Raw genomic sequence first — 112,485 nt, 5'->3', positions numbered from 1 at the left:
GTATGAATTAGCTTGCACCGCGTAGAAGTTGCAACTGCCATGTATGAGTTCGGCCAACGAGAGGGATTGCCGTGACGGAGCACGTGCTGGTGTTCGGCGTCGGCTACGACATACCAGCCCGCATGCGTGCGTTCGGCGCGGCGGCCGGGCGGAAAGTCACGACCTCCGTCATGTGCTGGCCAGAACACCTGGAGAAGATCGACGACACCGCGGACCACAGCCGCATCCTCGTCATGCGCCCCGAGGCCTCCGAGGAGGAGTGGATCGCGCTCGCGCGCGCCATCCACGCCGTCGACCCGGTCACCCGGATCGGCTCGTTCTACGACGACTGCCGACCGCAGGCCGCCGCTACGGCCCAGGCCCTCGGTCTCGAAACGCACCACCCCGAGACCGTCGAGATCGTCATGAACAAGTACGCGATGCGGCAACGGCTCGCCGAGAGGGGCGTCGAGGCCACATCCTCCGCCGTCGTCGACAGTCCCGACACCTTGCGCGCGTTCGCCGACAGCCACGGCTACCCGTGCGTCGTCAAGCCGCTCACGGGCGCGGCCAGCAGGGGTGTGTCCATCCTCCACGAGCCGGCTCAGGCGGAGGCCGCCCTGGAACGGGCCGGCGGTGCGGGCCTGGGCCCGCAGGCCACCGTCGAGGAGTTCCTCGCCGGCCCCCAGTTCAGCGTGGAGGCCTTCTCCGAACTGGGTGAGCACGTCGTCGTCACGATCACCCGCAAATACTCCGACCCCGTCAGCCTGGTCGAACTGGGCCACGTCATGCCCGCCCCACTGGATCCGGACCAGACGGCGGCGATCAAGCGGCACGTGATCGCCAGCCTCGATGCGCTGGGCATCGAATTCGGGCCCACCCACACCGAGGTCATCCTCACCGGCCGCGGACCGCGCATCATCGAGACGCATCTGCGCACGGGCGGCGACGAACTGTGGAACATGGTGACGGACGCGACGGGCGTGGACCTCATCGAATCGCAATTGCGGCAGGTCCTCGGCGAGAAGGTTCTGCCCGGCATCCGAGAGACGCTGGACGACCCGGGCCGCGTACGGCGGGTGGAGGCCATCTGGTTCGCCGGTGCCCCCGCCGAGGGCACCCTCCTCGAAGTGACCGGCGCCGACGCCGTACGCCCCGACCATGTGAAGCTGCACCTGCTCGGTGCTCCCGGCACCGAACTGGCGGGCTTGCAGAACAGCTTCTCGCGCCTCGCCTGGGCGCGGGCGCACGCCGCCACCGCCGAGGAGGCGGTCGCCGAGGCCAGGGCGGCGATCGACGCACTCGCATTCGTCACCCGGGTCCCCGCCGCCCGAACCGACCTGCTCTAAGACCCACGCCGCTGGACGGGCCGGAAGTGAGAAACTGGGCCAAACAATCCCATTGCGGCATAACTGTGAGTAGTGATACTCGGCCTTATGGAAAATCTCGTCACCCAGCGGCTCGTGCTACACCCCCTCACCGTCGAGGAGGCGGAAACCCTCGCGCGAGGGGAGCCGGGGGAACACTCCCGATGGGCGCGCGGCTACCCCACCGCGGCCGACATCGCCGGCGCCTGGCGCCATATCGAGACCTGCGCGGCAGCAGGCGACCCGCAGCCGTTCGGCGCCTACGAGATCCGCCGCCGGGAGGACGGCGAGGCCATCGGCGGCCTCGGCTTCCACGGCCCGCCCGACGAGGACGGCGCGGTGACCATCGGGTACGGCCTCGTCCCGGCCGCACAGGGCCGGGGATACGCCGCGGAGGCCCTGCGCGCCCTGCTCCACTTCGCCCGCGCGCAGGGGGTCAGCCAGGTGCGCGGTGATACGGACCGCGGCAACATCGCCTCGCAGCGCGTGATGGCGGCGGCCGGGATGGAACCGGTGGGAGAGGACGAGCGGCTGAAGTACTACGCCGTTCGATGGCCGGACACCATGGACGGGCAGGGCGCGCGTGGGCGACGCGAGGCAGGGTGAACTCGACCGCTGGGTTGCCCTGCTCGAAATCTGAACAGCCGGCCGGCACTAACCCCGGTCTCGGAGCACATCCGTCTCCTCCCTCTGGCAGCAGGGAAGAGACGTTCTCGGGACGGGGGTGCCGACGTCCCTGTGTGTGGCGGGGATGGGCGGGGACCAGTGCCGTCAGCTGTTGACCGTCCGGATGATGTGCTGTCCGTAGGTGTCGATCACGGCCTCCCGGGCATCGTGCATGGCGTAGACCGCGAACTGGTCGACGCCGAGGGCCTTCAGCGCCCGTAGCTTCTCGATGTGCGCCTCGGGCGGGCCCAGCAGACAGAAGCGGTCGACGATCTCGTCCGGGACGAAGTCCGTGGACGGGTTTCCGGCGCGGCCGTGGTGGCTGTAGTCGTAGCCTTGGCGGGCCTTGACGTACGCGGTCAGCTCCTCGGGGACCATCGAGGAGTGCTCGCCGTAACGGGAGACGAGGTCGGCGACGTGGTTGCCGACCATCCCGCCGAACCAGCGGCACTGGTCGCGGGCGTGGGCGAGATCCTCGCCCACGTACGCCGGGGCCGCCACGCAGATGGTGATGGCGTCCGGGTCCCGGCCGGCCTCCACGGCGGCCTGGCGGACCGATTTGACCATCCACTCGGTGAGGTATAGGTCGGCGAGCTGGAGGATGAACCCGTCCGCCTTCTGCCCGGCCAGGGCGAGCGCCTTAGGGCCGTACGCGGCCATCCAGACGGGCAGCTTCCCGTTCCGGATCCAGGGGATGCGGATCGGATTGCCGTCGACGACCGCTTCCCTGCCCTCGGCGAGGTCGCGGATGACCTCGATGGCCTCGCCCAGCCGGGCCAGGGTGTTCGGCGCGCGGCCGGCCACCCGCATCGCGGAGTCCCCGCGGCCGATCCCGCACACCGTGCGGTTGCCGTACATGTCGTTGAGGGTGGCGAAGGTGGAGGCGGTCACCTCCCAGGTGCGCGTTCCCGGGTTGGTGACCATCGGGCCCACCGTCAGCTTCTGGGTGTTGGCCAGGATCTGGCTGTAGATGACGAACGGCTCCTGCCACAGCACGGCCGAGTCGAAGGTCCAGCCGTACCGGAAGCCGTTGCGCTCGGCGCGCTTCATGAGGCTGACGACCTGCGAGGCGGGCGGGTCGGTTTGCAGGACGAGGCCGAAGTCCATGCATGGCTCCTTGCTGCTGCGTGCGGGCTTACAGGTACTGGCAGGTGGAGCGGTGGAGGAAGGCACCGTGACCGGCCCGGCCGGTGTACTCGCGCCGGTCGATGACGAGTTCGCCGCGCGAGAGCACGGTGTCGACGCGTCCGGTGATCCGCTTGCCCTCGTACGCCGAGTAGTCCACGTTCATGTGGTGGGTCTCGGCGGAGATGACCTGCTCGGCGTGCGGATCGTAGAGGACGATGTCGGCGTCGGAGCCCGGCGCGATGGTGCCCTTCTGGGGGTAGAGGCCGAACATCCGGGCCGGGGTCGCGCAGGCGATCTCGATCCAGCGGCGGCGGCTGATGTGCCCGTCCACGACGGCCTGGTGCAGGAGGTCCATCCGGTTCTCCACGCCCGGGAGCCCGTTGGGGATCTTCGAGAAGTCCCCGCGTCCCAGCTCCTTCTGGCCCCGGAAGCAGAAGGGGCAGTGGTCGGTGGAGACCACTTGGAGGTCGTTGGTCCGCAGCCCCCGCCACAGCGCCGCCTGGTGCTCGCGGGGGCGCAGCGGAGTGGAGCAGACGTACTTGGCGCCCTGGAAGTCGGGCTCGGCCAGGTTGTCGGTGGACAGAAACAGGTACTGCGGGCAGGTCTCCCCGAAGACGGGCAGGCCCTTGTCGCGGGCGGCGGCCAACTCGGCCACCGCCTCCTCCGCCGAGACGTGCACCACGTACAGGGGTGCGCCCGCGACCCTGGCCAGCTGGATCGCGCGGTGGGTGGCCTCGGCTTCGAGGAGCACCTTGCGGACCTCGCCGTGGTGGCGGGGGTCGGTCTCCCCACGAGCCAGGGCCTGTTCGACGAGTACGTCGATCGCGATGCCGTTCTCGGCGTGCATCATGATCAGCCCGCCGTTGGAGGAGGCCCGCTGCATCGCGCGCAGGATCCGGCCGTCGTCGCTGTAGAAGACGCCGGGGTAGGCCATGAACAGCTTGAAGGAGGTGACGCCCTCCTCCACCAGGAGGTCCATCTCCTTCAGCGTTCCCTCGTTGACGTCCGAGAGGATCATGTGGAAGGCGTAGTCGATGGCGCACCGGCCGTCGGCCTTGTCGTACCAGGTGTCGAGCCCCGCGCGCAGGGCCTGGCCCACGCTCTGCACGGCGAAGTCGACGATGGTGGTGGTGCCGCCCCAGGCGGCGGCCCGGGTGCCCGTCTCGAAGGTGTCCGAGGCGGCGGTTCCGCCGAAGGGGAGCTCCATGTGGGTGTGCGCGTCGACCCCGCCGGGGATGACGTACTTCCCGGTCGCGTCGATCGTACGGTCGGCCGTCCAGGCCTCGGCGGCCGCCGAGCCGTGTGCGGCGAGCGCCGCCACGCGGCCGTCCTCGATCAGGACGTCCGCGTGCATGTCGTCGGCGGCGGTGACGACGAGGCCGCCGCTGATCAGGGTGCGGATGGTCATGGCTCTCCCCCCGGGGGTCAGTCGATGGCGCGCAGGGCCTGGGCGAGGATCTCGGCGCCCTCTTCCGCCTCGGCGACGGTGAGGGAGAGCGGCGGCGCGATGCGCAGCACGCTGGTGTTGTGGCCCCCGCCCTTGCCGAGCAGCAGGCCGCCCGCGCGGGCGGCCTCCAGCACGGTGGCGGCCGCGTCCGGATCGGCCTGGTCGGTGCCGGGCTTCGTCAGTTCGAGGCCGGCCATCAGGCCGCGGCCGCGGACCTCCCGTACGGCGGGCACGCCGGCGCTGACGGCGCGCAGCCGTTCCAGGAGCAGTCCGCCGACGCGGCGGGCGTTGCCCTGGAGGTCGTGCTCCAGCAGGTAGGCGAGGTTGGCGACGCCGGCGGCCATGGTGACGGGCGAGCCGCCGAAGGTGGAGATGGAGTTCGCGTCCAGGCAGTTCATCACCTCGCCGCGGGCCACGACCCCGCCGATGGACATGCCGTTGCCGATGCCCTTCGCGAAGGTGAGGATGTCCGGCGGGCCGTTCTGGGCGTGCGCCTGCCAGCCCCAGAAGTGTTCGCCGGTGCGGCCCCAGCCGGTCTGCACTTCGTCGCTGATCCAGAGGATGCCGTGCCGGTCGAGGACCTCGCGGAAGGCTCCGTACAGGCCGTCGGGCGGCGAGGTGAAGCCGCCGACGCCCTGGACGGGTTCGGCGATGAGGGCGGCCACTCCGCCGCGGGCCTGGCCGAGTACATCCTCCAGGTCCGCGACGGCGGCGGCGGTGAACCGGGCGTCGGACAGCTCCGCGAAGGGGCCTCGGGTGCGGACCCCGCCGTGGACGTAGTAGGTCTGGAGCGGCGAGAGGCTCGTGGGGGACCAGCCCCGGTTGCCGGTGACGGAGACGGTGGAGAAGGACCGGCCGTGGTAGCTGTTGCGCATCGCCAGGATCTGGTTGGAGCGGCGGTACGTCGTCGCGAGCAGCAGCGCGGTGTCGTTGGCCTCGGTGCCGGAGGTGGTGAAGAAGACCCGGGCGTCCGGGATGCCGGACACGGCCGCGACCCGCTCGGCGAGCTCGATCATCGGCCGGTTGAGGTACAGGGTGGAGGAGTGGACGAGCCGCCCGGCCTGATCGGCGACGGCCTTGGTGACCTCGGGCAGGGCGTGGGCGGTCATCGTGGTGAGGATGCCGCCGAAGAAGTCGAGGTAGCGGTTGCCGTCGGCGTCCCAGACGTGGCGGCCCTCGCCGTGGGTGAGCTCGATGGGGCGGTCGTAGTACAGCGTGAGCCAGTCGGGCATCACGGTCCGGTGGCGGCTGTGCAGGGGAATCGGGTCGGTCACGGCTGTACGAGCCCTCCGTAGGCGTCGGGGCGGCGGTCGCGGTAGAAGGCCCACTGCGTGCGGACCTCTTCGATGAGGCCGAAGTCGAGGTCGCGGACGAGGAGTTCCTCTTCCTTGTCGCTGGCCGGCTCACCGACGAACTGACCGCGCGGATCGACGAAGTAGCTGGTGCCGTAGAAGTCGTTGTCGCCGTACTCCTCCCGGCCGACCCGGTTGATGGCCGCGATGAAGTACTCGTTGGCCACGGCGGAGGCGGGTTGTTCCAGCTGCCACAGGTGCGAGGAGAGGCCGCGGTGGGTCGCGGACGGGTTGTAGACCAACTGCGCGCCCGCCAGACCCAGTTGCCGCCAGCCTTCGGGGAAGTGACGGTCGTAGCAGATGTAGACGCCGACCCGGCCGACGGCGGTGTCGAAGACGGGCCAGCCGAGATTGCCCGGGCGGAAGTAGTACTTCTCCCAGAAGCCCTTGACCTGGGGGATGTGGTGCTTGCGGTACTTGCCCAGGTAGCTGCCGTCGGCGTCGATGACGGCGGCGGTGTTGTAGTAGAAGCCGGCACTCTCCAGCTCGAAGACCGGTACGACGATCACCATGCCGGTCTCGCGGGCGAGCTCCTGCATCCGGCGGACGGTCGGGCCGTCGGGGACGGCCTCGGCCCAGCGGTAGTGCTCGGGCTCCTGGACCTGGCAGAAGTAGGGGGCGTTGAAAACCTCTTGGAAGCCGATGATCTTCGCGCCCTGGGCGGCTGCCCGGCGGGCGTGCTCCTCGTGTTTGGCGATCATCGACTCGGTGTCTCCGGTCCAGGTGGCCTGGACCAGCGCGGCGCGGACGACTTGGGCCATGAGCTGCTCCTCGCGACGGGAACGCCGGTTCTACGCACGTAGACGGTGTACGTAGGGAGTAGAACGTAGGCCTCGTCACACCGTGGGGCAAGACCGCCGTGCGCGGTTGGAGTAGTCGATCACGTTACGTCGCCCCGTGGTCGATTGTGGTCAGGAGACGGGCGGTTTACGCCGTGGTAATGCCCGCCACGCGGAGGGCGTGGACCAGGTCGCGGTGCCGCGTCCCGGAGACGGCGCGCGCCGCCCGGAGCAGCCGCGGGGCGAACCACTGCGGGTCGCGCCGGGCCAGGCCGGCCGCCTCCTCGGCGGTGCGGACCCGGACGAAGGCACCCAGCAGGGCGTCGGCCTCACGGGCCCGGCCCGCGGCGCCGAGGGCCAGGGCCGCGTCGGCGATCTCCGCGGCGGGGCGGGCCACGCCCTGGCGCAGCAGGCGGTCGCAGTCGGCCGCGCGGCCGGACTCGCCGAGGGCGGCCGCGGCCGCCGCGAGCCGGTCGGGCGGGAGCGAGGCCGCCTCCCAGAGCAGGGTGGCCCAGTCGGCGGCGAGCCCGGCGCGGTTCAGTTCGGCGGCGAGGGCGGGCAGCCGCTCGGCGGGCCAGGCGGCCGCCTCGCACAGCAGGACGTGAGCCTCGCCCGTCCGGCCTTGCGCACGGAGCGCGAGCAGCTCGCCGACGACCGCCCGGGTGGGCCGGTGCGCTGCCGCGGGTGCGGGCGCGGGTGGGGCCGTCGGCGGCCCGCCGGCTTGCGCCGTGCGCATGTCTTCCGGTGGCGCTCCCCCGGGCCGGGCGGCCCGGGCCTGCTCCTCGGGCCCACGCTCCGGCCGTTCGGCGCCGACGCCCTGGGCGCTGGCGGCAGCCCTACGGCCGAAGCGGGCGCCGCGGGGCGCGGTCGGGCCAGCCTCCGGTCCGGCTCCACCGGCGGAGCCGTCCCGCTCCCGCTCCTCCTCCCGGTGCCCGAAGCGGCCACCGCGGGGAGCCGGGAGACCGGGCTCGGGCCCGGGCCCGGGCTCAGGCTCGGGCTCGGGGTCCCGCTCCCGCTCCGGCCGGCCGAAGCGGGCGCCGCGGGGGGTGGGGAGGGTGGCCTCCCGGCCCGGGGGCGGTGCGCCGGGCGCGGGGTAGTCGCCCGGCCCGCCCGGCGGGGTGGAGTCGGGGGCCGCCGGGCCCGCGTACCGGGCGCCCCCGGCCCGCCGCGCACCACGTGGCCGCCGTCCCTCGGCCCGCCCGGCCGGCGCCTCCTCCTCGACCGCCCGCTGCTGCGGCACCCCCGCCAACGGCCCGGCAGGCGGCGGCCGGTGCCCGACGGGCAGGGCCGCCAGGCGGGCCACGAGATCCTGGTACCGGGCGGTGGCGCGGGCCGCGTCATCCCGGGCCCAGGAGAGCTCCCGGGCCAGAACGTCCGCCTCCGCCTGGTCCGTGGCGCCGTCCAGCGAGGCGGTCAGGCTCCGCAGGGCCGCCTCCGCGTCGGCCCGTTGGGCGGCCGCCGCCACGAGCAGGGTCCGCAGCTCCTGCGCCCCGCCCGGCAGCCGGTCCCACGCGGCGACGGCCGCGGCCCGCAGCCCGGCCGCGTATACGGTCTCCCGCGCCGCGAACTCCGCACCCCCGGCCCCCGCGAGGTCGCGCAGCAAGGAATCCACCACGTCCCAGGGCGGTATCGCGGCCCCGTCGAGGCAGGCCCGCATGCCCTCCGGGTCCCGGCGCAGGAACTCCGCGTACCAGCCCGTCCCGGGGTCCAGCCTTCGCGTCAACCCCCTGAGGTATTCAGTGAGTTGACCGATCACCAGCGAAGCAGCGGTCTCCATGACCGCATTGGACCCCACCCGTGTTACGGGCGGGCTACGGGAGTCTCAAACCTTGACGGCGATACCGCTGTGCGGCCGCTTGCCCCGGCGCGCCAAGGTGGCGGGTACATCCACCGCCCAGAACTGCCACGTGTACTTGCGCGACATCAGCTTCCGCACCCGCCTCAGCCCCGCCTCGTCCAGCAGCCGGGCCTGGCCCTCCAGCGCGGGCGCCCCCTCCTCGACGCGTCCGCGCACGTCGCATGCGGTGACGGTGACCCGCCCGTTGTTGCGGATGCGCTTGACCTTCCACGAATCGCTGCGCGTCCATATGTACAGCTCACCGCTGTCGGCCACCGCCCAGACGGGAGTGGACACGGGCGTGCCGTCCTTGCGGAAGGTGGTGAGACTGACGTACCGCGCTCTGCCGAGCTCCTCGAGATCCATGGTCGGAGCGTAGGCGCTGCGTCAGCGCCGCGGGGTCCGGTCCCGGTCGGACGTCAGGCGCCTCGGGCGCGTCAGGCGGGTGCGAGGGCGCAGCGCCGCATCACGTCGTCGAGGGAGAGCCCGAGCACCTCGGCGAGGGCCGCCACGGTGAAGAAGGCGGGGGTGGGCGCCCGGCCGGTCTCGATCTTGCGGAGGGTCTCGGCGGAGAGCCCGGCGCCGGCCGCGATCTCGACCATGCTGCGCGGGCCGCGCGCCTCGCGGAGGAGCGCGCCCAGGCGCTCGCCGCGCTCGCGCTCTTCGGGGGTGAGAGGGGTACGGACCATGCACCCATCCTACCCCGCTACCCAATAACTATCCCGTTACAGTTATACCGGTATAGTTATTGGCATGGTGGAACTGAAGACAGACGAGTCGATCGACGAGATGCGCGCCGCGGGCCGCGTCGTCGCCCACGCCCTGGCCGCCGTCCGGCAGGCCGCGCGGGTCGGCAGCCGCATGCTGGATCTGGACGAGATCGCCCGCGAGATCCTGCGCGAGGCCGGCGCGACCTCCCCCTTCCTCGGCTACCGGCCGCGGTTCGCGCCGGTGCCCTTCCCCGCCGTCATCTGTACCTCGGTCAATGACGCGATCGTCCACGGCATCCCCGGCGAGTACCGCCTGCGCGACGGCGACCTGGTCAGTGTCGACTGCGGGGCGAAGCTGGGCGGCTGGGTCGGCGACGCGGCGGTCAGCTTCACCGTCGGCCGGGCCCGCCCCGGCGACCTGCGGCTGATCGAGACCGCCGAGGCGGCGCTCAGCGCCGGAATCGCCGCCGCGGTGCCCGGCAACAGGATCGGGGACATCGCCCACGCCGTCGGTACGGTCTGCCGCGCCGCCGGATACGGCATTCCCGACGGCTTCGGCGGCCACGGCGTGGGCCGCACCATGCACGAGGACCCGGGCGTGCCCAATGAGGGCCCGCCGGGACGCGGTATGAAGCTGCGCCCCGGCATGGTCCTCGCGATCGAGCCGATGCTCACCGCGGGCGGTACGGACGACTACACCTGCGACGGGGACGGCTGGACCCTGCGGACCGCCGACGGCAGCCGCGCCGCGCACGCGGAGCACACGGTCGCGATCACCGCCGACGGCCCGAGGATCCTCACCGCCTTGTAGGGCCCGCGGTCCCTACGGCCGGCCGTGCGGGTGCACGACCATCGCCGAGCCGCCGCCCCGCCTGCTCGTCTCGGCGGCCGCCAGCCAGCGCCCGTCCGGCAGCCGCTGCACGCCGGTGGCCGCGCCGATCTCCGGGTTCTGCCGGAAGCCCTGGCCGATCGCCTCCAGTTCCGCGCGCACCGGGCTGTTCCAGAGCCCCGGCTCCAGCTCCGTCGTGGTCTGGTTGCGCTGGCTGGCCCGTGGCGCGGCGATCGCGTCGACCAGCGGCAGTCCCCGGTCCAGGTGGCCGGTCAGGGTCTGCAGGACGGTGGTGATGATGGTGGCGCCGCCCGGGGAGCCGACCGCCAGCACCGGACGCCCGTGCTCCAGCACGATGGTCGGGGCCATGGACGAGCGCGGCCGCTTGCCCGGGCCGGGCAGGTTCGGGTCCGGGACGCCGGGTGCGGCCGGGGCGAAGGAGAAGTCGGTCAGTTCGTTGTTGAGCAGGAAGCCGCGACCGGGGACGGTGATCGCGCTGCCGCCGGTGGACTCGATGGTCAGCGTGTAGGAGACGACGTTGCCCCAGCGGTCGGCCACCGTCAGGTGGGTGGTGTTCTCCCCCTCGTAAGTCGTGGGGGCAGCCTGCCCGGTGGAGGCGCAGGGCGCGGGGCGGCGCGGGTCGCCGGGCGCCAGGGGGCTGGTCAGCGCCCGGTCCGGCGTGATGAGGCAGGCGCGCGAATCGGCGTACTCCTGCGAGAGCAGTTCCCGCGTCGGCACGTTCTCGACGGCCGGGTCGCCGACCCAGCGGCCCCGGTCGGCGAAGGAGATCCGCGAGGCCTCGATGAAGCGGTGCAGGTACTGCGCCTCGGAGAGCTTCGAGAGATCGGTGCGCTCCAGGATGTTCAGCGCCTCTCCGACGGTGGTGCCGCCGGAGGAGGAGGGCGCCATGCTGTAGACGTCCAGGCCCCGGTAGCCCACGCGGGTCGGGGCCTGCCACTTGGTCGCGTACGCGCGCAGGTCGCCGGTCGTCAGGTCGCCGGGCCGCACGATCCTGGTGGCGGCGGGGTCGACCGGGGGTGTGCGGACGGCCCGGACGATGTCCTCGGCGATCGGGCCCCGGTAGAGCGCGCCGGTGCCCTTGCGGGCGAGCTCGGCGTAGGTCGCGGCCAGGTCGGGGTTCTTGAAGGTGGAGCCGACCACCGGGAGGTCGCCGCCGGGCAGGAAGAGCTTCGCGGTGTCCGGGAAGTCCTTGAAGCGGGCCTGGTTGGCCTCGGTCTGGGCCCGGAAGGTGCTGTCCACGGTGAAGCCGTCGCGGGCCAGTTTCTCCGCGGGCTTCAGCAGCTGGCGCAGCGGGCGGGTGCCCCAGGCGTCGAGGGCGCTCTTCCAGGTGGCCGGGGTGCCGGGGACACCGACCCCGAGGCCGCTGGTCTGGCCCTCGGCGAAGGGGATGGGGGCGCCGTTCTCCTGGAACAGGGTGGAGGTGGCCGTCGCCGGGGCGGTCTCGCGGCCGTCGATGGTCCGTACCCGGCGGGACGTGGCGTCGTAGTGGACGAAGTAGCCGCCTCCGCCGATGCCCGCCGAGTAGGGCTCGGTGACCCCGAGCGCGGCGGCGGTGGCGATCGCCGCGTCCACGGCGTTGCCGCCCGAGCGCAGGACGGCGATCCCGGCGGCCGAGGCGTCGGCGTCGACGCTGGCGACGGCCCCGCCGTAGCCGGCGGCCACCGGCACCTTGGCCGGTGTGGGCGGCGCGGACGGCGGGGCGGCGGCGCCGGTCGAGACGAGTGCGGCGACGAGGGCGAGCAGCGGTAACGTGCGGGCGGCGGGACGGTGCATCCGGACCTCCAGTGGCAGCGTGCGCCGAGCCTAGCCGCCGTCCCGCCGTCCCGTCAGGACCTCGGCCGCGCCGCGTGGTTGCCCTGTCCGGCACCTGCGGCTGACCTCGCGCAGCGCATGCCCTAGCATCCCGCGCATGAACGATGACGTGCGCAACATCGTGCTCGGGGTGCTGGCCACCGCCCTCAGCGGCGGATTCGGCTGGTTCTCCCGAACCTATCTGTGGCGCCGCGCCCTCCGCCGCAAGCAGGCCTTCTTCGGCCTGCCCACCGGGTCCGACTGCCTGTTCGTGGCCAACCGGCAGATGGGCGGAGCTGATTCGTCGCTGCACCGCAACGACGCCTTCGCGCTGCTGGAGATATCCGCGCTGATCAAGGACTGCGGGGCGAACGTGCAGATCGTCACCCACGACACGGCCCGCCAGGGCTTCGGCGAGCGGGCCGAGTTCTGCGTCGGCGGGCCGATCTCCAACGTCCGTACGACGGCGCATTTGGCCTCCATGCTCCCGGGGGTGCGAGTGAGCGTCGGCGGCGAGCCCGGCCCCGACCGGGGGGCCATCAGCGTCGGCGGGGAGACCTACCGATGGGAGAAGGGCCTGGTCGAGTACGTCCTGCTGGCGCGGCTGACCACCGGGCAGGGCTCCCGGCCGGTGTTCCTGCTGTCCGGACAGACCGCCAACAGCAACCAGGCCGCCGCCCGTTACCTGGCCAGACACCACCGGCGGCTGGCCCGCACGTACGGCAGGGATTCCTTCTGCGTCCTGCTGAAGGTCATCAACTCCGACGCCTACGGCCCGGACGTGACCGAGCTGGTGGCGGACGTCACCGAGGCGGCCCGGACACCCGCAGCGGCAGCCGTGTGATCCCGTTGATGAAGTTCGACACCAACCGGCGCGGCGGCCCCGTGAGTTCGGGCGGGGGCATGGCCGCGCACCACTCCTCGTAGAGGGTGCGCAGCTGGAGCCGGGCGAAGTGGGCGCCGAGGCAGACGTGCGGACCGTCCCCGAAGGAGACGTGGGGGTTGGGCGTCCGGCCGAGGTCGAGGCGGCCGGGGTCGGTGAAGACCCGCTCGTCGTGGTTGGCGGAGGCGTGGAAGACCACCACCTTGTCCCCGGCCCGGATCGGCTGCGCGCCCAGTCGGGTGTCGACGGCCGCCGTGCGGCGGAAGCTGAGCACCGGCGGATGGACGCGCAGGAGTTCCTCCACGGCCCGGTCCACCGGGACCCGCCCGTCGGCGAGCCGCCGGTAGGCGTCCGGGGTGCGTACCAGCGCGAGCAGACCGCCGGGGGCGGCGCTGCGCACGGTGTCGTTGCCCGCGACGGTGAGCAGGAAGAAGAACATCTCCAGCTCGGCCGGGTCCAGTGCGGCGTGGGCGAGGGAGGTCATCACGTCGTCGCCGGGGTGGGTGCGCTTGTGGGCGGCCAGTTCGCGGGCGTACGCGAACATCTCGCCGAGCAGCGCTGGGGAGCGCGGGTTCAGGGGCTTGCCGTCCGGGCCGAGCAGGGGCGCGGGCGCGTCCTCGGGATCCTGGTAGCCGATGATCCGTACGGTCCACTCCAGCAGCAGTCCCCGGTCGGCGGCCGGGACCCCCAGCAGGTCGGTGAGGTTGAGCAGCGCGTACTCGTCGGTGACGGTGCGCACGAGGTCGGCGGCGCCGTCCTCGGACCGGTCGCGCGCGGCGGCGAGCAGGCCCCGGGCCCGTTCCCGTACCCGCCCGGCGAAGGCGTCGACCCGGGCGGGGGTGAAGGCACGGGCGACCACCCGCCGCAGCCGGCCGTGGTCCGGGGGGTCCTGGTTGAGCATGGTGCGGCGCAGGAACGGCAGGTCGGCGGGGTCGGGGTCGCGGATCTGGGTGGCGCCCAGCCAGGAGGAGTACGAGCGGTGGTCGCGCAGGACCCGGACGACGTCGGCGTGCCGGGTGACGGCCCAGAAGCCGGGGCCAGCCGGCCAGCCCTGGATCTCCGGCTCCGGCTGCCAGGCCACCGGGTGCCGCTCGCGCAGCAGCCGGTAGCGCTCGTGGGGGATGCCCTCGGCGTAGATGCGGGGGTCGAAGACGTCGGGGACGTCCGCGGCGTGGTCCATGGGGCCACCGTGACGGGAGGCGGCCCCGCCCGCAAGGGCGCGGCCGGCCGCCGGCCGGCCGCACACGTCAGCGCCGCGAGTCGCACTCGGCGGATGCGAGGGTGGTGTCGGTGCCCCGCAGGGTGACCGGGCTGAGGGTGTCCGGCACGGCCGAGACGCCGATGGTGCACACCAGCTGGCTGCGGGCCAGTTCCGACAAGCCGCCCACGGCGAACGGCACATGGACCGTCATCCCCGCGCTCGCCGAGTACTCGCTCACCGCCACCCGTTCCTCCTGCCCGGCGGCCGGCCGGGGCAGCGCCGTAGTGAGTCCGGCCTCCCCGGCCAGACCGCTGGGGCCGTCCAGCAGCAGCAACACGAGCGCCCTGGGCGCGATGGTGTAGCCGTCGGGGAGCATGAACGGGACCGGGGCGAGCCGGTCGCCCTCCTTGGAGACGAAGTAGAGGACGACACCTTTGCCGCTCGGGCTCTTGACGGTGGAGGCATGGCCGCTCTCGATCACCCCGGTGGGCTTGATCCCGCATCCGGCGAGCAGCAGGGCGCAGCCCGCCAGCGCCGCCGGGGCCCGGGACCTCGTCTTCCGCTCTGTCATACGCGGGCCTCCAGCGGCATGTCGAGGGTGAAGAGGGCTCCTCCGCAGGGCCCGTTGCCCGCCCGGAGGGTGCCCCCGTGCAGGCGGACGTTCTCCAGGGTGATGGCGAGTCCGAGGCCGCTGCCGGCGGAGCGGGTCCGGGCCGCGTCGGCCTTGAAGAAGCGGTCGAAGATGTGCGGCAGCACCTCGGGGGCGATGCCGGGCCCGCTGTCGGCGACGTCGATCAGCAGCCGTTCGCCGTCCTCGCCCGGTGCGGTCCGTACGGTGACGCGTACGGGGGCGCCGCCGTGCCGCAGGGCGTTGCCGACGAGGTTGGCGAGGACCACGTCGAAGCGGCGCGGGTCGAGTCGGGCGCGTACCCGGTCCGGCAGCTCGGTGACGACGCGGTCGTCGTCCCAGTGGCGTCGTTCGAGGGTCTTGCGCACGGCTTCGGCGATGTCCACGTCGTCGAGGTTGAGCTCGGCGGCCCGGGCGTCGAAACGGGAGATCTCCATCAGGTCCTCGACGAGGACGGCGAGTTTGCCGGTCTCGGCGCTGACCAGGCGCAGGGCCTTGGCGGTGTCGGCGTCGAGGCGCGCGGCGTCCTCGTCGAGGACCTCGGTCACGGCGAGCATCCCGGCGAGGGGGGTGCGCAGTTCATGGGAGACGTCGGAGGCGAAGCGGCGGGCGCGGGTCTCCGCGTCCTGCAGCTCGCGCACGGACTGCTCCAGGGCGCGAGCGGTTTCGTTGAAGGTGCGGGCGAGTCCGGCGAGTTCGTCGGCGCCCCGGACCTCGATGCGGGTGTCGAGGCGGCCGCGGCCCAGCCGCTGGGCGGCCCGGCGCATGTCGCGGACCGGCCGCAGGACGCTGCGGGCGGCCAGAAGCGCGGGGACGATGGCGATGGCCAGCCCCGGGACGGCGCCCTGCTGGGCGGCGTCGACCATGGCCTCGACGGTCTCCTTCTCGGTCGCGAGCGGGACGCTGGCGTAGAAGACCGCCCCGGTGGATTCGGTGTAACCGTTGTGCTCGAAGAGGGCGGGGACGCCGATCGTGAGCCACGGGTTGCCGCGCTGGTCCTCGACGCGCTGGAAGGCTGTGTACTGGTTGTTGCGGACCTTGTCGCGCAGGCTGTCGGTGATCACGGTGGAGGTGGGCGTGCCGGGGTTGGTGGAGACGCGCAGGCCGCCGTACTCGCCGAAGATGATCCACGGGTGGGGTTTGCCGCGCTTGCCGAGCTCGATGACGACGCGCTGGAGCTCCTGCTGGGTCAGCGGCAGGCGGATCTCCTGCTGCTCGACCTGGTCCCGCAGGGTGTTGACGGCGGTGTCCTGGGTCTGCTTGAGGATGGCGTTGCGCGCCTGCTGGTAGGTGAGGGCGGCGGTGGTCACCGCGCTGATTGCGGCGACCAGCAGGAAGGCCGCGATCAGCCGGGTGCGCAGGCCGAAGGGGGCTATCCGCCTCACCGTCGCGGACCCTGGACCGGGCCGAAGCGGTAGCCGAAGCCCCGCACGGTCTGTATGTAGCGGGGGGCGGCGTCGGGGTCCTCGATCTTGTGGCGCAGGCGGCGCACGCAGGCGTCCACGAGCCGGGCGTCGGCGTGGTAGCTGTGGTCCCAGACGTACTCCAGGAGCTGCTGGCGGGAGAAGACCTGCTCGGGCGAGGCCGACAGGTGCAGCAGGAGCTTGATCTCGCTGGGGGCGAGGGCGACGCGCTCGCCGTTCTTGGCGACGGTGAGCCCGGCGCGGTCGATGGCGAGCTCTCCGTGGACCGCGACCTCCGGGCGCATGCCCACGGGGTCGTTGAGCCTGCGCAGCACGGCCTTGACGCGGGCCTCGATGACCTCGGTGCGGGCGGGTTTGACGATGTAGTCGTCGGCGCCGGCCTCCAGGCCGATGACGATGTCGAAGTCGTCGCCGCGCGCGGTGAGCATGATGATCGGCACCTCGCTGCTCTCGCGGATGCGGTGGCAGACCTGCACGCCGTTCATGCCGGGCAGCATCAGGTCGAGCAGGACGAGTTCGGGGCGGAAGCCCGCCATCAGGGCGAGCCCCTCCTCCCCGGTCTCGGCGGCGCACACCTCGTGCCCGCGGCGGCGCAGGCCGAGGCCCACTCCCTCGCGGATGGAAGGGTCGTCCTCGATCAGCAGTACGCGTGGCATCCGGTCAGTATCCCAGGGTGTTGTGGGGCGTTCCCTGCCGCTTAGCGGCCCATCCGGCGCCGCAGGGAGTCCAGCTGGTCGGTGATCTCCGTCAGGCGCAGCGGCCCGGCGAGGAGGACGACGACGAGCAGCAGTGCGACGGTTCCGGCCCCGACCGCGGTGAAGTCGCCGAAGCGTTCGGCGGCGCGGGCGGCCGCGTACCCGGCGGTGGCCGCCGGTGCGCAGGCGGCCAGCAGCCGCAGGTGGGTCCGTACGGCGCTCGCGCGGCGTTCCGTACGGGTCCCCTCGCGCGGGCCGAGCCTGCGGGCGAGGGTGTACGCGGTCACGGCGGCGCCCGCGAGGAAGGCGACGGAGGAGGCGGCGGCCATGCCGGTGACCGCCCAGCGTGGGGAGAGCAGGAAGTAGGCGGCGGCCGACAGCCCGGCGTTGAGCGCGGCGATGGTGAGGTTGAGGAAGAAGGGGGTCCGGGTGTCGGAGAGGGCGTAGAAGCCGCGCGAGAGCACGTACTGCGCGGAGAAGGCGATCAGGCCGGGGGCGAAGGCGATGAGCATGCCCGCCATGACCTTGATGTCGGCGGCTCCGGTGCGACCGTACTCGAAGACGCTGCCCATCACCCAGGGGGCGAGGGCGGCGAAGAGCGCGGCGGCGGGTACGACGAGGGCGGCGCTGGAACGCAGCGCGTACGAGATGTCGCGGCGCACGGCGCCGAGGTCGCCCTCGGAGGCGGCCGCGCTCATCCGGGGCATCAGGGCGGTGACGAGGGAGACGGTGATGATGCCCTGCGGGACGATCCACAGCTGGTAGGCGTTGCTGTAGGCGGTGTAGCCGGCGCCGCCCGCGAGTCCGGCTGCGACGGCGTGCTGTCCGGTGGTGGTGGACAGCCGGGTGACGACCCAGTAGGCGATCTGGTTGGTCAGGACGAGCATGACCAGCCAGCCGGCGTTGCGCAGCGGGCGGCCGAGGCCGCTGTCGCGCCAGTCGAAGCGGGGGCGCCAGCGGAAGCGGGCGGCGCGCAGCGAGGGGACCAGGGCGAGGGCCTGGACGAGGATGCCGACGGTGGTGCCGAGGCCGAGCAGCCGGGTCTCGGCGGCGGTGAGGCCGTTGGCACCGCCTTGACCGCCCTGGGAGACGTGGAGGAAGAGCCCGAAGACGCCGATGATCACGAGGTTGTTGAGGACCGGGGTCCACATCATCGCGCCGAACCGGCCGCGGGCGTTCAGCACCTGGCCGAGCAGCGTGAAGAGCCCGTAGAAGAGGATCTGCGGCAGGCAGTAGCGGGCCAGGGCCACGGTGGTGTTCGCCTGGGCGCCGCTGTAGTCGGTGTACGCCGAGACGATCAGCGGGGCGGCGAGGACTGCCACGGCGGTGAGCAGCACGAGCGCCGCGGTGCAGGCGGTGAGCAGCCGGTCGGTGTAGGCGGATCCGCCGTCCTCGTGCTCCTTGGCGGCCCGGACCAGTTCGGGAACGAAGACGGCGTTGAGCGCGCCGCCGATGAGCAGCATGTAGAGGATGTTCGGGACCGTGTTGGCGACGGCGTAGCCGTCGCCGAGGAGTCCGGTGCCCAGCGCCGCGACGACGACGGCGGAACGGATGAAGCCGGTGGCGCGGGAGACGATCGAACCGGCCGCCATGAGCGCACCGCTGCGCAGCACCGAGGTCTTCTTCGGTGACGCGCCGCCGGTGTCCGGAGCAGCCGGTCTGGTGTCGGTGGTGGCTGTCACCGGCGGGCCAGGTAGGCCTGGAACGCCTTGTAGAGCGCCGTGTTGGCGTATCCGTCCATCGGTATCTCCCACTCGCCCAGCGTCTCGACGACCTGTCCGCCGGTGCCGAGCTTCCAGCGCAGCAGCCCGAAGGAACGCATCGCGGGGTCGAGGGTGGAGGGTACCCCGCGCATGTCGTATTCGTCCGCTCCCAGGGCATGTGCGTCACACATCATGCGCCACTGCAGGGCGTTGCTGGGCCGCACGTCACGCCGGTGGTCGGCGGAGGCGCCCGTCTGGTACCAGACCCGGCTCCCGGCGACGATCATCGTGTGGGCGGCGAGTACCTCACCCTGGTGGACGCCCAGGTAGAGCCGCATCCGGCCGGGCTCCTCCTCGTTCAGGACCCGGTACTGCTGCTCGTAGTACGCGAGGGAGCGGCCGAGCCGGAAGCCGTCGCGCTCCTCGGTGATCCGCAGCAGCCGGTAGAACTCGGGGAGGTCGGCGGCGCCGCCGACGACCGTCTCCACACCGGCCTTCGCGGCCTTGCGCACATTGCGCCGCCATTCCTGGTTCAGGCCCGACCACAGATCGTCCAGCGAGCGGCCGGCCAGCGGCACCCGGAAGACGTGGCGGGGCTGGGCGTCACCGTCGTCCTCGCCGCCGCAGCGCTTCCAGCCGCGGGCGCGCAGCCGGTCGGCGAGGGCGGCGCCGACCGGGTCCACCTCGGTGGCGAGCACGTCGGAGATCTGCCGGCCGGGCCCGGCGGCCGACTTGGCGGTGGCCGCGTCCCAGCGGCGGTAGGCGGGGGTGGGGCCGATGCGGACCGCGAAGGCACCGGTGGCGCGCAGGTGGCGCTTGAGCGGGGTCAGCCAGCGGTCGATGCGCGGGTCGCACCAGTCGGCGACCGGGCCCTCGGGCAGGTAGGCGAAGTATTTCCGGGTCCCGGGGAATTGACGGTAGAGAACGAGTCCGGCACCCGCGATGTCCCCGTTCGGGTAGTGCCATCCGACCCTTTCGGATCGCCAGAGGTCCTTTACCTCGGCCCAGGAGGGGTACTGGAGAAAGCTCGCCTGCCGGTTCCGGGAAAGGAATTCCCGGTACGCGGGGACGGACAGCGCGCGGACCGTCAGCTCCTGGTCCTGGTCCTGCCGGGCGGTGGTCACGAGCAGTGCACACACGGCTGACGGCCTTCCTGTTCGTCCGGATGAGCGGCTCACAGGACTCTCACAGCCGTCCATGACCGAAGTGCGCGGCGGTGGTGACCGGATGATGACCGTTCCGCTGCGGTCCATGTCACAGGGGAAATACGGACCTTTTCCTCGGTTTTCGCAACCTAGAGTCGTTCCATCCGCTCTCACTTTGCGGACGTTCGTTACTTCGGAGGGGTTTTCGTTGAGCCGCACACGCCGCACACGCCGCACCGCTCGTCATGCCGCCATGGCCGGCACCGCACTCCTGGCCGCCGCGCTGACCGCCTGCTCGGGCGGGGGCGGCGCGGGAGGCGGGACCGGCGGGGCGGAGATGAAGCAGAAGCCGGACATGGCGATATCCGTGAACCTCACGGGTGATCAGGTGAAGGCGGGCGAGCCGGTCAAGGTGACGATCGCCGACGGCAAGCTGGCCCAGGTGAAGGTCACCGACGCCAAGGGCGGTGAGCTGGCCGGGAAGATATCCGACGACGGCAAGACCTGGGCGTCCGAACGCAACGCCGCGCCCGGAACCGACTACAAGGTCGAGGCCCAGAACACCGACAGCCAGAGCGCGACCGCCCAGTTCAAGACGGGCGCCGCCGACAAGGTGAACAAGGTCTCGATCAACCTGCCCAAGGGGAGCACGGTGGGTGTGGCCATGCCCGTCTCACTCGTCTTCGACAACCCGGTGAAGAACAAGGCCGAGGTGGAGAAGCAGCTGAAGGTCACCGCCTCGGACAACACCGAGGGTTCCTGGGGCTGGTTCAAGGACTACTCCGGCAACGACCGGGTGGACTGGCGGCCGAAGGAGTACTGGAAGCCGGGTACCGGCGTGAAGGTCGAGATGAACCTGAACGGCGTGGACTCCGGCCAGGGCGGCGGCCTCTTCGCCCGCGACTACCTCACCGAGTTCACGATAGGCAAGGACCGCCGGATGGAGGTCAGCCTCGACACCAAGACGATGTCGGTGACCGAGGACGGCCAGGTGGTCAAGACGATCCCGGTCTCGGCCGGCACACCGGGCGGCCAGAAGGCCTCCTGGTCCGGGAAGATGGTGCTGATGTCGAAGGAGGGCACCATCCGGATGGACTCCCAGACGGTGGGCCTGGGCGACTCCTACGACAAAATGGTCGACTATTCGATGCGGCTGACCTGGTCGGGGATGTACGTGCACGCGGCGCCGTGGAACGCGGCCAACTTCGGCAGCGCCAACACCAGTTCGGGCTGTGTGGGCATGAGCGACGCCAATGCGGCGTCCTTCTACGCGCAGGTCCAGGTCGGCGACCCCTTCGAGGTGGTGGGCAGCGGATCCAAGGGCAAGGCGGAGCTGGGCAACGGCTACGGCGAGTGGAACCTGTCCTGGGACGAGTGGAAGGCCAAGAGTGCCCTGGCCGGCGCTCCGCAGAACGGCTGAGACGGGCCGACTTGACTCTTGTTCAATTGTTACCACCGCGTAACCTACTCATGGGTTACCACCAGTAAGCCTCTCCCGTTACCGTCGGGTCACTTTGACGACCCGGCGTACGCGAGGAGCACCGATGGAACGCACCACCACCGCAGCGGCCGTGGCGGCCCTGCTGGCGGCAGCCGCCCTGGGCCTGGCCCCCCACCAGGCCCAGGCGGCGCCCGCGCCGGCCGTGGCCCTGGCCTCCGATGCCTCGTCGGAACTGCGTTTCCACGACATTCCGGGCTCCGGGGGCATCACCCTCAAGGGCAACGTCTTCACCCCGGCCGGCGCCCGGGCCGGTCAGAAGTACCCTCTGATCGTGCTGCCCACCAGTTGGGGCATGCCGCAGATCGAATACATCGCCCAGGCCAAGAAGCTCGCCGACTCCGGCTACGTCGTGGTCAGTTACACCTCGCGCGGCTTCTGGCTCTCCGGCGGCGAGATCGAGGTGGCCGGTCCGCCGGACATCGCCGACGTGTCCGCCGTCATCGACTGGGCCCTCGCCCACTCCCCCGCCGACGCGGACCGCATCGGCCTCGGCGGGGTTTCGTACGGCGCCGGCATCAGCCTGCTGGCCTCCGCGCACGATCCGCGGATCAAGGCCGTGGTCGCGCTGAGCGGCTGGGCCGACCTCATCGAATCCATCTACTCCGGCCGCACCCAGCACCTCCAGGCCGCGGGGGTGCTCGGCGCCGCCGGCTATCTCACCGGCCGCCCCGGTCCCGAACTCCAGGCGATCCTCGGCGACTTCCTCGGCTCCAGGCTGGAGAACGAGCAGGCGATGATCGAGTGGGGCAAGAAGCGCTCGGCCGCCGAGAAGGTGGACCGGATCAATGCCAACGGCGCCGCGATCATGCTCGGCAACGCCTGGGGCGACACCATCTTCCCGCCCAACCAGTACGCCGCCTTCTTCGAGCAGCTGACCGGCCCCAAGCGCCTGGAATTCCGCCCCGGCGACCACGCCACCGCCGAGGCCACCGGCCTGCTCGGCCTGCCCAACGACACCTGGACCAACGCCCACCGCTGGTTCGACCGCTACCTCAAGGGTGAGCGCAACGGCGTCGAGACCGAGGCCCCGGTCCAGATCAAGTCCCGCAGCGGCGACGGCTACGAGGGGTACGCCGACTGGAAGTCGGTCGGTTCCGGCGGCACGGAGAGGCTAGCGCTCTCCGACAGCGAACACCTCTTCGCCAATGTCGACTCGGGCGCCAACGGCGGCATCGTCTTCCTCTCCAGCGTCCTCGACCAGTTCGTCAAGGCGCCCCCGGCCGCGTCCATCCCGCTCCTGCCCCGCTCCTTCGCCGCCGTCTGGCAGTCGCCGCGCTACGACGCGGCCCGCCGGATCCGCGGCACCGCCCTGCTGCACACCACCGTCACGCCCACGAAGCCGGACGGCACCTTCGTCGCCTACCTCTACGACGTCGGCCCGCTCGGCATCGGCAAGCTGGTCAGCAACGCCCCGTACACCTTCCACGGCCGCACCCCCGGCCAGGCGTTCGGCGTGGACCTGGAGCTGTTCTCCACCGCCTACGACGTGCCGGAGGGCCACCGGCTCGCCCTCGTCATCGACACCGTCGACCCCCTCTACATCGAGCACAACCCCTCCGGCGCACAGCTGACCTTCTCCTCACCGCGCACCGATCCCTCGTACGTCTCGGTACCTCTGCGCGAGCAGTGATCTGCGGCTGCTGCCGGGCGGGGTGGCTCTCCGGGGCTACTGGTGGCCCGGCAGCACCGGTCCCGGTTCGGGCGGGGCGACCTCCACCGCTCTGGTCTTGAGGCTGCGCCGCTCCTGCTTGGCCACCCACGTGGCGAACCACGAGAGCAGCATGCACATCCCGATGTAGATCGGGGAGATGATCAGGACGACCGGGATGAAGGGCAGGTCGTAGTCGAGGTTGGAGGCGATCAGCTTGCCCGCGTGCAGGAACTCCTCGTAGGTGATCAGAAAACCGAGCGAGGTGTCCTTCAGCGCCACGACCAGCTGGCTGATGATCGCGGGCAGCATCGCCCGGACCGCCTGCGGGGCGAGGACGAAGGTCATCACCTGTGTCTTGCGCATGCCCAGTGCGTACGCCGCTTCGCGCTGCCCCCGTTCCACGGAGTTGATGCCGGTTCGGAAGACCTCGGCGAGCACCGAGCCGTTGTACAGGGTCAGCCCCGCCACCAGCGCGGGCAGCGGCTGGACCTTCAGGGCGACGAAGATGAAGAAGATCATCACGAGCACCGGCATGGCGCGGAAGAACTCCACGCACAGGGTGGCCAGCCAGCGCACCGGCCGGTGGACCGAGAGCCGGCCGGTGGCGAGCACCGCGCCGAGCACGAGCGAGAGCACCGAGGCGTACGCGAAGGCCTTGAGGGTGTTCCACAGGCCGTTGAGCAGCAGTTCCTGGATGCCCGTGTACGCGAAGGGACGCCACTTGGCGGAGGTGAACTGGCCGGTGTCGAAGAGCAGGTGGAGGATCCATCCGAGCAGGGCGAGGATCAGCACCGTCGAGGCGATCCCGTAGAAGAAGTGCCGGCGCCGGGCCCGGGGGCCGGGGATGTCGTAGAGGGCGGTGGACCGCATGGCCCCGTGGAGCGCGTGGGCGGTCATCGGGCGACTCCCCAGCGCATCTCCAGCACGTTGAAGAGCGCGCTGATGGACAGGGTGATGATCAGGTAGCCGACGGCGATCCAGACGAAGGTCCAGATGATGCTGTAGCCCAGCTCGTTGAGGGTCTTGTAGGTGCCCAGCAGCTCGGTGACGCTGAAGGCGCCGGCGATCGCCGAGTTCTTGGCGAGCGCGATCAGGGTGGAGCCGATGGGCGGGATCACCGAGCGGAAGGCCTGCGGGAGGACCACCGTGCCCAGGGTCTGGGCGAAGGACATGCCGAGGCTGCGGGCCGCCTCGCCCTGGCCCTTGGGCACGGTGTTGATGCCCGAGCGCAGCGCCTCGCAGATGAAGGCGGAGGTGTAGCAGCCGAGCGCGAGGACGGCGAAGAGCTGGAAGGGCAGGACCAGGCCGAAGCGCGGCAGGCCCAGCAGGACGGCGAAGAAGAGCAGGGTGAGCGGGGTGTTGCGGAGCACGGCGACCCAGACCGTGCCCAAGGCGCGGAAGGAGCCGACGGGCGCGACCCGGAAGGAGGCCATCACGAAGCCGAGGACCAGGGCCAGCAGGGAGGCGTAGACGGTCAGTTCGACGGTGCCGAGGAACCCTCTCCCGTAGAGCGAGAAGTTGTCGGTGAGTACGTCCATGGCGGTGCCCTCTCCTCTCAGTTCGCCGGGTAGCGGTCGATGGCGGGCGGCGTCGGGGCGGGCACGCCGGACAGGCCGAGGGTGGCCTCGTAGGCCTTCTTCCAGTTGCCGTTCTTCTCCTGTGCTTCCAGGGCGTCGTCGAGGGCGAAGCGCAGTGCGTTGTCGCTGCGCGGGACTCCGATGCCGTAGGGCTCCTTGGAGAAGGGCTCCCCGACGACCTTGAGCTCGTCGGGGACCTTGGCCGCGTAGCCGAGGAGGATCGAGTCGTCGGTGGAGACGGCGTCGACCTGGTAGGTCAGCAGATTGTCGACGCAGACCGAGTAGGTGTCGTAGGCGACGAGGACCGCCTTCGGGAACTCCCTCTGGAGCCGCTGGTAGGGGGTGGAGCCCGCGGCCGAGCAGACCTTCTTGCCCGCCAGGTCGCCGGGGCCCTTGATGTCCTTCTCGTCCTTGCGGACCAGCAGGGACTGGCCGGCCATGTAGTAGGGCCCGGCGAAGCCGACCTGCTTCTTGCGGTTGTCGTTGATCGTGTAGGTGCCGACGTAGTAGTCGATCTGGCCGTTCTGCAGGGCCGTCTCGCGGTTGGCGGAGGCGATCGTCGTGAATTCGATCGTCTTGGGGTCGAAGCCGAGCGAGGCCGCCATCATCTTGGCGATCTCGATGTCGAAGCCGGAGTAGCGGCCGCTGGCGGGGTCCTTCTCGCCCAGGTACGGCTGGTCCTCCTTGGCGCCCACCACCAGGTGGCCTCGGCGCTCGGCCTTCTGCCAGGTGGGTGAGTCGGGCAGTCGGAAGCCGGTCGCGACCTGGTACGAGGGCAGGTCTTCGGGCTGCGGCCCCTTGACCGGGGGGCTGCCGGACCTGCCGCAGCCGGTTGCCGCTCCGGTGCCCGCGAGCAGGAGGAGAGCGAGGGCCAGTGCGCGGATGTGGATCACAGGACCGGCCCCCTCAGTGCTTCAGGATCTTGGAGAGGAAGTCCTTGGCCCGGTCGCTCTCGGGCGCGGTGAAGAACTGCTCCGGGGTCCGGTCCTCCACGATCCTGCCGTCGGCCATGAACACGACCCGGTTGGCGGCGGAGCGGGCGAAGCCCATCTCGTGGGTGACCACGAGCATGGTCATGCCGTCTCGGGCGAGTTGCTGCATGACCTCCAGCACCTCGTTGATCATCTCCGGGTCGAGCGCGGAGGTGGGCTCGTCGAAGAGCAGCACCTTGGGGTTCATGGCGAGGGCGCGGGCGATGGCCACGCGCTGCTGCTGGCCGCCGGAGAGCTGGGCGGGGAACTTGTCGGCCTGGTCGGCGAGGCCGACCCGGTCCAGGAGTTCGCGGGAGCGCTTGTCCGCCTCGTCCTTGCCACGTTTGCGGACCTTGATCTGCGCGAGTGAGACGTTCGCGAGGACGGTCTTGTGCGCGAAGAGGTTGAAGGACTGGAAGACCATTCCGACCTCGGCGCGCAGGTGGGCCAGTTCCTTGCCCTCGGCCGGCAGCGGCTGCCCGTCGATGAGGATCGTGCCGGACTCGATGGTCTCCAGCCGGTTGATCGCCCGGCACAGGGTCGATTTTCCGGAGCCGGAGGGGCCGATGATCACCACCACCTCCCCGCGGCCGACGGTGAGGTTGATGTCCTGGAGGACATGCAACTGCCCGAAGTGCTTGTTGACGTCCCGCAGCTCGATCAACGGATCGACGGCCATGCGCTGCCCTGCCCACTTCTCGGTTATCGAGGTCAGCGCAAACTATCCAGCCAGGATGGGCACTTCACCGCGACACGCCTAAAAGCGGCATAAAGCCTAACGTACTCGCCCGTACCGCCCAGGCGTGAGCGGGCCGTCAGCCCTCGGAGGCCTCGGCGTACGCCTGGCTGAGCTCCGGGGATCCGGTCATCGCCCAGGACACCCCCGACTCGACCACGTTCAGCTCCCGGCCGGAGGCCAGGCGGATCACCGGCTGGCCGTTCGGCCAGACCTGCCAGCCGGCCCCCGGGACGGTCCGCACGATCACGGTCCCGAGGTAGCAGCCCGCGTCGTTGCCGAGCCAGGGTACGGCCTCCGGGTCCCCGCGCCAGCGGGGCATCAGCTGGTCGAGCGCCTCCAAGGAGGCCGGGCTCTGGTCGAGTTCGAGCCCGGCCGCCCTCGCCTGGTCACGCAGCATCTGGCACTCCGAGAACAACTCGGCGATGCCCTCGGGGTCATCCGCGAGAGCGGCCGCGAGCCCCGCACCTTGTTCCGTTTCGTGCCGGTTCAGCCACTTGTCCAGGAAAGGGATGTTCATACTGCCCAGCCTCGCACCAGGACCGGCACCTGGCCACAGGGCGCGCGTGGATCGCAGGGCGGGGATCGAGGCCTGCGGATCGAGACCTGCGGGTCCCGGGCTACGGGGTCGGGCCGGGTTCCAGGTTCAGGTCCACGACGACCGGCGCGTGGTCGGAGGCACCCTTGCCCTTGCGCTCCTCGCGGTCCACGTAGGCGTCGGTGACCGCCTTGACGAAGGGCGCGTTCCCGAACACCAGGTCGATGCGCATGCCCCTGTTCTTCGGGAATGCGAGCATCCGGTAGTCCCAGAAGGTGTAGGCGCGGTCGTACTTGAGGGCGCGCGGCGCCACCTCGGACAGACCGGCGGTGCGCAGCGCCTCCAGGGCGGCCCGCTCGGCCGGGGTGACGTGGGTGGCGCCCTCGAAGACGGCCGGGTCCCAGACGTCCTCGTCGGTCGGGGCCACATTGAAGTCGCCGAGCACCGCGAAGGGGCGGGGGCCGGCCGCGTCTTCGGCGATGGCGGTGGTCAGGGCCTGGAGCCAGCTCAGCTTGTAGCCGTAGTGGTCGTGCGCGACCTCACGGCCGTTGGGCACGTACACCGACCAGACACGCACGCCGCCGCAGGTGGCGGAGATCGCGCGGGGCTCCTGGACGCCCTCGTAGTCCGGGCCGCCGGGCAGCCCCGGGACCACGTCGTCCAGGCCGACCCGGGAGACCAGCGCCACGCCGTTCCACCGGCCGTTGGCGTTGACCGCCGACTCGTAGCCCAGCTCGCGCAGCTCCGCGTGCGGGAACTGCTCCGCGGAGCACTTGGTCTCCTGGATGCACAGGACATCCGTACCGGAGGTCTCCAGCCAGGCCAGCAGGCGCGGCAGCCGGGCGGTGATCGAATTGACGTTGTACGTGGCGATACGCATACGTCCCAACCTACCGCCCGGCACCGACAGTCACAGTTCGGTGGTCTCCCCGGCGGTGAGCCGGCCGTGGTCGGTGCCGCCCAGGGCGGCCAGGGCCGAGTCGTAGACCGGCCGGGCCAGGTCGGCGAGGTAGGCGTCGTGGATGTCGATGGCGCGGCGCGGCTTGACCTCGCGGAGGTAGTCGACCACCTCGGCGATCTTGTTCCAGGGCGCGTGCACCGGGAGCATCAGGGTGTCGACGGCTACCCCCGGGACGGTCAGCGCGTCGCCGGGGTGGAAGAGCGAACCGTCCACGAGGTAGCCGACGTTCGTGATCCGCGGGATGTCCGGATGGATCACGGCGTGCAGCTCGCCGTGCACCTGGACGTCGAAGCCGGCGGCGCTGAAGGTGTCGCCGTGGCCGACGGTGTGCACCCGGCCCGGATAGGCGGGGGCGAGCCGCCCCGCCACACTGCGCAGGGTCCACAGCTCGGCCGCCGGGTTCGCGTCGAGGGCCGCCCGCAGCCGGCCCTCGTCGAAGTGGTCCGGGTGCTCGTGCGTGACGAGCAGGGCGTCCGCCCCCCGTCCCGCGTCCGGTTCGCTGAAGGCGCCCGGGTCGATGACGAGGGTGCGTCCGTCCTTCTCCAGCTGGACGCAGGAATGCAGCCGCTTGGTGAACTTCATGATCCCAGGCTAGCCCGGGACCGCCGGGCCCGCGGCACTACGGAGTCGCGGTGCCAGGGAGTCGCGGTGCTAGGGAGTCGCGGTGCTAGGGAGTCGCGGTGCTAGGGAGTCGTGGTGGAGACCACGTACACCTTGGGATGAGCGGTGTCCGTGAGGTCGACCGTGATGTCCCGGGTGGGGCGCGGGTTCGGCTGCTCCAGGGTGATGCCGTGCCACGAGGCCTTCGGGCTCCAGCTCCAGCCGGCGACCTCGGCGTCGTGCGGGGAGATCGCGACGCCGGGGGTCAGTGCGTGGCGGCTGGTGCCGGCGCCGGCCAGGAAGGCGTCCAGGTCCTGCGGGGTGACCGCGAACTGCGTGAACAGCCGGCTGGTGCGCCAGTTGTTGGTCTCCAGGAACCCGACCCGCCAGGCCTGCGGCGGGATGGGCACCTCGTAGATGCTGCGCTGCACCTTGGAGGGCCAGCCGGGGCGCACCTTGGTCGCACCGACCTTGGCCGCCTTGTCCCGGCCGCTCTGGCGGCTCTGCTGGGCGGAGATCGCGAGATAGCCCGCGGGGACGCCGACCAGCAGCAGGATGATGATCGCTGTGATCCAGCGGCGCCGGACGACGTGCCTGCGGTTCTCGGCCGGGGGCCGCGGCGCGCCGGCGGCCTGGTGGGGCGGGGTGGGTGGTGTCACTTCTTTTCCTGGTCCTCGGAGCCGGTGCCGCCGCCTGAGCCGCTGCCCGTACCGGTGGTGCCGCGCCGGCCCAGCTGCGCGTAACGCTCGTACCGCTCGACCCGCCTGCGGGTGGCGCGGCGAAAGCGCCGGGCGACGAGCCGGGCGAGGTCGGCGGCGCCGACCATACCGGCCTCGGGGCCGAGCTCGGCCTTGGCGATGCGGGCCTCGGGCCGGTAGCCGCGGCCGGTGAGGTGGCGGCGGAAGGCGTCGCGGGCGGGACCGATCAGCAGGTCGTCGGCGGCGCTGACGCCGCCGCCGATGACGAAGCAGGAGGGGTCGAGGGCGGCGGCGAGGTTGGCGATGCCGACCCCCAGCCACTGGCCGATGTCCTGGAGCAGCTCGACGCACATGGCGTCGCCCTCGCGGGCCAGCTCGGTGATGAGCGGCCCGGTGATCTCGGAGACGTTGCCGCCGACCCTGGCGATGATGTTGTGCGCGACCGGGGAGTCGGCCGCGGCCAGCTCGCGCGCCTCGCGGACCAGGGCGTTGCCCGAGCTGTACTGCTCCCAGCAGCCCCGGTTGCCGCAGGGGCAGCGGTGGCCCCCGGGGACGACCTGCATGTGGCCGAATTCGCCGGCCACCCCGTACCGGCCGCGCTTGACCTGGCCGCCTTCGAGGATGGCGCCGCCGATGCCGGTGCCGAGCGTGATCATGACGAGGTGGTCCTCGCCGCGGCCGGCGCCGAAGCGCCATTCGGCCCAGGCGGCGGTGTTGGCGTCGTTGTCCACCATGACCGGGACCGCGAGCCGCGACTGGAGGGCGTCGCGCAGCGGCTCGTCGCGCCAGGCCAGGTGGGGTGCGAACAGCACGCGCGAGCGGTCGGCGTCGACCCAGCCCGCCGCCCCGATGCCGACGGCGTGCACGTCGTGGCGGTCGGAGAGGTCGAGGACGAGCTCGACGATGGTGTCCTCGACGACCTTGGCGCTCTTGGACTTGTCCGGCGTCTCGGCGCGGATCTTCTCCAGGATGATGCCGTCGGCGTCGACGACGCCGGCCATCACCTTGGTGCCGCCGATGTCGATGCCGACGGTGGGGACGCGCGGGGCGGTCAGGTGCGACCGGCGCTCACGGGTCCCGACGGTCCGCAGGACGGTGCCTCGCGCCGCGCCCCGGTGGGCGAGCGTGAAGTCCCGGTACGTGCTCATCGAGTCGTGCCGTCCCTCATGATGCGGTGGTGCCGGACGTGGCGCCCGGGCCTGGTGTCGTGCCGTCTGGCGCTGATTCTGCCACTCGCTCCAGCTCGTGGCTCAGTTCGTCGAGCTCGGAGCCGCCCGCCATCTGCCGGGTGAGCTCGTCCAGCGTGATGGAGTCGCGGGTGTGGCTGCCCGCCATGGTGCCGCGCTTGAGGAGGACGAAACGGTCCCCGACCAGGTGTGCGTGGTGCGGGTTGTGCGTGATGAGGACCACGCCGAGGCCCGCGTCACGGGCGGCCGCGACGTACTTGAGGACCACGCCGGACTGCTTCACGCCGAGGGCGGCGGTCGGCTCGTCCAGGACGAGGACCTTCGCGCCGAAGTAGACGGCGCGGGCGATGGCCACGCACTGCCGTTCACCGCCCGACAGGGTGCCGATCGGCTGGTCCACGTCGCGCAGGTCGATGCCCATCCGCAGCAGCTCGGCGCGGGTGGTCGCGCGCATGCGCTCCACGTCGAGGCGGCGGAAGGGGCCGCGGCCCTTGGTGGGCTCGGAGCCGAGGAAGAAGTTCCGCCAGACGGGCATGAGCGGGACGACGGCGAGGTCCTGGTAGACGGTGGCGATGCCCAGGTCGAGGGCGGCTCGCGGGTTGGCGAGCACGGTCTCCTCGCCCTCGATCTCGAAGGTGCCGGCGTCGTGCCGGTGCAGCCCCGCGATGATCTTGATGAGGGTGGACTTGCCCGCGCCGTTGTCGCCGAGGACGCAGGTGATCTCGCCCGCCGAGACCTCCAGGGAGACGCCTTGGAGGGCGCGGATGTTGCCGTAGTACTTGGTGACGTCGGTCAGCTTGACGAGCGCGGGCCCGGTCGTGGTCGTGGCCGTGGTCATGGTCACTTCGCCTCCGCCCGCTTGCGCACCCACGCGTTGAGCAGCGTGGCCAGCAGGAGCATCGCGCCGAGGAAGAACTTGAACCAGTCCGGGTTCCACTGGGCGTAGACGATGCCGTTGCTGGTCATGCCGAAGATGAAGGCGCCGACGGCCGAGCCGATGGCGGAGCCGTAGCCGCCGGTCATCAGACAGCCGCCGATGACGGCCGCGATGATGTAGAGGAACTCGTTGCCGACGCCCTCGCCGGACTGCACCACGTCGAACGAGAAGAGGATGTGCTGTCCCGCGATCCAGGCGCACAGGGCGACGCCCATGTAGAGGCCGATACGGGTCTTCACGACCGGCACGCCGACCGCCCGGGCCGCGTCGGCCCCGCCGCCCACCGCGAAGATCCAGTTGCCGGCGCGGGTGCGCAGCAGGATCCAGGTCGCCACGGCGACCAGGACGAGCCACCACACGACGGTGACCTTGAGGGTGACCGAGCCGATGGTCCACTGCGAGGCGAACAGGGCCCTCGCCGAGGAGAAGCCCTCCATGTCGGCGATGGTCTTGGTGGAGACCGAGCCGCTGACCAGCTTGGTGAAGCCGAGGTTCAGGCCGGTCAGCATCAGGAAGGTGCCGAGGGTGATGATGAAGCTCGGCAGCTTGGTACGGGTCAGCATGAAGCCGTTGAAGAAGCCGAGGGCCAGGGTAACCAGCAGCGACACCAGGACGCCGACCCAGATGTTGGCGGTCATCTGGTAGCTGAACATCGAGCTGAGCAGCGCCGAGGTGGTGACCATGACACCGGCGGACAGGTCGAACTCGCCGCCGATCATCAGCAGTGCCACCGGGACCGCCATGATCCCGATGGTGGAGGCCGAGTACAGGATCGTGCTCAGGCTGGAGGCGCGCAGGAAGCTGTCGGCGGCGAAGGAGAAGAAGACGAAGACGGCGGCGGCGCCGACGACCGCGCCCAGCTCGGGGCGGCCGAGCAGTCTGCGGACCAGCGAGGCGGGCGCGAGCCGTTCGTCCACGGCCGTGACCGCGCTCATCGGCTGCCCCGCTTGATGAACTCCTCCAGCTTGGCGGCTTCGGCGGCGGTGACGATCTGCGGCCCGGTGAGGACCGGGCGGCCGCCGCCGAGCACGTCCGCGTTGTAGCGGTAGAGCCAGAGCAGGTCCACGGCCTGGTAGCCCTGGAGATAGGGCTGCTGGTCGACGGCGAAGCCGAGGGCGCCGGACCTGAGGTCGCGGGCGACGGAGTCGTTGAGGTCGAAGGTGTCCACCTCGGCCTCGCTGCCCGCCGCCTCCTTCGCCTTGATCGCGGTGGGGGCGAAGGGCGCACCGAGGGTGAGGATCGCGTCGACGTCCGGGTCGGCCTGGAGCTTGGCCTGGAGGGACGCCTGGACGGAGGGCATGTTGGTGCCCTCGACGTACAGGTTCTCCAGCGTGCCGTCGAAGGTCTTCTTGGCTCCCGCGCAGCGCTGCTCGTGGCCGACGTTGCCCTGTTCGTGCAGGACGCAGACGGCCCGCTTCTTGCCGCGCCTGGTCAGCTCGGTGCCGACGGCCTCGCCCGCGATCTCCTCGTCCTGGCCGATGTGGGTGAGGGCGCCGTACTGGGCGGACTGGGCGGAGCCGGAGTTGACCGTGATCACCGGGATGCCGGCCTTGACGGCCTTGGCGACGACGTCCTTGAGCGCCTCGGGCTTGGCGAGGCTGACGATGATTCCGTCGGCCTTCTGGTCGATGGCGTTCTGCACGAACTGCGCCTGCTGCTGCGCCTGGTCGTCGTGGGAGTAGACGAAGTTGATGTTGTCCTTCGCCGCGGCCTCCTTGGCGCCCTTCTGGACGATGTCCCAGAAGGTGTCGCCATCGCCCGCGTGGGTGACCATCGCGAAGGTCCAGCGCGGGGTGGAGACGGCCGGCCGGCCCTGCTCGGCGGCCTTCGCCCGCTCCTCGGCGCGCTTGCCGCCGGTACTGCTGCAGCCCGCCAGCGAGGCTCCCAGTACCGCCGCGAGCACGGCGCCGACGACGCGTACCCCTGTCCGAACCCTAGCCACGTCGCCGTGCCCTTCCCTCGTCACCATTTCGGTCATTCCGGTTCCAGCCGCCCAGTATCCGCCACAGTGGACCATGCGGGGTCATCGGGGCATGCGCGGGCAGATTGACAGGCCCCCCGGACGGGGTCACGTTGAGTGCATGCGCATCGGGATCATCGGGACCGGCCGGATCGGGTCCTTCCACGCGGCGGCCCTGGCCCGTCGGCCGGACGCCGGCTCGCTCCTGCTCGCCGACGCCGACCCGGCGCGGGCGGCGCGCCTCGCCAACCGGCTCGGGGCCACCGCCGCCCCCTCCGTGGAGCAGGTCTTCACCTGGGGCGTGGACGCGGTGGTGGTGGCCTGCGCCACCACGGGGCACGCGGAGCTGGTCGTACGGGCGGTGCGCGGCGGGCTGCCGGTGTTCTGCGAGAAGCCCGTGGCCCCGGATCTGGCCGGGTCCCTGGCGGTCCTGCGGGAGGTGGAGGCCGCGGACGGGGTGCTCCAGGTGGGCTTCATGCGCCGCTTCGACGCGGGCTACGGCACGGCCCGGGAGCTGGTCCGTTCGGGCGCCCTGGGACGCCTGCACACCGTACGGACGATGACGGCCGATCCCGCGCCGCCGGCCGCCGCCTATCTGGCGACCTCCGGCGGGCTGTACCGGGACTGCCTGGTGCACGACTTCGACATGGTCCGCTGGGTGACCGGCCGTGAGGTGGCGGAGGTGTACGCGGCCGGGTCGGACGCCGGTCCGGCGCGGTTCCGGGAGACGGGCGACATCGACACGGCGGCGGCCCTGCTCACGCTGGACGACGGGACGCTCGTCTCCTCGACCGGTACCCGGTGCAACGGCGCGGGGTACGACGTGCGGATGGAGCTGGCCGGGGAGCTGGACCAGGTCTCCGTCGGGCTGGACGACCGTACGCCGATCGCCTCGACGGAACCGCACGGCCCGCCCCCCGCGAGCAAGCCGTGGACCGGGTTCCTGGAGCGGTTCGCCCCCGCGTACGAGGCGGAGCTGGCGGCCTTCGTCCACCTGGTCCGGGGGGAGGGCCCCAACGCCTGCGACGGCCGGGAGGCGCTCGCCGCGCTCCGGGTCGCGGAGGCGTGCGAGCTCTCGCGCCGGGACCGGCGCCGGGTGCGGCTGGAGGAGCTGGCGGACCTGTGAGCGGCGCGCTGCGGGGGCGGGCATCCGCCGCGGCTACCGGCGCACCGTGAAGCGCTCCAGCCGGCTCCACCGGGCGGACGGTGTGGACGGGGTGGACCGGGCGATCGGACGGGCTTCCGGAACGGACATGGAGGTCATGGTAGGGCCGCCGATCGCGTCTCCCGGGGCGGGTTTCGGACAATCCCTCAGCTGCCCGCGCGGCGGCCCCACGCGGTGCCGGCCAGGACGAGGGCGGCGCCGGCGAAACCGACGGGGCCCAGGTGCTCGCCGCCGATCGCGATGCCGGCGGCGGCCGCCCACAGGGGCTCCGTGCCGAGCAGCAGGCTGACGCGGGAGGGCGAGGTGCGGCGTACGGCCCACATCTGCACGAAGAAGGCGAAGAGGGTGCAGAAGACGGAGAGGAAGACCAGGCCCGCCCACTCGGCCGCGCCGAAGTCGGCGGCGGCGGCCAGGGGACTCGCGCCGGTGCCGGGCACGGCGGCCAGCAGGGCGAAGACGAGCAGGGCGCTGCCCAGCTGAACCGTGGTCAGGGAGAGCGAGTCGGCGTCCTGAACCGCCTTGACGCGGGCCATCAGCAGTACGTGCAGCGTCCGGGCGAGGGCGGCGCAGAGGATGAGCAGGTCACCGAGGCCGGGTGCGGTGAATCCGCCGCCCTGGGTCAGCAGCACGACTCCGGCGACGGAGACGGCGGCGGCGCCGAGGAAGGCGGCCGACGGGGCCTCGCGCCGTACGGCGGCCTCCGCGAGTGGGGTGAAGATCATGGTGAGGCTGATGATCAGACCGGCGTTGGTGGCGGAGGTGTGGACGACCCCGAAGGTCTCCAGCAGGAAGATCCCGCCCAGTACGAGTCCCAGCAGCCCGGCGCCGCGCAGCTGGTCGGGGGTCAGCGCCCGGAGCCTGCGCCGTCCGGCGAACGACCAGGACGGGCAGCACGAGCGCGAAGCGCAGCACGAGCACGGCGATGACGGTGTGCGTGGTGGTGATGCCCTTGGCGGCGAGGTAGCTGCCGCCCCATACGACGGCGACGGCCAGGACGGGCAGATCGGCCCACCAGGTCCGGCGGCGGGCGGCGCGGTCTTCCGCGGCAGCGGCGGGCGAGGTCACGGTCACGGTCACGGTCACCGGGGTGTCTCCAACGGCGGGAAGCGGGTGGAGACTTCGGCGGCTCGCACGGGTGCGCGCTCACGCTACCCGAGCCGATCACGCCGGTCGACCCCTTTGCGGCCCGCCTCGGCGGGCACCCCGGGATCGTCGCCATGGCCGGCCTGCCCGCCCGTGACCTCGCGTTCTGCCGCGACGAAGCCGCGCCGGAGGCAGCGCTCGCGAAGGCCCGGCGCCGGCCGGCGCCCGCCGCGGAGGACTGCCCGGAGGACCGGGCGCAGGACCGGGCGCAGGACCGGGCGCAGGACCGGGCGCAGGACGACGCCTGCGCTGCGTACGAGCCGTGCCCGCTCCTCGCGGCCCGGGAGCCGGCCGCACGCCTCGGGGACCTGCTCGTCCTGCGCGAGGGGCGCGTGGTCCAGCCCGCCCGGATCCCCGCCGCCGCCCTCGCCTCAGGCGCCGAAGGTGCCGAAGGTGGCGCGGCCCGTGGGGCGGTAGGTGTGGATGGCCGTGCCACTGCCGGTGGTACGGGAGCCCGTCAGTTCGCAGGCCGTGGGCAGGCCGCCGGTCGGGAACAGCTTGCGCCCCGCGCCCAGGAACACCGGGTAGACCAGCAGGTTCAGCTCCTCCACGAGATCCCTGGCCAGCAGCCACTGAGCCAGCATTCCGCTGCCGTGCACCTGGAGCTCGCCCTCGGTGGCGTCCTTCACCCGCACGATCTCGCTCTGCAGCTGCTCCCCGTCGAGCACGGTGGTCCCGGCCCATGCCGGCTCCTTGAGCGTGGTCGAGGCCACGTACTTCGGCAGACGGTTGAGCCGGCTCGCGATCGGGTCGTCGGGATCGGTCTGCTGCGGCCAGTAGCCCGCGAAGATCTCGTACGTCCGGCGCCCGAGCAGGAAGGCCGCGGCCCGGTCGAAGACCTCGTCCATGAACTCGCCCATGCCCTCGTCGGCGAACGGCACGAGCCAGCCGCCGTACGCGAAGCCGCCGCTGCGGTCCTCTTCCGGCCCGCCGGGGGCCTGCATCACGCCGTCGAGGGTCAGGAAGGTGGTGAGGGTCAGCTTGCCCATGGCTCTGCGCTCCTTGCTCGGTCGTCGTTACACGGATTCAGACTCCCCGGCCGGGCGGAACTCATCGGTGCGGCGCGCGAGAACACCGTGTCCGATTCCTGCCGCCGCCCGGCACGGAATCTCGTTTCATTGAACCCGCAACGACCTCTAGTTCCGGGCGTTGTGGACCATCAGCCAGATGCCCGCCACGGCCGTCGCACCCGTCAGGGTCCACCCCAGTCCTCCCATCCGGTAGACGCCGAGGACGTCGTACAGGACGCTGAGATACGGCACGGTCAGTACGAGCCACCCCGGAACCAGAGGGCCCAGCGGGGCTCCCCCGAGGGCCAGCAGGCCGGCGCCCAGCAGGAGCCAGCCCAGGAACAGCCACCCCAGGAAGGCGAACTCGGAGGGCGCCAGGTACGTCTCCGTGTGGCCCCCCACTTCCATCCTGACCACGACCCCCTGCCAGATGCGCAGCGCGGCGATGTCTCCGCGGTCCACATCGCGGTAGGCCCCCTGGTCGACGCCCAGCGACTGGGTGCGCTGCGGGAAACGGACTTCCACGTCGTAGTGGGTGGTGCACGACTCCACACCGTTGCCGTCCCTCGTGCAGGACTGACGGGTGTTCTTGCCCACGATCTCGCCCGTGGTCTGCGCGACGCAGCCGTCCGCGGCCTCCCAGGGCGTGCCGACGGGGCACAGGGAGGCGTTCTGGTACACGATCGTGGCCCGGCGGTTCACCTCGACCCGCTCCACACAGAGGATGAGCAGCGGCACCACGGCCACCGGCGTCAGGACGCGCGCGACGATGAGAAGCCACCGGCCATGGCGCCTCAGCCAGAGCCTGCTCTCCCGATATATCCGCACGGCCGCCCCCCACCTGGACCCCCGAACTCCTGGCCCGACCAGGGTAGGGCTCCAAAGCCCTTGCGCGCGGAGGAATTTCGGCGCGGCGACGCCGACGGGGCGCACCGGTGACCGGTGCGCCCCGTCGGGCTGTGCCTGCGCCTCGGGGGTGTCGGCCCCCGGGGCGTCAGCGAGGTGGTGGCGTCAGCCGCCCAGCTCCTGGTGGCGGGAGGCGTGCGCGGCGGCGCCCGCCTCCGTCAGCGAGCCGTACAGGCGCAGGCGGGAGAAGCCGCCGTCCGGGAAGATGTCGATCCGGACGTGCGTGCCGACGGCCGGGGCGTCCAGTACGAAGCGGTGGTTGGTGTCGGGCTGCAGGCGGGTGCGCGGCAGGAACTCCGTCCACTCGCCCTCCTCGCCCGTCTTGATGGACAGCGAGGCCCAGCCGGCCGAGTTGCCCTTGAGGTAGGCGGTGTCGATCTCGACGGCGCGGATCTCGGACTCGGCGACGAGCTGGTACCGGATCCAGTCGTTACCGTTGTCACGGCGGCGGGCGGTCTCCCAGCCGTCGTCCATCTTGCGGGAGCGGCCCGGGTTGATGGTGTTGGTCGGCGGGGAGTAGAAGCGGTTGGACGCGTCCTCCACCGAGCCGCCGTTCTCCAGCGCGACGACGTCGAAGGTGCCGAGCGCGGCGAGCCACTTCGGGTCGGGGCGGACCTCGCCGTAGACGCGCAGGCGAGCGACGCCACCGTCCGGGTGCTGGTTCAGGCGCAGGTGCGTGAAGCGCTGCTCGACGGTGACCTCGAAGCCGTTGGCCGCGTGGCCGCCGACGGGGGTGCGCTCGACGAGGGTGGTCCACTTGACGTCGCTGGAGAGGAGTTCCTCCGCCGTCGGGGAGCCTTCCACCGAGGCGCCCTGGACCGATACGGCCTGCGGCATGTTGCCGCGGAAGTGGGCGGTGTCCACGACGATGCCGCGGATGACGCCGGGGGCGCCGAGGCGGATCAGGGCGTAGTCGTGGTCCTCGGGGGTCGGCCAGGGCTGCTCGGCGGAGATGCCGCGGCGGCGGCGGGTCTCCCAGCCGTCCATGACCTTGCCCTTGTGGCCGAAGTGCTCGGGGTCGAAGTGCGCGGCCTCGGCTATGAGCAGGTTCTCGCGCTCGGCGAAGAACTCGTCGTTGGCGGCGATGACACCGGCGCCCAGCTCACGGGCGGCGAGGTTCGCGTACTGCGTGAACGGGAAGTCCGCGGTGCGGTAGTCCGCGTACGGGTCGCCGCCTCCGTACGGGTTCGCGTTGCCGGTGAAGGAAGCCAGAGGAGTCGAGCGCTGTGCCACTGTCAGTTCTGCCTTTCGAGGAGGAGGCCCGTGGGCTCGGTCGGGGTGCCGTGGTCGGCGATCTGCGTACCCCGCAGCCAGGTGGACTTCACGACGCCGTGCAGGGTCTTGCCCGCGTACGCCGTGATCCGGTTGCGGTGGTGGAGTTCCGCGGGATCCACGGTGAAGGTCTCTTCGGGTGCCACGACGGCGAAGTCCGCGTCGCGGCCGGCTTCGATCGCGCCCTTCTGCGTCAGGCCGGCGAGGACGGCCGGAGCGGAGGACATCCAGCGCACGACGTCCTCCAGGGAATGTCCGCGACGGCGCGCCTCGGTCCAGATCGCCGGGAGGCCCAGCTGGAGGGAGGAGATGCCGCCCCACGCGGTGGCGAAGTCACCGGTCTTCAGGTCCGCGGTGGAGGGCGAGTGGTCGGAGACGATGCAGTCGATGGTGCCGTCGGCCAGCGCGTCCCACAGGAGGTCCTGGTTGGCGGCCTCGCGGATGGGCGGGCAGCACTTGAACTCGGTGGCACCGTCCGGGACTTCCTCGGCCGTGAGGGTGAGGAAGTGCGGGCAGGACTCGACGGTGATCCGCACGCCCTCCGCCTTGGCGGCGGCGATCAGCGGCAGCGCGTCGCTGGAGGACAGGTGCAGGACGTGGACGCGGGCGTTCAGTCGCCTGGCCTGGTCGATCAGGTTCTGGATCGCGGTGTTCTCGGCGTCCCGGGGGCGGGAGGCGAGGAAGTCCGCGTACTTGGGGCCCGGGTTCTGCGGGGCCGACTCCAGGTGGTGGGGGTCCTCGGCGTGCACGATGAGCAGTCCGCCGAAGCCGGTGATCTCGGCGAGGGAGATGGCCAGCTGCTCCTGGTCGAGCTCGGGGAACTCCTCCACGCCCGACGGAGACAGGAAGCACTTGAAGCCGTAGACGCCCGCGTCGTGCAGGGGGCGGAGGTCCTTGACGTTGTCCGGCAGGGCGCCGCCCCAGAAGCCGACGTCCACGTGCGCCTTGGCGCGGGCGACCTCCTGCTTGACGCGCAGGTTCTCGGTCGTGGTCGTGGGCGGCAGGGAGTTCAGCGGCATGTCGAGGATCGTGGTGATGCCTCCGGCCGCCGCGGCGCGGGTGGCCGTCCAGAAGCCTTCCCACTCGGTGCGGCCCGGGTCGTTCACGTGGACGTGGGTGTCGACCAGGCCGGGGAGCAGGACGTCGTCACCGAAGTCTTCCAGCCGGGCACCGGCCGGAACCTCGGCCTCGTACGGCAGCACGGCCGCGATCTTCCCGTCGGCGACGGCGACCGAAGCGGCGCGCGTCCCCTCGGGGGTGATGACACGCGTCGAGCGCAGTACCAGTTCCACAGCCACGTCAGACACCCGCAACCTCCCCATCTACTTCCACAGAGCGAAATTCAACGTTCTGTTGACGGAGTCTTCACGCCGATCCGGGACCCGTCAAGAGCGCCCGGACGGTCGACCGACCCGACCCCGCCGCAATTGGATGTTTCCACAGGATGGAATTAAGATTTCACTCTACAGAATGTAGCTACCACCACGGGGTCCCGCACCGGCACCTCACCGCGGCCGTTCGCCACCCGGACAAAACCGCCTCTGACCGGCGGGGACGGCATTGCCCGGCTCTAGGGCCGACGCCGACCGACCGGTAGGCTGCTCTCTTGCCTGCCAGCACCGAAAGGACCGCGCCGTGCCGACGTCCAGCGCCAGCACCACCGACGCTTCCGCCAAGCCCACCGCCGCCAGCGGTGGCGTCCAGTCCCTTGAGCGCGCCTTCGATCTGCTCGAACGCATGGCCGACGCGGGAGGCGAAGTCGGCCTCAGCGAGCTCTCCGCCGCCAGCGGTCTGCCGCTGCCGACCATCCACCGCCTCATGCGCACCCTCGTGGCGTGCGGCTATGTCCGCCAGCAGCCCAACCGACGGTACTCCCTCGGCCCCCGGCTCATCCGGCTCGGCGAGTCCGCCTCCAGGCTGCTCGGCACGTGGGCCCGCCCCTACCTCGCCCGCCTGGTCGAGGAGACCGGCGAGACGGCGAACATGGCCCTGCTCGACGGGGACGAGATCGTCTACGTCGCGCAGGTTCCGTCCAAGCACTCCATGCGCATGTTCACCGAGGTCGGCCGCCGGGTGCTGCCGCACTCCACCGGTGTCGGCAAGGCGCTCCTCGCCTACACCCCCGCCGACGAGGTACGCGCCCTGCTCGCCCGCACCGGGATGCCGGCCGCGACCGAGAGGACCATCACCACGCCCGAGGGCTTCCTCGAAGCGCTGGAGCAGGTCCGCAAGGTGGGCTACGCGGTCGACGACAACGAGCAGGAGATAGGAGTCCGCTGCCTCGCCGTCTCGGTGCCGAACTCGCCGACCCCGGCGGCGATCTCCATCTCGGGCCCGGCCGGCCGGGTGACCGAGGCTCTCAACGACTCGATCGTGCCGATCCTGCAAGGTGTCGCGGCCGAGCTGTCGGTGGTTCTGTCGAACCAAAACCCCGCCTAGCGGACGGCCCGTGACGGCCCCGGCTCCCCTCCGCCCGGAGGGGAGCCGGGGCCGTCGCGCATTCCCCTCCGCCTCCGGCCGGGGGACCCGCTGCCGCGGCCGGAGGGGGCCGGCGTACGGGCGTCCCCGGCGCCGGGGACGCGTCAGGGGGCCGGGGCCGGGACCGCGCTCTGGGTCAGACGGCCGTCGGCCATCGTCGCCGTACGGTCCATCCGCTCCAGGTGGGCGTGGTCGTGGGTGACCAGCACGGTGGCGGTGGAGCGCTCCCGGGTGAGGGTGACCAAAAGGTCGAGGACGGCCGCGCCGCGCTCGTGGTCGAGGGCGCTGGTCGGCTCGTCGACCAGCAGGACGGCGGGCTCGTTCATCAGGGCTCGGGCGATGTTGACGCGCTGGCGCTGGCCCCCGGAGAGCTGGTGGGGGCGCTTGTCGGCCTTGTCCGCCAGACCCACCGCGTCCAGCAGCTCCAGGGCGCGGCGGCGCGCCTGGCGCGCGGGCCGGCCGGCGAGGTGCGCCATCACCTGGAGCTGTTCGGCGGCGGTGAGCGATCCCAGCAGGTTCGGCTGCTGGAAGACGATCCCGATCGTGTCGCGGCGCAGGACGGACTTCTCGGCGGCGCTCAGCCGGGCCGTGTCCCGGTCGGCGACCACGACCCGCCCGGAGTCCGGGGTGACGAGGGTGGCGGCGACGGCGAGCAGGCTGGACTTGCCGGAACCGGAGGGGCCGATCACGGCCGTCAGGGTGCCCGCCGGCACCTCCAGGCAGACCGTGTCGAGGGCGGTGAGCCGGCTGTCGCCGTCCGGGTAGGTGAGCGTGACGTCGTGGAGGAGCAGGGTCATCGGGCGCTCCCGAGGGCGGTCAGCGGGTCGACGGCGGTGATCCGCCGGATGGACAGGGCCGCGCCCAGCGCGCCGAGCGCGATCATGATCGCGGCGGGAACCAGCACGGTGGCGGCGTCGAGGACGAACGGCACGTCCCCGCCGCTGATCAGCGCGCCGACCCCGGCGGCGAGCGCGGTGCCCAGCCCGGTGCCGATGGCGAGCATGACCACGGCCTGGCCGAGGGCGTCCCGCAGCAGGTACGCGGTGGAGGCGCCCAAAGCCTTCAGGACGGCGATGTCCCCGCTGCGCTGGATCGTCCAGACCGTGAAGAAGGCCCCTATGACCAGGGCCGAGATGACGAAGAGGAAGCCGCGCATCAGCTGGAGCGAGCCGTTCTCCGCCTGGTAGGAGCCTATGGCGCCCAGCGCCTCGTCGACGGTCCGCGCGGAGGTGCCGGCGGCCTCGTCCCCGGCGGTGAGGTCCAGGCCGTTCCCGGAGAGGGCGACGACGGTGGCGAGGGTGTCGAGGGAGGTGCCCGGGTTGCCGATGCGCTGCCAGTCGCCCAGATCCATCCAGACGACCGGCGTGTGGCTGTAGGCGGCGGTACCGGAGACGGATGCCACGGTCAGCTCCAGCGGGCCGATCTTGACCTTGGCGCCGGCGGCGAGGCCGCCGAGCTCCTCGGCGGCCTTCTCGGTGAGGACCACCTGCCCCTGGGTGAGACCGGCGCCGCGCGGACTCAGCCGGCCGGGCTCCCCGCCGGATTCCACTCCGAAGACGGAGACGGCGGCGGTGCGCTCACCCGACGCGGCGTTCGTGGTGCGGATGCCGAGGGGCTGCGCGGACTTCACCCCGGGCTGCGCCCGCCAGGCCCGCCAGGCACTCTCGGGCACCTGGGAGTTGGTGAAGGACACCTTCTGGTCCCCGGTGGGGGCGGCGAAGGCCAGGTGCGAGGCGGGCAGACCGGTGATGGCCGAGATGTTCTCCCGGGCCAGTCCCGAGGTGAGGCCGGACAACAGGCCGACCAGCAGTGTGATCAGCAGGACCACCGAGCCCATGAGGGCGAAACGGCCTTTGGCGAACCGTAGATCTCTCCATGCGACGAACATGTTCCCCACCTTGGTCTTCCGCGTGGACACAAGGCATCGCGCCACAGGAGCGATCCTCGTATCGAAGGGCGCATCCGGACATCAAACTTTTGGTTGACCGGGGCCGGGCGGCGCCCACTTACGCTGGTCGGGCCATGGCTGCCTCCGATCCTCCCGCCTCCCGCCCCTTGCCGCCCGTGTCGAAAGTGCTGCGGCTGTGCCTGCACGCGCTGTTCTTCGGGCTGCTCGCGCTCACCGCCGGGCGGGCCGTCACCGACTCCGTCCCCCGGGCCGGGTGGGTCGTCGCCGTCTGCGCGGTGCTGGCCTCCGTGTACGGCGCCGGCGTACGGGCCCCCGCCGTGCACCGCTCGCCGCGCGCGGGGGCGGTGTGGCTGGCCGGACTGGGAGCTGCCTGGACGGCGCTGCTCGCGCTCTCCCCCGACGGGCTGTGGATCGCCTTCCCGCTGTACTTCCTGGAGCTGCACCTGCTGCGGCTGCGCTGGGGGGTGGCGGCCGTCGCGGCGACCGCGTGCGCGGCGATCGGCGGGTTCCTCGCGCACAGCAGCTCGGTGAGCCCCGGGGCCTTCCTGGGGCCGCTGCTGGGCGGGGCCGTGGCGGTGGCGACCGTACTGGGCTACCAGGCGCTGTACCGGGAGAGCGAACGCCGCCGCGAGCTGATCGAGGAGCTCATCACGACCCGGGCCGAGCTGGCCGCGGCCGAGCGGGGCGCGGGCATCCTGGCCGAGCGGGAGCGACTCGCCCGCGAGATCCACGACACGCTGGCCCAGGGGCTCTCCTCCATCCAGCTGCTGCTGCGGGCCGCCGAGCGGGCGCTGCACGAGGGCCGGACGGCGACGACGCCACCCGACCCGTGCGGGGCGGCGGACGCTCCGGCCGCCGCCGTCGGCACCCCGCCGCCCGCGGTGGCGCTCGCGCACATCGCCCGAGCCCGGGAGGCCGCCCAGGAGAACCTCGCCGAGGCGCGTCGTTTCGTACGGGCGCTCACCCCGCCGGACCTGGAGCACGGGTCGCTCGCCGCCGCGCTGGAGCGGCTGTGCGCGGGGGTGCCGGGGCCCCGGGTCCGGTTCTCGCTGAGCGGGACGCCGCGGGTGCTGCCCACCCCGTACGAGGTGGCCCTGCTGCGCATCGCGCAGTCGGCGCTGGCCAATGTGGTGCGCCACGCGCGGGCCGGGCGCGCCGAGATCACGCTGACCTTCATGGACGCCTCGGTCACGCTGGACATCGTGGACGACGGGCGGGGCTTCGCGGCGTCGCCGGCGCCGTCCGGGTCCGGCGAGCGGGGTGTCGGCGAGGGCGGCTTCGGGCTGCCCGCGATGCGCTCGCGCGCCGAGACGCTGGGCGGGCTGTTCACCGTGGAGTCCGACCCGGGCCAGGGCACCGCCGTGGCCGTCACCTTGCCGCTGCCCGGGGACGCAGACGCTGGGGAGTCGGCGGCAGTGGGCGCGGGTCTCGTGAACGCCGAGCTCGCGGAGGCCGATCTCGTGGGCACGGATCCCGCAGACGCGAATCGCGCGGGCGCGGATCCCGCAGACGCGCATCCCGTGGAGGTCCCCCGATGACGATCCGGCTGCTGCTCGCCGACGACCACCCGGTCGTGCGCGCCGGACTGCGCGCCGTGCTGGACACGGAACCGGACTTCGCGGTCGTCGCCGAGGCCGCGACCGCCGAGCGGGCGGTGGAGCTGGCGGCCGCCGAGCCGGTGGACGTGGTCCTCATGGACCTCCAGTTCGGGCCCGGCATGCACGGCTCGGCGGCCACGGCACTGATCACCGCGCGCCCGGGAGCCCCCCGGGTGCTGGTGCTGACCACGTACGACACGGACGCGGACATCCTGGCCGCGGTGGAGGCGGGCGCCTCGGGCTACCTGCTGAAGGACGCCCCGCCGGAGGAACTGGCGGCGGCCGTACGCACGGCCGCCGCGGGCCAGTCGGCGCTGGCCCCGGCGGTGGCGCTGCGCCTGATGGACCGGATGCGGACCCCGGCGGAGGCGCTGACGAAGCGGGAACTGGAGGTGCTGCAACTGGTCGCGGACGGCCTGTCCAACCAGCAGATCTCCAAGAAGCTCTTCCTCAGCCAGGCCACCGTCAAGTCCCACCTGGTCCACATCTACGCCAAGCTCGGCGTCGACTCCCGCACCTCCGCGGTCGCGGCGGCCGGCGCCCGCCGGCTGATCCGCACGCCGTAGGCCGCGCCGCCCCCTCGGGTGGGGCTGGGGCCGGCCCCCGGGCGGCAGGCGTCATCGGCGGCGCCTCCCCGTTGGTCGGGCCGCTGCGCCACCTCGTCGACGGCACATCGCTCCCGGCCGCCGTCTCCGGGGCGGACGTCCTGGACTGGGTGCGCCACCGGCCGGGTCGTGCACCTGCCGACCGTCCTTACGCGACCCAGTACGGCCGTTCCACCGCCGAGGGCAGCGGGACCCCGTCGTGGAAGGCGGCCGCGAGGCGCCGGACGCCCTCGTCCAGCCGGTCGGCGGGAAGGGTGTACGGGATGCGCAGCCGGTGCTCGAAGGTGCCCGGGTCCACCCCGAAGCGGGCGCCGCGGCCGATGTGGACACCGGCGGCCGCGGCCCGCTCGGCCAGGGCGGAGCTGACCGGCTCGCCGAGGTCCACCCAGAGCGAGAGCCCGCCCGGCGGCACCTGCCAGGACCATTCCGGGGTGTGCCGCTGGAGTGACTGCACCAGGGCCTCGCGCTGGATCCGCAGCTGCGTGAGCCGCGCGGGCAGGGACCGGTCCAGGCCGTCGATCAGCGGGAGTGCGACCAGCTGGTCGAGGACCGAGCCGGTCATGTCGGCAGCGACCCGCACGGCCGTCAGCTCGGTGATCATCTTGGCGGTGGCCCGGATCCAGCCGACGCGCAGCCCGCCCCAGTGCGTCTTGCTGAGCGACCCGATGGTGACCACGTGGTCCGCTGCGCCGCGCGGGGCGAGCGAGGCCAGCGGAGCGGGGGCCGGGGTGTCCAGCGCGATGTCGGCGATGGTCTCGTCGACCACCAGCCAGGTCCCGGTGCGCCGGGTCGCGGTGAGCAGCCGCAGCCGCTGCTCCGGCGGCATCAGCGCGCCCGTCGGGTTGTGGAAGTCGGGGATCACGTACGCCAGTCTCGGTACGGTCTGGCGCAGCGTGGATTCGGCGATCTCCATGTCCCAGCCGGCGTCGGAGACGGCGATGGACCCGGTGCGCAGCCGCGCGTGGCGCAGGGCGTCGAGGGCGTTGGCGTAGGTCGGGTTCTCGGTGACGACCCGGTCCCCCGCCCGGCACAGCAGGCTGACGACCAGCGCGAAGGCCTGCTGCGCCCCGGCGGTGACCAGGATCTGCTCGGGGCGGGTGGGCAGCCCTCGCCGGGTGAACCGGTCGGCGACGGCCGTGCGCAGGTCGGCGAGGCCGAAGGGGTGGTAGCCGGGTGTACGGGCGAGGCCGGTCAGCCGGGGCGCCGCCCAGGCGACCGCTGCGGCGAGCGTCCCCTCCGGCGCGCCCATGGCGGCGATGGCCAGGTCGATGCCCGGTTCGCCGTCGGCGCTGTAGCCGCCGGCGGCGACCAAGGCGTGGGCGCCGACCGGACGGTGGCCGTCGGGCAGTTCGGTCCAGGTTCCGGAGCCGCGTCGGCTGCGGACGTAGCCGCTCTCGCGCAGCAGGTCGTAGGCGCCGGTGACGGTGGCCCGGCTGGCGCCGAGGGCTTCCGCGAGTTCCCGCTCGGCGGGCAGCCGCAGGTGCAGGGCGATCCGGCCGTCGAGGATCAGCGTGCGGAGGGCGTCGGCGAGCGCCCGGTAGCCGGGGCGTGCCCGGACCTCGGTGGGGAGCAGGGCTGCGAGCTGGCGGCTGCCGATGGTTCTGTCCGCCGTCTGGACCACTCGCCCGTTTGCCATGCCAACCTCCCCTGATTGGCTCTGCCGGCCAGGCCAATCAAGGGCAAGACTCGCCGTATTGGCCCGTGATTGGCAAGGAGATGCCGAGATGTTGACCGACCGTGACGAACGCGCCCTGGTGGCCGCCGCCGAGAACCGGATCTCCGAGCCGCTGCGGAGGGGCGCCGCGGCGGTCTCCGTACGCAACGCCCTGGCCGGGCTGGCACGGCTTGTGCGGCTGGCACGACGGACACGGCTGACACGCGGGTCCGCACAGGAGCGAGAATCGATGGCATGTCAGCCCACACCGACCACCACACCCCTCCCCCATTGATCGCGGGTCTGCTGCTCGCGGCCGGCGGCGGCCGCCGGCTCGGCGGCCGCCCCAAGGCCCTGCTCCCCTACCGCGGCCGCCCGCTCGTCGAGAACGCCGTGCGCGTCCTGCGCGAGGCGGGCTGCGACCCGGTGCACGTCGTGCTCGGCGCCTCGGCTCCCGAGGTCCGCGAGCGCGCGGACCTGACCGGCTGCGTGGTCGTGGAGAACCCGGACTGGGCGCAGGGCATGGGCTCCTCCCTGCGGGTCGGCCTCGGATCCCTGGCCGGTACGGGAGCCCGCGCGGCCCTGGTCTCCCTGGTGGACCAGCCGGGCATCGGGCCGGCGGCCGTGGCGCGGGTCCGGGAGGCCTACCGCTCCCCCGCGAGCCTGGTGGCGGCGGCGTACGGCGGGGAGCGCGGACATCCGGTCCTGTTCGGCGCGGACCGCTGGGCGGACATCGTGGCGACGGCGATCGGTGACCAGGGCGCGCGGGTACACCTGACAGAACATGCGCGAGAGCTCACGCTGGTGGAGTGCGGGGATGTCGCCGAGGCCTTCGACATCGACACCCCGCCCGACCTGGTACGTCTCGCCTGAACAGGGCGGGGGCGGTGCTTGAGCGCGGCGTGACTGCGGTGGCACTGAGGGCCACCGGGGAGCGGAATCTGTCGACTCGGAGAATCTCGACATCAACAAACCATTGAACTTCCACCATGAGGAAATTACTATCCACTGGTCAGAAGCGCCCTGAACCCACAGACGGGCCCGCGACCGTATTCCGGAACTCTCCACACCCGACGGCACTGCGTGCCGTCTCGCGCGAGCATTCCCCCGCGGCCGCCAGGCACCGCCGCTGAAGGAGTGACAGTTATGTCCGCACCAGCGCCGTCCCCGCTGGCCATCGTCGACGCCGAGCCCCTGCCCCGGCAGGACGAAGTCCTCACCGAAGCGGCCCTCGCCTTCGTGGCCGAGCTCCACCGGCGGTTCACCCCCCGCCGCGACGAGCTCCTCGCCCGCCGCGCCGAGCGCCGCGCCGAGATCGCCCGCACCTCCCAGCTCGACTTCCTCCCGGACACCGCACAGGTCCGCGAGGGCGACTGGAAGGTCGCGCCGGCCCCGGCCGCGCTGAACGACCGCCGTGTGGAGATCACCGGTCCGACGGACCGCAAGATGACCATCAACGCCCTGAACTCGGGCGCCAAGGTCTGGCTCGCCGACTTCGAGGACGCCTCCGCTCCCACCTGGGAGAACGTCGTCCTCGGCCAGCTCAACCTCATCGACGCCTACGAGCGCCGCATCGACTTCACCGACGCCCGCACGGGCAAGTCGTACGCGCTGAAGCCCGCCGAGCAGCTCGCCACGGTCGTCATGCGGCCGCGCGGCTGGCACCTGGAGGAGCGGCACCTCAAGATCGACGGCCGCCCCGTCCCGGGAGCGCTCGTCGACTTCGGCCTGTACTTCTTCCACAACGCGCAGCGCCTGATCGACCTCGGCAAGGGCCCGTACTTCTACCTGCCGAAGACGGAGTCGCACCTGGAGGCGCGCCTCTGGAACGAGATCTTCGTCTTCGCCCAGGACTACGTCGGCATCCCGCAGGGCACCGTCCGCGCGACGGTCCTCATCGAGACCATCACCGCCGCGTACGAGATGGAGGAGATCCTCTACGAGCTGCGCGACCACGCGGCGGGCCTGAACGCGGGCCGCTGGGACTACCTCTTCTCCATCGTCAAGAACTTCCGTGACGGCGGCGAGAAGTTCGTCCTGCCGGACCGCAACGCGGTGACGATGACCGCCCCGTTCATGCGGGCGTACACCGAACTGCTCGTCAAGACCTGCCACAAGCGCGGCGCGCACGCGATCGGCGGCATGGCGGCCTTCATTCCGTCCCGCAAGGACGCCGAGGTCAACAAGGTCGCCTTCGAGAAGGTCAAGGCCGACAAGGACCGCGAGGCGGGCGACGGCTTCGACGGCTCCTGGGTCGCCCACCCCGACCTGGTCCCGATCGCGATGGCCTCCTTCGACGCGGTGCTCGGCGACAGGCCGAACCAGAAGGACCGCCTGCGCGAGGACGTCTCGGTGGCCCCGGGCGAGCTCATCGCGATCGACTCCCTGGACGCGAAGCCGACGTACGAGGGCCTGCTCAACGCGGTCCAGGTCGGCATCCGCTACATCGAGGCGTGGCTGCGCGGCCTGGGCGCGGTCGGCATCTTCGGCCTGATGGAGGACGCGGCCACGGCCGAGATCTCGCGCTCGCAGATCTGGCAGTGGATCAACGCGGGCGTCGTCTTCGAGAACGGCCGGCAGGCCACGGCCGAGCTGACGCGCGAGATCGCCGCCCGGGAACTGGACGCCATCCGCGCCGAGATCGGTGAAGAGGCCTTCGCGGCCGGCAAGTGGCAGCAGGCCCACGACCTCCTCCTCCAGGTCTCCCTGGACGCGGACTACGCGGACTTCCTCACCCTCCCGGCGTACGACCAGCTCGTCGACTGACACCCCGTCTTCGGCTGAAACGCACAGCAGCCGAAACACCGGCTCCGCCCCCGACGCCCGACCGGCGCGGGGGCGGAGCCGTTTCGTCCGGGAGCGTGGGCGGCGGCCGGCATCGCGCATGGGTCACGCCGGGCCGTGCCCGGACCACGCCTGTTGCGTAGGCGACCGTCTCCCGAACGACCGGTCGGTCGTTACCCCATCGTAATATGCACCTACCTAGCGGTAACAACGCGCGGCGTGGCACTTTTCCGTAGCCACCGGCCGGCGGTACCCCCACTTCCCAGCCATGCACCGGAGTTCTCGCTGACTTCGGCATGGCCGAACGCAGGAGTTCCGCCGTGATCGGATTCCGAAACGTCAGCAAGGAGCGCGCCGGCAGTCGTGTGCGACGACTGGCGGGGGCCGGGATGGTCCTCCCGCTCGCCGTCGGGGCGCTGGTCGCCGGCGGGGCCGGGACCGCGGTGGCCGGTCCCGGAGACGGGCCCACCGCCGTGGTGTCCATGGGCGACAGCTACATCTCCGGCGAAGCCGGCCGCTGGAAGGGCAACAGCCTGACCAACAGCGGGAGCAGGAACGGGACCGACCGGGGCTGGGTCAGCGGCAGCGTCTACGACCCCGGGAAGGTATACGGTTCCACCGCCGGCGGGTGCCACCGGTCGGACTCCGCCGAGGTGCGCAGCGCCGGGCCGATCGCCGATGTCGCCGTGAACCTGGCCTGTTCGGGGGCGGTCTCCGACAACGTCTTCCGCGCCGCCAACGGGGGCGTGGCCTACAAGGGCGAGGCGCCGCAGGCCGATCAGCTCGCCGCCGTCGCGGCGAGCCACGACGTCAAGTTCATCGTGCTGTCCATCGGCGGGAACGACCTGGGCTTCGCCGACATCATCGAGAACTGCGCGTACGACTTCATCCTCTGGAACTCCTACTGCCACGACGACCAGCAGTACGCCGTCGACCAGAAGATCGACGGGGTCATGGCCAAGGTCGGCAAGTCCGTGGACGAGGTGCGGACCGTGATGCGCGGAGCCGGGTACGCCGACTCCTCCTACCGGATCGTGCTGCAGTCCTACCCGTCGCCGATCCCGCGCGGCGCGGAGAACCGGTACCCGCAGAGCGACTGGAGCCGGCTGAACACCGGCGGGTGCCCGTTCTGGAACCGGGACTCCGACTGGGCGCGGGACTCGCTCGTGCCGCAGATCGCCGGTCGGCTGAAGGGGGTTGCCGCAGCCAAGGGCGTGCAGTTCCTGGACCTGCGCGACATGCTGCAAGGGCGCGAGGTGTGCGCCAAGGCGAGCAAGCAGGTGAGCTCCACGGTCCCTGCCTCCGCGACGACCAGCGAGTGGGCGCGCTGGATCGACAACAACGAGACGCAGGGGCTGATCCAGGAGTCCATGCACCCGAACCACTTCGGCCAGCTCGCCGCCGGGCGCTGCCTCGCCCTGGTCGTCGCGCAGCCCGCGAACGCCGGCTTCGGCTGCAAGAACACCGCGGGCGCCGGTCAGACGGGCATGTTCCTGACCCCGGCCCCCTAGCGCCGGTCCGAGCGCCGACAGCCGATACCGGGGGCAACCGCTCGAAGGCGGCGTCCCGGCGTCCCGTTATCGGGGCGACTCTTCGAGTACGGACAGGACGTTGCCGGCCGGGTCCTTGAACCATGCGATGGAAGGCATCTCGCCCTCCTCGCGGACGATGCCCTTGTCGTCCGTGTCGAACCCCTCATAGCGCTCGAACCGAACACCACGCCTGGTGAGTTCGTCGACGGCCTCCTCGATGTCGTCCACGGGGAAGTTGAGGATCGTGAAGCTCGCGGGCTGGTGGTTGTCCTTCGGATAGACGAGGACCGTGGTGTCGCCCGCGAGCCGCAGGAACAGCATGCCGTTGTCCTCCGAGAGGCGAAGGCCCAGCGTTCCGCCGTAGAACTCCTTGGCCTTGCCGATGTCGTCGACCGAGAATCCGCTGTACGCCTTGGCGCCTTCCAACATGGCCACTCCTTCGATTCGACGCACGCGCCCCGGTTCCCATGCTCCCCCCGGACCCGGCGGCCGTCGACCGCTGGGGGTCCGGTCCCGGGCGTGGGCGACCCGGCGCCCGCAGGGCCGATACGGCGGCGCGCACGCCACACCCGCAGTGGGTGGCGTGCGCGTCGCCGTAGGGTCCGGTCCAGCCGCCGGGCCAGCGGAAACGGCGGGACCGGAGGAATGAGGGGAACCGTCGGGACCGGTCAGTGCACGGGCACCGGTTCCGGGGCGGCGGCCGCGGCCGCGCCCTTCTTGGTGCCGAGGTGGTTGAAGGCCAGGTTCAGCAGGATCGCCACCACGCAGCCGGTGCTGATGCCGGAGTCGAGGACGACCAGGAGGTCCTTCGGGAAGGCGTGGTAGAACTGCGGCGCGGCGATCGGGATCAGGCCGATGCCCACCGAGGCGGCGACGATCAGGGCGTTCTCGCCCTTCTCCATGGCGGCGCCCGCAAGGGTCTGGATCCCGCTCGCGGCGACCGACCCGAAGAGGACGATGCCCGCTCCGCCGAGGACCGGCAGGGGGACCAGCGCGATGACCGAGGCGGCCATCGGGCACAGGCCCAGCAGGATCAGGATGCCGCCGCCGGCCGCGACGACGAAGCGGCTGCGCACCTTGGTCATGGCGACCAGGCCGATGTTCTGTGCGAAGGCGCTGCACATGAAGCCGTTGAACAGCGGGCTGATCGCGCTGCCGAGGGTGTCGGCGCGCAGACCCCCTTCGATGATCTTCGCGTCCGCCGGGCGGCCCACGATCTTGCCCAGGGCGAGGATGTCGGCGGTGGACTCGGTCATGCAGACGAGCATGACGATGCACATCGAGATGATGGCGGCGACCTGGAGCTGCGGGGCGCCGAAGTGGAAGGGGGTGGGGAAGCCGACCACGGACGCGTTCTTGATGGCGTCGAAGCTGGTCATGCCCAGCGGGATCGCGATGAGCGTACCCGCGACGAGGCCGAGCAGGATGGCGATCTGCTGGAGGAAACCGCGCAGGAACTTGCGCATCAGCAGGACGATGACCAGGGTGGCGGCGGCCATGCCGATGTTCTTCATCGAGCCGTAGTCGGTGGCGGTGCTGTTGCCGCCCTGCGACCAGTTGAAGGCCACCGGCAGGAGCGAGACGCCGATCAGGGTGATGACCGTACCCGTCACGACCGGGGGGAAGAAGCGGACGAGTTTGCCGAAGTAGGGGGCCGCGAAGAAGCCGAGGACTCCGGCGACGATGATCGCGCCGAAGATGATGGGGATGGCGTTGTCCCCCTCCCCCTTGCCGATCGCGATCATCGGTGTCACACCGGCGAAGGAGACGCCGTTGACGAAGGGGAGTTTGGCGCCGATCTTCCAGAACCCGAGTGTCTGGAGGAGGGTGGCGAGGCCGGCGGTGAAGAGCGAGGCGCCCATCAGGAAGGCGGTCTCGGTGGCGGAGAGACCGACGGCAGGGCCGACGATCATGGGCGGGGCGACGACACCCGCGTACATGGCGGCCACGTGCTGGAGACCGCTCGTGAACATTTTCAGCGGAGGCAAGGTCTCGTCGACCGGGTGCTTCTCCTCCGGTACTGCGACTGCATCTTTGCGAAACCTGGGCATTGCGGCCACGGCTTCCTCCGGTCGGTTAAACACGTCGGCAGGGACGTGGGTGTCATGGAGGTGGTGCGAAAGCTGTGCGAGTCGAGCTTCTATTCAGTTGTTGCAGGAACGATTCGCCCGAGTCGTTCCGCGCCATCGAACCGATGGAGGGCTGGCGGTGCCATGGCCGTGGCAAGGACACGATTCACCGGTCCCGGGGGCGCCCTCGAAAGCTCTCGGGCGCTTCCCGGGAACGGCTGCCGTCGGACCCCGCTCGGGTCCGCGGCCACCGGCCGGGGGCCGTCCCCCCCGGCCGGACTCCGTGGGGTCAGGCCTGCGCGGAGATCCGCGCGAGGCGCTGGGCCTCTTCCCGCGTGGACACCGCGATGGCGTCCTCGTCGGCGAAGAGCAGTCGGTTGTTCTCGACGATCTGCTTGCCGTTGACCAGCGACAGGGTGACCGGCGCGGCCGCACCGAACACCAGCGCGGTGACCGGGTCGGCGATGGAGGAGTGAGCCAGGGTGCTCAGGTTCCACATCACCAGGTCGGCGCACTTGCCGGCCTCCAGCGAACCGATGTTGTCGGCGCGGCCGAGGACCTGGGCGCCACCGTACGTACCCAGGCGCAGGGCCTGGCGGGCGTTGAGGGCCCGCTCGCGGTGGACCGGGTTCAGACGGTTGATCAGCAGCGCGTTGCGCAGCTCGGTGTGCAGCTCACCGGACTCGTTGGAGGCGGTGCCGTCCACGCCGAGGCCGACCGGGACACCGGCGGCGAGCATGTCCGGGACACGGGCGATGCCGGCGGCCAGACGGGCGTTGGAGGACGGGCAGTGCGCGACACCGGTCTTGGTACGGGCGAACGCGGCGATGTCGGAGTCGTTCATGTGGACGCTGTGCGCCATCCACACGTCCTCGCCGAGCCAGCCGGTCGACTCGAAGTAGTCGGTCGGGCCCATGCCGAACAGTTCCTTGCAGAACTGCTCCTCCTCGACGGTCTCCGAGCCGTGCGTGTGCATGCGCACACCCAGTCGGCGGGCCAGCTCGGCCCCCTGCTTGAGCAGTTCGGTGGAGACCGAGAAGGGGGAGCACGGCGCGACGGCGACCTGGGTCATCGCGTCGAAGGAGTAGTCGTGGTGCCTCTTGACGGTCGCCTCGGTGTCCGCGAGCGCACCCTCGAGGGTCTCGACGGCGTGATCCGGGGGCAGGCCGCCGTCCTTCTTGCTGCGGTCCATGGAGCCGCGGGCGAGGGTGAAGCGGACGCCCATCTCGGACGCGGCGCGGATGATCGCGCCGGAGAGGTCGCCGGAGCCCTTGGGGTAGACGTAGTGGTGGTCCATGGCGGTGGTGACGCCGCCCTTGGCCATCATCGCCAGGGAGCCCTGGGCGGCCGTGTAGGCCATCTGCTCGTCGATGCGCGCCCACGTCGGGTACAGCGCGACGAGCCAGTTGAAGAGGTTGTGGTCGGTGGCCAGACCACGCGTGATCCACTGGTAGAAGTGGTGGTGGGTGTTGACCAGACCGGGGGTGACGAGGTGACCCGTGCCGTCGATGCGGCGGACCACATTGTCGAGGTTCTCGGGGGCCTTGCCCGCACCGATCGACTCGATCTTGTTGCCGGCGACGACTACGTAGCCCGAGGCGTACTCGGTGTCGTTCGCGTCGACGGTCGCAATCGCACAGTTCTCGATGACGATGCGCTCGACCGCGCTGTCATGGGCTGCCGATGCTGCCATGGGACTTCCTCGTGCTTTCAGTGGCGGTGCGGGCACGGCAAGGCCCAGGAGATTTGAGTGCCGGAGCCGGGGGCCTTGACAGCTGACAGTACTGCCGCCCCGTGGGGTGCGTCCGGGTGCCGATTCAGGAAGCTGAAGAGTGTCGCGCCGTCCCGGGGCCACTGCGGAGCCCCGGGACGCGCGTGCCGCACTCAGAGGTTGGTCATGTCCACGGGGATGCGGGCGTCAACGCCGTCCCGCAGGACCGTGGCCTCGATCAGACCGTACGGGCGGTCCGCGGCGAAGTAGACCTCGTTGTCGTTCTTGAGGCCGAAGGGCTCAAGGTCCACGAGGAAGTGGTGCTTGTTCGGGAGCGAGAAGCGGACCTCGTCGATCTCCGAACGGTGGTTGATGATGCGCGAACCCATCTGGTAGAGGGTCTGCTGCAGCGAGAGGGAGTAGGTCTCCGCGAAGGCCTGGAGCATGTGCTTCTTGGTCTCGGCGTAGGACTTCTCCCAGTTGGGCATCCGCTGCTCGTCGTCCGACCAGTTGAAGCGCCAGCGGGCCGACACCTGGGTCGCCAGGATGCGGTCGTAGGCCTCCTTCAGCGTCGTGTACTTGTCCTTCACGTAACCCCAGAACTCGGAGTTCGTGGAGTTCATGACGACCAGGTCCTTGAGGCCGGAGATGACCTCCCAGTTCTGGCCGTCGTACGTGATCTGGGTGACGCGGGTCTCCATGCCCTTGCGGACGAAGGAGTGGTTCACCTCGTCGGAGCCGATGAACTTCGAGTTGGCGTCCGAGGTGGCGATCCGGTCCCAGGAGTACTCCTCGATCCGGATGCGCGCCTTCTGGATCGGCTCCTGGCTGTTCACGAACCAGCGCGCCAGGTGAATGCCGAACTGCTCGGCGGACTCGATGCCGTACTCCTTGGCGAACGCGTACACCGTGTTCTTGGTGGTGTCCGTGGGCAGGACGTTGGCGTTCGAGCCGGAGTAGTGGACATCGTCCATGTCGCCGGAGAGCGCGACCGAGACGTTCAGGTCCTTGATGTGGTGGGTGTCGCCGTCCCGCGTGATCTTGACGACGCGGTTCTCTGCTTTGCCGTACTGGTTCTGGCCGAGAATCGTGGTCATGTCTGCTAGCTCCCTCGGTAAACGGAGTAGCCGAACGGGTTGAGCAGCAGCGGTACGTGGTAATGCTCGCCCGGGTTCACCGCAAAGGTGATGGTGACCTCCGGGAAGAACGCACCGCTGTCCCTTACGCGGGGGGCGTCCTGCTGCGCCTCGGCTTGCTTCTTGGAGAAGTACGTCTCGGTCTCGAAGTCGAGACGTACGTGGGTGGTTCCCTCCGGCAGTGCCGGCAGGTCCTTGCAGCGCCCGTCCGCATCGGTGGCGGAGCCTCCCAGGGCCGCCCACTCGCCGTCGAGGCCCGTACGGGCGCTCAGGGAGATGGCGACGCCCTCGGCGGGCTTGCCGATGCTGGTGTCCAGGATGTGGGTGGACACCGACGCGGTGGTCTCAGTGCTCATGCTCACTCTCCTTCTGCGAGTTCCACGAGGCGGGTCAGGCGGATCCGGTTGATCTTGACGAGCTCGCCGCGGGCGATTTCCCGCTCCTGCTCGGGCGAGTTGCCGATCCGGACCTTGACCGCGTCCCGCATGAACTCACCGGTCGCACCGGTGGCGCAGATGAGGAAGACGTGGCCGAACTTCTCCTGGTACGCCAGGTTCAGTTCGAGGAGCTCGCTCTTGAGTTCCTCCGAGGCACCGGCCATGCCTCGCTGCTCGCGGGCGGAGGTCGGGTCTCCCGGCTTCGGCCGGCCGATCGGCGCGTGGCCTGCCATCGCCTCTGCCAGGTCCTCGGCGGTGAGCTCGGCCATGGCGGCGTCGCTCGCGGCGAAGAGGGATTCGGCGGTGGCGAAGGGGCGCTGGGCGAGCAGCTTGCTCCCCCATGCCGAACTGGCGCACACCTCGTGCAGCTCGGCCGTGGCCGCGCTGTCGTCCAAGGCGTTGAACCGGGTGAGACCCGGGGTCGGACTCGAAGTCACGGTAGGCCTCCGTGGCCTGGTTGCTTTGACGGGCTGGGCATAGCTAACGCCCTCGGCAACACGGCGTCAACACTTTGTTGAAACTTCCCGTACACAAAAGCCGCCGCCCGGATGAATAGGGCGGCGGCTCGTCACGCTGGGTGAAGCAACGTTTACGTCATGCTTACCCTTGGTTGCTCTTGTTGGCATTTTCCCTGTTCAGGTAGTTGTAGACCGTGAAACGGCTTACCCCCAGGGCGCCCGCGACCGTCTCCACGCCGTGCCGGACCGAGAAGGCGCCTCGCGCCTCGAGTATCCGTACGACGTCCTGCTTGGACTTCCGGTCGAGCTGCGACAACGGTACGCCGTGCCGACGCTCCAGGGCCGCCAGGATGTGGTCCAGCGAATCCGAGAGCTGGGGCAGGCGCACGGCCAGCAGGTCCTGACCCTCCCAGCTGAGCACGACGTCGTCGGGCTGCGCCAGCGCCGGATCCATCAGCTCGCCGCCCATCGCGTCGACCAGCGGCTTGACCGCGGTGACGAAGGGGTGGTCGCGGGGCTCGGTCATGGCGTGTCCTCCCCGATCACATTGACCTGGAGCGAGACGCGCGTGGCGCCGGCGCCCAGTGAGTCGCGCAACAGCGCGGCCACCGCGCCGAGCACTTCACCGGCCTCTCCCTCGGCTGTGTTGCCGAACGGGCCGACATCCACCGCGTCCAGCTGCGCCTTCTGGATGACCTCGCGAGCGGCCACGGCATGGGCGGGGGCCTCTTCGAGATCGAAGGGCTCGGTCGTGAACTCCACTCTCAATCGCACGCGGGTCAAGCTACCCGGCAGGGAGGGGCGGCGCGACAGCGCCTCCTGAAGGGGTGGCGGTCGGGCGACGGAAGAGAGGGACTTTTCGGGAGTCCGCACTTGACAGCCGCCCAAAGCTCGTTGCAGTCTTCCATCAAGCAGAAACTAACTTCCGCAATACGGAAGGAGCGCACACCCCTCATGGGATACACGGACCAGCGCTTCGATGTAAACCTTTCGATCCTCTTCACGGACCTCCCGCTTCTGGAGCGCCCCGCGGCTGCCGCCGCGGCGGGCTTCACCGCGGTCGAGCTGTGGTGGCCCTGGATCGAGACCCCCACCCCCGCACAGGCGGAGCTCGACGCCCTCAAGAAGGCTCTTGAGGACGCCGGCACCCAGCTGGTGGGCCTGAACTTCTACGCCGGCCAGCTGCCGGGACCGGACCGCGGTGCGGTCTCGGTTCCCGGGGAGGAGTCGGAGCGCTTCAACGCCAACATCAACGTGGCCGCCGACTTCGCGGCCTCGGTCGGCTGCAAGGCGCTGAACGCCCTCTACGGCAACCGCGTCGAAGGCGTGGACCCGGCCGTTCAGGACGAGCTCGCCCTGAAGAACCTGGTCGTGGCCGCCCAGGCGGCGGACCGCGTCGGCGCGATCCTCCTGATCGAGACCCTCAACAAGCCCGAGTCGCCGCTCTACCCCCTGGTGAGCGCGCCGGCCGGCATCGAGGTGGTGGACAAGGTCAACGCGGCCACCGGCCTCGGGAACGCCAAGTTCCTCCTCGACCTGTACCACCTGGCGATGAACGATGAGGACCTCTCCGAGGTCATCGAAAAGTACGCCGCCAAGACCGGCCACGTCCAGATCGCGGACAAGCCGGGACGAGGTGCCCCCGGCACCGGCGAGCTGCCTCTCGAGGCACTGCTCGACCAGCTCAAGAAGGCCGGATACGAGGGCTACGTAGGCCTGGAGTACAAGGCCGCCGACGCCGCCGCGTCCTTCGAGTGGCTGCCGGCCGAGGCTCGCGCCGCCCGGTAGGCGGCCGAAGTCCGGGCGAACAGCCAGGCAACCCCCGCACTTTTCGTACAAAGCATTAAGAGAAGGACCCTCATCATGAGCAACCTCCCCAAGATCGCGTGGATCGGGCTCGGCATCATGGGCTCCCCCATGGCCGAGAACCTGCTGAAGGCCGGCTACTCGGTCACCGGCTTCACCCTGGAGCAGGACAAGCTGGAGCGCCTGGCCGCCGCCGGCGGCACCGCGGCCGGCTCGATCGCCGAGGCCGTCAAGGACGCCGACGTCATCATCACGATGGTGCCCGCCTCCCCGCAGGTCGAGGCCATCTCCTACGGTGAGAACGGCATCCTGGAGAACGCGAAGTCCGGCGCGCTGATCATCGACATGTCGTCGATCACCCCGCAGACCTCGATCGACCTCGCGAAGAACGCCGCCGAGAAGGGCATCCGCGTCATCGACGCCCCGGTGTCCGGCGGCGAGGCCGGCGCCATCGAGGCCGTCCTGTCGATCATGGTGGGTGGCGAGCAGGCCGACTTCGACGAGGCCCTGCCGGTCCTCGAGGCCCTCGGCAAGACCATCGTGCTCTGCGGCCCGCACGGCTCCGGCCAGACGGTGAAGGCCGCCAACCAGCTCATCGTCGCGGTCAACATCCAGGCGTGCGCCGAGGCTGTCGTCTTCCTGGAGAAGTCCGGCGTGAACCTCCAGGCCGCCCTGGACGTCCTCAACGGCGGCCTGGCCGGCTCCACGGTCCTGACCCGCAAGAAGGACAACTTCCTGAACCGCGACTTCAAGCCCGGCTTCCGGATCGACCTGCACCACAAGGACATGGGCATCGTCACCGACGCCGCCCGCAACGTCGGTGCCGCCCTTCCCGTCGGTGCGGTCGTGGCTCAGCTGGTCGCCTCGCTGCGCGCCCAGGGCGACGGCGGCCTGGACCACTCGGCCCTGCTGCGCGCCGTCGAGCGCCTCTCCGGCGCCCAGATCTGACGCGCCCGCATCCGGGGGCCCTTGCGGCCCCCGGCTCTCCCCCCAGGGGGACCTGAGTTTCCGGATGGCGCCGGTGCTGACACCTGTCCTGTCGCGCCCAAGCGCCGGCGCCGTCCGGATCACCTCTCTCCATCTTTCTTCAACAAACTGTTGACGTTTGGTTCACGCCGAAATTAGGCTGTTCCGCATGACGGAAGACGCTTTCCGTCAGCAGTTACCCGTACGGAAGGTCACCATGTCGAAGCGCACGCTGACGACCGAGTCCGGCGCCCCGGTCGCCGACAACCAGAACTCCGCCACCGCCGGCGTCGGTGGCCCGCTCCTGGTCCAGGACCAGCAGCTCCTTGAGAAGCTTGCCCGCTTCAACCGGGAGCGCATCCCGGAGCGTGTGGTGCACGCCCGCGGCTCGGCCGCGTACGGCCACTTCGAGGTGACCGACGACGTCACCGCGTACACCAGCGCCGCGTTCCTGAACACGGTCGGCAAGAAGACCGAGACCTTCCTGCGGTTCTCCACCGTGGCCGACTCCCTCGGCGGCGCGGACGCGGTCCGCGACCCGCGCGGTTTCGCGCTGAAGTTCTACACCGAAGAGGGCAACTACGACCTCGTCGGCAACAACACCCCGGTGTTCTTCATCAAGGACCCGATCAAGTTCCCCGACTTCATCCACTCCCAGAAGCGCGACCCCTTCACGGGCAAGCAGGAGCCGGACAACGTCTGGGACTTCTGGGCGCACGCCCCCGAGGCGACGCACCAGATCACCTGGCTGATGGGTGACCGCGGCATCCCGGCGTCGTACCGTCACATGAACGGCTACGGCTCCCACACGTACCAGTGGACCAACGCCCGCGGCGAGGCCTTCTTCGTCAAGTACCACTTCAAGACGAACCAGGGCATCCGCTGCCTCTCCAGCGAGCAGGCCGCCGAGCTCGTCGGCAAGGACGCGAACTCGCACCAGACCGACCTGCTCCAGGCGATCGAGCGCGGTGTGAACCCGAGCTGGACCCTCTACGTCCAGATCATGCCCGCCGCCGAGGCCGCGGACTACCGCTTCAACCCGTTCGACCTCACCAAGGTGTGGCCGCACAGCGACTACCCGCTGCAGCGCGTGGGCCGTCTGGTCCTCGACCGCAACCCGGACAACGTCTTCGCCGAGGTCGAGCAGTCCGCCTTCTCCCCGAACAACTTCGTCCCGGGCATCACCGCCTCGCCGGACAAGATGCTCCAGGGCCGTCTCTTCGCGTACGCCGACGCCCAGCGCTACCGCCTCGGTGTGAACCACACCCTGCTGCCGGTCAACGCCCCGAAGGCGACGAAGGCCGAGAACTACGGCCGCGACGGTGTCATGGCGCTGCGCAACGGCTCGCGCCACGACAAGAACTACGAGCCCAACTCGTACCAGGGTCCGGTCGAGACCGGTCTCGCGCTCGGCGCCCCGAAGGCCGTCTCCGGCTACACGGGCACCCACGAGGCCCCGGCCCACACCAAGGACGACGACTTCTTCCAGGCCGGTGAGCTCTACCGCCTGATGTCGGAGGCCGAGAAGCAGCGTCTGGTGGCGAACATCGCCGGCGGTCTGTCTCAGGTCACCCTCGAAGACGTCATCGAGAAGAACCTGGCTCACTTCCACGCCGCGGACGCCGACTACGGCAAGCGCGTCGAGGAGGCCGTTCGCGCCCTGCGCGACGCCTGAGAGCCGCAAGCTGCGCCGGGAGCCTGACGGGAGGTCAGGCTCCGGGTGCTAGCCCGCACCGCGGACCCGGATGAGGGGTGGTACGCGGTGGGGGCAGGACGAGGACCGTGGCGGGCGTGTGAGCCAGTGCGGTGGTAATGGGTTCCGAGGCCCGTCTCTTGACCTGAGGGAGACGATGCCGGAGTTCTCGTCACCGCCCGCCGCGGTCCCAGCCTCTTCTTGTACGCCTCCCCTTGCGCCTCTCCTCGCATGGAGGGGACACAGGGGCCACGCACAGAGGCCCCTGTACACCCCTGTACAGCGGGGAGTGCACAGACTCCGCCCGGCGGTGCGAACGTCCTGTCGCGCCAGCCTCGTTCCGTCGGGCGGTAACAAGTTCCACAGACCAGAGCGCCGAGTCACGGACGGTCCCGTGACTCGGCGCTTTGTCGTGTCCGGGGCCCGTGGGCGCAAGGTCAGGGGTCCGGCTATCGTGGGGCTGACCGCCTGACTGAAAGGTCAGTCAAGAGTCCGACCGAGGGGTACGAGCGAGAGTGGCCGATCGCCAGGCGTTGATCTTGGAGGCGGCGGTACGGGTCGTCGCGCGCAGCGGCGTCAGAGGTCTGCGCGTCGAGGAGCTGGCGGCCGAGGCGGGGGTCTCCACCGCGCTGATCTACTACCACTTCAAGGACCGCGTCGGCCTGGTCCGGCGCACCCTGGACTTCATCGGCGACCGCGCCACCGCCTACACCGACGAGGCACTGGGCGGCGCCGCGGATGCCCGCGCCGCCCTGCTGGAGCTGTTGCTGAGCGAGCTCCAGGACACCCCTCGCGTCCGCGAGAACAGCATCGCCTGGGGCGAACTGCGGGCCAGCGCCGTCTTCGACGCCGATCTGCGCGAGAACCTGGCCGAGTCCACCCGCTCCTGGTCCGAGGACGTGGCGGACGCCGTCCGCGACGCCCAGGCGGCCGGCCTCGCCGACCCGCAGGTCACGCCACTGGACTGTGCCGAGCGGCTGACCGCCCTGGTGGAGGGGCTCAGCGAACGCTGGCTGAGCGGCTCCCTGTCCCTGGAACGGGCCCGTGAGCTGCTCTGCGGGGCCGCGGACGCCGAGCTCGGCCCCCGGCCCGCCTAGCGCGTCACCCAGCCCCTCCCCCGGGCCTCAATGCCGTACGGAGGCACGCGAAACGGCCCCCGTGCCTCCTGAGGGAGGGACGAGGGCCGTTTCGGCGTGCAGGCAGGCGGGTCAGACGGCCAGCGGGCGGATCGCGGTCGGGGCGTGGCCCGGCTCGGTCGCGAGCTCCTCGAACTCGGTGACGTCGCTCATGTCGACGGTCTTGCTCATCGAGATGTTCGTGATGCGCTCCAGGATGGCCTCGACGACGACCGGGACCTGGAACTCCTGAGCCAGCTTCTTGGCCTGCTCGAAGGCGGCGCCCAGCTCGTTCGGGTCGGTGACCCGGATGGCCTTGACGCCCAGACCCTCGGCGACCTTGACGTGGTCGACGCCGTAGACGCCCAGCTCGGGGGTGTTGATGTTCTCGAACTCGAGGTTGACCTCGAAGTTGATGCCCAGGCCGCCCTGCGCCTGACGGATCAGGCCCAGGTAGGCGTTGTTCACCAGGACGTGGACGTACGGGACCTTGTGCTGCGCGGCGACCGCGAGCTCTTCGATCATGAACTGGAAGTCGTAGTCGCCCGAGAGCGCCACGATCGGGGTCTCCGGGTCCGCGGTGGCGGCACCGATCGCGGCCGGGATGGTCCAGCCGAGGGGGCCGGCCTGGCCGCAGTTGATCCAGTTGCGCGGCCGGTAGACGTGCAGCATCTGCGCGCCGGCGATCTGGGAGAGGCCGATGGTGGTGACGTAGCGCGTCTCCGGGCCGAAGGCCTTGTTCATCTCCTCGTACACGCGCTGCGGCTTCATCGGGATGTTGTCGAAGTGCGTACGGCGCTGGAGGGTGGCCTTGCGCTCCTGGCCCGAGGCGGCCCAGGCGCTGAAGTCGGGCAGCTTGCCCTCGGCCTTGAGCTCCTTGGCGACCTCGATGAAGAGCTCCAGGGCGGCCTTGGCGTCGGAGGCGATGCCGAAGTCCGGGGCGAAGATCTTGCCGATCTGGGTGGGCTCGATGTCGACGTGGACGAACTTGCGGCCCTTGGTGTAGGCGTCGAGGTTGTAACCGGTGTGACGGTTGGCCCAGCGGTTGCCGATCCCGAGGACGAAGTCCGACTCCAGGAAGGTGGCGTTGCCGTAGCGGTGCGAGGTCTGGACGCCGACCATGCCGGCGCTCAGCTCGTGGTCGTCCGGGATGGTGCCCCAGCCCATGAGGGTGGAGATGACCGGGACGCCCGTGAGCTCGGCGAACTCGACCAGCAGGTCGGAGGCGTCGGCGTTGATGATGCCGCCACCGGCGACGATCAGCGGACGCTCGGACTCCAGGAGGAACCGCAGGGCCTTCTCGGCCTGGGCGCGGCTGGCCTTCGGCTTGTAGACCGGCAGCGGCTGGTAGGTCTCCGGGTCGAACTCGATCTCGGTCAGCTGGACGTCGATCGGGAGGTCGATCAGGACCGGGCCCGGACGGCCGGAGCGCATCAGGTGGAAGGCCTGCTGGAAGACACCGGGGACCTGCGCGGCCTCCAGGACCGTGGTGGCGGCCTTGGTGACGGGCTTGGCGATCGAGGCGATGTCGACGGCCTGGAAGTCTTCCTTGTGCAGCTTCGCGACGGGGGCCTGACCGGTGATGCACAGGATCGGGATCGAGTCCGCGATCGCGGAGTACAGGCCGGTGATCATGTCGGTGCCGGCCGGGCCCGAGGTGCCGATGCAGACACCGATGTTCCCCGCCTTGGCACGCGTGTAGCCCTCGGCCATGTGCGAGGCACCCTCGACGTGGCGGGCCAGCGTGTGGCTGATGCCGCCCACGTTCTTGAGCTCGCGGTAGAACGGGTTGATCGCAGCGCCGGGCACGCCGAACGCATGCGAAACGCCCTCGAGCTTGAGGATCTCCACTGCAGCGGCGGCGGCTGTCATACGGGGCATCGAGTTCTCCTGCGGGTCTGGCGGTCAGGCTTTTCCGTAATCCGGAAGTATTGTTCTGCTATACGGAACAAGCTAAGGCGCGACGTGGCACACGTCAAGGCGGTAGGGGACCCCGGAAGCCACCAAAAGCCGCGTCTCGCTCCGCGAGTTGCACAAATGACCCGCCTCGGGGCGGGAATCGGCCCCCAATCCGCGGACAGGGCCGCTCCGGCGGTCGCTGGTGGTGGACCATGTACCTACGCACAGCGATGGAGGGGGTCCAGGTCTCATGGCGGAAGCGGTACCGGTGCGCTGCCCGGCGTGCCTGCGCGAGAACAACTACGTCGCCCCGGTGTTCCCCTGCGCCTGCGGAAGCCCGGTCGTACCGCCGCTGGATCTGGTGGCTCCACCCCTGCCGCTGACCCATCGCACCTGGTCGAACACCTGGGTGGCGGTGCGGTGCGCGTCCTGCGGGCGGGAGAGCGAGTGGCCGCATCCCGAGGTGGGGTGCGGCTCGTGCGGGACGGTGGTGATGATTCCGGTGCATCCGCCGGAGCGGTCCGAGGCCGGGCCGGGCGCGGACGGGCCGGAGAGGTCGGCCGGGCCGGCCGGGCCCGCGCGTCAGGGAGACGGACGGCGCGCGGCGTCCGAGGAGGTACGGCCGGACGCGGGCGCGCCTGCGGGAGGCCGGGCGGGAGGGCGGGCGGGCGCGCCGTCGGGCGCCCCGCAGCGGCCCTCGTCCGCGGACTCGCCCCTCGGCTCGTCCCCGGACTCACGTGCGGCGCACCTGCCGCCGCCATCGGCCGCGCCGGTGCCGCGGCCCGCTTTCCGGCCGGTGACCATCCGTACGGCCCGCGACGCGGTGGCCACGGCCGCGCTGTACCTGCGGTGGCTCGGCTTCCAGGACGTACGGCAGCCCGACGGGCGGCCGATCCCCTCGGCCGTGGTGGACCTGCGGGCTCCCGGGCTGGTCGCGCAGGTGGACCCGACCACCGCGCCGGCCGGGCTGCGGGCGGTGGAGTGCGTCTGGTTGAACGGGCTCACCGCTTCCGCGACCAGCGTCTACTTCGCGCTCGCCGGTTACACGAAGGACGCCCGCACCCGCGCGGACGAGCTGGGGATACCGCTCTTCGTCATGGACCTCACGGGCATGCCGCAGCCGGTCAACGACCCGGCGGACGCGCTGATCGGGGCGGGGGCCTAGGAACTGTCCGCGGTGGGGGGCTCGGGGGGCCGCCGGACACCCCCTAAGCTCGGGTCCATTGTCCGTTCCCCGTTGCCCGCCCCCGTCCTGCCGAGGAGAGCCCGATGAGCCTGTACGACATTGCGCTGACCACCCTGTCCGATGAGCCCACCAGCCTGGCGGCTCACAAGGGCAAGGTGATCCTGCTGGTGAACACCGCCTCGCAGTGCGGTCTCACCCCGCAGTACTCGGGGCTGGCCCGCCTGCAGTTCGCGTACGAGGCGAAGGGCTTCACCGTCATAGGCGTGCCCTGCAACCAGTTCGGCGGACAGGAGCCCGGCAACGCCGAGGACATCCAGACCTTCTGTGCCGCCGGTTTCGGCGTCACCTTCCCGATGCTGGAGAAGTCCGACGTCAACGGCGAGAACCGGCACCCGCTGTACCAGGAGCTGGTGAAGAACCCGGACGCCGAGGGCGAGGCGGGCGACATCCAGTGGAACTTCGAGAAGTTCCTGATCTCCCCCGCCGGCGAGGTCGTGGCCCGCTTCCGCCCGCGCACCGAGCCCGAGGCCCCCGAGGTCATCGCCGCGATCGAGGCGCACCTGCCCGCGTAAGGACCGTACGGACCGGCGTACGGGCGGGGCGCGAGGACCGGCGTACGACGGCCGTCCGCGCCCCCGCCGCGTCCCCGCCCCGGCCGCGGGGCCTCACCTCATCTCGGCCTCGTCGTACTCCCCCGCTGAGCCGGCCGCGGTGAGCTCCCGGAGCTCCACGCGGCGGATCTTGCCGGACACCGTCTTCGGCAGCTCCCCGAACTCGATGCGGCGGATCCTCTTGTACGGGGACAGCACCGCGCGGGAGTGCTCGAACAGTGCCCGGGCCGTGTCCGGTCCGGGCTCCCAGCCTGCGGCGAGCGTGACGTACGCCTTCGGCACCGCCAGCCGCAGCGCGTCCGGGGCCGGGACGACGGCGGCCTCGGCGACGGCCTCGTGTTCCAGCAGGGCGCTCTCCAGCTCGAACGGGCTGATCTTGTAATCGGAGGCCTTGAACACGTCGTCGGCCCGGCCGATGTAGGTGAGGTACCCGTCGGCATCGCGTGAAGCGATGTCGCCGGTGCGGTAGAGCCCGTCCGCCATGGCCTCGGCGGTGCGCTCGGGGTCGTCGCGGTAGCCGGTCATGACCCCGGCGGGACCCGGACGCAGGTCCACGCAGAGCTCGCCTTCGTCGGCGGCCTCCTTGCCGGTGACGGGGTCCAGGAGGACGATCTTGTACCCGGGCGCGGGGCGGCCCATGGAGCCGGGCTTGACGGGTTCCCCCGGGAAGTTGCCGACCTGGAGGGTGGTCTCGGTCTGGCCGAAGCCGTCCCGGATGGTGATGCCCCATGCCTGGTGCACCTTCTCGATGACCTCGGGGTTGAGCGGCTCGCCGGCGGCGACGGCCTCGCGCGGGGGCGTACGCAGCGTCGTGAGGTCGGACTGGATGAGCATCCGCCACACGGTGGGCGGGGCGCAGAAGGTGGTCACGCCGTACCGGTCCATCTCCGCCAGCAGCCGCCCGGCGTCGAATCGGGTGTAGTTGTGGACGAAGACGGTCGCGCCGGCGTTCCAGGGGGCGAAGAGGTTGGACCAGGCGTGCTTGGCCCAGCCGGGCGAGGCGATGTTGAGGTGGACGTCGCCGGGGCGCAGGCCGAGCCAGTACATGGTGGAGAGGTGCCCGATGGGGTACGAGGCGTGCGTGTGCTCGACGAGCTTGGGCCGGGCGGTGGTGCCGGAGGTGAAGTAGAGCATCAGGGGGTCGGTGGCGAGGGTCTCGCCGTCGGGTGTGAAGGGGCTGTCGGCCGGGGCGGCGCCCCCGGGGAACATGTCCTCCAGCCGCCGCCAACCGGCGGGGACTTCCGGTCCGGCGGCGATCCGCGTGTAGGTGCCGGGCACCTGGTCGAATTTCTCCGTGTCCTCGGCGCGCACGATGACATGGCGGACGTGACCGCGCTCGATCCGGTCGCGCAGGTCGGCCGCGCCGAGGAGCGGGGTGGCCGGGATGACGACGGCGCGGAGTTTCATCGCGCCGAGCATGACCTCCCACAGCTCTCGCTGGTTGCCGAGCATGACCAGGACCCGGTCGCCGGCGGCCACGCCCTGGCCGCGCAGCCAGTTGGCGGCCGCGTCCGACCGTACGGCCAGCTCCGCGAAGGAGATTCCCCGGCTGGTGCCGTCCTCCTCCACGATCCGCAGGGCGTCGGCGTCGTTCCCGGCGGCGATGGGGTCGAACCAGTCCAGCGCCCAGTTGAAGTGGCGCGGGCGGGGCCAGGTGAATCCGGTGTGGGCGGCTTCGTAGTCCCCGCGGCGTTCCAGCAGGAAGTCCCGCGCGGCCAGGAACTGGGCGGTGGCGCTGTTCTCCGTCATGGGGGCATCGTGCCGGGTCCGGCGTGCGGACCACCAGGGCGGCGTCAGCCGTGGATTGACCCGAAGCGTACGGACCCCTTGGCGGCGCCCTCATCCGTACCCACGTCCGTACCCTCGTCCGTACCCTCGCTCATCCCGGCGACCATCAGCTCCGCTTCGGCGACGATCTCGTCCCTCAGCGCCTTCGAAACGTCCCGGAACAGCTCCACGGTGACCACGTCCCTGTCCCTGTCCCTGTCCCCTTCCCGTTCCAGCTTCCACACACCGGCGAAGAACCCGTCGACGAGGAGGGTGCGGTGGGCCTGATTGCCCGTCCAGACCCGCCCCTTGAACTCGGGGGCGATCACCCGGCTCCGGTCGGCGTGCGAGAGCAGGAGGTTGTCGAACTCGGGCAGGAAGCGGGGCGGCGCCGGAGTGTCCGCGTCGGGCCGGGGCCCGTCGGGCAGGTCGAAGAGCTCTACGCCGTTCTCGTCCCGGAAGGTGACCAGGCCCGGCCGCAGCCGCTCGAAGGCCTCCCGCAGCCGGGTCAGCCCGGCCCAGGTCTGCATGTCCTTGACGGATGCGGGCCCGAAGGCCGCGAGGTAGCGCAGTACGACGTCGTCCACCGGCTGCGCCTGCCCGGCGGGCCTGCCCAGCCAGCGCTCCACGGTGGTGAGCCTGACCTGCCCGCTGCGGCCCCACACCCCGCGGGGCGTGACCTGCACGAGCGGCAGCCGGCAGCGCGCGGCGACGGACAGGGACTGCGGGTCCGCGTGCGGCCATTCCTTGAGGAGTTCCTCCCGGATCTCCCCCATGGTGCGCGGCTCGGCCTCGACGAAGGCCCGGGCGAGTTCACCCAGCCGCTCCAGGTCCACTCCGGCCAGGCCCGTACGGAAGTAGCTGACCTCCCGGTCGCGGGCGGGCTGGACGAGCGGCCGCAGGGTGAGGGCGTCGTGGGCCGTGTGGGTGTGGATGGTGGAGCGCATGGTGACCATCCGGACCACGTCCCGGGACTCCATGAGCCGTCCCAGCTCGGCGGGCCGGAAACCGGCGAGCCGGGCGTGGAGTTGGAAGTAGGGGGGCTTCACGTTCTGTGCCTGCAGCCCGACGAGGTGCGCGACGGCGTCACGGGCGGACATCTCGGCGCGGCTCAGCAGGAGCTGGCGGGCGAGCGTGGCTCGGTTCAGTGCGCGGATGTCGAGTACGGGCTGCGTGGGATGCGTCGTCCTGGAGGCCATGGCAGCAAGCTAACTCCTCCTCGCGGACACCTACGGTCCGCAAGAGGGAAGGGTCGATGCGGTCTTCGCTCAGGACCCCGGGACTGGTCCGGCGGATCAGCTGATCTCCCAGGTCCCGCCGTTCGCGGTGGCACCGCGCAGTCCGTCGAGGACCCTCGGGCCTGCCAGTGCCGGGAGACGGGAGTCGTTCAGTGACGCGAATGCGAAGGTGCGGGCCGCATCCCAGTCCGTGCTGTGCCTCAGGCGCCGGCTCATCTGCGCCCAGCCGAGTACCGCCCCGGCGACCACCCACGCGTCGGGGGTCTGCCTGGTCAGCCGACGGGCGGGGCGCAGCCAGGACGCGGCGCTCTCGGGCCAGTCCACCGTGTCCAGGACGTGGCCGCCCCTGGCCCGCCATGCGGCGGCGAAAGCGGCCGCAGCGCCGACGGAGGCGCTGTCGCGCCCATGCCCGATGACGACCGTTTCGATCGGGGCTTCGGACTGGGTCAACAGTCCCATCAGGGCGGTCAGTTCCGCCGGGGTGTGCGGGGCGGGCATCAGGGGTTCGCCGTAGGCGGCCGCCGCAGTGGGCCCGATCACCGGTGACGCCTTCATACCCGGCTCCCTCACTCGTCTCTCCATTGCGCGTACTCCCTCGACACGAGGGAGCGGCCGTCAGGCCCCACCAGCTTGTACACCAGCTAGGCCGCGTCGTGAAAGACGAGGCCCAGTGCGTGGCGCCGGCCGCTGCGCACCGTGCTCACGCCGTGCCGTACGGCTCCTGGCGACCAGCCCCGCTTCGTCCGCACGGGGCGGTTGTTGGTCGTGAAGATCAGCCCGTGGCCCTGGGTCAGCGCGGTCGTGGTGCCTCGCGACTGCGCGCGCGGCCGCTGCTCTACGAGCAGGAACTCCCCACCCGTGTAGTCGGTGCCGTACCGGTCGAGACCTACGACGACCTGCATCGGGAAGACCATGTCGCCGAAGACGTCGCGGTGCAGGGCGTTCCAGTCGCCTTCGCCGTAGCGCAGCAGAATCTGCGCCGAGCGATCCTGTCCCGCCGCGTGGCACATCGCGATCCATTCGTCGAGCGAGTCCGGCCACGGGGCGGGGCGGCCGAGCCGAGCGGCCCAGTCTCGGGCGATGCCCAGCAGCCGTGGGTAGAGCGCGGCACGAAGCGCGGCGACGGGCTCCGGCAGATCGTGGGTGAAGTAGCGGTACTCACCCGACCCGAAGCGATAGCGGGCCATGTCGATGGTTGCCCGGAACCGCTCGGCGTCCCCGTACAGGGCGGTGAGCTCCCGGCACTCGGCAGGGGTGAGCAATTGGGGCGTCGCCGCGCAGCCGTAGGTGTCGAGCTCCTCGGCGAGGGCGGGCCAGTCGGCGGCCTCGACTCTTTCGGCCGCCCACGCCGCTGCCGTTTCTGTGATGGTCGTCATGGGTGTCTCTTCCGTCGCCCGTGGGGTTGTCGGTGGGGGCTCGCCCCGGATCAGCCGAGCATTGGCTGCAGGGCGCCCTCATGGGTGAGCAGAGCGACCTTGCGGTCGATGCCGCCGGCGTAACCGCGCATGGAGCCGTCCGCCCCGATGACCCGGTGGCAGGGTCGAACCAGCAGCAGGGGGTTGGCACCGATCGCCGCGCCGAGTACGCGTACCTGCCGGCGCGGGATGCCGAGCCGCTCGGCGAGAGCGCCGTAGGTGGTGGTCGTGCCGTACGGGATCGCGTCGATGGCCTCCCACACGCGCTGCTGGAACTCGGTGCCGCTCGTGCGGTACTCCAGCTCGAACCGGGTACGACGGCCCTCGAAGTACTCCTCTAGCTGTCGGACCACCCCGGCCAGGGCCGTCCGACTCCGCTGCCACTCGTCTCGTGGCAGAGCGGGGCTGCGGCTGTCGGGCATGGACAGCGATACCATGACGATACCGCTCGGCGTGGTGGCTGATTCCTCTCCCACCAGCAGTAGCTCGCCCAGGGGACCCTCGGCCGTGGTGAAGAGTGTCATCAGGCCGCTCCTTTCTCTTCCCGAGTGTGCTCGGCGTCAGCCGGGCAGTCTGGCGGATATCCGACGTGGAGCCGGAATCAGCGGGAGTTGTGGAAGATCAGACCCAGCACCGTGCGGCGGCCCCGGTCGACGGCGTTGGTGCCGTGTCTCATGGGGTGGCGGCGGAACCCGTGGGTGCCGCGTACGGGGCGGTGCCGGACCGGGAAGATCATCGCCTGGCCCAGGGACGGCTTGACGACCAGGGCCCGGGACTGGGAGCGGGGTCGCTGTTCGACGAAGACGTTCTCTCCCCCGGTGAAGTCCTCGCCCGGCTCGTTGAGCATGATGGCGATCTGCAGGGGGAAGACGATGTCCCCGTAGACGTCCTGGTGGAGGCAGGCGTAGTCGCCCTTGTCGTAGCGCAGGATGAGCGGGGTGGGTCGCGACTGGCCACCCGCCGCGCACTCGGCAAGCAGCTCGCCCAGGGTTTCGGGGTAGGTCCGTTCTTTGAGTTGCGGTGCCCACTGGTTGGCCATCCAGGCGACCAGCGGGTAGAGGTTCTCTCGCAGTTGGCCCACGAGCGGCACTGCGGCAGGGTCGGCGAAGTACTTGTAGGAGCCCCGGCCGAATTGGTGGCGCTGCATCACCACGGTGGAGCGGAACAGCCCGGGCTCGTCGAAGGTGGCGGCGATCTCCTGACACTGCGCCCGGGTCAGCAGGGGCGGGGTGAGGGCCACGCCGTCCGTGTTGAGCTGCCGGAACAGCTCGTCCTGGTCGAGTTCGGCGAGCGCGAGCGTAGAGGTGCTCGGTAAGGAAAGGTTCATGGTGGACCTCATGGTGGCCGCCCGGTGGCCAGAGCGCTGGCGGCTTTCCGACATCGAGTTCGGGCCCTGAACACGGAGAACGGGGCCACCGTGCTCAGGGCCGCTCCAGCACCGCGCTCACTGCGGCCGGGTCCCAGTAGAAGGGCCTGATCTCGCGGATCCTCCCGTCCCGTACGGTCATCAGCTGGACGATCGTGGTGTCCAGAGCGCGGCCCGACGCGCGGGCCACAAACCGTACGCGGCTGGTGACGACGACGTCCTGGCCGTCGATGATCCGGCGCTGGTCGAGGAACTCCACCGACTGCCACACCTCGCCCATGACCGCCATGAACCGCTCGATGCCGTCGGGGCCGCGCCAGTCACCCGCGTACGGGAGCCCGGGCGCCTGGTGCAGCACCACCTCCGGGTCGAGGCAGGCGGCGAGTTCCCCGAAGGGGGCCCGGCCCGGCCCGCCCGCGGCGACGTAGGCCGACTCGGCGGCGTAGAAGCGGGTGAGGACTTCCGATGCGCTCGTCTGGGTGGTGGTCACGCGTGCTCCTTCGACAGGCCTTCCGGCGGCCGCCGTCGGGCCGCTCAGAGGTCAACGAAGAGCGACGCGTACGGGTCACCCCCCTCCGCCGTGAAGATTCTGGTGGATCTCCAGGGTCGCCGTGGACTTGTTGAGGGTGATGTAGTGCAGCCCGGGGGCGCCCTCGTCGAGCAGCCGCTCCGCTGCGGCGGTGGCGTACGCGACCCCGATGCGGTGCCCCTCGGCCGGATCGTCCCGGGCGGCTTCGAGCCGTTCGGCCAGCGCGACGGGGAAGCCCGCGTTGGACAGCTCGGCGAAGCGCCGGATCTGCCTCACGTCGGTGGCCGGCATGATCTCGGGGATGATCGGGGTGTCGCAGCCGGCCGCCGCGACTCGGTCCCGCAGCCGCAGGTAGTCCTCCACGTCGAAGAACATCTGGGTGATGGCGTAGTCGGCGCCGGCCCGGCACTTGGCGACGAAGTGCCGGATGTCGCTGTCCCAGTCCGGCGAGCGCGGGTGCCGCTCGGGGAAGGCCGCGACTCCGACGGTGAAGGCGCCCAGTTCCCGGACCAGTGAGACCAGCTCATGGGCGTACGCGAGACCTTCGGGATGGGCTGTCCAGGGAGCCCCGGGATTGCCTGGGGGGTCGCCGCGCAGGGCGAGCACGTCCTGTACGCCCGCGTCCGCGTACTGGCCGATGATGCGGCGCAGCTCGGAGACCGAGTGCCCCACGGCGGTCAGATGGGCGACCGGACGCAGTGTGGTCTCGGCGGCGATCCGCTGGGTGACCTCGACCGTGCGGTCACGGGAGGAGCCACCCGCGCCATAGGTGACCGAGACGAAGGTGGGGGCGAGGACCTCGATCCGGCGGATCGCCCGCCACAGGGTGCGGTTTCCCGTCTCCGTCCTGGGCGGGAAGAACTCGAAGGAGAACGACGGCAGCCCCGCGTTCAGGCGCTGTCGAAGGCTCCCGGCGGCGCGTGCGCCGGCAGTCGGAGCCGTGGTCGCGAGCTCGTGTGCGTACGCCGTCATGGCAGGTGCGCCAGGACCGGTTCCAGCGCGGCCGCTTCGCTGGACCCGTAGGCCTGGGTGATGCGCCGCAGCAGGTCGGCCGGCACGATCTTGTACTCCTGGGTGCCCACCGACTCAAGGACCAGGGTGGCCAGTGCGCAGCCCAGCCGGGTGGCCGTCACCGCCGGCAGCCTTCGTGCGACCGCGGCAAGGAACCCGGACCGGAACGCGTCTCCCACACCGGTCGGGTCTGCCGCGGCCGACGAGGGCAGCGCCGGTACGTGCCGCACTTCCCCGTCCGGCCCCCGCAACCGTGCTCCCTCGGCGCCGAGCGTGGTGATCCAGGTGCCGGTGCGGGCGAGGACCTCTTCCCGGGTCCAGCCGGTGCGTTTCAGCAGCAGGGCCTCCTCGTACGCGTTGGTGAACAGGAACCGGGCCCCGGTGACCAGCCGGCGCGTCGCCTCTCGGCCGAGCCGGGCGAGCTGTTGCGAGGGGTCTGCCGCGAAGGGGATGCCAAGCCGACGGCACTCCTCGGTGTGGCGCAGCATTGCCTCCGGGTCGTTGGGGGCGATCACCACCAGGTCCGGCGTCCCGATGCGTTCGGCCACGGCGGCCAGGGAGATGTGTCTGGCCTCGGCCATGGCGCCCGCGTAGAAGGTGGCGATCTGGTTTTGGTCGGCGTCGGTCGTGCACATGAACCGGGCCGTGTGCAGCGTCTCGCTCACGCGCACCGAGGCGGTGTCGACGCCGTTGTTCTCCAGCCATGCGGCGTAGTCGGCGAAGTCCTTGCCGGCCGCGCCGACGAGCACGGGGCTCAGTCCGAGCCGCGCGAGGCCCACCGCGATGTTGGCTGCCACACCACCTGCCCGTACCTCAAGGGTGTCGGCGAGGAAGGACAGCGAGACGTGGTCGAGCTGGTCGGGGATCAGCTGGTCCCGGAACCTGCCGGGAAAGACGGTCAGGTGGTCGGTGGCGATCGAACCGGTTACCGCGATGTGCACGTCGGTGTCTCCCGTGGAGTAGGGCGTGTGGTCACAGGCCGGCGGCTTGGCGCAGCGCGTTCACGCGGTCGGTGCGTTCCCAGGTGAAGTCGGGCAGTTCGCGGCCGAAGTGTCCGTAGGCGGCGGTCTGGGCGTAGATGGGGCGGAGCAGGTCGAGGTCGCGGATGATCGCGGCCGGGCGGAGGTCGAAGACCTCGGTGATGGCCCGTTCGATCCGGTCGGTCGCCACGAGGGCGGTGCCGAAGGTCTCCACGAACAGGCCGACCGGTTCGGCCTTGCCGATGGCGTAGGCGACCTGGACCTCGCAGCGCGAGGCGAGTCCGGCGGCGACGACGTTCTTGGCGACCCAGCGCATCGCATAGGCGGCCGAGCGGTCCACCTTGGACGGGTCCTTGCCGGAGAAGGCGCCGCCGCCGTGGCGGGCCATCCCGCCGTAGGTGTCGATGATGATCTTGCGGCCGGTCAGGCCCGCATCACCCATGGGGCCACCGATCTCGAAGCGGCCCGTCGGGTTCACCAGCAGGCGGTAGCCTTCCGTCTCCAGCTTGATGCCGTCCGTCGCGAGCTCCCGGAGCACGTGTTCGACGACGAACTCGCGGATGTCGGGAGTGAGCAGCTTCTCCAGGTCGATGTCGGCCGCGTGTTGGGAGGAGACGACGACCGTGTCGAGCCGCACGGGTCGGCTGCCCCGGTATTCGATGGTGACCTGGGTTTTGCCGTCGGGCCGCAGGTAGGGGATCGACCCGTCGCGCCGGGCCGCGGAGAGGCGCCGGGACAGGCGATGGGCGACTTCGATGGGGAGCGGCATCAGGTTCGGCGTCTCGTCCGTGGCGTAGCCGAACATCAGGCCCTGGTCTCCCGCGCCCTGCCGGTCCAGCTGGTCACCTCCCGCACCGGCCGCGGCGCTCCCGGCGCGCGCTTCGAAGGCGGTGTCCACTCCCCGTGCGATGTCCGGTGACTGGGCGCCGAGGGAGACGGAGACACCACATGAGGCTCCGTCGAAGCCCTTGGCCGAGGAGTCGTAGCCGATGCCCAGAACGGTCTCGCGGACGAGCTGCGCGATCGGGGCGTACGCCTTCGTCGTCACCTCGCCCGCGATGTGCACGAGGCCGGTGGTGATCAGCGTCTCGACTGCGACGCGGGAGGCGGGGTCCTCGCGCAGCAGCGCGTCGAGGATCGTGTCGCTGATCTGGTCGGCGATCTTGTCGGGGTGGCCCTCGGTCACGGACTCCGAGGTGAACAGGCGTCGGGACATCACAATTCCTCCGGCGTTTCGGGGTGCGGTGCGGGCGCGGAGAGGGCGCGGGCGACCAGCGCCCACGCGGCGCCGGTGTAGGTGGTGGGATCGAGCAGGGCGTCCAGTTCCTCCGCGGTGAGGTACGGGGCCACCTCGGGCAGTCCGCGCAGTACCTGTGCCGGCGGGCGGTGTTCCCGGTCGGCGGTGAGTGATGCCTCGGACACCAGTTCCTTGGCGCGGGCCCGGCCCAGGCGCGGGGCCAGGGCGGCCACCAGGCGTTCGGTGGCCACCTCACCGGTGAGTGCGAGGTTGCGCAGCATCCGCTGCGGATGAGGTGTCAGGCCCCGGGCGAGCTCGGCGGCCGTCCATGCGGCGCCCCCGGTCAGGCGCAGGCACTCGCGCAGCAACAGCCATTCGGCGTGCCACACTCCCGCCGAACGCTCGTCCTCCGCAACGAGACACTGGGTCAGCCCACTGGCCAGCGACGGAACTTGAAGCGCAGCGCTGCGGATCAGCGTGGACAGCACCGGATTGCGCTTGTGGGGCATGGCGGACGAGCTGCCCCGGCCGGCCACGTGGGGCTCGGAGGCCTCGCCGATCTCCGTCCGGGTCAGCACCAGCACATCGACGGCGAACTTGCCGAAGACTCCCGCCGTGAAGGCGAGGGCGGACGCGGAGTCGGCGACCGGGGTACGCAGCGCGTGCCACGGCAGCACCGGTCGGGCCAGCCCCGTCTCGGCGGCGAAAGCGTCGACGAGCCGGTCCGCGTATCCCTCGTCATCGCGGCCGCCCGTCGCCTCCTCGCCCGCGTACTCCAGGTAGCCGGCCAAGGTCCCCGCCGCCCCTCCCAGCGCGACCGGCAGCGAGGCGCGCACGGCCGCGACCCGCGCCGCGGCGTCCAGCACGAGCTGTCGCCAGCCCGCCGCCTTCAGCCCCAAGGTGGTGGGCACAGCGTGCAGGGCGAGGGTGCGGCCCGCCATGACGGTGTCGATGTGCTCCTCGGCGAGTACGGCCAGAGCCTCGGCGGTGCGCAGCAGATCGGCGCCGATCAGGCCCAGCGCCCGGCCGCACACGAGCATCGCGCCCGTGTCCAGTACGTCCTGGCTGGTCGAACCCCGGTGCACATATGCGGCAGCTGCCGGATCCTCGGCCGCCACCACGTCGGTCAGGGCGCGTACGAGGCCGACCACAGGGTTGGCGGTCTCCCGCGCGGCCACGGCCAGGGCCCGCAGATCGAGCCGTTCGGCCCGGGCGGCGGCGGTGATGGCCTCGGCGGCCGCCACCGGGACGGTGCCCAGCCGTGCCTGCGAACGGGCAAGCGCCGCCTCCGCGTCGAGCATGGCCTGCAGCCATGCCGTCTCGCCGACGGCCTCCTCCACAGGAGCGCCCACCCGTACCGGCGAAAGCAGTCCCGCGTCGAGACCTCCGTCGAAGTCCGGGGCCGGAGGCGTCATGTCCGCGCCTCGAACAGCTCGCTGCCCGGCCGCGCCGGGGCCCGGGAGACCCCCCGCGACGGATCGAGGGCCAGCAGGGCCCTGGCGATGGAGTCCGAGTCGCCGAGGGTCACCGAGTTCACGCCCGGCCTGATCCCGGCAGCGGTCACCCAGTGCACGGCCTCGGTGGGCACGCCGTAGGCAAAACGACGCGGATGTGTGCGGCCGCGCACGTCCACGGTCCGGTAGGGCCGCTGGGTGACGGCCAGGCCGCCCGACTCGTAGGTGGTGCCGCAGCTGCCCTCCAGCCGGTACGGGGTGACCTGGCCGGTGTGCAGCAGCTGGCGCAGCAGGGCGTCCCCGGTCCGCCGCAGATCGGGTTCCGGCAGCCGCGCCTCGATCAGTACGGTCGCCCGTACGGGCTCCGCCGCCACGCTCCTGGACCGGGCGGCGAACGCGGTGGTCGGGCCGTGGGAGTCGATGACGACCTCCATGTCGGGGCCGAGGACTTCGACCACCCCGGCCTCGATCAACGCGCGCAGCTCCTCGATGCGTGAGACGGGAGGCCCGATCGAGAGGAACGCGTTCAGCGGCGTGTACCAGCCCTGCAGGTCGTCACGGTAGGAGTTGCCCTCCAGTCCGCCGTGGTCGACGGCCATCCGTATCTCGTTGCGCAGGTCGCGCAGTACATCCAGGGCCGCCTTGAGCGGGCCGCTGACATTGCCGGCCGCGGCCTCACGCATGTCCTGTGCCAGGTAGTCGAGGAGCCAGCGGCGAAAGTGCGCCCGATCGGTGAACCGGGTGCGGCCGGTGGGCCGGGCGAGCGCCTCCCAGTCCCAGTGGACGGCCGTCTCGATGCCGTGTGCCTCCAGCAGTTCGCGCTCCGCGGCTCCGGCCGCCGCCAGGTAGGCCTCGGCGAAGGCCCGGACTTGAGCGGGGGCCCGACCGCGGGAGACGAGCAGCGTTTCGTAGTAGACGCTCTCCACCTCTTTGGCGATCAGCGGCCACAGGTGAGTGGAGAAGTGCACCCGCTCGCCGCGCCGCGTCCGGCGCCGCAGCACGCGGATCGCCTCCAGGTCCAGGAGTCTCGGCTGGTACCGGCCGTGGGCGCCCTTCTCGTTCTCGCCGCGCGCGTGGTACGGGATGCCGCGCCGCGACCCGGCGTAGACGCGCGGCTCCCGCCCGGACGGCAGGTAGACGAGCCGCCCCTCACGCCGGACGAAGGTGCCGCCCCGGCCCTGGGTGAGCAGCGCCATCTGGTCGAAGAAGTTCAGGCCCAGTCCCCGGATCAGCACGGGCCGGCCCGCCTTGACGAGGGAAAGGTCCAAGTCGGCCGGATTGGCCGGAAGGAAGTGCGTCAGCCCGTGCGCCGCCGCGGCCCGTGACCACTCGGCCTCCTTCACCGACGGCAGCCCCGGCACGTGGCCCTGGGCCAGCACGACCGCGTCCAGGCCCGCCAGGCGGGTCCCGTCCGCGAGGGTGAGCGTCTGCGGCCCCCCTGGCACGGGCCCGTCGTCCTCCAGCGCCACCGCGCGGGAGCGATGCTCGACGATGGCACAGTGGGCAGGCGCTTCCTCCTTCACTCTGCGGAAGACGTCTTTCAGATACCGCCCGTAGAAGGCCCGGGTCGGATACGCGTCCCGGCCCAGTCGGCGCGCCTCCGTCCGCGTCGCGTCGTCGAACGAGGCGGACTCGTCGGCCCGCACTACGGTGGCAGCCCACTCGTACAGGCTCGGTCCGGGCTCCACGGGCCCGTCCATCTCCACCGTTCCGTCGGTGAACACCGTCACTTGCGAGGCGACGGTGTTCATCAGCAGCAGCCGCGACTGTTCCGTGCGCCATACCCGGCCGGCCCCCGGCGGATACGGGTCCACGAGGTGGATGACGACCGAACCGTGCGAGGCGGACTTGCGTTCGTTCGCGCAGATCCGCTCCAGGACCGACAAGCCGCGGGGACCGGCCCCGACGACACAGACTTCCAGCACTGTGGTGCCGCTCATGCCGCCTCCCTCGCCCCGGACCGCCCCGAGCCGTTCAGTTGTGCCACGAGTTCGCCCGGGTGGGTGGGCAGCCTGTTGCCGCGCCAGGCCACATGCTGGTCGGGGCGGATCAGCACGAGGTCGCGCTCGTAGAGGTCCCGGGCATCCGGAACGTCGACGTCCAGCACGGTCAGCGGCATACCGAGTCCTGCGGCCGCCGCCTCCAGCGGCTTGCTGTCCGGAGCACCTCCACCGAGGCGCAGCAGGGTCCAGCCGCTGCCGAACCGGTCGAACAGCGAACTGCCCTGGCCGTGCCACTCGTCCAGCCAGAGGTGCGGTGCGCGGCCTCCGGGAACGCTGGAGGGGGTGTAGGTGCCCCAGGAGTCCGCCGGCGCGTCCCCGCCCTCGGCGACGATCGGCGAGCCGTCGTAGCGGGCCCCCAGCTGCACGCCGAGGGAGTGCGTGCGCTCCCCGTAGTCGCGCAGCAGGTCTCCCACCCGGGCCCGGTCCGCGTCTGCGGCCGGGCCGTGCTCCTCCAGCGACGGCGGGCGGTTGATGGAGCCGAGCCCCGCGTTCAGCTCGCGCGCCGCGGCGGTGTTGCGCAGGGCCACCGGACGCCTCTCCGTCTCGTATGTGCCGAGCAGCCCGGGCCCTCCCCAGCCCTGCAGGACGGCGGCCAGTTTCCACGCCAGGTTGGCGGCGTCGTCGATGCCCGTGTTCATCCCGAACCCGCCGTTGGGCGTGAACAGGTGCGCGGCGTCCCCGGCGAGCAGGACCCGGCCGATGGTGAAGCGCTGCGCCACCAGGGCCGCGCCCGGGGTCCACGGCCGGTTGCCGAGGACCTCGACGGGCAGCGGGGTGCCGGCCGCCCGGCGCACCAGGTCGGTGAGACGGCCGGTGTCGGTCTCGTCCGGGTCCAGGGAGCTGGTGAGCAGGAAGAACTCGTCCTCGCCGTTGAGTGCGATCAGGTTCATCACCAGCTCGCTGTTGAGCGCCCAGTAGCTCCAGGCGCGCGGGCCGGTCATGACGTCCTTGTGGAAGGTGGGCAGCCGCAGGTGGGCCGCGGTGGCCCGGCGGCCCAGGACCTCCTGGTCGAGTGAGCCGGGGCCTTCGTAGTGCACGCCCAGGGAGCGGCGTACGAAGCTGCGCCCGCCGTCGCACCCCACGGCGTACCGCGCCCTGGTGTGCCCGATCCGGCCGTCGGTGTCCTCGGTGCGCAGGATCACCTGGGCCCTGTCCTGCCGCAGGCCGGTGATGCTCCTGCCGAGTCGCAGGGTGATGTTCGGTCGGGTGCGGACATGCTCGTACAGGAACCGCTCGACGTACATCTGGTTGGCACGGTGGACCGGCTCCGGTGTCTGGTCCGTGGCCGGTGCCGCCGCCGTCTGCCGCATCCGCAGGCTCCGGGACGCCAGCGGCAGCCGGGCCAGCTCGTGTGCTCCGTAGCGGGTGAAGTAGGTGATGTCCGCGGGATGTCGGGCCGGAAGTCCGAGTCGGCGGATCGGCGCCGAGATTCCCAGGCGGCGGTAATGCTCCATGGTCCGGGCGTTGTGCGTGTTCCCGCGTGGTTCGCCGTACGGGTGGCACGCGGCGTCGAACACCGTGGAGCGCACACCGTGCCGGTCGAGGAAGAGCGCGAGCATCAGACCGACCGGTCCCCCGCCGACGATCGCGACGGGCGTGCGCGGGGAGGGGGCCTTCATCTAGCGCCGCCCCCTTGCGCCCGCACGCGTTGTCGAGGCCGTCACCGCGCAAGCGCGCGGGCGACGGCCGAGCGCGGTCAGCAGTGCCTCCTCAAGCTTCTCGGAGGGCTCGGCACACGTCGACAACTGACGCATTGCCACAAAACCGTCGGGGCGGACCAGGATCGCGCCGTTCTCGTCGTGGCCGCGCAGTCGCCGCCACTCCCCGTCGGCGTCGTACAGGTCCCCCTCGGCACCGACCGCGTACGCGTCGATCCGAACACCGTGGCGGCGCGCCAGCAGGTCGGCGGCCTCCACCCACACGTTGCCCCGCGCTCCGCACAACACCAGGAACGACCCGGGCGCCGCGTGCAGTTGGTGCGTGGCGACGCGCCTGCCGCCCTGGCGCAGCCAGGCATGCGGCAGCCGGCAGCCGGGCCGGGCGCTCTGCGGGTAGCGCAGGCCCAGCGGGTCCGCCGGCGAGGCCGGGGTTCCGTCGGGAGTGACGCAGCCGGAGCCGGCGTAGTCGTAACCCATTTCCAGGCCCAGGTGCGCGGTCGTGATGCGATTGGTGTCGAAGTACTCGCGCAGCACGGCCCGCCGGGTCTCGCCGTCCGGTGTGTCCGAGAAGAGTGCGGTCATCTGCGCGCGGTTCCACGCCGGGTGGGCCCCTTGCACCACACCGGTGCCGGCGGTGAACGCGATCTGGTTGAAGAGCGAGAACAGCGCGCGCTCCACGACGCGGACGGCAACGGGGCGCCGCTCGGGATCGTAGCTGTCCAGCAGGGCCTCGTCCGCCTGGCCTCCGAGGACCAGCGCCAGCTTCCACGCCAGGTTATGGGCGTCCTGGACCGCGGTGTTCAGCCCCAGCGCCCCCGAGGGCGGGTGCCGGTGCGCGGCGTCCCCGACCAGGAAGACCCGGCCCGAACGGAAGCGCTGAGCGATGGTGCCCTCCACCGGCCAGCGGCTGATGCTCTCGACCTCCATGGGATGGTCGTCCGGCAGTTTGAGCGTACCGCGCACCATCTTGACGATCGTCTCGTCGTCGAGCTCGGCGGCGCCCTGGGCGCCCGGCGGCCGCGAGAACATCAGCGTCCACTCCTCGGAGTGACGGCCCCAGCGGCGCGGTCCCATGGGCACCACCCCGCAGTGCTCCAGCGTGCCCTCGTCCGACAGGCTGGACACCCGGTTGACGACGGCGTCGTCGTACGGGATGAAAGACGAGAAGTCCGCCCGTACATGGAGGTTGATCCACTCGAGGAACGTCGGGGTGCCCTCCATCGGGACCCCTCGCAGTCGCCCGATCGTCTTGCCGCCGTCCGCGGCGATCACGTAGGAGCTGCGCACGCTGAAGGTGTCGCCGTTGTCGCGGTCCAGCACGGTCGCGGTGACCCCTGCCTCGTCCTCCGCGAGATCCAGCAGCTCGTGGTGGAAGAGCAGGCCGCCAGGCGCGCGCGCCTCGGCGTGACGGCGCAGCAGCGGTTCCAGCCACCGCTGGCCCAGATTGGCGTGCGGCTGCGCGGAAGCCCTCGCGTAGCGCTCGGCCAGCTCGCCGCCGCCGAACGCGCTCGTGCGGTGGAGCACCTTCCGGTCGTACGGCTCGTTCCCGCCGAGGCTGGACAGCCATACCATCGCCCCGCAGTTCTCGGGGGGCGCTCCCTCGCGGTAGATGTCCGCGGCCACCTTGAGGTGCTCGAATATCTCCATCGTCCTGGCGTTGAGGATGTGTGCCTTGGGCTGGACGGACGTCGAGGGATGTCGTTCCACCAGGAGCGATTCGATGCCGAGATCGGACAGTGCCAGGGAGGACGTGAGCCCGGAGCCTCCGCCGCCGACGATCAGCACGGGCACATGGCGGTCGGCCGCACCGGGCCGAGTGAATGCGTTCATCGTTCTTCCTTTGCCGGTGCGGCGACCAGCAGGCTGGTCTCCAGGGCGAGTTCGTGGACGTATTCCAGCCGGAGCCCGGCGTCGTCCAGCAGCGTCCGGTAGCCGTCGAGCGTGCGTTCCCTGCCGCCCGCGGCCATCAGGAGGTGCAGGTCCCACAGCAGCGGCAGCAGAGCCGTGCCCTCGGTGGGAATGACGCGCTCCACGATCAGCAGTCGGGCCGAGTCCGGCATCGCCGCCCGGATCGAGGACAGCAGCCGCACGCTGTGGGCGTCGTCCCAGTCCTGCAGGACCCGTGACAACAGGTAGACGTCGCCGTCCCCGGGTACCTTCTCGAAGGCGTCCCCGCCGACCGTGCGGTGCCGGCCGGGCCCTAGCGTGCTCATCAGGTGCTCCTCGGCGACCGGCACGACGTGCGGTAGGTCGAACAGCACCCCGTGCAGACCGGGGTGAGCGCGGAGGACCGTGGAGAGCAGCATGCCGCCGCCGCCCGCGACATCGACGACGGTGCGGGCGGACCCGAAGTCGTAGGCTTCGAGGACGTCATGGAAGAACACGTTTCCGGCGTTCATCGCCCGCTGGAACTTGGCGGCGGCCCGGGCATCGGCCGCCATGTGCCCGCGCAGCGTGGTGCCGAAGGCGTGCTCGAAGCCGGAGGTTCCGGTACGGACCGCGGGCACGACGGCGCCCCAGGCGCGGTGGAACTCCTCGCCGTAGATCACCGCCATGTCCCGCATCGAGCGCTCGTGGTGCGTGCGCAGCAGATCGCTCACGTCGGTCAGCCGGTAGCCCTCGGCGCCGCCGCCCGTGAAGACTCCCATGGCGGTCAGCAGGCGCATCAGGCGTTCGATGCCGTCCGTTCCGGAGCCGGTCGCCTCGGCCAGCTCCGCGGTCGTGGTACGGCCGGCGTGGATGTGGTCGGGAATGTCGAGTACGGCGGCCGCGTGGAGCGCCTGTGCCTGCCAGGCGCCGGTGAGGAGGTCCACCACGCGACGCGCGGGATGCCCGTCGGCCATGTGTCGGAGCCTTTCGGTGTCGGTTCGTTCTCGGAAGTCGTCGGTCCGCGGACCCGGCAGGCCGGGCCGGGGCTACTCGGAGTGCGCCGCGGCGGCCGGCGGCGCCGACCGGAGCGGCGCGGCGTGGTCATGCGCCACTCCGGGCCCGGCCGGCCGGCGCAGGATGTCGCCGTGCCGTTCGCGCAGTTCGCGCTTGAGGACCTTGCCGGTCGGCCCGACGGGGAGCCCCCCACGGTCCACCGCGACCACCAGCGCGGCGAGCGGGGCCAGCCCCTTGCGGACCAACGCCACATTGCACTGGTCGAGGAGGCAGTTCGGGGAGCGCTCCACCCCGTCGCGGAACAGCACCACGGCGACGGGCAGGGACTTCCCCGGGTGGGCCGGGTCGTCGACGGCGACGACAGCCGTGTCGAGCGCCTGCGTCGTCAGCAGGACCGACTCCTCCAGCGGGAGACTGTGGACGGTTCCCCCGGCGGTCCTGATCACGTCCGGCGTGCGGTCCAGGTGGTACCAGCGCCCGTCGGCGTCCCGCCGGACGACGTCGCCGGTCAGGAAGTAACCGTTGCGTACGGACTCCCGCCCCAGGGTCGGGTCGTCCCAGTAGCCCGGCGTCACGCTGGGCGTGCGCACGCCCAGCAGCCCCGGCTCACCGTCCGGCACCGGGTTGCCCTGCTCGTCGAGGACGGCCGCGTCACGCGCGACCTTGACGGGACGGCCGATGAGCCGGCCGTATTCGGCGGTCTCCGGGGTGTAGACGGTGCGGAAGAGGACCATGCCCATCTCGGAGGAGCCCAGTCCGTCGACGTACCGGGAGCCCGCCCGTCGTCGGCGCCCTTCCCGCCGGATGCCGAGCGAGGTCAGCGGGCGGATGTGCCGTTCGTGCGAGGCGTCCCCCATCCCGTTCCAGGAATGGATCGACTGCGCCGCGTACGGGGTGATGTGGGCAACGTCGATCTCGGCCAGGGTCAGCGGGAAGCCCAGGACGAACGTGGGGCGGAAACGGTTGATCGCCCGTGCCACCGATACCCCGTTCGCGCCGTCCAGGACCAGCGTGGGAATCCCCAACAGGAGCGCCATGCTCAGGTAGCTGATGCCCGCCGAGTGGCTGTGCGGCAGGGCGGTGAGCATGCGGTCGGAGCGCAGCGAGGGGAAGGTCCACAGCCGCTCCCGCTTGCCGTCGAAGAACGAGCTGTGCGTGAAGACGGGGGCCTTGGGCCGCCCGGTGGTCCCGGAGGAATGCGAGATCATCACCAGGTCGTCGCTCTGGTGCGCGTGGGGGAACCCGGGCATCACGCCCGAGGGGCGCCGTGCGGTCTCGTCGAGCCGGCGGATGTCCTCGGTCAGGATGTTCTTGTGCGAGGCGCCGCCGCTCCTGTCCCAGACGCCGGCGCACCCTGCCAGCAGGTCGCCGTCTGCGACCAGGACCGTCGTGCGTGTGCGTCGGAAGTATTCGGCGGCGGTCTCCGTGGCCATGTTGGGATTGCAGTGCACGGCGACCGCACCGAGGCTGGTGATGGCGATGTGGTGCAGCAGGCCGTACAGGCCGTTGCGGGTGTAGACACCGACGTGCGTCTGGGGCAGCACGCCGTGGGTGCGGTACCAATGCGCGTATCGGATCACGATGATCCGTATGTCGTTGAGGGAGTACGCGGGCAGTTCACCCTCATCCCAGGTCTCGGATGTGACATCGGGATGGAAGAGCAGCGGTCGGTCCCGGTCGGTGGCGACCTGCCAGGCGTGCCAGAAGAAGTTGCCGGCGCCCAGCCGCGGGTCGAGCGTCAAACGCAGGCGCTGTGCGGCAGACCGCTGGGTCCTGAAAATGTGCATGACTGTGCCTCTCTCATCCTTCGGCGGTCGATGGCGGTGCCCTGGAGGTCGCGGTCGCCGCCTTCGGTCGGGCGGCCGCTCGGCGAGGGCCGCGCGCGTGAAGGGGAGCGCCGGGCGCGTGAAGGGGAGCCGGCGCGTGAGGGGGAGCGTCGCGCCGCTGCGTTGACACACCGCGGGACGCGTGGCCGGTCTCGTCGCTGTGGACCGGGCAGGAGGACTCGGCAAGGGCCGTGCGCGCCGAACGCCTTTGGCTACGGGTGGTCCACACCTGCGTACCGGAGGGACCCATCGGCCGGCCGCCGATCACACTCACCGCCCGTGTCCTCCCCGGCCCCGTCCCGGCGGAGGCGACCTGTTCCTCGGGGCTCAGCGGCGGGAGCGGTACCCGGCGGGTCCTTGGGGCCGCACACCGGATGCCCGCTCCCGCCGCGGACTCACTTCTCCAGGCAGAATTCGCTGATCGGGTAGCCCACGTGCCGGTCTTCGACGGGCAGGTAGCCGAGCACCTTGTCTCCGGGCTTCAGCTCGGTGCTGTTGAGCACCGTGCCGCCCGGGCCGAGCACCCGTACGTGCCAGTCGTCCTGGAGGATCAGATTGGCGGTGCGTCCGCCGGGACCCACGGCATCGATCGAGATCAGCGGGCGGCTCTCGATCTTGACGCGGCCGACGGTGACCAGCCGGGTCTTGCCGTGGATGTCCACCGCGGTGATCTTGATGCCGGCCTTGAGCTCACTCAGGTAGTTGGTCCGCTCGTTCTGGCCGAGCGTGTACGAGTGAATGGCTCCGGCGTTGACCCGGAAGGGGCGAGTGGGCATGTACGGCAGGGGATGCGTTTCACTGACGCACAGGATCATCCCCTTGGAGGTTGATCCGACCAGGATGCCCTCGTCCTCGCGGAAGTACGTGGCGGTGTCCACACACGCCCGGTCGCCCATGCCCACGTGCGCGGTGGCGGTGATCTCGAGCTCGACGAGCTCCACGTCCGCGACGCCCGCCTCGGCGGCACGCCGCAGGGCGGTGGCGTCACCGACGGCGGCCGGCGCCATCAGTACACCGTCCGAACCGAGTTCCAGAACCCCGAAGATGATCTCTGCCTCCTCCACGTCCTGGGCGACGGTGACCAGGCTGCCCTCGGCTTTGGCCCCGGCGGCGATCACTATCTCCAGCGGGATCTTGGTCGGGTCGCGGAAGTACAACACGCTCCATCGGTCGGTCCGGGCCGACTGACAGGCATCCTCCAGAGTGTCCGCGTCGATGATCTCGACGTACCGGCCGAACTCCACCTCTGGGTGGCGCAGCGCCAGTTCGGCAGGATCGCCGTGCTTGGCCGGTTCGACGATGACGACGTCGGCGGATCCGAAGTCCTCGGGGAGCGTCTGCCCCTGGGGGAAGAGAACCTTGCGAACGGTAGGGGGTAAGCCGGCGAGGTCGGCGACGTCGTCGGTGAGGATGCCGTCCACACGCGCGTGGATCGACTCCTCCACGACCGCGTCCTTCGCCGATCCGACCGAACGGATGTCAATCCAGCTGAGCTTCACAGAACACCTGCCATTCGCGAGGAAGAGGTGGAAACGAGGGGGCGGCCGGAGCCGTGCAGGATCTCGGCCAGCTCCAGGACGGTCGCGCGGGGGTCGGGGGAGCCGAACACCCGTCGTCCGACCGCCAGTCCGCTGCAGCCGACGGAGAGCGCCGAGGCCGCGAAATCGGCGAGGCTCACAGTGCCGTCGCCGCCGCCTGCCACGATGATCGGTAGGGGCGAACTCTCGACGACGTCGGCCATGCGCTCGGCCGGCGCGGCGAACACCGTCTTGACGATGTCCACGCCGAGGTCGGCGGCGATGTTGACGACGTGGGAGAGGAGTACGGGATCGTAGGGGTCGGTGACCCGGGGGCCGCGCGGATAGATCATGGCCAGCAGCGGCATGCCCCAGCGGTCGCAGGCGGCCGCGACCGCGCCCAGGTCCGCCAGTTGTTCGGCTTCGGTGTCCGAGCCGATGTTCACGTGCACACTCACCGCGTCGGCGCCGAGTCGAATGGCGTCCTCGACGTCCCCGACCAGCACCTTCGCGTTGACGTCCGGACCGTGGGCGGTGCTGGCGCTCAGGTGTACCAGCACGGAACAGCCCGCCAGGGTTTCGGGATCGATCGCCCGCGCCCGGCCCTTGTGGACGACGATGCCGTCGGCGCCGCCGGCGACGACGTCGCGGATCAGTGCGTCGAACGCACCGGCGGTGGTGATCGGGCCGTCGGATACCGAGTGGTCGAGCGGGACGAAGAGGTAGCGTCCGTCGCCATGGCCGGACAGCCTGGCCAGTCGCAGTGATTTTCCGGTGGAGGACGTTCTCGTCATCGGGCACTCCCTTGTGCGACAGATGCGGCATGGTACGGCCGGACCAGTGGTCGGCCGGTCGGTCCTACGCCTTCTTGCGGACGAGCGTCACTCCGTCGCCGATCGACAGGATGACCGCCTCCACGCGCGGGTCCGCGGCAACGTGCGCGTTGAACTCGCGCATCGTGGCGCCCTCGCCCTCGGGGTCGTCGACCACGGTCGAGAACCACAGGACGTTGTCGACGAGGATCGCGCCGCCGGGGCGCATGCGCGGTACGAGTTCCTCGTAGTACGCGACGTAGCTCTGCTTGTCCGCGTCGATGAACGCCAGGTCCCAGTCGGGATCCGCCGGTAGGGAGCGCAGCGTGTCCAGGGCCGGACCGAGACGCAGCTCGATCCGGTCGGCGACGCCGGCCTCCTTCCAGGCATCCTGCGCGATGGCCGTCCACTCCTCGTTCACGTCGCAGGTGAGGAGGTGACCGTCGCCGGGGAGCCCTTTGGCGATGCTCATCGCCGAGTAGCCGGTGAATGTGCCAATCTCGATGGCCTTGCGCGCCGACATCAGCTGCGTGAGAAGCGTGAAGAACGTGCCCTGTGGAGTTCCTATCTGCATGCGCGAACGTTCACCGACCGTGGCTGTTCTGTTCATCAGGCTGCGCTGCGCATCATCGACCGGAAGACTGTTCTCGACGATGTATTCGTACAGTGCCTCGGGTACCAATTTCGGCCTCATGGGAGGAGCCTCGCAGCGTCCGCACCAGAACCGCCACAGAAACAATACAGAGAACGGGAACCATGACTTCCGAGCAATCGCCGAAAAGGAGGGGGCGGCAAAAGCCGCCCCCTCCTTTTCGGGTGCCGGGATACCCGGGCATCCGACCCGCTGCCCGCCTGTCGCCGGGCCGTCAGTAGTGCCAGGCCGCCACCTCGTCGGGCAGCGGCTCCAGCTCGGCGATCTCACTGGGCTTGCGGTCCATGTACTCCGGATTGCAGCCTTGATAGCCGAGCAGCCGGGCCACCGGCGCAAGCGCACCGAACAGCAGGCGCTGTACCGGCCAGGCCGGGGATGTGAAGCGCAGGACGTCCTCGAACTCCAAGGTGGTGACCGCCTGCTGGAGCAGGTGCGGCATACCCTCCGGCGAGGTCTTGCCGTCCTGCGCGAGACCGAACAGCTGGCGCAGTACCAGCTGTTCGAAGCGGTCCGCCCCACCCCGCAGCTCGCATATGTGGCGGGACTCGTCCCCGCCCGCGTTCCACCAGCGGTGCTTGACGCCGGCCGGGATCAGAATGCTCTGTCCCGACCGGTCCAACACCACCTCGCGCCCGTCGATCGAGAAGGCGACGCGCCCGCGGACCAGCGTGAACCGTTCCTCACTCCGGGGGTGGACATGTGATCCGGACACGGCTCCGCCCGGTTGCACATACACGTCCATGACCGTTCGCCGCCCGCCCGTCTCCGCAGCGGGTGTTCTGATCACCACACGTTCCCGGCACCGTGGGTTCTCGTAGACCTCTCCCTGGCTGACGGCCATGCCGGACCTCCCCTTCATGACGACGAGCCCGTCGCCCTCGACAGTTCAGAGTCGCGCACCGCCGCTCACATCGATGACCTGACCGGTGATCCAGCGGGCCTCGTCGGACGCCAGGAAGGCCACGACGTCGGCGACGTCGGCCGGCTGTCCCACCCTGCCCAGGGCGGCCTGTTCGGAGACGAGCCGCGCCGCTTCGGAGTTCCCGCGCAGCCAGCCCGCGTTGACGTCGGTGTCCAACGTTCCGGGCGATACCGCGTTCACCGTGATGCCGCGCCCACCGAGTTCCTGCGCGGCGGTGAGCGTCAGCGTGTCCATCGCCCCCTTGGTCAGACCGTAGGCCACGACTTGAGGGAATGCCATACGTGTGACGGCTGAGGACACATTAATGATGCGGGCGCCGGCGCGCAATCTCTGGAGCCCATGCTGGATCAGAAAGAACGGAGTTCTTATGTTGACCGCGAACATGCGCTCGTAGTCTTCCGGTTTCGTCTCGGCGAGCGTCGCCTGAACGGACGTTGCCGCATTATTCACCAGGATGTCGACTCCTGGTTCGGAGCGCAACGCGGCGATTCCCTTGTCGAATCCCGCCCACAGCTGCTCGGCGGCGTCCGGCGCGGAGAATTCGGCCTGGACCGCGAATGCCGTGCCACCCGCCGCGCGGATGCCGTCGACCACCTCGCTGGCCGCGTCCGCAGCCGACGCGTAGTGCACCGCCACGAGGGCCCCCTCCGCCGCCAGCCGCTCGGCCGTCGCCCGGCCGACCCCCCGGCTGGCTCCGGTGACCACCGCCACCTTGCCGTCCAACCCCCTCATCACGCACCGCCCTTGGCATCGGCGCCGGCCGTGCGGCCCCGGCCCAGGAACAGCCACACGAGGGCCGCGGACGCCAGCAGGAACAGGGCGTTGACCAGCACACCCGCCTGCAGCCCACCCAGCACGGCATCGGTCGCCGAGCCCGTTTTCTCCAGTGCGGAGGTCCGCGCCGAGATCACGGCGCTCACCACCGGGATGCCGAGCGTGATCGCGATCTGCATGCTCATCGTGGTCAGGCCGTTGGCCAGACCCTGTTCCTCGTCCGGCAGCCCCGAGGTTGCCGTCACCATGTACGACACCAGGCTGTACGCGTGGCCGAAGAAGCCGACAGCCAGCGCGACGAGGACCAGCACCACACCCGCGTTGCCGTCGTTCAGCCACAGCAGCACCGCGTACCCGACGGACTGGACCACCAGCGACAGGGCCAGCACCGCGGGGGCTCCGATCCGGGCCAGCAGTCGCGGCGCGATCGTGCCGCCGATGATGGTGAGGATGCCGGGCAGACCGATCACCACACCCGTGGTGAAGGCGGAGAAACCCAGTACCTTCTGCATGTACAGCGTCGTGGTGAACGAGATCGCGGTCGCCATGGCGATGGAGGCGAAGCCGCCGAAGTTGCCCCAGCGGACGGTACGCCTCTTCAGCACCCGGACCGGGGCGAGCGGGTTCGGGCTCTTCAGCTCGATGAACCAGAAGGCCACCAGCAGCACGACGGCTGCCGCCAGCCAGATGTACACACTCGGCTCAGCCCAGCCCTGGTGGCCGGCCGTCGTGATGCCGAAGACCAGCGCGAGCAGACCGCCGGAGACGGTGACCGCACCGGGCACGTCAAGCCGGGTGCGTCCGTCCGCCCGGCCCTGGCTCTCGGGAAGGACCATGAGGGTGCCGATCAGCACGAGCAGGGCCACCGGCACATTGATGAGGAAGGACCAGCGCCAGCTGAACAGTTCGGTCAGCGCGCCACCGAGCAGGGCGCCGGCACTGAACCCGCCGCCCAGCAGGGCGCCGTTCAGCCCCAGCGCCCGCTGCCGGAGCGGCCCTTCGGGGAACGTCGTGGTCAGCAGGGAAAGCGCGGAGGGCACCGAGATGGCCGTCGCCACACCCTGCGCCACGCGAGCGGCCACGAGCACCGTGGAAGACTGCGCCAGCCCACCCACGAGCGAGGCGGCGGCGAGCAGCACGATGCCCAGCAGGAACATCTTGCGCCGCCCGAACAAGTCGCCGATGCGGCCGAACAGCAAGGTGAACCCCGCCGCGGGCAGGGCGAACCCCGTGGTGATCCACTGCAGGCTGTCCAGGGAGAAGCCCAGCGAGTCACCGATCACCGGCATGGAGACGGTCAAGATGGAGAAATCGGCGGCGAGCATGAACTGGGCGCCCAGCAGTACCGCCAAGGCCAGTTTCTGCTGACCCGTCATGCGTTCCGGCGCAGCCGCTGACGCGGCTCGTGCGCCTGTCATCTCCTCCAGGTCGGACATTGCTTTCCCTTCACTTCGTGAGCCAGTTTCCTGGCCTGCGGAAGGTGGAACACCGGTCGTCCCACTCGGGTTGCACCGGAGACGGACCCGGACGCCCGTGCAACCCTCCGGCACACCGTGGTGTTCTGATCAGTGATGGAAGACATGGCCGAGCAGGTGACCGAGCGCCTGGCGATGGACCTCGACGACGGCTTCACGGAGCTGGTGCGGGTCCACGCCACGGCGGTCCGTGCGTTCCTGTTCCGGGTCACCGGATCCGCCACGGAAGCGGACGACCTGGGGCAGGACACGTTCCTGCGCGCTTACACGGCGCTGCAGGGCTACTCCCCCCAGCGGCGCCGCGACCTGCGGCCGAGAGCCTGGCTGATGACCATCGCAGCCAACACCTGGCGCAACCACGTCCGTACCAGCGTGCGCCGCCCGGTGTCCGCCACGGCCGTCGAGGACGCTTGCCAGGCCTGGCCGGACGGCAGTCCCGGCCCGGAGGAGCGTGCCTCGACGGCCGAGGACCGCCGACGCCTGGTAGCGGCTCTGACCGAGTTACCGGAGAACCCCCGGGTCGCGGTCGTGCTCCGACACGTCGTCGGTCTGAGTTACGTGGAGATAGCCGAGACCCAGGGATGCCCCGTCGGAACGGTAAAGGCGCAGGTGTCGCGTGGTATCGGTAGCCTTCGTCAGCTGATGGAGGCCGACCCGCCCACGAGGGAGGTGTTGAAGTGAGTACGAACGACGAGGGCTCCCCCTCCTCGCAGCACGATTTGGAGAGAGCGCTGGCCGATCTCACCACTCCCGCTCCGGTGGACTTCGGGCTCCGGGTGCTGCGGCACGTGGGCGTCTCCCGGGACCGCTACGACCAGTACGTGCGCATGGAGACGGATGCCGGGGGCCTCTATGTGGCCTTCAGCCCCTCGGCCATCACCGGCTCCACGCTGGAGACGATGGTCGTCAGCGCCGAGATGTTCGAGGAGGTCCACTGGTGCCGGACCCGGCGGACGGCGGTCCGCGCCATGACCCCCTTCCCGGGCCTGCGCCCCGCCCTGCGCACCGGCAGGGCGAAGTCCCTGCCGATCGACGTGGGCGGCCTGGAAGAGCGACAGCGCACCGTGCTGGATGCCGTACGGACCGTTCCCCGAGGACAGCTTCGCCCGATCAGCTGGATCGCCCGCGAGGCCGGTGTCGCAACCGACGCCGAAGCAGTGGTCCTCGGCGCACTGACCGCCAATCCGGCGACGCTGCTCATCCCCTGCCACCGGATCACGTATGAGGACGGCTCGCCCTGTGACGCCGCGTACCTGCCCGGCACCGGCCGCGCGCTGCGGGCAGCCGAGAGCATCGACATGGAACGGCTCGCCGCGCTGGCGCAGCGGGGAGCGGTTCTCCTGGGCAGCGACACCACCCACATCTACTGCCATCCCACCTGTGCTCACGCCCGCCGCATCACCCCGCCGCACCAGCGGCCGTTCCCCAGCGCCTCCGAGGCCCGCCGGGCGGGCTACCGCGCCTGCCGCAGCTGCAGGCCCGTCACCGCCTGAAGTACACGCGCCCCACACCACCGGAAGGACCACACCCATGCCCCCCGCCGATCCGCTCCGTACGGACGGCGCCGCCATCGTCAGCCATCCGACCCCGCTCGGCACGCTGACCCTGGCGGCGACCGACGATGCTCTCGTGTACTGCGCCTACGACACGCCGGGGGCCGTCCGCGCTCGCCTGGCCGCGCTCGCGCCGGCCTCGGATCCGGGTACCGCGGCTCCGCCCCGGGAGGTCATCCTCGACCAGGCCCGTAAGCAGCTCGACGCGTACCTCGGCGGAAGGCTGCGGGAGTTCTCGCTCCCCCTGGACCTGCGCCTGGCCACCCCCTTCGCCCGCGAGACCGTCTCGGCGCTGACGGACTTCGTCCCGTACGGCACCACCGGCACCTACGGAGACCTTGCCCGGCACCTCGGGCGCCCCGGGGCCGCCAGGGCGGTCGGCACGGCGCTGGGCTCCAACCCCCTGTGCGTCGTCGTCCCCTGCCACCGCATCGTCGGGGCCTCGGGCCGCTTCACCGGGTACGCGGGCGGAGCCGCGGCCAAGCAGTACCTGCTCGATCTGGAGGCCGGCTGACGCCGGCGCCAGCGGCCTTGAGGCCGCCCATGAGCGAGGCCGGCGGCCACATCCCCCGCGTCGTCGGCCTCCCTGCCGGCCGCCGCCCGCGCAGACGCGCGGGCGGCGGCCGGCGCCCTGATGCAACCCTTCTCCACGCTCCGGTGTTCGGCTCTGTGGGACCGGTCCCGACACGTGAGGAGTGTGCATCCGTCATGCGCGACATACTCGATGGCACGTCTGGTTGGTGGGGAGAGGAACTGCTCGCGCAGCACCCCCCGGACAGCGTCTGGGCCCAGGCCGGCCACGAGGTGACCTACAAACACCTGCGCACCCAGACGCTCAGGCTCCAAGGACTGTTCCAAGCCCACGGCATTCGGCCCGGCGCCACCGTGGCCCTGCACGGCACCCCCAGCTTTTCCCAGTTGTGGTCGGTATTCGCCCTGTGGTCGATCGGCGCCCAGGTCATGCTGATGGGCCGGGAGATACGCGGCCGCGAGCTCGGCCGGCTCCTCGATCGCTGCCGGCCGCAGTTCTACGTTTCCTTCGGCTCGGCCGGTCACCCTCTGCGCACCTTCCACGACGAGTGCGAAATCCTCGTGCTCCGCATGCGCGGGGGCACCCGAGCCACCACCGACCACTGCCTGGTCCACTTCACCTCCGGCAGTACCGGGTTCGCCAAGCCCGTCGGACGCACAGAACCGTCCCTGCTCGCCGAACTCGATGTCTTCCGCCGCATCGGCGGCATGCCGGAGGCCGGCTCGCGCGTGCTTGTCCTCGGCTCGATCGCGCACTCCTTCAACCTGGTCGGCGGCCTGCTGCACAACATGAACGTCGGTGCCACCACCGTCTTCCCGACCCGCAACGGCCGACCGGCCGCGCTCCGCACCGCCATCCGCTCAGGAGCCGACACCATCCTCGGCACGACCGGGCACTTCACGGAACTCGCCCTTGCGGAGCGCCCGGTGCGGATACCGAGCCTGCACCGCGCGATCTCTGGCGGTGACCGGCTCGACGACCGGGTGCACGCCCGGTTCACGCAGCGCTACGGAGTACGCATCGGCCAGGCGTACGGCACCACAGAGACCGGCATCGTGGCCGCCGACCCCACGGGCTGGTACGGCCCGGGCACGGTGGGGATGGTCGTTCCGGGAGCGCAGGTGCGCCTCGTGGGCGGCGAGCTGCAGGTGCGCCTGGCGCGCAACCCCTACCTCGCCGAGGAATCGCCGCCAGGGCGCTTCCTCGCCGACGGGCCCTCAGACGGCCCCGGCTGGCTGTGCACCCGCGACCGGGCCGTGTTCGATCCGGGCAGCGGCGCCTTGCGGATCCTCGGCCGGATCGACCCCTTCGCGGACCGGAACAGCCTGACCCGGGGACCCGACCGCGTCCTGCTGCTGGACCGGACGGCCGAGCGCGCCCTCACCCGCAGCGGACGTCCCTGTGAGTGAGCCACACCCCCATCGACGGCAACCGGTGAACCACGAAGGGTGTTCTTCTCGTCAGAGGAGTCCATTCCGTTCGTGACCTGGAGGCCTGGTGACGATGCCAGTTCGAGGAAGAGGACCGCGGTCGACGAAGCCGCCGGCCCCCTACACCACCGGCGTCATCGTGCCCGCCGACGGGGGACACGGGGCTGTCTGGTCGAGATCACAGGCGTTGAGGATTCGGTGCTGCAACTGCTGTAGCGGGGCGCCGGGTTCGATACCCAGTTCCGAGACCAGATTCAGCCGCAGCCGACTGAATACCTGTAGCGCCCGCGCCCGGGACCCGGTGATGTCCAAAACACGCATGTACTGGTAGTGCAACCCCTCGTGGAGAGGGTTTTCGGACACCGACACCGCCAGGTCGGAAAGAGCTTCGTGATAGTGGCCCACGTTGATTCGGGCCTCCGAGAGAATCTCTATAACTCCCAGCCTGGATTCCTCCAGCTGCAGCCTTTGAGATTCGAGAACAGGTCCGGTCAAGGTATCCACGAATGCAGGCCCGCGCCAGATGGCGAGGGCCCGCGATAATAAGTCGATGCCCTCGGCCAAAGCGCCCTCACGTATGGCTTTTCGACCACTGTCCGCCAGTTCCAGATAAAATCGGTAATCAAATTGCCCGGCCCCGTCATTGAAGGTGTATCCGCCCGGCCGCGTGATGAGCAGCTCGCGGGCCACCACCCGTACGGGAACCCTGGCGACCTGGGATAACACCTTGCGCGACTGCAACGCGTACGTCTGGATGTTCCGCAATGCGCTCACGGGCGGAGAGTCGCCCCACACTTCCCGGACCAGGGAGGAGACGGGAATTATCCTGCCTGAGTTTGCCAGCAGAAGGGCAAGGACGGTGCGAGGCTTCGGGGCCAGTTCGATGTATTCAGTCGGCGCTTCGGTCGATATGAGAAGAGGGCCTAATACTCCGAATTCCATTCAGACTCCAAGGCAAGCCATCGCAAGTCGCCGAATGTGCGCCAGGACCGTTCGAGGGGGTGGCGGTGAATGTGGACAAAATCGACTTGTGCGACTTGTCGGATGCTAAAACATCCTACATCAAGCCAACAACGCACTGTCAAGCAGTGGCCGACAATCATCCGTGCCTCAAAAAAATTGGTTGCAATTCTTCTGCGGAGCACGAAAACAGCCCTCCCCGCGTTGTCACCGGCCGGCGGGCCACATGTCGGCAGGGGGGAACTCATGGGCGTGCGGGCGCCGGCCTCCGCACCCGGTTCGACTGGTGTTGCAGTGATAGGGTCGTGTGCTTCATACCAGTCGATGGAGACCTCCGCGACGCTAACCCTGGACGTCCGTTCGAGTCAACCGGTGTTGGACGCCGCGACCACACGGACCGCATCTCAGTACGCGGGTAAGGTTCGCGTTCGATGATGGAGGCGCGGCGCATGACCAACTCTGAGAGCAGGCCTGCCAACAGCCTGTCCCACAAGTTGAACCACTTGTTCACCAGCACGACCCCCGCTGGTCGCGGCCCTTACACAGCCGAGGAAGTCGCACGTGCGATCACCGCGGCCGGTGTCCCCATTTCCGGCAGCTACATCTGGCTGCTGCGCAAGGGCCAGCGCGACAACCCGACCCTGCGGCACGTGGAAGGCCTGGCCAGGTTCTTCGGCGTTCCACCCGCCTACTTCTTCGACGACCAGGTGACCGAAACGGTCAATGCCGAGCTGGCCCTTCTCATGGCCATGCGGGATGCCCAGGTCCAGCGGGTCGCCCTGCGGACGGCCGGGCTCTCACAGCGGAGCCTGCGGTCCATCAACGAAGTGATCGAACGCGTCCGCGAGCTGGAGGGACTCTCCGAGAACCCGCTGGAAGGGCACGATGAACCCGGCGACCGCTGAAGAGAAATCACCCCTCCGGGAACCCTTGACAGATGCCGGACTGGCTCAAACCTGCTTGTAGTGCCGCAGAACGCTGTGCTGAGATGAAGTCCTTGACGATCGCTCAGGGAGCTCAGGATGAACGCCAGCACAGCACCCGCTACCGACGCTCCGTGATCGTAGTGCGCTGGCGATCAAGACCCGGTGCCCCGTTCTCCGACCCCCTGAATGAACGCTGCCAGGAGCGTGTCCGCAGCCTCGGCCTGCCGCCCGGCAAGAACCTGACGATCGGTGAGATCTGCGAGCACATCAGCGGTCTGCGCGAGCGACCGGTACAGGTCGTTTCCATCGCTCTTCCTCCCGCCGGCCCACATGGGCTGTGGGTGTCCACCGAGACCAGCGATTACATCTTCGCGGAAGAACGGCTCGTTCCCGTTCACCAGCAGCAAGTGATCCTCCATGAGATCGGCCATGTCGTGTGCGACCACGAGGCCTCGCCCGTCCTGACGACGGAGGCCTCGCGGCTACTGCTGCCCTCACTCGACCCGGGGCTGGTACGTCGCGTCATGGGCCGCGACCACGGCGACTCCGAGGCCGAGATCGAGGCCGAGATGGTGGGCTCGCTGATCGGCCGGCTCATCAGCACATGGAAGGTGCAGCGCACGTGGGAGGTGCCGCCCGAAGCCCAGGCGATCGCCGAGAGACTGGCCTCCCTCGAATCGCCAAGGTCCGGGAGGCGCATTGAATAGCCTGCTCTATCCTCTCTGTTCGGCTGTGGCTCTGCTCGCGCTGCTCTACAAGGCGCGAGTCCTGAGGACGGATCGCTCGGTCCCGCAGGTCGCCCTAGTCGCCAACTTCTTCTTTCTCTTCGTCATCTTCACCGTCTCCACACCGTCCGTGTGGGTGGCCGCCAGTGAACTCGTCGGGATCGAGAACTTCTCAGGGCTCTTGACCCAGAGTTGCGTCGTCATCATGACCGCCTGCCAGCAGCTGGTGCTTCTCCACTTCAGCTACGGACCAAAGATCGCGCGGCGCAAGGCGATACCCCGGGTCCTGGCCCTGGGGCTGGTGCTGGTCACGATGGCGGTGCTGTTCTTCGGGGCGGCGGCCGGCGGCGAGGCGCCGAACGACTTCGCCGTCACCCGCGCGCAGTTCACACCGGCCTACCTTGCTGTCTACCTTGCCGCTTTCACAGCGAACCAGGTGGAGATCGGCGTGATGGGCTGGCGATATTCCAAGATCGCACCGTCCCCATGGCTGCGTCGCGGACTGCGCATGGTGGCCTCCACCCTTCCCTTCGCGCTCATCTACACGGGCGTGCGAACCGCCGACATCGTCGCGGCGCAGCTCGGATCGACCGGGCGCCCGTGGGAGCCGGCCGCACAGCTGGGCGTGGCCATCGCCGTCATTGTCCAGACCATCGGGTGGATCCTGCCCGACTGGGGCCCGCACATCACGTCCCTGCGGGACCGGCTGAGGTATCGACGCGCCTTCCGCGTCCTGAACTCCCTCCACCGCAACCTCACCGAGCAGGTGCCGGAGCCGGTCATCCCCGTCACCCCCGCCCTGGACCTGCGGACCCGCCTTTACCGCATGGTGATCGAGATCCGCGATGCCCAGTGGGCCCTGCGTACATGGATGGATGCGGACATCGCCCGTATCGCCCGTCAGGAGGCCGAACAGGCCGGCTTGCGGGGTGAAAAGTTGGCGGCCGTGGTGGAAGCCGCGCAGCTCAGGGGCGCAATCGAGGCCAAGCGCCGCAACCACCCGCCCAAGCGGCCGCCGGAGACGCCCATGGCCGCCGCACCCGGTGACCTCGCCGCCGAACTCGTCTTCCAGCAAAGACTGGCCCGGGCCATGTCCTCGCCCATCGCCGGACGATCCGCCGACCGCACCTCAGCCTCAAGCACACCACGCAAGGGACCCGCATGCCCCTGAAAACCGGAGCGACAGCACTCCCCCGTCCGTTCGAAGGCTCGTTCCAGGCCGATCCGTACAAGGTCTACGCCCAGCTGCGCGAGGCCGGATCCGTGCACCGCGTCGCGCTGCCGGATGGCTCGCCGGTGTGGCTGGTGACCCATGAAGCCGATGTCCGACAGGGGCTCGTCGACCCGCGCCTGTCCGTCAACAAGAGGCACTCCGGATCCGGTTTCAAGGGCTTCTCCCTGCCTCCGGCGCTGGACGCGAACCTGCTGAACATCGACGCGGACGACCACCTGCGGCTGCGCCGGCTCGTGTCCCAGGGATTCACCCCCCGCCGCGTCCAGGCTCTGCGCAGTTGCGTCCAGGCCGCGGTGGACACCCTCGTCGACCAGCTCGCCGAGCGCGTGGAAGCCGACGGCCGGGCCGACGTGGTCACGAAGTTCGCGCGCCCTCTGCCCCTGAAGGTCATCGGCGATCTCCTCGCCGTACCCGGGGGGGGGAGCAGGCACAGTTCTCCGAATGGGTTGCCACCATGCTCGCGCCGGCCTCCCGCGAGGAGCTCACGGCCGCGATCGACCACATCCACCGCTTCCTCGTCAGCCTCGTGGCCCGGCGGCGCGCCCGTCCCGGTGATGACGTGCTGTCGGACCTGATCGCGGCACGAGACGCGCAGGACCGGCTCACCGAGAACGAACTCGTCTCGCTCGCCTTCCTCCTCCTCATGGCAGGAAGCGAGAACGTCCAGCACATGCTCAGCAACGGTCTCCTGACGCTCCTCACCCACCCCCGGCAATGGGCGAGGCTGCGCGCCCGTCCGGATCTGCTGCCGCAGGCGGTGGAGGAGCTTCTCCGCCATTCCCACCCCAACCACACCGCCATCCGGCGGTTCACGACCGAGGCCGTCGAGATCGGTAGCGTCTCGATCCCCGCAGGCGACACGGTGCTGTTCGCACTCGCTTCGGCCCATCGGGATCCGGCCCGGTACCCCGCCCCCGACCGGTTCGACATTGACCGGGCGGACAAGGCCCACCTCACTCTCGGCCACGGAATCCACTACTGCCTCGGGGCGCCTCTGGCACGGATGCAGATCAGCCTCGCACTCGGCACACTGCTCAGCCGGCTGCCCCGCGTCCGGCTCGCGTCCCCCGTGGATCAGCTCCCCTGGACCACCACCTTCAGGTTCCACGCCCTGCAAGCACTTCCGGTAACGGTCCAGGACACCGGCCCCTGACCCATGCGGAAGCTGCCCCCGGACGGCTCAGTGTGAGCAACGGCGGGTCCCGGGCGGCTCACTGGCTCCAGTACCGCGCGAGCGCTCCCTCGCGGTACGGTGCCGGGCCCACGCTGAGTTCACCGGCGAACGGGCGGTCGAGGACGAAGACCAGGAGCAGGCTGAAACCGACGAGGGCCGCGACCGAGGCGACGAACAGCAGCTGAATGTGCAGCCTGCGCATGCCGTACAGGAAGGTGAGCGGGATCAGGACGAACGCACCGCCGAACGCCAAGACCTGGAGCAGCGGGGGCAATTGCTGCTCGGCCATGGTCAGGCGGGCCCGGCGCTGGGCAGCGACGTCGTTGAGGTGATTGACGGCCGCCTCGTAGAAGACCTCTTCGCGGGCGGTCTTCGGCTCGTACGCCTGAAGCACGTCGAAAACGGACTGGAGCTTGCCGGCGGTGGCCTCGTAGCTCGGCTGTCCCGCACGCATCAGCGGCCACTGGTCCTCCACGACCGCGTGGACGTAGCCGCTGAGCGCGCCATCGAGACGGGCACGGACCGGGGGCGGGAAGGCGGCGGCATCGCGGGCGATGAGCGCGATGTCGGTGGCCTCGGTGGCGACGACCGTCTGCGTGCTCTCCAGCTGCGTCCAGAGGGTGACGATGACGAACGCGAGGATGATCCCGTAGATCGCGCCGAACATCCCCAGCGTCACCCCGACCATGTCGTTGTGCTCGCCGTCGGCCAGCGACGGGTACCTGCGGCGGGCGAGCACACTGCCGGCGACGGCCAGGACGACGATCCCGCCGACGGTGACCACGGTCAGGGTGAGGGTGCTGAAGTGATTGAGCAGCCAGAGCGACATGTGCGTGGAGTCTAGGGATACGAAGCGCGTCGAAGCGCGTCCCTCACCCACGGCTCCCGTCCGACCGCCCCGGAAGTCCACACCATCGGGTGAGTGGTGATCCACTCCTCCACAGGGGGGAAAGCGGACGGGCGGGGCCGGGACCTCGGCTTCTCCATCACGGTCACCTGCCGGGACGGAACGGCCGACAGGGTTGGCAGGGCGTTGGCAGGATGGGGAACCGTCATCGGAGTTGGCGGCGGACCAGTTCGTGGAACAGGCCCGCCGTGTCCGCGAGCAGTTCGGCGGGTGGGCCCTGCTGGACGATCCGGCCTTCCGACATGGCGATCACCCGGTCGGCGTCCATGATCGTTGAGAGCCGGTGGGCGATCACGATGCGGGTGGCGCGCAGGGTGCGGGTGGATTCGATGACCACGCGCTGGGCTTCGTTGTCCAGCGCGCTGGTGGCCTCGTCGAAGAACAGGATGCGCGGCTTGCGGATGAGGGCCTGGGCGATCATCAGCCGCTGGCGCTGGCCGCCCGAGACGGTGCCGCCGCCGTCGGACAGCATGGTGTGCATGCCCATGGGCATGGCCTTGATGTCCTCGGCGAGGCCCGCCATCGCGGCGGCTTCCCACGCCTCCTCGACGGAGAACGTCTCGGCGCCGCAGATGCAGTCGAGGATCGAGCCGGTGAAGGGCTGGGCGTTCTGCAGGACGACACCGCACTGGCGGCGCACGGCCGCCTGGTCGAGCGCCGCCAGGTCCTGGCCGTCGTACAGCACGCTGCCGGAGACGGGTCGGTCGAAGCCGATGAGCAGCCTCAGCAGAGTCGATTTGCCGCAGCCGCTGGCCCCGACGATCGCCACGAACTCCCCCGGCCGGACCTGGACGTTGATGTCGTCGAGCACCAGGGGGCCGTCGTCGGTGTAGCGGTAGGACAGCTGCCGGGCCTCGATGGCGCCGCTCAGCACGCCCGGTGGAGTACTGGAGCCGCGCACCTCGGGGGTCTCCCGCAGGATCGGCTTGACCTGCTCGAACATCGGCAGCACGGCGGCGGCCGAGATGAGGGCGCCGGTCAGCTGCGTCACCGAGGCGAGCAGCATCGTCATGGCGGTGCTGAAGGTGAGGAACTCGCTGGCGGACATGGTGCCGCGGGCCGGTCCGGCCAGCAGCATGAACATCACCAGTGTGCAGAGCGGCAGGTAGACCGCGTTGAGGACGGTGATGACGTTCTGGACGCGGCCGATGCGCTGCTGCAGCTCACGGGTACGGGCGAACTCCCGTGCCCAGGCGGCGTACGCGAAGCTCTCGGCCGCGGCGACGCGCAGCTTGGGCAGTCCGCGCAGGGTCTGGAAGGCCTGGTTGTTGAGCTTGTTGCCGAGCTTGATCAGCCGGCGCTGGAAGCGCAGCTGCCACAAGCCCAGTCCCAGGAAGACCGCCGCGATGACGAGCAGCATGGCGATCGCCGCCATCGCCAGGGGGACGCTGAAGACGAGCAGCAGCACGAGGTTCATCGTGCCGACGGCGCTCGCCTGTACGGAGACCGAGCCGATTCCCGACAGCACGCGGCGGATGGAGCTGATGCTCATGGCCGCACCGGCCAGTTCGCCGGTGGAACGGTCCGCGAAGAACTTCGTCGGCAGTCGCAGCAGCCGGTCCCACACCGCCGGCTGCAGGGTGGCCTCGATGCGGCCCTCCATGCGCAGGATGGAGGTGTTCTGCAGCAGCATGAAGGCGGCCGAGACGACGCCGGCCGCGATGAGGGCCAGGGCGGTCTGCACGATGAGGCCGTTCTCGGCCTGGGGTACGTACTGGCCGAGCACCTTGCCGGTGGCGATGGGCACGAGCGCGCCCAGGACCACCGCGACCAGCCCGCCGAGGATGAGGCTGCGCAGCTCCGGGCGGGTGCCGCGCACGCTGAAGCGCAGCAGCGCCGGCAGGCCCACCGGCCCGTCGGGCAGCGGGCGGTAGAGCATCACGGCGCGCGGTTCCAAGGCGGCCACACCGCCCCCACCGCCCTTGCCGAGGCGCTCGCGCGTGCCGGTGGCGGGGTCGACCGCCTCGTAGCGGCCGCGCCGCCACAGCAGGGCGACCGGCGTCCCGTCCTCCTCCCGGCGGCCCACCAGGGGCCCGCTGTTCTCCCGCCACCAGCGCCCGCTGAGTCGGACGACGCGGGTGCGGATCCGCGAGGCCAGCGCGATGCGTTCCACGGGGTCCATGCGCTCGGAGGTGGGGCCCGCCCCGGCCGGTTCGGACAGGGTGATGCGGGCTTCCTCGGCGACCAGGCGGCACACGGCGTAGGTCGCGTCGACGCTCGCGGAGCGGTGGGGACCCCTGCCGGAGCGGCCGATGGAGGCCAGCAGCGCCTGGTCCGCCTGGGTACGGGCTGCCTGGCCGGCCTCGATGCCGGCCGCCGTACGGTCCTCGTGGGCCCGTTCGAGCTGCTCGATCCAGCGGTCCAGTGCGTACAGCAGCCGGGACTGCTGGTCGACCATGCCCTGCCACATCGCCGCGTCGACGAGGAGGGTCCCGGCCGCCTCCGCCTCGTACGCGGCGCCGTACCGCACGCTGCCGGGGGTGATCTGCATCCACAGGATGTCGTCGTCGGCGCCGCCCGGTCCGGTGGTGGCGCGGCCGTCCAGCGGGGCCTGGTAGAGCACGCGCAGGCCGCGGCCGACGCCGCGCGCGAAGGCGTCCTCCAGGGGGCTGGGCCGTCCGCCGGCGTGGCCGTACTCGTCGTGGTCGGCGTACCACTGTCCGGCGTAGCCGCCGTCCCACTGCCCGGGGCCCGCTGGGGCGCCGTACTCCGGGCGGTACAGCTCGCGCAGCTCGATGCGGCGCAGCAGGCACCCTTGCAGGGGCCGGCCGACCAGAGTGTGCTCGTGGCCCTCGGCGGGGCCCAGCAGCAGCGTGCCCGCCTCCAGCCGGCCCAGGAAGTGCCAGTGCCCGACCTGCGCGGCGTCGACGGCGAAGAGGTCCAGTTCGCCGTGGACGACGAGCCACAGCACGAGCGGGCCCTCCAGGGACAGGCTGCGCAGGCCCGTGCAGTCGACCGGCGAGCCCAGTCCGCCCAGGGCCGAGACGACCGGGTCGGGGTCCTGGCCCGGGGCGGTGCCCGCCTGTGCGGGGGTGACCGTGACGTGGTGCGCGGACGTCACCTCAGTGCTCCTTGACCAGTTCGGCGTACGGGCCCTGCGCGGCGACCAGGTACTCGTGCCGCCCGCGTTCCACGACCGTGCCCCGGTCGAGCACGACGATCTCGTCACTGTCACGCACCGTGCTCAGCCGGTGGGCGATGACGACACAAGCACAGCCGCGGCGGCGCAGGTTGTCGATGATGACCTGCTCGGTCACCGCGTCCAGAGCGCTGGTCACCTCGTCGAGGACCATGATGCTGGGGCGGCGGACCAGCGCCCGGGCGATCTCCAGGCGCTGGCGCTGGCCGCCGGAGAAGTTGCGGCCGTCCTGCTCGACGCGGCTGTGGATGCCGCCGGGGCGGCGGGCGACCACGTCGTGGACGGCGGCGTCTTCGAGGGCTGCGATGACGGCCTCGTCCGGGATGGAGGGGTCCCACAGGGTGACGTTGTCACGGACGGTGCCCTCGAAGAGGAAGACGTCCTGGTCGACGAAGGAGACCGAGGCGGCCAGCGCGCCGCGCGGGATGTCCTCCAGCCGCATTCCGTCGATGCGGATGGCTCCCTCCCAGGGGGCGTAGAGGCCGGATATCAGCCGGGAGACGGTGGACTTGCCGCTGCCGGAGCCGCCGACCAGCGCGACCTGCTGCCCGGGCCCGACCGAGAGCGAGAAGTCCTTGAGCAACGGGGCGTCCAAGGGGCTGTAGCCGAAGGTGATGTGGTCCAGCTCCACATGGCCCTTGAGACGGCGGGTGCTGACGGCGGGCTCGCGCCGTGAGTAGATCGGGTCGACGGGGAAGTTCTCGACGTCCTTGAGGCGGGCGACGTCGGCCGCGAAGTCCTGGATCCGTCCGGCGACCCCGTTGAGGCGCGTGATCGGCGCGGTGAAGCTGGTCACCAGGGCCTGGAAGGCGACGAGCAGTCCGACGGAGAGATGCCCCTCCACCGCCCGCAGGCCACCGATCATCAGGATCAGCGCGCTGTTGAGCGCGGCCAGGGTGGGCGCGACGATCGCCAGCCAGGCGCTGGGCACGCCGAGCCGCTGCTGCACGTCGAGGGTGGTCGCGTGCTGTCCGGCCCACCGGCGGAAGAATCCGTTCTCCCCGCCGGTGGCCTTCATCGTCTCGATGAGCTGGAGACCGCTGTACGAGGTGTTGGTCAGCCGGGCGCTCTCGGCGCGCAGCTTCTGGGTGCCGGTGGCCCTCAGGTGGATCACGATCCGCATGGCCACGACGTTGAGCAGCGCGATCATCACGCCGACGAGGGTGAGCTGCGGGTCGTACGTCCACAACAGCACCGCGTAGAGCACGACCACCACGGCGTCCACGCCCGCGGCTGCCAGGTCCCGGGCGAGGGTCTCGGCGACCGCGTCGTTGGACTGCAGGCGCTGGACCAGGTCGGCCGGGCTGCGCTGGGAGAAGAAGGTGACCGGAAGCCTCAGCAGGTGCCGCAGGAAGCGGGCGCTGCCCAGCGTGGAGGAGATGATCCGGCCGCGCAGCAGATTGGCCTGCTGCAGCGCGGTGAGGGTCGCGGACAGTACCAGGGTGGCCGCCATCGACGCGAACAGCACGCCCAGCAGGGACGTCTGGTCTCCGATGAGGAACATGTCGATGTAGGTGCGGCTCAGGGCGGGCGCCGACGCGCCGACGGCCACCAGCAGGAGGCTGGAGATCACGGCGGCGGCCATGGTGCCCGAAGTGCCGCGCAGGCGGGCCGGCATGGCGCCCAGGACGCCGGGCTTGCGGCCGCTGCGGCGAAAGCCCTCGTCGGGCTCGAAGGTGAGTACGACACCGGTGAAGCTGGTGTCGAACTCGTCCATGGGGACGAACCGGCGGCCCTTGCCGGGGTCGTTGACGTACACGCCCTTGCGGCCGAAGCGGCGGCCCATGCCGTCGTAGACGACGTAGTGGTTGAACTCCCAGAAGAGGACGGCCGGGGCCTTCACCCCGGCGAGCGCGGCCAGGTCCATCTGCATGCCCTTGGCCTTGAGGCGGTAACTGCGCGCGGCCTTCAGGAGATTGCTGGCACGAGAGCCGTCGCGGGAGACGCCGCAGGCGATGCGCAGCTCCTCCAGGGGCACGAAGCGGCCGTAGTGGCCGAGCACCATGGCCAGGGCGGCGGCGCCGCACTCCACCGCCTCCATCTGCAGCACGGTGGGGGTGCGTACGGCCCGGGGCGCCTTGACCCCGGGGGCGGGCGCGGGCCTGCGGCGGGCGCCGCTCCCGGGCTCGGGGCGGTGGCGCCGGCGTCCGGCGGGAGGGAGCCGGGGCGCCGACGGCCCGGACCGGTCCCGGGGGGTTGTCTGCGGCGCGGTCACGGCAGCAGCCAGTCGGCGGGGCGCCGCGCGGCGAGGTGGACGGCGCCGGTGACCGGTGTCGTGGAGTCGACGGCGTACGGGGGCCCGTCCGCGGAGGACCACTTGTAGCCGGACTCGGTGGTCGAGGAGCGCTCCAGCTGCACGAGCACCGCGACCGGCTTGCCCTGCCGGGAGAACTGTTCGGCGAGCCCGTTGTCGCCGAGGAAGCCGCTGATCTGCGCTTCGGTCTGGGGCACACGGCCGACCGCCTTGACGCGGCCGCGCAGCACGCCGAACCGGTGCCGGGGGACCGACTGGACGCTCAGGTCGACCGGAGCGCCCACGGCGATCGCGCCGCCGCTGCCGCCCGGCACGTACAGCACGGCCACGAGGGGGTCGTCCGGGTTCTGTACACGTTCCACGGTCGCCACGTCGGCGCCCGTCGTGACGACCGAGCCCACCTTGGCGACCAGGGTCGTCAACCGGCCGCCGGCCACCGCGCGTACGGGCCGGTCACCTTGGTCCGTACGGACGTTGAGCAGGGGCGCGCCCGGGGACAGGAGCTGGCCCTCCTCGGCGAGGACGCCGGTCACCTGTCCCGCGACCGGACTCTGCAGCACGTAACTGCCCTCGGCGTGGGTGAGGACGCCGGGTGCGCTCAGCTTGGAGGAGACGGTGCCGGTGAGGGCCCAGAAGCTCGCCGCGGCCATGACGACGACCGTGACGGCCAGCACGAGCCGCCCCTGCGGGCGTGCGAAGCGTACGGGCAGATCGAGTTCCTCGGGCGATTGCAGCTTGGAAAGAGCCTTTTGACGAAACTGCACGGACTATTCCTTCAACTGCATCGACTGCGTCAACTGCGCCAACTGCATTCGTATCGGTCAGGCGGGTGGAAAACCATGAACCCCGGAACCGAGGAAGCTCCGGGATTCATGGGGACAACCACTCAGAGACCGGCGCGACCGGTAACGGCGGCGGTGTTCACCGAAACGCCGGTGATGCCCGAGACCAGGCCCGGGGCGTGGCCGACGAGACCGTGCGCGGCCTGGGCGGTGTCGAGGGAGCCGACGACGCCCACGATGCTGCTGACGTCACTGGTCGCAGCGCCGGCCAGGCCACCGGAGACGCTGACGATGCCACCGGAAACGGCGTCCAGCTCGGCGTCGGCGATCTCGCGGGTCTCGATGTCGTTACGCATGACGCGCACCTTTCATTTGTCGGAAGGTTTCCATTCCTGCGGCGGCCCGACGGCCCGAAACTCGGCCGCCATTCTTTGCCTGCCGCAGTGCGCAAGATGAAAGCACGCGAACGGGCTACCGGACCAATCCTGTTGACGACCCCTCACGTCCGGATGGACGCCTCGGACGACCGGCGTGCAGCTTCATTCACAGAATGACGACAAGTTCTTCGCAGGATCGAGTAACAGATACGAGCCGCCCCGCACGCTCACGGAACTTATGCGGACAAACCCTCACCAAGCACAGGGGACATATCCCGCATCCCGTGAAACGGTGAAGGGCGGCCGCCCTGGTCACACCCACCATGTGCAGGTTTTTTGAAGGCGGCATGTGGTGACGGGACCATCGCACCTGGTGCTGCGGTCCGAGGTCTCCTCGTCCGCATCCTCACCATGGGCCGAGCGGTGCCATCCGGGCCCGTGGCGGCGGTCCGGGGAGAAACAGCCGGCCCGCGCGTCGGCCATTCGCGCACCAGTACGCATCGGGCGCCTCGCCGTTCCTCCGGTCCGATGAACCCTGCCGAAAGTGCCAACTCCGCGATTTCGCCGCCGTTATGCTCCCGCCCACCGGTCATAAGATCCCCCTCTTTCGATGGCTCGAGGAACTTGATGGCGCAAGAAAACTTTCCACCCGAAGCCTCCCGCCCGGAGGCGGGGATAAGCGGGCTGCTGCCCGCGATCGCGGCGGTCGCCGCTGTCTGCCTGGTCGGAGCGCTCGCCTCCACGCCGGAGCCGGCCCGCACCGTCTGCGTCGCCCTCGGGGCGATCTGCACCGCCGCGGCCGTCACCGAAGCGCTGCGGCGCGGACGGGCGGTGGCAGCGCAGCGCGCCCACGTCGCGTACCTCCACTACGCCTTGTCCCGGCAGGAAGCCGAGACCGTGCACCTCTCCGAGGTGGTGCTGACCGATGCCATCGAGCGGCTGCGCAAGGGCGAGCCCCCCGAAGAAATCCTGAACTCTCTGGGAGGGCGCCGCGGACACGGCAACCGGTGGGGCAACGACGCCGGTCTGACACCGCAGTTCAGGTCCGCTCTGCAGACCGTGCTGGCCCGGGTCGTGGACGCGGTCGAGGCCGAGGAGAACCTGCGTGACTCGGCCCAGCGGGCCTTCGTGAACATTTCCCGCCGCGTGCAGGCGATCGTCCATCAGCAGGCGCGGGAAATGCGCGAGATGGAGGACCGCCACGGCGGGGATCCGGACGTGTTCGGCGACCTGCTGCGCCTGGACCACGGCACCGCCCTGGTCGGGCGGCTGGCCGACTCCATCGCCGTACTGGGCGGGGCCCGCCCCGGCCGCCAGTGGAGCCGGGCCGTCACGCTGTACAGCGTCCTGCGCGGCGCGATGTCGAGGATCATCGACTACCAGCGGGTGGAACTCCACTCGGTCTCCGAGGTCGCCGTCGTCGGCCCCGTGGTGGAACCGCTGATCCACGCACTGGCCGAGCTGCTGGACAACGCCACCCGCTACTCGCCGCCGCACACCCGGGTCCACCTGACGGCCGTCGAGGTGCAGTCGGGGATCGCCGTGGAGATCGAGGACGGCGGGGTGAACATGAGCGAGGAAGGCCGCAAGCGGGCCGAGCAGATGCTCGCCCAGGCGCAGAGCGGCATCGACCTCAACGACCTGGGCGAGACGCCGCGCCTCGGTCTCGCGGTGGTCGGCCGTCTGGCGCAGTCGTACGGGTTCCAGGTCTCCCTGCGCTCCTCCGCGTACGGCGGCGTCCGAGCGGTGGTCATCGTCCCCCAGAACCTGATCACCACCGCCTCGGCCGCGACCGGCCTCGCCCACGGCATCGGGACCTCCTCGGGTCCCCGGGCCGTGGCCCCCGCGCCCCGTGAGCACCCCGTCGACCACTTGTCGGTGCCCGGGTCCCGGACCGCCGTCGCGGACGAAGGCGTGCGGGTCACCGAACGCACCGCCACCGGTCTGCCGCAGCGACGCCGGAAGGACCGTGCCACCCTCCCCGACGCCCCGCCCGCCGCCGCGCCGCGGACCGCGGCGGACGCGGCCCCCGGCATGTGGCTGGAGGCCTTCCACAGCGGCTTGTCCGGCACATCCGGCCAGGACGGCGAGGACGCGTCGGGCTCAGCGACCAAAGGGACGTAAGCAGTGATGACACAGCGAAGCAGTATGGACTGGATGCTCAAGGACCTGGCCGCCGGAGTGCCGCAGACGCGGCACGTGATCGTACTGTCGGCGGACGGTCTGTGCGTGGCGCAGTACGGAGCCGAGACGGACACGGCCGACCGTCTGGCGGCGGCCTGTGCGGGCCTGCAGAGCCTGGCCGGTGCGGTGGCCGCGGAACTGCCCCACTCCAAGGGCCGGATGCGCCTGGTCGTCATCGAGATGGACGGCGGGTTCTTCTACCTCATGGCCGCGGGCGACGGCTCCTACCTGGCGGTCCTGGCCGACGAAGGCGTCGACGCGGGTCTGATGGGAGCGCAGATGCGCAACCTGGTGACCCGGATGGGAGATCACCTGAGCAGCCCGCCCCGACATGACGGGCAGCCCGCGTGAGTGAGCCGCCCACAAGCTGGGACGAGGGCAGCCCCGAGCGGCTCTACGTCATCACCGGCGGACGCAGCGGACCGTCCACCACCACCCGCCTCGATCTCGTGACCCTGGTCGTGGCCAAGGCGGCCCCCCGGCCCGAGATGCAGCCCGAGCACGCCGCGATCCTGCGGATGTGCCAGGCACCGCTGTCGGTGGCGGAGATCGCCGCGTACGCCGGTCTGCCCGTGAGCGCGGTCACCGTGCTGGTCGGAGACCTGCTGGCCGCGAAACGCGTGACCGTGCGCCCGCCCGTCCCCGCCGCCCAACTTCCCGACCTTGCTCTGATCGAGGCAGTGATCAATGGATTACAGAAGCTCTGACCCGCCCGCCGGGCCGCGGAGCGTGGACGTACTCCCCCAGTCGGCTGCGGCCGCCGTCAAGGTCGTCATCGTCGGCGGTTTCGGCGTCGGCAAGACGACGATGGTCGGCGCGGTCAGCGAGATCAGGCCGCTGACGACCGAGGAGACCATGACCAAGGCGGGCGTCGGCGTCGACGACACCCGCGGCGTGGCGCGCAAGACCACCACGACCGTGGCCATGGACTTCGGCCGCATCAGCATCAACGACGAACTCGTGCTCTACCTCTTCGGAACGCCCGGCCAGGAGCGCTTCTGGTTCCTGTGGCGCGGTCTCTTCGAGGGGGCGCTCGGCGCGGTCGTACTCCTCGACACCCGCAGGCTCGAAATCAGCTTCGATGTCATCGGGCGGCTCGAAGAGCGGGGCGTGCCCTTCGTCGTGGCCGTCAACTCCTTCCCCGACGCTCCCGAGCATCCGCTCGAAGAGCTGCGCCAAGCCCTCGACCTGCCCCCTGCGGTCCCGATCCTGGTCTGCGACGCCAGGAGACGGGACTCGTCCCGCGACGTCCTGCTGACCCTCATGCGCTACCTGCACTCCCAGGCAGCAACCCCGGAGGCAATGTGAGCACCAACCCCACCCCGCCGCCCGAGTGCCCGGCCCACGCCGCGGGAGCCCCGGGCGGCCTGCACCGGCTCCACGGACCGGAGGCGGAGGCCGACCCGATGGGCCTGTACGAGAAGTTGCGAGCCGAACACGGCCCGGTGGCCCCCGTCCTGGTCAGCGGGGATCTCCCGGCCTGGCTGGTCCTCGGCCACCGGGAGAACCTGGACGTGGCGCGCACCCCGTCGCGGTTCGCCCGCGACCCGCGGGGCTGGCGCGATCTGAAGGAGGGCCGGGTACCCGCCGACACTCCACTGGGCCCCATGGTCTCCTGGGTGCCGGTGTGCAACTTCACCGACGGTCCCGTCCAAGAGCGGCTGCGCGGAGCCGTGGTGGAATCCCTGCAGCGCTTCGACAAGCGCGGCATCCGCCGCTACGTGACCCGCTTCGCCAACCAGCTCGTCGACCGGATCGCCGGCGACGGACACGCCGACCTGGTCTCCGCGTTCTCCGATCAGCTCCCCATGCTGGTGATGACCCAGATCGTCGGAGCGCCCGACGAGCACGGACCCCGGCTGGTCAACGCGGCCCGCGACATGCTGCAGGGAACCGAGACGGCCCTGGAGAGCGACCGCTATGTCACGGCCACGCTGGAGCAGCTGGTCAGGGAGCGGAAGTCCGAGCCCGCCCGCGACCTCGCCTCCTGGCTGCTGGAGCACCCCGCGGACCTGAGCGACACCGAGGTGCTCATGCACCTGCGTGTCGTCTTGATCGCGGCGTACGAGACCACCGCGAATCTGATCGCCAACACCCTGCGGACCGTACTGACCGACCAGCGCTTCCGCGCCAGCCTCTCCGGCGGCCACATGACCCTGCCCGACGCACTCGAACAGGTCCTGTGGGACGACCCGCCGATCAACACGATCATCGGGCGCTGGGCCACCGGGGACACCGTGCTCGGCGGCCAGCAGGTCAAGGCCGGCGACATGCTCCTGCTGGGCCTGGCCGCGGCCAACGCCGACCCGCAGATCCGGCCCGACTCCTCCGTCTCCGTCCACGGCAACCGCTCGCACCTGGCGTTCAGCAGCGGACCGCACGAGTGCCCGGGCCAGGACATCGGGCGCGCCATCGCGGACACCGGTATCGAAGTGCTGCTCGACCGCCTGCCCGACCTCCAGCTCGCCGTCGACGAGAGCGAGCTGCGGTGGCGCGGCACCCTCATGTCGCGCCATCTGCTGTCACTGCCGGTACGGTTCGCCCCGCGCGCCGTGCAGGAGGCGTACCCGCATCCGGAACAGCCCTCCGGCCACCCCGGGCACGCGCTGATCCCGCCGCAGCCGTCGACCCGCCCGGCGGCGGCCGGTCCCGGCCCCGCACCGGCCGTCGAGCGGCGCGGCCGCTTGGGACGCCCATCAGCAGCGCCAGTACACGGCCGAGCTCGAAGAGGAACGCCGCAAGGC

The 112,485-nt window shown here is 70.8% G+C and carries 104 protein-coding genes and 1 pseudogene; 34 read left to right on the top strand and 71 right to left on the bottom strand.

Features of this window, described 5'->3' with window-relative positions:
- Positions 1 to 71 precede the first annotated feature (71 nt).
- Positions 72 to 1,328: an ATP-grasp domain-containing protein gene (locus ABZX75_RS23175; protein ID WP_355413468.1), complete on the top strand. Its 1,257-nt coding sequence runs from the start codon at positions 72 to 74 to the stop codon at positions 1,326 to 1,328.
- An 87-nt stretch (positions 1,329 to 1,415) separates the two neighbouring features.
- Positions 1,416 to 1,952, top strand: coding sequence for a GNAT family N-acetyltransferase (locus ABZX75_RS23170; protein WP_355413466.1), 537 nt, complete (start codon positions 1,416 to 1,418; stop codon positions 1,950 to 1,952).
- A gap of 165 nt (positions 1,953 to 2,117) precedes the next feature.
- Here the strand turns inward: ABZX75_RS23170 and ABZX75_RS23165 are convergent, their stop codons facing one another.
- The 7 genes from ABZX75_RS23165 to ABZX75_RS23135 form a co-directional block, all read right to left on the bottom strand.
- On the bottom strand, positions 2,118 to 3,119 hold the full coding sequence (locus ABZX75_RS23165) for a TIGR03842 family LLM class F420-dependent oxidoreductase (protein ID WP_355413464.1): 1,002 nt from the start codon (positions 3,117 to 3,119) through the stop codon (positions 2,118 to 2,120).
- A 28-nt stretch (positions 3,120 to 3,147) separates the two neighbouring features.
- Positions 3,148 to 4,548 (bottom strand): dihydropyrimidinase, encoded by a 1,401-nt coding sequence (gene hydA, locus ABZX75_RS23160; protein ID WP_355413462.1) that lies wholly within the window; start codon positions 4,546 to 4,548, stop codon positions 3,148 to 3,150.
- Between the two features lie 17 nt (positions 4,549 to 4,565).
- The gene (locus ABZX75_RS23155) at positions 4,566 to 5,819 is read right to left on the bottom strand and encodes an aspartate aminotransferase family protein (RefSeq protein WP_355413497.1); all 1,254 of its coding nucleotides are present in this window, start codon (positions 5,817 to 5,819) and stop codon (positions 4,566 to 4,568) included.
- A gap of 38 nt (positions 5,820 to 5,857) precedes the next feature.
- Positions 5,858 to 6,700, bottom strand: a complete 843-nt coding sequence (locus ABZX75_RS23150; protein ID WP_355413460.1) for a nitrilase-related carbon-nitrogen hydrolase — start codon at positions 6,698 to 6,700, stop codon at positions 5,858 to 5,860.
- A 166-nt stretch (positions 6,701 to 6,866) separates the two neighbouring features.
- Entirely contained in the window at positions 6,867 to 8,495 is a 1,629-nt protein-coding gene (locus ABZX75_RS23145) for a hypothetical protein (protein WP_355413458.1), read from the bottom strand.
- Positions 8,496 to 8,540: 45 nt separating this feature from the next.
- Entirely contained in the window at positions 8,541 to 8,921 is a 381-nt protein-coding gene (locus ABZX75_RS23140; protein WP_355413456.1) for a PPOX class F420-dependent oxidoreductase, read from the bottom strand.
- A 71-nt stretch (positions 8,922 to 8,992) separates the two neighbouring features.
- Positions 8,993 to 9,244 (bottom strand): helix-turn-helix transcriptional regulator, encoded by a 252-nt coding sequence (locus ABZX75_RS23135; RefSeq protein ID WP_355413454.1) that lies wholly within the window; start codon positions 9,242 to 9,244, stop codon positions 8,993 to 8,995.
- 64 nt (positions 9,245 to 9,308) lie between these two features.
- Here ABZX75_RS23135 and map point away from each other — a divergent pair, with 64 nt between their 5' ends.
- Positions 9,309 to 10,076, top strand: coding sequence for a type I methionyl aminopeptidase (gene map / locus ABZX75_RS23130; RefSeq protein ID WP_355413452.1), 768 nt, complete (start codon positions 9,309 to 9,311; stop codon positions 10,074 to 10,076).
- A gap of 12 nt (positions 10,077 to 10,088) precedes the next feature.
- Here the strand turns inward: map and ggt are convergent, their stop codons facing one another.
- The gene (gene ggt, locus ABZX75_RS23125; protein WP_355413450.1) at positions 10,089 to 11,888 is read right to left on the bottom strand and encodes a gamma-glutamyltransferase; all 1,800 of its coding nucleotides are present in this window, start codon (positions 11,886 to 11,888) and stop codon (positions 10,089 to 10,091) included.
- A gap of 136 nt (positions 11,889 to 12,024) precedes the next feature.
- Here ggt and ABZX75_RS23120 point away from each other — a divergent pair, with 136 nt between their 5' ends.
- On the top strand, positions 12,025 to 12,750 hold the full coding sequence (locus ABZX75_RS23120; RefSeq protein ID WP_355413448.1) for a hypothetical protein: 726 nt from the start codon (positions 12,025 to 12,027) through the stop codon (positions 12,748 to 12,750).
- Here ABZX75_RS23120 and ABZX75_RS23115 read toward each other — a convergent pair.
- The 6 genes from ABZX75_RS23115 to ABZX75_RS23090 all read right to left on the bottom strand — a co-directional run bounded on the left by ABZX75_RS23115 (position 12,710) and on the right by ABZX75_RS23090 (position 19,579).
- Entirely contained in the window at positions 12,710 to 13,969 is a 1,260-nt protein-coding gene (locus ABZX75_RS23115) for a cytochrome P450 (protein ID WP_355413446.1), read from the bottom strand. The genes ABZX75_RS23120 and ABZX75_RS23115 overlap by 41 nt on opposite strands.
- Positions 13,970 to 14,036: 67 nt before the next feature.
- Positions 14,037 to 14,561: a hypothetical protein gene (locus tag ABZX75_RS23110; RefSeq protein WP_355413444.1), complete on the bottom strand. Its 525-nt coding sequence runs from the start codon at positions 14,559 to 14,561 to the stop codon at positions 14,037 to 14,039.
- Complete coding sequence (locus ABZX75_RS23105; RefSeq protein ID WP_355413442.1) at positions 14,558 to 16,003, bottom strand: HAMP domain-containing sensor histidine kinase; 1,446 nt, start codon at positions 16,001 to 16,003, stop codon at positions 14,558 to 14,560. Before ABZX75_RS23105 ends, ABZX75_RS23110 begins: the two co-directional genes overlap by 4 nt.
- Positions 16,000 to 16,698 carry a response regulator transcription factor gene (locus ABZX75_RS23100; protein WP_355413440.1) on the bottom strand — a complete coding sequence of 233 codons (699 nt, stop codon included), beginning with the start codon at positions 16,696 to 16,698 and terminating at the stop codon, positions 16,000 to 16,002. Before ABZX75_RS23100 ends, ABZX75_RS23105 begins: the two co-directional genes overlap by 4 nt.
- Before the next feature lie 41 nt (positions 16,699 to 16,739).
- Positions 16,740 to 18,350, bottom strand: coding sequence for a murein biosynthesis integral membrane protein MurJ (gene murJ, locus ABZX75_RS23095; protein WP_355413495.1), 1,611 nt, complete (start codon positions 18,348 to 18,350; stop codon positions 16,740 to 16,742).
- A gap of 65 nt (positions 18,351 to 18,415) precedes the next feature.
- Entirely contained in the window at positions 18,416 to 19,579 is a 1,164-nt protein-coding gene (locus ABZX75_RS23090; protein ID WP_355413438.1) for a peptidoglycan bridge formation glycyltransferase FemA/FemB family protein, read from the bottom strand.
- 259 nt (positions 19,580 to 19,838) lie between these two features.
- On the opposite strand from ABZX75_RS23090, the gene ABZX75_RS23085 reads away from it, so the two are divergent.
- Positions 19,839 to 21,005 carry an Ig-like domain-containing protein gene (locus ABZX75_RS23085; RefSeq protein WP_355413436.1) on the top strand — a complete coding sequence of 389 codons (1,167 nt, stop codon included), beginning with the start codon at positions 19,839 to 19,841 and terminating at the stop codon, positions 21,003 to 21,005.
- Between the two features lie 124 nt (positions 21,006 to 21,129).
- Positions 21,130 to 22,716 carry a CocE/NonD family hydrolase gene (locus tag ABZX75_RS23080; RefSeq protein ID WP_355413434.1) on the top strand — a complete coding sequence of 529 codons (1,587 nt, stop codon included), beginning with the start codon at positions 21,130 to 21,132 and terminating at the stop codon, positions 22,714 to 22,716.
- A gap of 36 nt (positions 22,717 to 22,752) precedes the next feature.
- Here ABZX75_RS23080 and ABZX75_RS23075 read toward each other — a convergent pair whose 3' ends face one another.
- The 12 genes from ABZX75_RS23075 to ABZX75_RS23020 form a co-directional block, all read right to left on the bottom strand.
- Positions 22,753 to 23,634: an amino acid ABC transporter permease gene (locus ABZX75_RS23075; RefSeq protein ID WP_355413432.1), complete on the bottom strand. Its 882-nt coding sequence runs from the start codon at positions 23,632 to 23,634 to the stop codon at positions 22,753 to 22,755.
- Entirely contained in the window at positions 23,631 to 24,275 is a 645-nt protein-coding gene (locus ABZX75_RS23070; protein ID WP_355413430.1) for an amino acid ABC transporter permease, read from the bottom strand. The genes ABZX75_RS23075 and ABZX75_RS23070 overlap by 4 nt, the downstream gene beginning before the upstream one ends.
- A gap of 17 nt (positions 24,276 to 24,292) precedes the next feature.
- Positions 24,293 to 25,198 (bottom strand): glutamate ABC transporter substrate-binding protein, encoded by a 906-nt coding sequence (locus ABZX75_RS23065; protein ID WP_355413493.1) that lies wholly within the window; start codon positions 25,196 to 25,198, stop codon positions 24,293 to 24,295.
- A 22-nt stretch (positions 25,199 to 25,220) separates the two neighbouring features.
- Complete coding sequence (locus ABZX75_RS23060) at positions 25,221 to 25,964, bottom strand: amino acid ABC transporter ATP-binding protein (RefSeq protein ID WP_355413428.1); 744 nt, start codon at positions 25,962 to 25,964, stop codon at positions 25,221 to 25,223.
- A 136-nt stretch (positions 25,965 to 26,100) separates the two neighbouring features.
- Positions 26,101 to 26,541, bottom strand: a complete 441-nt coding sequence (locus tag ABZX75_RS23055; protein ID WP_355413426.1) for a DUF6278 family protein — start codon at positions 26,539 to 26,541, stop codon at positions 26,101 to 26,103.
- Between the two features lie 100 nt (positions 26,542 to 26,641).
- Complete coding sequence (locus tag ABZX75_RS23050) at positions 26,642 to 27,439, bottom strand: exodeoxyribonuclease III (RefSeq protein WP_355413424.1); 798 nt, start codon at positions 27,437 to 27,439, stop codon at positions 26,642 to 26,644.
- 30 nt (positions 27,440 to 27,469) lie between these two features.
- Positions 27,470 to 28,102 carry an MBL fold metallo-hydrolase gene (locus ABZX75_RS23045; protein WP_355413422.1) on the bottom strand — a complete coding sequence of 211 codons (633 nt, stop codon included), beginning with the start codon at positions 28,100 to 28,102 and terminating at the stop codon, positions 27,470 to 27,472.
- Positions 28,103 to 28,203: 101 nt separating this feature from the next.
- Positions 28,204 to 28,779 carry a hypothetical protein gene (locus ABZX75_RS23040; RefSeq protein WP_355413420.1) on the bottom strand — a complete coding sequence of 192 codons (576 nt, stop codon included), beginning with the start codon at positions 28,777 to 28,779 and terminating at the stop codon, positions 28,204 to 28,206.
- A complete protein-coding gene (locus tag ABZX75_RS23035) occupies positions 28,776 to 29,966 on the bottom strand; it encodes an ROK family glucokinase (RefSeq protein WP_355413418.1) in 1,191 nt (396 codons plus the stop codon). Before ABZX75_RS23035 ends, ABZX75_RS23040 begins: the two co-directional genes overlap by 4 nt.
- Before the next feature lie 16 nt (positions 29,967 to 29,982).
- Positions 29,983 to 30,843 carry an ATP-binding cassette domain-containing protein gene (locus tag ABZX75_RS23030; protein WP_355413416.1) on the bottom strand — a complete coding sequence of 287 codons (861 nt, stop codon included), beginning with the start codon at positions 30,841 to 30,843 and terminating at the stop codon, positions 29,983 to 29,985.
- A gap of 2 nt (positions 30,844 to 30,845) precedes the next feature.
- Complete coding sequence (locus ABZX75_RS23025; protein WP_355413414.1) at positions 30,846 to 31,877, bottom strand: ABC transporter permease; 1,032 nt, start codon at positions 31,875 to 31,877, stop codon at positions 30,846 to 30,848.
- A complete protein-coding gene (locus ABZX75_RS23020; protein ID WP_355413491.1) occupies positions 31,874 to 32,911 on the bottom strand; it encodes a sugar ABC transporter substrate-binding protein in 1,038 nt (345 codons plus the stop codon). Before ABZX75_RS23020 ends, ABZX75_RS23025 begins: the two co-directional genes overlap by 4 nt.
- 112 nt (positions 32,912 to 33,023) lie before the next feature.
- Between ABZX75_RS23020 and ABZX75_RS23015 the strand changes: the two genes are divergently transcribed.
- Complete coding sequence (locus ABZX75_RS23015; RefSeq protein WP_355413412.1) at positions 33,024 to 34,028, top strand: Gfo/Idh/MocA family oxidoreductase; 1,005 nt, start codon at positions 33,024 to 33,026, stop codon at positions 34,026 to 34,028.
- Between the two features lie 185 nt (positions 34,029 to 34,213).
- Here ABZX75_RS23015 and ABZX75_RS23010 read toward each other — a convergent pair.
- From ABZX75_RS23010 to allB, 5 genes and pseudogenes are all read right to left on the bottom strand, one after another.
- Positions 34,214 to 35,132 (bottom strand): annotated as a pseudogene (locus ABZX75_RS23010) (DMT family transporter).
- Between the two features lie 449 nt (positions 35,133 to 35,581).
- Positions 35,582 to 36,199 carry a dihydrofolate reductase family protein gene (locus ABZX75_RS23005; RefSeq protein WP_355413410.1) on the bottom strand — a complete coding sequence of 206 codons (618 nt, stop codon included), beginning with the start codon at positions 36,197 to 36,199 and terminating at the stop codon, positions 35,582 to 35,584.
- A gap of 147 nt (positions 36,200 to 36,346) precedes the next feature.
- Entirely contained in the window at positions 36,347 to 37,048 is a 702-nt protein-coding gene (locus ABZX75_RS23000; protein ID WP_355413408.1) for a hypothetical protein, read from the bottom strand.
- Between the two features lie 183 nt (positions 37,049 to 37,231).
- Complete coding sequence (gene alc / locus ABZX75_RS22995; RefSeq protein ID WP_355413406.1) at positions 37,232 to 38,359, bottom strand: allantoicase; 1,128 nt, start codon at positions 38,357 to 38,359, stop codon at positions 37,232 to 37,234.
- Between the two features lie 2 nt (positions 38,360 to 38,361).
- Positions 38,362 to 39,705 carry an allantoinase AllB gene (allB, locus tag ABZX75_RS22990; RefSeq protein WP_355413404.1) on the bottom strand — a complete coding sequence of 448 codons (1,344 nt, stop codon included), beginning with the start codon at positions 39,703 to 39,705 and terminating at the stop codon, positions 38,362 to 38,364.
- A 328-nt stretch (positions 39,706 to 40,033) separates the two neighbouring features.
- Between allB and ABZX75_RS22985 the strand changes: the two genes are divergently transcribed.
- Positions 40,034 to 40,837: an IclR family transcriptional regulator gene (locus tag ABZX75_RS22985; RefSeq protein WP_355413402.1), complete on the top strand. Its 804-nt coding sequence runs from the start codon at positions 40,034 to 40,036 to the stop codon at positions 40,835 to 40,837.
- Positions 40,838 to 40,980: 143 nt separating this feature from the next.
- On the opposite strand, the gene ABZX75_RS22980 is transcribed toward ABZX75_RS22985, so the two are convergent.
- Both ABZX75_RS22980 and ABZX75_RS22975 read right to left on the bottom strand, forming a co-directional pair.
- Positions 40,981 to 41,673 (bottom strand): ABC transporter ATP-binding protein, encoded by a 693-nt coding sequence (locus tag ABZX75_RS22980; protein WP_355413400.1) that lies wholly within the window; start codon positions 41,671 to 41,673, stop codon positions 40,981 to 40,983.
- On the bottom strand, positions 41,670 to 42,764 hold the full coding sequence (locus ABZX75_RS22975; RefSeq protein ID WP_355413398.1) for an ABC transporter permease: 1,095 nt from the start codon (positions 42,762 to 42,764) through the stop codon (positions 41,670 to 41,672). The genes ABZX75_RS22980 and ABZX75_RS22975 overlap by 4 nt, the downstream gene beginning before the upstream one ends.
- Before the next feature lie 134 nt (positions 42,765 to 42,898).
- On the opposite strand from ABZX75_RS22975, the gene ABZX75_RS22970 reads away from it, so the two are divergent.
- Together ABZX75_RS22970 and ABZX75_RS22965 are read left to right on the top strand one after the other, a co-directional pair.
- Positions 42,899 to 44,323 (top strand): sensor histidine kinase, encoded by a 1,425-nt coding sequence (locus tag ABZX75_RS22970; protein ID WP_355413396.1) that lies wholly within the window; start codon positions 42,899 to 42,901, stop codon positions 44,321 to 44,323.
- Positions 44,320 to 44,949 carry a response regulator transcription factor gene (locus tag ABZX75_RS22965; protein WP_355413394.1) on the top strand — a complete coding sequence of 210 codons (630 nt, stop codon included), beginning with the start codon at positions 44,320 to 44,322 and terminating at the stop codon, positions 44,947 to 44,949. Before ABZX75_RS22970 ends, ABZX75_RS22965 begins: the two co-directional genes overlap by 4 nt.
- 187 nt (positions 44,950 to 45,136) lie before the next feature.
- Here the strand turns inward: ABZX75_RS22965 and ABZX75_RS22960 are convergent, their stop codons facing one another.
- Complete coding sequence (locus tag ABZX75_RS22960) at positions 45,137 to 46,624, bottom strand: PLP-dependent aminotransferase family protein (protein ID WP_355413392.1); 1,488 nt, start codon at positions 46,622 to 46,624, stop codon at positions 45,137 to 45,139.
- 88 nt (positions 46,625 to 46,712) lie between these two features.
- Between ABZX75_RS22960 and ABZX75_RS22955 the strand changes: the two genes are divergently transcribed.
- The 4 genes from ABZX75_RS22955 to ABZX75_RS22940 all read left to right on the top strand — a co-directional run bounded on the left by ABZX75_RS22955 (position 46,713) and on the right by ABZX75_RS22940 (position 50,937).
- Positions 46,713 to 46,937: a hypothetical protein gene (locus tag ABZX75_RS22955; RefSeq protein ID WP_355413390.1), complete on the top strand. Its 225-nt coding sequence runs from the start codon at positions 46,713 to 46,715 to the stop codon at positions 46,935 to 46,937.
- On the top strand, positions 46,898 to 47,515 hold the full coding sequence (locus tag ABZX75_RS22950; RefSeq protein WP_355413388.1) for a nucleotidyltransferase family protein: 618 nt from the start codon (positions 46,898 to 46,900) through the stop codon (positions 47,513 to 47,515). Before ABZX75_RS22955 ends, ABZX75_RS22950 begins: the two co-directional genes overlap by 40 nt.
- A 273-nt stretch (positions 47,516 to 47,788) precedes the next feature.
- Positions 47,789 to 49,408 (top strand): malate synthase A, encoded by a 1,620-nt coding sequence (aceB, locus tag ABZX75_RS22945; RefSeq protein WP_355413386.1) that lies wholly within the window; start codon positions 47,789 to 47,791, stop codon positions 49,406 to 49,408.
- A 338-nt stretch (positions 49,409 to 49,746) separates the two neighbouring features.
- Positions 49,747 to 50,937, top strand: coding sequence for a GDSL-type esterase/lipase family protein (locus ABZX75_RS22940; protein WP_355413384.1), 1,191 nt, complete (start codon positions 49,747 to 49,749; stop codon positions 50,935 to 50,937).
- A gap of 66 nt (positions 50,938 to 51,003) precedes the next feature.
- Here the strand turns inward: ABZX75_RS22940 and ABZX75_RS22935 are convergent, their stop codons facing one another.
- The 8 genes from ABZX75_RS22935 to ABZX75_RS22900 all read right to left on the bottom strand — a co-directional run bounded on the left by ABZX75_RS22935 (position 51,004) and on the right by ABZX75_RS22900 (position 57,543).
- Complete coding sequence (locus tag ABZX75_RS22935) at positions 51,004 to 51,387, bottom strand: VOC family protein (protein WP_355413382.1); 384 nt, start codon at positions 51,385 to 51,387, stop codon at positions 51,004 to 51,006.
- Between the two features lie 239 nt (positions 51,388 to 51,626).
- On the bottom strand, positions 51,627 to 53,009 hold the full coding sequence (locus tag ABZX75_RS22930) for a nucleobase:cation symporter-2 family protein (RefSeq protein ID WP_355413380.1): 1,383 nt from the start codon (positions 53,007 to 53,009) through the stop codon (positions 51,627 to 51,629).
- Positions 53,010 to 53,316: 307 nt separating this feature from the next.
- The gene (locus tag ABZX75_RS22925; protein WP_355413378.1) at positions 53,317 to 54,720 is read right to left on the bottom strand and encodes an 8-oxoguanine deaminase; all 1,404 of its coding nucleotides are present in this window, start codon (positions 54,718 to 54,720) and stop codon (positions 53,317 to 53,319) included.
- A 191-nt stretch (positions 54,721 to 54,911) separates the two neighbouring features.
- Positions 54,912 to 55,835, bottom strand: a complete 924-nt coding sequence (pucL, locus tag ABZX75_RS22920; protein ID WP_355413376.1) for a factor-independent urate hydroxylase — start codon at positions 55,833 to 55,835, stop codon at positions 54,912 to 54,914.
- A gap of 5 nt (positions 55,836 to 55,840) precedes the next feature.
- Positions 55,841 to 56,230, bottom strand: coding sequence for a hydroxyisourate hydrolase (gene uraH / locus ABZX75_RS22915; protein ID WP_030715205.1), 390 nt, complete (start codon positions 56,228 to 56,230; stop codon positions 55,841 to 55,843).
- Between the two features lie 2 nt (positions 56,231 to 56,232).
- Positions 56,233 to 56,748, bottom strand: a complete 516-nt coding sequence (uraD, locus tag ABZX75_RS22910) for a 2-oxo-4-hydroxy-4-carboxy-5-ureidoimidazoline decarboxylase (protein WP_355413373.1) — start codon at positions 56,746 to 56,748, stop codon at positions 56,233 to 56,235.
- Between the two features lie 163 nt (positions 56,749 to 56,911).
- Positions 56,912 to 57,295, bottom strand: a complete 384-nt coding sequence (locus tag ABZX75_RS22905; protein ID WP_355413371.1) for a helix-turn-helix domain-containing protein — start codon at positions 57,293 to 57,295, stop codon at positions 56,912 to 56,914.
- Complete coding sequence (locus tag ABZX75_RS22900; protein WP_355413369.1) at positions 57,292 to 57,543, bottom strand: hypothetical protein; 252 nt, start codon at positions 57,541 to 57,543, stop codon at positions 57,292 to 57,294. Before ABZX75_RS22900 ends, ABZX75_RS22905 begins: the two co-directional genes overlap by 4 nt.
- Positions 57,544 to 57,723: 180 nt before the next feature.
- Here ABZX75_RS22900 and ABZX75_RS22895 point away from each other — a divergent pair, with 180 nt between their 5' ends.
- From ABZX75_RS22895 to ABZX75_RS22880, 4 genes are all read left to right on the top strand, one after another.
- Positions 57,724 to 58,557: a TIM barrel protein gene (locus tag ABZX75_RS22895; protein ID WP_355413367.1), complete on the top strand. Its 834-nt coding sequence runs from the start codon at positions 57,724 to 57,726 to the stop codon at positions 58,555 to 58,557.
- A 75-nt stretch (positions 58,558 to 58,632) separates the two neighbouring features.
- Positions 58,633 to 59,523 (top strand): 2-hydroxy-3-oxopropionate reductase, encoded by an 891-nt coding sequence (locus ABZX75_RS22890; protein WP_355413365.1) that lies wholly within the window; start codon positions 58,633 to 58,635, stop codon positions 59,521 to 59,523.
- A gap of 235 nt (positions 59,524 to 59,758) precedes the next feature.
- Positions 59,759 to 61,216: a catalase gene (locus ABZX75_RS22885; protein ID WP_355413489.1), complete on the top strand. Its 1,458-nt coding sequence runs from the start codon at positions 59,759 to 59,761 to the stop codon at positions 61,214 to 61,216.
- A gap of 533 nt (positions 61,217 to 61,749) precedes the next feature.
- Positions 61,750 to 62,331 carry a TetR/AcrR family transcriptional regulator gene (locus ABZX75_RS22880; RefSeq protein ID WP_355413363.1) on the top strand — a complete coding sequence of 194 codons (582 nt, stop codon included), beginning with the start codon at positions 61,750 to 61,752 and terminating at the stop codon, positions 62,329 to 62,331.
- Positions 62,332 to 62,442: 111 nt separating this feature from the next.
- Here ABZX75_RS22880 and gcl read toward each other — a convergent pair whose 3' ends face one another.
- Positions 62,443 to 64,230, bottom strand: a complete 1,788-nt coding sequence (gene gcl, locus ABZX75_RS22875) for a glyoxylate carboligase (RefSeq protein WP_355413361.1) — start codon at positions 64,228 to 64,230, stop codon at positions 62,443 to 62,445.
- Positions 64,231 to 64,498: 268 nt separating this feature from the next.
- Between gcl and ABZX75_RS22870 the strand changes: the two genes are divergently transcribed.
- Together ABZX75_RS22870 and ABZX75_RS22865 are read left to right on the top strand one after the other, a co-directional pair.
- Entirely contained in the window at positions 64,499 to 65,413 is a 915-nt protein-coding gene (locus ABZX75_RS22870) for a hypothetical protein (protein WP_355413359.1), read from the top strand.
- 104 nt (positions 65,414 to 65,517) lie between these two features.
- Positions 65,518 to 66,006, top strand: coding sequence for a glutathione peroxidase (locus ABZX75_RS22865; protein ID WP_355413357.1), 489 nt, complete (start codon positions 65,518 to 65,520; stop codon positions 66,004 to 66,006).
- A gap of 93 nt (positions 66,007 to 66,099) precedes the next feature.
- Here the strand turns inward: ABZX75_RS22865 and ABZX75_RS22860 are convergent, their stop codons facing one another.
- The 22 genes from ABZX75_RS22860 to ABZX75_RS22755 form a co-directional block, all read right to left on the bottom strand.
- Positions 66,100 to 67,794, bottom strand: a complete 1,695-nt coding sequence (locus ABZX75_RS22860; protein ID WP_355413355.1) for an AMP-binding protein — start codon at positions 67,792 to 67,794, stop codon at positions 66,100 to 66,102.
- Between the two features lie 44 nt (positions 67,795 to 67,838).
- On the bottom strand, positions 67,839 to 69,011 hold the full coding sequence (locus tag ABZX75_RS22855; RefSeq protein ID WP_355413353.1) for a winged helix DNA-binding domain-containing protein: 1,173 nt from the start codon (positions 69,009 to 69,011) through the stop codon (positions 67,839 to 67,841).
- 96 nt (positions 69,012 to 69,107) lie between these two features.
- The gene (locus ABZX75_RS22850; protein ID WP_355413352.1) at positions 69,108 to 69,605 is read right to left on the bottom strand and encodes a hypothetical protein; all 498 of its coding nucleotides are present in this window, start codon (positions 69,603 to 69,605) and stop codon (positions 69,108 to 69,110) included.
- 86 nt (positions 69,606 to 69,691) lie between these two features.
- On the bottom strand, positions 69,692 to 70,426 hold the full coding sequence (locus ABZX75_RS22845; protein ID WP_355413350.1) for a 2OG-Fe(II) oxygenase: 735 nt from the start codon (positions 70,424 to 70,426) through the stop codon (positions 69,692 to 69,694).
- 50 nt (positions 70,427 to 70,476) lie between these two features.
- Positions 70,477 to 70,989 carry a methylated-DNA--[protein]-cysteine S-methyltransferase gene (locus ABZX75_RS22840; protein WP_355413348.1) on the bottom strand — a complete coding sequence of 171 codons (513 nt, stop codon included), beginning with the start codon at positions 70,987 to 70,989 and terminating at the stop codon, positions 70,477 to 70,479.
- A 77-nt stretch (positions 70,990 to 71,066) separates the two neighbouring features.
- The gene (locus ABZX75_RS22835; protein WP_355413346.1) at positions 71,067 to 71,792 is read right to left on the bottom strand and encodes a 2OG-Fe(II) oxygenase; all 726 of its coding nucleotides are present in this window, start codon (positions 71,790 to 71,792) and stop codon (positions 71,067 to 71,069) included.
- A gap of 94 nt (positions 71,793 to 71,886) precedes the next feature.
- Positions 71,887 to 72,321: a nuclear transport factor 2 family protein gene (locus ABZX75_RS22830; protein ID WP_355413344.1), complete on the bottom strand. Its 435-nt coding sequence runs from the start codon at positions 72,319 to 72,321 to the stop codon at positions 71,887 to 71,889.
- A gap of 75 nt (positions 72,322 to 72,396) precedes the next feature.
- The gene (gene metF / locus ABZX75_RS22825) at positions 72,397 to 73,332 is read right to left on the bottom strand and encodes a methylenetetrahydrofolate reductase [NAD(P)H] (RefSeq protein WP_355413342.1); all 936 of its coding nucleotides are present in this window, start codon (positions 73,330 to 73,332) and stop codon (positions 72,397 to 72,399) included.
- Complete coding sequence (locus tag ABZX75_RS22820; protein ID WP_355413340.1) at positions 73,329 to 74,312, bottom strand: carbohydrate kinase family protein; 984 nt, start codon at positions 74,310 to 74,312, stop codon at positions 73,329 to 73,331. Before ABZX75_RS22820 ends, metF begins: the two co-directional genes overlap by 4 nt.
- A gap of 31 nt (positions 74,313 to 74,343) precedes the next feature.
- A complete protein-coding gene (gene metK / locus ABZX75_RS22815) occupies positions 74,344 to 75,567 on the bottom strand; it encodes a methionine adenosyltransferase (protein ID WP_355413338.1) in 1,224 nt (407 codons plus the stop codon).
- Entirely contained in the window at positions 75,567 to 77,003 is a 1,437-nt protein-coding gene (locus ABZX75_RS22810) for a lyase family protein (RefSeq protein ID WP_355413336.1), read from the bottom strand. Before ABZX75_RS22810 ends, metK begins: the two co-directional genes overlap by 1 nt.
- Complete coding sequence (locus tag ABZX75_RS22805) at positions 77,000 to 78,982, bottom strand: FAD/NAD(P)-binding protein (RefSeq protein WP_355413334.1); 1,983 nt, start codon at positions 78,980 to 78,982, stop codon at positions 77,000 to 77,002. The genes ABZX75_RS22810 and ABZX75_RS22805 overlap by 4 nt, the downstream gene beginning before the upstream one ends.
- Positions 78,979 to 80,664 (bottom strand): FAD-dependent monooxygenase, encoded by a 1,686-nt coding sequence (locus ABZX75_RS22800; RefSeq protein WP_355413332.1) that lies wholly within the window; start codon positions 80,662 to 80,664, stop codon positions 78,979 to 78,981. Before ABZX75_RS22800 ends, ABZX75_RS22805 begins: the two co-directional genes overlap by 4 nt.
- A complete protein-coding gene (locus ABZX75_RS22795; protein ID WP_355413330.1) occupies positions 80,665 to 82,533 on the bottom strand; it encodes an FAD-dependent monooxygenase in 1,869 nt (622 codons plus the stop codon). It lies immediately after the preceding gene.
- Positions 82,530 to 83,546, bottom strand: coding sequence for a methyltransferase (locus ABZX75_RS22790; RefSeq protein ID WP_355413328.1), 1,017 nt, complete (start codon positions 83,544 to 83,546; stop codon positions 82,530 to 82,532). The genes ABZX75_RS22795 and ABZX75_RS22790 overlap by 4 nt, the downstream gene beginning before the upstream one ends.
- Positions 83,547 to 83,618: 72 nt before the next feature.
- Entirely contained in the window at positions 83,619 to 85,373 is a 1,755-nt protein-coding gene (locus ABZX75_RS22785; protein WP_355413326.1) for a class I adenylate-forming enzyme family protein, read from the bottom strand.
- 434 nt (positions 85,374 to 85,807) lie between these two features.
- A complete protein-coding gene (locus tag ABZX75_RS22780) occupies positions 85,808 to 86,911 on the bottom strand; it encodes a 3-dehydroquinate synthase II family protein (RefSeq protein WP_355413324.1) in 1,104 nt (367 codons plus the stop codon).
- Entirely contained in the window at positions 86,908 to 87,723 is an 816-nt protein-coding gene (locus ABZX75_RS22775) for a 2-amino-3,7-dideoxy-D-threo-hept-6-ulosonate synthase (RefSeq protein WP_355413322.1), read from the bottom strand. Before ABZX75_RS22775 ends, ABZX75_RS22780 begins: the two co-directional genes overlap by 4 nt.
- A gap of 64 nt (positions 87,724 to 87,787) precedes the next feature.
- Positions 87,788 to 88,435 carry a class I SAM-dependent methyltransferase gene (locus ABZX75_RS22770; RefSeq protein ID WP_355413320.1) on the bottom strand — a complete coding sequence of 216 codons (648 nt, stop codon included), beginning with the start codon at positions 88,433 to 88,435 and terminating at the stop codon, positions 87,788 to 87,790.
- 172 nt (positions 88,436 to 88,607) lie between these two features.
- Positions 88,608 to 89,135, bottom strand: coding sequence for a cupin domain-containing protein (locus tag ABZX75_RS22765; RefSeq protein WP_355413487.1), 528 nt, complete (start codon positions 89,133 to 89,135; stop codon positions 88,608 to 88,610).
- 144 nt (positions 89,136 to 89,279) lie between these two features.
- The gene (locus ABZX75_RS22760) at positions 89,280 to 90,047 is read right to left on the bottom strand and encodes an SDR family oxidoreductase (RefSeq protein WP_355413318.1); all 768 of its coding nucleotides are present in this window, start codon (positions 90,045 to 90,047) and stop codon (positions 89,280 to 89,282) included.
- Positions 90,047 to 91,465, bottom strand: coding sequence for an MFS transporter (locus tag ABZX75_RS22755; RefSeq protein ID WP_355413316.1), 1,419 nt, complete (start codon positions 91,463 to 91,465; stop codon positions 90,047 to 90,049). The genes ABZX75_RS22760 and ABZX75_RS22755 overlap by 1 nt, the downstream gene beginning before the upstream one ends.
- Before the next feature lie 204 nt (positions 91,466 to 91,669).
- Here ABZX75_RS22755 and ABZX75_RS22750 point away from each other — a divergent pair, with 204 nt between their 5' ends.
- From ABZX75_RS22750 to ABZX75_RS22735, 4 genes are all read left to right on the top strand, one after another.
- Positions 91,670 to 92,245, top strand: coding sequence for an RNA polymerase sigma factor (locus ABZX75_RS22750; RefSeq protein WP_355413314.1), 576 nt, complete (start codon positions 91,670 to 91,672; stop codon positions 92,243 to 92,245).
- Complete coding sequence (locus ABZX75_RS22745) at positions 92,242 to 93,057, top strand: MGMT family protein (protein WP_355413312.1); 816 nt, start codon at positions 92,242 to 92,244, stop codon at positions 93,055 to 93,057. Before ABZX75_RS22750 ends, ABZX75_RS22745 begins: the two co-directional genes overlap by 4 nt.
- A gap of 37 nt (positions 93,058 to 93,094) precedes the next feature.
- Positions 93,095 to 93,631, top strand: a complete 537-nt coding sequence (locus ABZX75_RS22740) for a methylated-DNA--[protein]-cysteine S-methyltransferase (protein WP_355413310.1) — start codon at positions 93,095 to 93,097, stop codon at positions 93,629 to 93,631.
- Between the two features lie 194 nt (positions 93,632 to 93,825).
- A complete protein-coding gene (locus ABZX75_RS22735) occupies positions 93,826 to 95,058 on the top strand; it encodes an AMP-binding protein (RefSeq protein ID WP_355413308.1) in 1,233 nt (410 codons plus the stop codon).
- A gap of 141 nt (positions 95,059 to 95,199) precedes the next feature.
- Here ABZX75_RS22735 and ABZX75_RS22730 read toward each other — a convergent pair whose 3' ends face one another.
- The gene (locus tag ABZX75_RS22730; protein ID WP_355413306.1) at positions 95,200 to 96,021 is read right to left on the bottom strand and encodes an AfsR/SARP family transcriptional regulator; all 822 of its coding nucleotides are present in this window, start codon (positions 96,019 to 96,021) and stop codon (positions 95,200 to 95,202) included.
- Positions 96,022 to 96,488: 467 nt separating this feature from the next.
- Between ABZX75_RS22730 and ABZX75_RS22725 the strand changes: the two genes are divergently transcribed.
- From ABZX75_RS22725 to ABZX75_RS22705, 5 genes are read left to right on the top strand one after another with little or no spacing between them, the layout of a single operon-like run.
- On the top strand, positions 96,489 to 96,944 hold the full coding sequence (locus tag ABZX75_RS22725; protein WP_355413304.1) for a helix-turn-helix domain-containing protein: 456 nt from the start codon (positions 96,489 to 96,491) through the stop codon (positions 96,942 to 96,944).
- A gap of 32 nt (positions 96,945 to 96,976) precedes the next feature.
- On the top strand, positions 96,977 to 97,672 hold the full coding sequence (locus ABZX75_RS22720; protein WP_355413302.1) for a hypothetical protein: 696 nt from the start codon (positions 96,977 to 96,979) through the stop codon (positions 97,670 to 97,672).
- Between the two features lie 25 nt (positions 97,673 to 97,697).
- Positions 97,698 to 98,861 (top strand): MAB_1171c family putative transporter, encoded by a 1,164-nt coding sequence (locus ABZX75_RS22715; protein WP_355413300.1) that lies wholly within the window; start codon positions 97,698 to 97,700, stop codon positions 98,859 to 98,861.
- The gene (locus tag ABZX75_RS22710; RefSeq protein ID WP_355413298.1) at positions 98,852 to 99,499 is read left to right on the top strand and encodes a hypothetical protein; all 648 of its coding nucleotides are present in this window, start codon (positions 98,852 to 98,854) and stop codon (positions 99,497 to 99,499) included. The genes ABZX75_RS22715 and ABZX75_RS22710 overlap by 10 nt, the downstream gene beginning before the upstream one ends.
- Positions 99,451 to 100,077 (top strand): cytochrome P450, encoded by a 627-nt coding sequence (locus ABZX75_RS22705; protein ID WP_355413485.1) that lies wholly within the window; start codon positions 99,451 to 99,453, stop codon positions 100,075 to 100,077. The genes ABZX75_RS22710 and ABZX75_RS22705 overlap by 49 nt, the downstream gene beginning before the upstream one ends.
- Positions 100,078 to 100,135: 58 nt before the next feature.
- Here the strand turns inward: ABZX75_RS22705 and ABZX75_RS22700 are convergent, their stop codons facing one another.
- The 5 genes from ABZX75_RS22700 to ABZX75_RS22680 form a co-directional block, all read right to left on the bottom strand.
- A complete protein-coding gene (locus ABZX75_RS22700; RefSeq protein ID WP_355413296.1) occupies positions 100,136 to 100,927 on the bottom strand; it encodes a DUF4239 domain-containing protein in 792 nt (263 codons plus the stop codon).
- A gap of 223 nt (positions 100,928 to 101,150) precedes the next feature.
- Positions 101,151 to 103,982 carry an NHLP bacteriocin export ABC transporter permease/ATPase subunit gene (locus ABZX75_RS22695; protein WP_355413483.1) on the bottom strand — a complete coding sequence of 944 codons (2,832 nt, stop codon included), beginning with the start codon at positions 103,980 to 103,982 and terminating at the stop codon, positions 101,151 to 101,153.
- Between the two features lie 85 nt (positions 103,983 to 104,067).
- Positions 104,068 to 106,359 (bottom strand): NHLP family bacteriocin export ABC transporter peptidase/permease/ATPase subunit, encoded by a 2,292-nt coding sequence (locus ABZX75_RS22690; protein WP_355413294.1) that lies wholly within the window; start codon positions 106,357 to 106,359, stop codon positions 104,068 to 104,070.
- Entirely contained in the window at positions 106,356 to 107,162 is an 807-nt protein-coding gene (locus ABZX75_RS22685; protein ID WP_355413292.1) for an HlyD family efflux transporter periplasmic adaptor subunit, read from the bottom strand. The genes ABZX75_RS22690 and ABZX75_RS22685 overlap by 4 nt, the downstream gene beginning before the upstream one ends.
- 122 nt (positions 107,163 to 107,284) lie before the next feature.
- Positions 107,285 to 107,536 (bottom strand): hypothetical protein, encoded by a 252-nt coding sequence (locus tag ABZX75_RS22680; protein WP_355413290.1) that lies wholly within the window; start codon positions 107,534 to 107,536, stop codon positions 107,285 to 107,287.
- A 648-nt stretch (positions 107,537 to 108,184) separates the two neighbouring features.
- Here ABZX75_RS22680 and ABZX75_RS22675 point away from each other — a divergent pair.
- The 5 genes from ABZX75_RS22675 to ABZX75_RS22655 all read left to right on the top strand — a co-directional run.
- Positions 108,185 to 109,681 (top strand): ATP-binding protein, encoded by a 1,497-nt coding sequence (locus tag ABZX75_RS22675; RefSeq protein WP_355413288.1) that lies wholly within the window; start codon positions 108,185 to 108,187, stop codon positions 109,679 to 109,681.
- 6 nt (positions 109,682 to 109,687) lie between these two features.
- Entirely contained in the window at positions 109,688 to 110,092 is a 405-nt protein-coding gene (locus ABZX75_RS22670; protein WP_355413286.1) for a roadblock/LC7 domain-containing protein, read from the top strand.
- A complete protein-coding gene (locus tag ABZX75_RS22665) occupies positions 110,089 to 110,448 on the top strand; it encodes a DUF742 domain-containing protein (protein ID WP_355413284.1) in 360 nt (119 codons plus the stop codon). The genes ABZX75_RS22670 and ABZX75_RS22665 overlap by 4 nt, the downstream gene beginning before the upstream one ends.
- Positions 110,429 to 111,049 carry an ATP/GTP-binding protein gene (locus ABZX75_RS22660; RefSeq protein WP_355413282.1) on the top strand — a complete coding sequence of 207 codons (621 nt, stop codon included), beginning with the start codon at positions 110,429 to 110,431 and terminating at the stop codon, positions 111,047 to 111,049. The genes ABZX75_RS22665 and ABZX75_RS22660 overlap by 20 nt, the downstream gene beginning before the upstream one ends.
- A partial coding sequence (locus ABZX75_RS22655) for a cytochrome P450 (protein ID WP_355413280.1) occupies positions 111,046 to 112,485 on the top strand: 1,440 nt, incomplete at its 3' end. The genes ABZX75_RS22660 and ABZX75_RS22655, both read left to right, overlap by 4 nt.

The sequence above is a fragment of the Streptomyces sp. NPDC003038 genome, from assembly GCF_040611115.1.
Lineage (GTDB): Bacteria > Actinomycetota > Actinomycetes > Streptomycetales > Streptomycetaceae > Streptomyces.
Note: the sequence above shows the minus strand (reverse complement) of the source record. Positions and strands in the feature narration are given on the sequence as shown.

Excerpts from the sequence above, each read along its gene's own strand:
- ABZX75_RS23170 (WP_355413466.1), top strand. The coding sequence starts at position 1,416 with ATGGAAAATCTCGTCACCCAGCGGCTCGTGCTACACCCCCTCACCGTC.
- ABZX75_RS23165 (WP_355413464.1), bottom strand. The coding sequence starts at position 3,119 with ATGGACTTCGGCCTCGTCCTGCAAACCGACCCGCCCGCCTCGCAGGTC.
- hydA (WP_355413462.1), bottom strand. The coding sequence starts at position 4,548 with ATGACCATCCGCACCCTGATCAGCGGCGGCCTCGTCGTCACCGCCGCC.
- ABZX75_RS23155 (WP_355413497.1), bottom strand. The coding sequence starts at position 5,819 with ATGCCCGACTGGCTCACGCTGTACTACGACCGCCCCATCGAGCTCACC.
- ABZX75_RS23150 (WP_355413460.1), bottom strand. The coding sequence starts at position 6,700 with ATGGCCCAAGTCGTCCGCGCCGCGCTGGTCCAGGCCACCTGGACCGGA.
- ABZX75_RS23145 (WP_355413458.1), bottom strand. The coding sequence starts at position 8,495 with ATGGAGACCGCTGCTTCGCTGGTGATCGGTCAACTCACTGAATACCTC.
- ABZX75_RS23140 (WP_355413456.1), bottom strand. The coding sequence starts at position 8,921 with ATGGATCTCGAGGAGCTCGGCAGAGCGCGGTACGTCAGTCTCACCACC.
- ABZX75_RS23135 (WP_355413454.1), bottom strand. The coding sequence starts at position 9,244 with ATGGTCCGTACCCCTCTCACCCCCGAAGAGCGCGAGCGCGGCGAGCGC.
- map (WP_355413452.1), top strand. The coding sequence starts at position 9,309 with ATGGTGGAACTGAAGACAGACGAGTCGATCGACGAGATGCGCGCCGCG.
- ggt (WP_355413450.1), bottom strand. The coding sequence starts at position 11,888 with ATGCACCGTCCCGCCGCCCGCACGTTACCGCTGCTCGCCCTCGTCGCC.
- ABZX75_RS23120 (WP_355413448.1), top strand. The coding sequence starts at position 12,025 with ATGAACGATGACGTGCGCAACATCGTGCTCGGGGTGCTGGCCACCGCC.
- ABZX75_RS23115 (WP_355413446.1), bottom strand. The coding sequence starts at position 13,969 with ATGGACCACGCCGCGGACGTCCCCGACGTCTTCGACCCCCGCATCTAC.
- ABZX75_RS23110 (WP_355413444.1), bottom strand. The coding sequence starts at position 14,561 with ATGACAGAGCGGAAGACGAGGTCCCGGGCCCCGGCGGCGCTGGCGGGC.
- ABZX75_RS23100 (WP_355413440.1), bottom strand. The coding sequence starts at position 16,698 with ATGCCACGCGTACTGCTGATCGAGGACGACCCTTCCATCCGCGAGGGA.
- ABZX75_RS23085 (WP_355413436.1), top strand. The coding sequence starts at position 19,839 with ATGGCCGGCACCGCACTCCTGGCCGCCGCGCTGACCGCCTGCTCGGGC.
- ABZX75_RS23080 (WP_355413434.1), top strand. The coding sequence starts at position 21,130 with ATGGAACGCACCACCACCGCAGCGGCCGTGGCGGCCCTGCTGGCGGCA.
- ABZX75_RS23075 (WP_355413432.1), bottom strand. The coding sequence starts at position 23,634 with ATGACCGCCCACGCGCTCCACGGGGCCATGCGGTCCACCGCCCTCTAC.
- ABZX75_RS23070 (WP_355413430.1), bottom strand. The coding sequence starts at position 24,275 with ATGGACGTACTCACCGACAACTTCTCGCTCTACGGGAGAGGGTTCCTC.
- ABZX75_RS23060 (WP_355413428.1), bottom strand. The coding sequence starts at position 25,964 with ATGGCCGTCGATCCGTTGATCGAGCTGCGGGACGTCAACAAGCACTTC.
- ABZX75_RS23055 (WP_355413426.1), bottom strand. The coding sequence starts at position 26,541 with ATGAACATCCCTTTCCTGGACAAGTGGCTGAACCGGCACGAAACGGAA.
- ABZX75_RS23050 (WP_355413424.1), bottom strand. The coding sequence starts at position 27,439 with ATGCGTATCGCCACGTACAACGTCAATTCGATCACCGCCCGGCTGCCG.
- ABZX75_RS23045 (WP_355413422.1), bottom strand. The coding sequence starts at position 28,102 with ATGAAGTTCACCAAGCGGCTGCATTCCTGCGTCCAGCTGGAGAAGGAC.
- ABZX75_RS23035 (WP_355413418.1), bottom strand. The coding sequence starts at position 29,966 with ATGAGCACGTACCGGGACTTCACGCTCGCCCACCGGGGCGCGGCGCGA.
- ABZX75_RS23030 (WP_355413416.1), bottom strand. The coding sequence starts at position 30,843 with ATGACCACGGCCACGACCACGACCGGGCCCGCGCTCGTCAAGCTGACC.
- ABZX75_RS23025 (WP_355413414.1), bottom strand. The coding sequence starts at position 31,877 with ATGAGCGCGGTCACGGCCGTGGACGAACGGCTCGCGCCCGCCTCGCTG.
- ABZX75_RS23020 (WP_355413491.1), bottom strand. The coding sequence starts at position 32,911 with ATGGTGACGAGGGAAGGGCACGGCGACGTGGCTAGGGTTCGGACAGGG.
- ABZX75_RS23015 (WP_355413412.1), top strand. The coding sequence starts at position 33,024 with ATGCGCATCGGGATCATCGGGACCGGCCGGATCGGGTCCTTCCACGCG.
- ABZX75_RS23005 (WP_355413410.1), bottom strand. The coding sequence starts at position 36,199 with ATGGGCAAGCTGACCCTCACCACCTTCCTGACCCTCGACGGCGTGATG.
- ABZX75_RS22980 (WP_355413400.1), bottom strand. The coding sequence starts at position 41,673 with ATGACCCTGCTCCTCCACGACGTCACGCTCACCTACCCGGACGGCGAC.
- ABZX75_RS22975 (WP_355413398.1), bottom strand. The coding sequence starts at position 42,764 with ATGTTCGTCGCATGGAGAGATCTACGGTTCGCCAAAGGCCGTTTCGCC.
- ABZX75_RS22970 (WP_355413396.1), top strand. The coding sequence starts at position 42,899 with ATGGCTGCCTCCGATCCTCCCGCCTCCCGCCCCTTGCCGCCCGTGTCG.
- ABZX75_RS22965 (WP_355413394.1), top strand. The coding sequence starts at position 44,320 with ATGACGATCCGGCTGCTGCTCGCCGACGACCACCCGGTCGTGCGCGCC.
- ABZX75_RS22960 (WP_355413392.1), bottom strand. The coding sequence starts at position 46,624 with ATGGCAAACGGGCGAGTGGTCCAGACGGCGGACAGAACCATCGGCAGC.
- ABZX75_RS22955 (WP_355413390.1), top strand. The coding sequence starts at position 46,713 with ATGTTGACCGACCGTGACGAACGCGCCCTGGTGGCCGCCGCCGAGAAC.
- ABZX75_RS22950 (WP_355413388.1), top strand. The coding sequence starts at position 46,898 with ATGTCAGCCCACACCGACCACCACACCCCTCCCCCATTGATCGCGGGT.
- aceB (WP_355413386.1), top strand. The coding sequence starts at position 47,789 with ATGTCCGCACCAGCGCCGTCCCCGCTGGCCATCGTCGACGCCGAGCCC.
- ABZX75_RS22935 (WP_355413382.1), bottom strand. The coding sequence starts at position 51,387 with ATGTTGGAAGGCGCCAAGGCGTACAGCGGATTCTCGGTCGACGACATC.
- ABZX75_RS22930 (WP_355413380.1), bottom strand. The coding sequence starts at position 53,009 with ATGCCCAGGTTTCGCAAAGATGCAGTCGCAGTACCGGAGGAGAAGCAC.
- ABZX75_RS22925 (WP_355413378.1), bottom strand. The coding sequence starts at position 54,720 with ATGGCAGCATCGGCAGCCCATGACAGCGCGGTCGAGCGCATCGTCATC.
- pucL (WP_355413376.1), bottom strand. The coding sequence starts at position 55,835 with ATGACCACGATTCTCGGCCAGAACCAGTACGGCAAAGCAGAGAACCGC.
- uraH (WP_030715205.1), bottom strand. The coding sequence starts at position 56,230 with ATGAGCACTGAGACCACCGCGTCGGTGTCCACCCACATCCTGGACACC.
- ABZX75_RS22905 (WP_355413371.1), bottom strand. The coding sequence starts at position 57,295 with ATGACCGAGCCCCGCGACCACCCCTTCGTCACCGCGGTCAAGCCGCTG.
- ABZX75_RS22895 (WP_355413367.1), top strand. The coding sequence starts at position 57,724 with ATGGGATACACGGACCAGCGCTTCGATGTAAACCTTTCGATCCTCTTC.
- ABZX75_RS22890 (WP_355413365.1), top strand. The coding sequence starts at position 58,633 with ATGAGCAACCTCCCCAAGATCGCGTGGATCGGGCTCGGCATCATGGGC.
- ABZX75_RS22885 (WP_355413489.1), top strand. The coding sequence starts at position 59,759 with ATGTCGAAGCGCACGCTGACGACCGAGTCCGGCGCCCCGGTCGCCGAC.
- gcl (WP_355413361.1), bottom strand. The coding sequence starts at position 64,230 with ATGCCCCGTATGACAGCCGCCGCCGCTGCAGTGGAGATCCTCAAGCTC.
- ABZX75_RS22870 (WP_355413359.1), top strand. The coding sequence starts at position 64,499 with ATGGCGGAAGCGGTACCGGTGCGCTGCCCGGCGTGCCTGCGCGAGAAC.
- ABZX75_RS22865 (WP_355413357.1), top strand. The coding sequence starts at position 65,518 with ATGAGCCTGTACGACATTGCGCTGACCACCCTGTCCGATGAGCCCACC.
- ABZX75_RS22860 (WP_355413355.1), bottom strand. The coding sequence starts at position 67,794 with ATGACGGAGAACAGCGCCACCGCCCAGTTCCTGGCCGCGCGGGACTTC.
- ABZX75_RS22855 (WP_355413353.1), bottom strand. The coding sequence starts at position 69,011 with ATGGCCTCCAGGACGACGCATCCCACGCAGCCCGTACTCGACATCCGC.
- ABZX75_RS22850 (WP_355413352.1), bottom strand. The coding sequence starts at position 69,605 with ATGAAGGCGTCACCGGTGATCGGGCCCACTGCGGCGGCCGCCTACGGC.
- ABZX75_RS22845 (WP_355413350.1), bottom strand. The coding sequence starts at position 70,426 with ATGACGACCATCACAGAAACGGCAGCGGCGTGGGCGGCCGAAAGAGTC.
- ABZX75_RS22840 (WP_355413348.1), bottom strand. The coding sequence starts at position 70,989 with ATGACACTCTTCACCACGGCCGAGGGTCCCCTGGGCGAGCTACTGCTG.
- ABZX75_RS22835 (WP_355413346.1), bottom strand. The coding sequence starts at position 71,792 with ATGAACCTTTCCTTACCGAGCACCTCTACGCTCGCGCTCGCCGAACTC.
- metF (WP_355413342.1), bottom strand. The coding sequence starts at position 73,332 with ATGACGGCGTACGCACACGAGCTCGCGACCACGGCTCCGACTGCCGGC.
- metK (WP_355413338.1), bottom strand. The coding sequence starts at position 75,567 with ATGTCCCGACGCCTGTTCACCTCGGAGTCCGTGACCGAGGGCCACCCC.
- ABZX75_RS22810 (WP_355413336.1), bottom strand. The coding sequence starts at position 77,003 with ATGACGCCTCCGGCCCCGGACTTCGACGGAGGTCTCGACGCGGGACTG.
- ABZX75_RS22805 (WP_355413334.1), bottom strand. The coding sequence starts at position 78,982 with ATGAGCGGCACCACAGTGCTGGAAGTCTGTGTCGTCGGGGCCGGTCCC.
- ABZX75_RS22800 (WP_355413332.1), bottom strand. The coding sequence starts at position 80,664 with ATGAAGGCCCCCTCCCCGCGCACGCCCGTCGCGATCGTCGGCGGGGGA.
- ABZX75_RS22795 (WP_355413330.1), bottom strand. The coding sequence starts at position 82,533 with ATGAACGCATTCACTCGGCCCGGTGCGGCCGACCGCCATGTGCCCGTG.
- ABZX75_RS22790 (WP_355413328.1), bottom strand. The coding sequence starts at position 83,546 with ATGGCCGACGGGCATCCCGCGCGTCGCGTGGTGGACCTCCTCACCGGC.
- ABZX75_RS22785 (WP_355413326.1), bottom strand. The coding sequence starts at position 85,373 with ATGCACATTTTCAGGACCCAGCGGTCTGCCGCACAGCGCCTGCGTTTG.
- ABZX75_RS22775 (WP_355413322.1), bottom strand. The coding sequence starts at position 87,723 with ATGACGAGAACGTCCTCCACCGGAAAATCACTGCGACTGGCCAGGCTG.
- ABZX75_RS22770 (WP_355413320.1), bottom strand. The coding sequence starts at position 88,435 with ATGAGGCCGAAATTGGTACCCGAGGCACTGTACGAATACATCGTCGAG.
- ABZX75_RS22765 (WP_355413487.1), bottom strand. The coding sequence starts at position 89,135 with ATGGACGTGTATGTGCAACCGGGCGGAGCCGTGTCCGGATCACATGTC.
- ABZX75_RS22760 (WP_355413318.1), bottom strand. The coding sequence starts at position 90,047 with ATGAGGGGGTTGGACGGCAAGGTGGCGGTGGTCACCGGAGCCAGCCGG.
- ABZX75_RS22755 (WP_355413316.1), bottom strand. The coding sequence starts at position 91,465 with ATGACGGGTCAGCAGAAACTGGCCTTGGCGGTACTGCTGGGCGCCCAG.
- ABZX75_RS22750 (WP_355413314.1), top strand. The coding sequence starts at position 91,670 with ATGGCCGAGCAGGTGACCGAGCGCCTGGCGATGGACCTCGACGACGGC.
- ABZX75_RS22740 (WP_355413310.1), top strand. The coding sequence starts at position 93,095 with ATGCCCCCCGCCGATCCGCTCCGTACGGACGGCGCCGCCATCGTCAGC.
- ABZX75_RS22735 (WP_355413308.1), top strand. The coding sequence starts at position 93,826 with ATGCGCGACATACTCGATGGCACGTCTGGTTGGTGGGGAGAGGAACTG.
- ABZX75_RS22730 (WP_355413306.1), bottom strand. The coding sequence starts at position 96,021 with ATGGAATTCGGAGTATTAGGCCCTCTTCTCATATCGACCGAAGCGCCG.
- ABZX75_RS22725 (WP_355413304.1), top strand. The coding sequence starts at position 96,489 with ATGACCAACTCTGAGAGCAGGCCTGCCAACAGCCTGTCCCACAAGTTG.
- ABZX75_RS22720 (WP_355413302.1), top strand. The coding sequence starts at position 96,977 with ATGCCGGACTGGCTCAAACCTGCTTGTAGTGCCGCAGAACGCTGTGCT.
- ABZX75_RS22710 (WP_355413298.1), top strand. The coding sequence starts at position 98,852 with ATGCCCCTGAAAACCGGAGCGACAGCACTCCCCCGTCCGTTCGAAGGC.
- ABZX75_RS22700 (WP_355413296.1), bottom strand. The coding sequence starts at position 100,927 with ATGTCGCTCTGGCTGCTCAATCACTTCAGCACCCTCACCCTGACCGTG.
- ABZX75_RS22680 (WP_355413290.1), bottom strand. The coding sequence starts at position 107,536 with ATGCGTAACGACATCGAGACCCGCGAGATCGCCGACGCCGAGCTGGAC.
- ABZX75_RS22675 (WP_355413288.1), top strand. The coding sequence starts at position 108,185 with ATGGCGCAAGAAAACTTTCCACCCGAAGCCTCCCGCCCGGAGGCGGGG.
- ABZX75_RS22670 (WP_355413286.1), top strand. The coding sequence starts at position 109,688 with ATGACACAGCGAAGCAGTATGGACTGGATGCTCAAGGACCTGGCCGCC.
- ABZX75_RS22660 (WP_355413282.1), top strand. The coding sequence starts at position 110,429 with ATGGATTACAGAAGCTCTGACCCGCCCGCCGGGCCGCGGAGCGTGGAC.